The organism is Kribbella sp. NPDC056345, assembly GCF_042262745.1.
GTDB lineage: Bacteria > Actinomycetota > Actinomycetes > Propionibacteriales > Kribbellaceae > Kribbella.
The window spans coordinates 338254-434316 of the sequence record NZ_JBHJQQ010000005.1; the positions used below are offsets into that span (position 1 = coordinate 338254).

The 96063-nt window shown below is 68.2% G+C and carries 86 protein-coding genes (1 of these 86 only partly in view); 25 read left to right on the plus strand and 61 right to left on the minus strand.

What is annotated here, in order from left to right; all coding sequences use genetic code 11:
• From pyk to gltB, 4 genes are all read right to left on the minus strand, one after another.
• Positions 1–1308, minus strand: partial view of a pyruvate kinase gene (gene pyk / locus ACFCV3_RS20375; RefSeq protein ID WP_376031928.1) — the 5' portion only. The gene continues 144 nt to the left of window position 1, outside the view; the window shows 1308 of its 1452 coding nt (coding positions 1–1308); the start codon lies at positions 1306–1308; its stop codon lies beyond the left edge, outside the window.
• Positions 1309–1407: 99 nt separating this feature from the next.
• A complete protein-coding gene (locus tag ACFCV3_RS20380) occupies positions 1408–2958 on the minus strand; it encodes a metallophosphoesterase (RefSeq protein ID WP_376031930.1) in 1551 nt (516 codons plus the stop codon).
• A 396-nt stretch (positions 2959–3354) separates the two neighbouring features.
• Positions 3355–4821: a glutamate synthase subunit beta gene (locus ACFCV3_RS20385; RefSeq protein WP_376031931.1), complete on the minus strand. Its 1467-nt coding sequence runs from the start codon at positions 4819–4821 to the stop codon at positions 3355–3357.
• Positions 4821–9341 (minus strand): glutamate synthase large subunit, encoded by a 4521-nt coding sequence (gltB, locus tag ACFCV3_RS20390; RefSeq protein ID WP_376031933.1) that lies wholly within the window; start codon positions 9339–9341, stop codon positions 4821–4823. The genes ACFCV3_RS20385 and gltB overlap by 1 nt, the downstream gene beginning before the upstream one ends.
• 207 nt (positions 9342–9548) lie before the next feature.
• Here gltB and ACFCV3_RS20395 point away from each other — a divergent pair, with 207 nt between their 5' ends.
• Positions 9549–10346 carry a phosphotransferase gene (locus ACFCV3_RS20395; protein ID WP_376031934.1) on the plus strand — a complete coding sequence of 266 codons (798 nt, stop codon included), beginning with the start codon at positions 9549–9551 and terminating at the stop codon, positions 10344–10346.
• Here the strand turns inward: ACFCV3_RS20395 and ACFCV3_RS20400 are convergent.
• From ACFCV3_RS20400 to hisI, 13 genes are all read right to left on the minus strand, one after another.
• Positions 10313–11098, minus strand: a complete 786-nt coding sequence (locus tag ACFCV3_RS20400; protein ID WP_376031936.1) for a hypothetical protein — start codon at positions 11096–11098, stop codon at positions 10313–10315. The two genes, ACFCV3_RS20395 and ACFCV3_RS20400, sit on opposite strands and share 34 nt — an antisense overlap.
• A 9-nt stretch (positions 11099–11107) precedes the next feature.
• On the minus strand, positions 11108–11833 hold the full coding sequence (locus tag ACFCV3_RS20405) for a VIT1/CCC1 transporter family protein (RefSeq protein WP_376031938.1): 726 nt from the start codon (positions 11831–11833) through the stop codon (positions 11108–11110).
• On the minus strand, positions 11826–12896 hold the full coding sequence (gene lgt / locus ACFCV3_RS20410; RefSeq protein ID WP_376031940.1) for a prolipoprotein diacylglyceryl transferase: 1071 nt from the start codon (positions 12894–12896) through the stop codon (positions 11826–11828). Before lgt ends, ACFCV3_RS20405 begins: the two co-directional genes overlap by 8 nt.
• A gap of 76 nt (positions 12897–12972) precedes the next feature.
• Complete coding sequence (locus tag ACFCV3_RS20415; protein WP_376031942.1) at positions 12973–13674, minus strand: DsbA family protein; 702 nt, start codon at positions 13672–13674, stop codon at positions 12973–12975.
• A complete protein-coding gene (locus tag ACFCV3_RS20420; protein ID WP_376031944.1) occupies positions 13671–14150 on the minus strand; it encodes a DoxX family protein in 480 nt (159 codons plus the stop codon). Before ACFCV3_RS20420 ends, ACFCV3_RS20415 begins: the two co-directional genes overlap by 4 nt.
• Positions 14147–14806, minus strand: a complete 660-nt coding sequence (locus tag ACFCV3_RS20425; protein ID WP_376031945.1) for an SCO family protein — start codon at positions 14804–14806, stop codon at positions 14147–14149. Before ACFCV3_RS20425 ends, ACFCV3_RS20420 begins: the two co-directional genes overlap by 4 nt.
• 7 nt (positions 14807–14813) lie before the next feature.
• Positions 14814–15641 (minus strand): tryptophan synthase subunit alpha, encoded by an 828-nt coding sequence (trpA, locus tag ACFCV3_RS20430; RefSeq protein WP_376031947.1) that lies wholly within the window; start codon positions 15639–15641, stop codon positions 14814–14816.
• Positions 15634–16845, minus strand: coding sequence for a tryptophan synthase subunit beta (gene trpB / locus ACFCV3_RS20435; protein ID WP_376031949.1), 1212 nt, complete (start codon positions 16843–16845; stop codon positions 15634–15636). Before trpB ends, trpA begins: the two co-directional genes overlap by 8 nt.
• 76 nt (positions 16846–16921) lie before the next feature.
• Positions 16922–17728 (minus strand): indole-3-glycerol phosphate synthase TrpC, encoded by an 807-nt coding sequence (gene trpC, locus ACFCV3_RS20440; RefSeq protein ID WP_132412164.1) that lies wholly within the window; start codon positions 17726–17728, stop codon positions 16922–16924.
• A gap of 14 nt (positions 17729–17742) precedes the next feature.
• On the minus strand, positions 17743–17994 hold the full coding sequence (locus tag ACFCV3_RS20445) for an HGxxPAAW family protein (protein ID WP_376031951.1): 252 nt from the start codon (positions 17992–17994) through the stop codon (positions 17743–17745).
• A gap of 56 nt (positions 17995–18050) precedes the next feature.
• Complete coding sequence (locus tag ACFCV3_RS20450; RefSeq protein ID WP_376031953.1) at positions 18051–18605, minus strand: Trp biosynthesis-associated membrane protein; 555 nt, start codon at positions 18603–18605, stop codon at positions 18051–18053.
• 3 nt (positions 18606–18608) lie between these two features.
• Positions 18609–20099, minus strand: coding sequence for an anthranilate synthase component I (locus ACFCV3_RS20455; RefSeq protein WP_376031955.1), 1491 nt, complete (start codon positions 20097–20099; stop codon positions 18609–18611).
• Positions 20096–20425 (minus strand): phosphoribosyl-AMP cyclohydrolase, encoded by a 330-nt coding sequence (hisI, locus tag ACFCV3_RS20460; protein ID WP_376031957.1) that lies wholly within the window; start codon positions 20423–20425, stop codon positions 20096–20098. The genes ACFCV3_RS20455 and hisI overlap by 4 nt, the downstream gene beginning before the upstream one ends.
• A gap of 72 nt (positions 20426–20497) precedes the next feature.
• Between hisI and ACFCV3_RS20465 the strand changes: the two genes are divergently transcribed.
• Positions 20498–21580 (plus strand): dipeptidase, encoded by a 1083-nt coding sequence (locus tag ACFCV3_RS20465; RefSeq protein WP_376031958.1) that lies wholly within the window; start codon positions 20498–20500, stop codon positions 21578–21580.
• Here the strand turns inward: ACFCV3_RS20465 and ACFCV3_RS20470 are convergent.
• Positions 21577–22443 carry a GNAT family N-acetyltransferase gene (locus ACFCV3_RS20470; RefSeq protein ID WP_376031960.1) on the minus strand — a complete coding sequence of 289 codons (867 nt, stop codon included), beginning with the start codon at positions 22441–22443 and terminating at the stop codon, positions 21577–21579. The two genes, ACFCV3_RS20465 and ACFCV3_RS20470, sit on opposite strands and share 4 nt — an antisense overlap.
• Positions 22444–22540: 97 nt before the next feature.
• Here ACFCV3_RS20470 and ACFCV3_RS20475 point away from each other — a divergent pair, with 97 nt between their 5' ends.
• Positions 22541–22861: a Fe-S cluster assembly protein HesB gene (locus ACFCV3_RS20475; RefSeq protein WP_376031962.1), complete on the plus strand. Its 321-nt coding sequence runs from the start codon at positions 22541–22543 to the stop codon at positions 22859–22861.
• Positions 22862–22966: 105 nt separating this feature from the next.
• Here ACFCV3_RS20475 and ACFCV3_RS20480 read toward each other — a convergent pair whose 3' ends face one another.
• The gene (locus ACFCV3_RS20480) at positions 22967–24763 is read right to left on the minus strand and encodes an ABC transporter ATP-binding protein (protein ID WP_376031964.1); all 1797 of its coding nucleotides are present in this window, start codon (positions 24761–24763) and stop codon (positions 22967–22969) included.
• A complete protein-coding gene (locus ACFCV3_RS20485; protein WP_376031966.1) occupies positions 24760–26604 on the minus strand; it encodes an ABC transporter ATP-binding protein in 1845 nt (614 codons plus the stop codon). The genes ACFCV3_RS20480 and ACFCV3_RS20485 overlap by 4 nt, the downstream gene beginning before the upstream one ends.
• Before the next feature lie 100 nt (positions 26605–26704).
• Between ACFCV3_RS20485 and ACFCV3_RS20490 the strand changes: the two genes are divergently transcribed.
• Positions 26705–27346: a TIGR03085 family metal-binding protein gene (locus ACFCV3_RS20490; protein WP_376031968.1), complete on the plus strand. Its 642-nt coding sequence runs from the start codon at positions 26705–26707 to the stop codon at positions 27344–27346.
• Here ACFCV3_RS20490 and ACFCV3_RS20495 read toward each other — a convergent pair.
• From ACFCV3_RS20495 to ACFCV3_RS20510, 4 genes are all read right to left on the minus strand, one after another.
• Positions 27332–27925 (minus strand): DedA family protein, encoded by a 594-nt coding sequence (locus ACFCV3_RS20495; protein WP_376031970.1) that lies wholly within the window; start codon positions 27923–27925, stop codon positions 27332–27334. The genes ACFCV3_RS20490 and ACFCV3_RS20495 overlap by 15 nt on opposite strands.
• Positions 27922–28686 (minus strand): MBL fold metallo-hydrolase, encoded by a 765-nt coding sequence (locus tag ACFCV3_RS20500; RefSeq protein WP_376031972.1) that lies wholly within the window; start codon positions 28684–28686, stop codon positions 27922–27924. The genes ACFCV3_RS20495 and ACFCV3_RS20500 overlap by 4 nt, the downstream gene beginning before the upstream one ends.
• A gap of 3 nt (positions 28687–28689) precedes the next feature.
• Entirely contained in the window at positions 28690–30804 is a 2115-nt protein-coding gene (locus tag ACFCV3_RS20505) for an alkaline phosphatase family protein (protein ID WP_376031974.1), read from the minus strand.
• Positions 30805–30963: 159 nt separating this feature from the next.
• On the minus strand, positions 30964–32301 hold the full coding sequence (locus ACFCV3_RS20510; protein ID WP_376031976.1) for a family 43 glycosylhydrolase: 1338 nt from the start codon (positions 32299–32301) through the stop codon (positions 30964–30966).
• A gap of 117 nt (positions 32302–32418) precedes the next feature.
• Between ACFCV3_RS20510 and dacB the strand changes: the two genes are divergently transcribed.
• Together dacB and ACFCV3_RS20520 are read left to right on the plus strand one after the other, a co-directional pair.
• A complete protein-coding gene (gene dacB, locus ACFCV3_RS20515; protein ID WP_376031978.1) occupies positions 32419–33996 on the plus strand; it encodes a D-alanyl-D-alanine carboxypeptidase/D-alanyl-D-alanine-endopeptidase in 1578 nt (525 codons plus the stop codon).
• A gap of 40 nt (positions 33997–34036) precedes the next feature.
• Positions 34037–34987, plus strand: a complete 951-nt coding sequence (locus ACFCV3_RS20520; RefSeq protein WP_376031980.1) for a GNAT family N-acetyltransferase — start codon at positions 34037–34039, stop codon at positions 34985–34987.
• Positions 34988–35031: 44 nt separating this feature from the next.
• Here ACFCV3_RS20520 and ACFCV3_RS20525 read toward each other — a convergent pair whose 3' ends face one another.
• Together ACFCV3_RS20525 and ACFCV3_RS20530 are read right to left on the minus strand one after the other, a co-directional pair.
• Entirely contained in the window at positions 35032–35646 is a 615-nt protein-coding gene (locus ACFCV3_RS20525) for a hypothetical protein (protein WP_376031982.1), read from the minus strand.
• Positions 35639–36139: an RNA polymerase sigma factor gene (locus tag ACFCV3_RS20530; protein ID WP_376031983.1), complete on the minus strand. Its 501-nt coding sequence runs from the start codon at positions 36137–36139 to the stop codon at positions 35639–35641. Before ACFCV3_RS20530 ends, ACFCV3_RS20525 begins: the two co-directional genes overlap by 8 nt.
• Positions 36140–36240: 101 nt before the next feature.
• Here ACFCV3_RS20530 and ACFCV3_RS20535 point away from each other — a divergent pair, with 101 nt between their 5' ends.
• On the plus strand, positions 36241–36828 hold the full coding sequence (locus ACFCV3_RS20535; protein ID WP_376031984.1) for an ArsR/SmtB family transcription factor: 588 nt from the start codon (positions 36241–36243) through the stop codon (positions 36826–36828).
• Complete coding sequence (locus ACFCV3_RS20540; RefSeq protein ID WP_376031986.1) at positions 36825–38075, plus strand: MFS transporter; 1251 nt, start codon at positions 36825–36827, stop codon at positions 38073–38075. The genes ACFCV3_RS20535 and ACFCV3_RS20540 overlap by 4 nt, the downstream gene beginning before the upstream one ends.
• A gap of 1 nt (position 38076) precedes the next feature.
• Here the strand turns inward: ACFCV3_RS20540 and ACFCV3_RS20545 are convergent, their stop codons facing one another.
• From ACFCV3_RS20545 to priA, 9 genes are all read right to left on the minus strand, one after another.
• Positions 38077–39621: an MFS transporter gene (locus ACFCV3_RS20545; protein ID WP_376031988.1), complete on the minus strand. Its 1545-nt coding sequence runs from the start codon at positions 39619–39621 to the stop codon at positions 38077–38079.
• Positions 39621–40130 carry a MarR family winged helix-turn-helix transcriptional regulator gene (locus tag ACFCV3_RS20550; protein ID WP_376031989.1) on the minus strand — a complete coding sequence of 170 codons (510 nt, stop codon included), beginning with the start codon at positions 40128–40130 and terminating at the stop codon, positions 39621–39623. Before ACFCV3_RS20550 ends, ACFCV3_RS20545 begins: the two co-directional genes overlap by 1 nt.
• 78 nt (positions 40131–40208) lie before the next feature.
• Positions 40209–40676, minus strand: a complete 468-nt coding sequence (locus ACFCV3_RS20555; protein ID WP_376031991.1) for a MarR family winged helix-turn-helix transcriptional regulator — start codon at positions 40674–40676, stop codon at positions 40209–40211.
• On the minus strand, positions 40673–41434 hold the full coding sequence (gene hisF / locus ACFCV3_RS20560) for an imidazole glycerol phosphate synthase subunit HisF (protein ID WP_376031993.1): 762 nt from the start codon (positions 41432–41434) through the stop codon (positions 40673–40675). Before hisF ends, ACFCV3_RS20555 begins: the two co-directional genes overlap by 4 nt.
• A gap of 161 nt (positions 41435–41595) precedes the next feature.
• A complete protein-coding gene (locus tag ACFCV3_RS20565) occupies positions 41596–42531 on the minus strand; it encodes a lysophospholipid acyltransferase family protein (protein ID WP_376031995.1) in 936 nt (311 codons plus the stop codon).
• Entirely contained in the window at positions 42531–44111 is a 1581-nt protein-coding gene (locus tag ACFCV3_RS20570; protein WP_376031997.1) for a lactate racemase domain-containing protein, read from the minus strand. The genes ACFCV3_RS20565 and ACFCV3_RS20570 overlap by 1 nt, the downstream gene beginning before the upstream one ends.
• A gap of 45 nt (positions 44112–44156) precedes the next feature.
• On the minus strand, positions 44157–45356 hold the full coding sequence (locus ACFCV3_RS20575; protein ID WP_376031999.1) for a zinc-binding dehydrogenase: 1200 nt from the start codon (positions 45354–45356) through the stop codon (positions 44157–44159).
• The gene (locus tag ACFCV3_RS20580) at positions 45356–47653 is read right to left on the minus strand and encodes an HAD-IB family hydrolase (RefSeq protein ID WP_376032000.1); all 2298 of its coding nucleotides are present in this window, start codon (positions 47651–47653) and stop codon (positions 45356–45358) included. Before ACFCV3_RS20580 ends, ACFCV3_RS20575 begins: the two co-directional genes overlap by 1 nt.
• Positions 47650–48387, minus strand: a complete 738-nt coding sequence (gene priA / locus ACFCV3_RS20585; RefSeq protein WP_376032002.1) for a bifunctional 1-(5-phosphoribosyl)-5-((5-phosphoribosylamino)methylideneamino)imidazole-4-carboxamide isomerase/phosphoribosylanthranilate isomerase PriA — start codon at positions 48385–48387, stop codon at positions 47650–47652. Before priA ends, ACFCV3_RS20580 begins: the two co-directional genes overlap by 4 nt.
• Positions 48388–48509: 122 nt before the next feature.
• Between priA and ACFCV3_RS20590 the strand changes: the two genes are divergently transcribed.
• A complete protein-coding gene (locus ACFCV3_RS20590; RefSeq protein ID WP_376032004.1) occupies positions 48510–49778 on the plus strand; it encodes a cytochrome P450 in 1269 nt (422 codons plus the stop codon).
• Here ACFCV3_RS20590 and ACFCV3_RS20595 read toward each other — a convergent pair.
• The 3 genes from ACFCV3_RS20595 to ACFCV3_RS20605 all read right to left on the minus strand — a co-directional run bounded on the left by ACFCV3_RS20595 (position 49756) and on the right by ACFCV3_RS20605 (position 51994).
• Positions 49756–50436, minus strand: a complete 681-nt coding sequence (locus tag ACFCV3_RS20595; RefSeq protein WP_202875388.1) for a slipin family protein — start codon at positions 50434–50436, stop codon at positions 49756–49758. The two genes, ACFCV3_RS20590 and ACFCV3_RS20595, sit on opposite strands and share 23 nt — an antisense overlap.
• Positions 50437–50715: 279 nt before the next feature.
• Complete coding sequence (locus tag ACFCV3_RS20600) at positions 50716–51492, minus strand: TSUP family transporter (protein WP_376032007.1); 777 nt, start codon at positions 51490–51492, stop codon at positions 50716–50718.
• A gap of 58 nt (positions 51493–51550) precedes the next feature.
• Complete coding sequence (locus ACFCV3_RS20605) at positions 51551–51994, minus strand: ester cyclase (protein WP_376032009.1); 444 nt, start codon at positions 51992–51994, stop codon at positions 51551–51553.
• On the opposite strand from ACFCV3_RS20605, the gene ACFCV3_RS20610 reads away from it, so the two are divergent.
• On the plus strand, positions 51890–52690 hold the full coding sequence (locus ACFCV3_RS20610) for a GNAT family N-acetyltransferase (RefSeq protein ID WP_376032010.1): 801 nt from the start codon (positions 51890–51892) through the stop codon (positions 52688–52690). The two genes, ACFCV3_RS20605 and ACFCV3_RS20610, sit on opposite strands and share 105 nt — an antisense overlap.
• 582 nt (positions 52691–53272) lie before the next feature.
• On the opposite strand, the gene ACFCV3_RS20615 is transcribed toward ACFCV3_RS20610, so the two are convergent.
• The 8 genes from ACFCV3_RS20615 to ACFCV3_RS20650 form a co-directional block, all read right to left on the minus strand.
• The gene (locus ACFCV3_RS20615; protein ID WP_376032012.1) at positions 53273–55036 is read right to left on the minus strand and encodes a proline--tRNA ligase; all 1764 of its coding nucleotides are present in this window, start codon (positions 55034–55036) and stop codon (positions 53273–53275) included.
• Positions 55037–55124: 88 nt separating this feature from the next.
• The gene (locus tag ACFCV3_RS20620) at positions 55125–55496 is read right to left on the minus strand and encodes a DoxX family protein (protein ID WP_376032013.1); all 372 of its coding nucleotides are present in this window, start codon (positions 55494–55496) and stop codon (positions 55125–55127) included.
• Between the two features lie 24 nt (positions 55497–55520).
• On the minus strand, positions 55521–56345 hold the full coding sequence (locus ACFCV3_RS20625) for a GNAT family N-acetyltransferase (protein WP_376032015.1): 825 nt from the start codon (positions 56343–56345) through the stop codon (positions 55521–55523).
• A 49-nt stretch (positions 56346–56394) separates the two neighbouring features.
• Positions 56395–57642, minus strand: coding sequence for an MFS transporter (locus ACFCV3_RS20630; protein ID WP_376032017.1), 1248 nt, complete (start codon positions 57640–57642; stop codon positions 56395–56397).
• Positions 57639–58112 carry a GNAT family N-acetyltransferase gene (locus ACFCV3_RS20635; RefSeq protein ID WP_376032019.1) on the minus strand — a complete coding sequence of 158 codons (474 nt, stop codon included), beginning with the start codon at positions 58110–58112 and terminating at the stop codon, positions 57639–57641. Before ACFCV3_RS20635 ends, ACFCV3_RS20630 begins: the two co-directional genes overlap by 4 nt.
• On the minus strand, positions 58109–58747 hold the full coding sequence (locus ACFCV3_RS20640; protein WP_376032020.1) for a VOC family protein: 639 nt from the start codon (positions 58745–58747) through the stop codon (positions 58109–58111). The genes ACFCV3_RS20635 and ACFCV3_RS20640 overlap by 4 nt, the downstream gene beginning before the upstream one ends.
• Positions 58744–58908, minus strand: a complete 165-nt coding sequence (locus ACFCV3_RS20645; protein WP_376032022.1) for a CopG family transcriptional regulator — start codon at positions 58906–58908, stop codon at positions 58744–58746. Before ACFCV3_RS20645 ends, ACFCV3_RS20640 begins: the two co-directional genes overlap by 4 nt.
• A 33-nt stretch (positions 58909–58941) precedes the next feature.
• Entirely contained in the window at positions 58942–60000 is a 1059-nt protein-coding gene (locus ACFCV3_RS20650) for a LacI family DNA-binding transcriptional regulator (RefSeq protein WP_376032023.1), read from the minus strand.
• Between the two features lie 55 nt (positions 60001–60055).
• Between ACFCV3_RS20650 and ACFCV3_RS20655 the strand changes: the two genes are divergently transcribed.
• The 5 genes from ACFCV3_RS20655 to ACFCV3_RS20675 all read left to right on the plus strand — a co-directional run bounded on the left by ACFCV3_RS20655 (position 60056) and on the right by ACFCV3_RS20675 (position 74701).
• Positions 60056–63028 carry an AbfB domain-containing protein gene (locus ACFCV3_RS20655; protein ID WP_376032025.1) on the plus strand — a complete coding sequence of 991 codons (2973 nt, stop codon included), beginning with the start codon at positions 60056–60058 and terminating at the stop codon, positions 63026–63028.
• 97 nt (positions 63029–63125) lie between these two features.
• Positions 63126–63701: a hypothetical protein gene (locus tag ACFCV3_RS20660; RefSeq protein WP_376032027.1), complete on the plus strand. Its 576-nt coding sequence runs from the start codon at positions 63126–63128 to the stop codon at positions 63699–63701.
• 143 nt (positions 63702–63844) lie between these two features.
• Positions 63845–70273: an RHS repeat domain-containing protein gene (locus ACFCV3_RS20665; protein WP_376032029.1), complete on the plus strand. Its 6429-nt coding sequence runs from the start codon at positions 63845–63847 to the stop codon at positions 70271–70273.
• A gap of 13 nt (positions 70274–70286) precedes the next feature.
• Positions 70287–70526 (plus strand): hypothetical protein, encoded by a 240-nt coding sequence (locus tag ACFCV3_RS20670; RefSeq protein ID WP_376032031.1) that lies wholly within the window; start codon positions 70287–70289, stop codon positions 70524–70526.
• A 140-nt stretch (positions 70527–70666) separates the two neighbouring features.
• Complete coding sequence (locus tag ACFCV3_RS20675) at positions 70667–74701, plus strand: RICIN domain-containing protein (protein WP_376032033.1); 4035 nt, start codon at positions 70667–70669, stop codon at positions 74699–74701.
• Here ACFCV3_RS20675 and ACFCV3_RS20680 read toward each other — a convergent pair.
• Complete coding sequence (locus tag ACFCV3_RS20680; protein WP_376032035.1) at positions 74698–75324, minus strand: CGNR zinc finger domain-containing protein; 627 nt, start codon at positions 75322–75324, stop codon at positions 74698–74700. The two genes, ACFCV3_RS20675 and ACFCV3_RS20680, sit on opposite strands and share 4 nt — an antisense overlap.
• Positions 75325–75384: 60 nt before the next feature.
• Between ACFCV3_RS20680 and ACFCV3_RS20685 the strand changes: the two genes are divergently transcribed.
• Together ACFCV3_RS20685 and ACFCV3_RS20690 are read left to right on the plus strand one after the other, a co-directional pair.
• Entirely contained in the window at positions 75385–75750 is a 366-nt protein-coding gene (locus tag ACFCV3_RS20685; RefSeq protein ID WP_376032037.1) for a nuclear transport factor 2 family protein, read from the plus strand.
• Positions 75750–76154, plus strand: coding sequence for an SRPBCC domain-containing protein (locus ACFCV3_RS20690; RefSeq protein WP_376032038.1), 405 nt, complete (start codon positions 75750–75752; stop codon positions 76152–76154). Before ACFCV3_RS20685 ends, ACFCV3_RS20690 begins: the two co-directional genes overlap by 1 nt.
• Here ACFCV3_RS20690 and trxA read toward each other — a convergent pair.
• From trxA to dxr, 7 genes are all read right to left on the minus strand, one after another.
• On the minus strand, positions 76137–76472 hold the full coding sequence (gene trxA, locus ACFCV3_RS20695) for a thioredoxin (RefSeq protein ID WP_376032040.1): 336 nt from the start codon (positions 76470–76472) through the stop codon (positions 76137–76139). The genes ACFCV3_RS20690 and trxA overlap by 18 nt on opposite strands.
• A complete protein-coding gene (locus tag ACFCV3_RS20700) occupies positions 76469–76837 on the minus strand; it encodes a MerR family transcriptional regulator (protein WP_376032042.1) in 369 nt (122 codons plus the stop codon). The genes trxA and ACFCV3_RS20700 overlap by 4 nt, the downstream gene beginning before the upstream one ends.
• Before the next feature lie 73 nt (positions 76838–76910).
• Complete coding sequence (locus ACFCV3_RS20705; RefSeq protein WP_376032044.1) at positions 76911–77300, minus strand: hypothetical protein; 390 nt, start codon at positions 77298–77300, stop codon at positions 76911–76913.
• Between the two features lie 20 nt (positions 77301–77320).
• On the minus strand, positions 77321–77875 hold the full coding sequence (locus tag ACFCV3_RS20710) for a nucleosidase (RefSeq protein WP_376032046.1): 555 nt from the start codon (positions 77873–77875) through the stop codon (positions 77321–77323).
• Positions 77872–79020 carry a flavodoxin-dependent (E)-4-hydroxy-3-methylbut-2-enyl-diphosphate synthase gene (gene ispG / locus ACFCV3_RS20715; protein ID WP_376032048.1) on the minus strand — a complete coding sequence of 383 codons (1149 nt, stop codon included), beginning with the start codon at positions 79018–79020 and terminating at the stop codon, positions 77872–77874. The genes ACFCV3_RS20710 and ispG overlap by 4 nt, the downstream gene beginning before the upstream one ends.
• 25 nt (positions 79021–79045) lie before the next feature.
• A complete protein-coding gene (locus ACFCV3_RS20720) occupies positions 79046–80356 on the minus strand; it encodes an RIP metalloprotease (RefSeq protein ID WP_376032050.1) in 1311 nt (436 codons plus the stop codon).
• On the minus strand, positions 80353–81564 hold the full coding sequence (dxr, locus tag ACFCV3_RS20725; RefSeq protein ID WP_376032052.1) for a 1-deoxy-D-xylulose-5-phosphate reductoisomerase: 1212 nt from the start codon (positions 81562–81564) through the stop codon (positions 80353–80355). Before dxr ends, ACFCV3_RS20720 begins: the two co-directional genes overlap by 4 nt.
• Positions 81565–81635: 71 nt before the next feature.
• Between dxr and ACFCV3_RS20730 the strand changes: the two genes are divergently transcribed.
• The 4 genes from ACFCV3_RS20730 to ACFCV3_RS20745 all read left to right on the plus strand — a co-directional run bounded on the left by ACFCV3_RS20730 (position 81636) and on the right by ACFCV3_RS20745 (position 84686).
• On the plus strand, positions 81636–82214 hold the full coding sequence (locus tag ACFCV3_RS20730) for a DUF1707 domain-containing protein (protein ID WP_376032053.1): 579 nt from the start codon (positions 81636–81638) through the stop codon (positions 82212–82214).
• 46 nt (positions 82215–82260) lie between these two features.
• The gene (locus ACFCV3_RS20735) at positions 82261–83424 is read left to right on the plus strand and encodes an acyl-CoA dehydrogenase family protein (protein WP_376032055.1); all 1164 of its coding nucleotides are present in this window, start codon (positions 82261–82263) and stop codon (positions 83422–83424) included.
• Between the two features lie 4 nt (positions 83425–83428).
• Positions 83429–84316 carry a phosphotransferase enzyme family protein gene (locus ACFCV3_RS20740; RefSeq protein WP_376032057.1) on the plus strand — a complete coding sequence of 296 codons (888 nt, stop codon included), beginning with the start codon at positions 83429–83431 and terminating at the stop codon, positions 84314–84316.
• 70 nt (positions 84317–84386) lie between these two features.
• On the plus strand, positions 84387–84686 hold the full coding sequence (locus tag ACFCV3_RS20745) for a hypothetical protein (protein WP_376032058.1): 300 nt from the start codon (positions 84387–84389) through the stop codon (positions 84684–84686).
• On the opposite strand, the gene ACFCV3_RS20750 is transcribed toward ACFCV3_RS20745, so the two are convergent.
• Positions 84665–85156, minus strand: a complete 492-nt coding sequence (locus ACFCV3_RS20750) for a GNAT family N-acetyltransferase (RefSeq protein WP_376032059.1) — start codon at positions 85154–85156, stop codon at positions 84665–84667. The genes ACFCV3_RS20745 and ACFCV3_RS20750 overlap by 22 nt on opposite strands.
• A 77-nt stretch (positions 85157–85233) precedes the next feature.
• Between ACFCV3_RS20750 and ACFCV3_RS20755 the strand changes: the two genes are divergently transcribed.
• Complete coding sequence (locus ACFCV3_RS20755) at positions 85234–85605, plus strand: nuclear transport factor 2 family protein (protein ID WP_376032061.1); 372 nt, start codon at positions 85234–85236, stop codon at positions 85603–85605.
• 1 nt (position 85606) lies between these two features.
• On the opposite strand, the gene ACFCV3_RS20760 is transcribed toward ACFCV3_RS20755, so the two are convergent.
• Positions 85607–86320 carry an SDR family oxidoreductase gene (locus ACFCV3_RS20760; protein WP_376032063.1) on the minus strand — a complete coding sequence of 238 codons (714 nt, stop codon included), beginning with the start codon at positions 86318–86320 and terminating at the stop codon, positions 85607–85609.
• 70 nt (positions 86321–86390) lie between these two features.
• Here ACFCV3_RS20760 and ACFCV3_RS20765 point away from each other — a divergent pair, with 70 nt between their 5' ends.
• Together ACFCV3_RS20765 and ACFCV3_RS20770 are read left to right on the plus strand one after the other, a co-directional pair.
• Entirely contained in the window at positions 86391–87320 is a 930-nt protein-coding gene (locus ACFCV3_RS20765) for a LysR family transcriptional regulator (protein ID WP_376032065.1), read from the plus strand.
• Between the two features lie 86 nt (positions 87321–87406).
• Complete coding sequence (locus ACFCV3_RS20770) at positions 87407–88180, plus strand: PIG-L deacetylase family protein (protein WP_376032066.1); 774 nt, start codon at positions 87407–87409, stop codon at positions 88178–88180.
• Here ACFCV3_RS20770 and rny read toward each other — a convergent pair.
• The 3 genes from rny to ACFCV3_RS20785 form a co-directional block, all read right to left on the minus strand.
• Positions 88161–89861 (minus strand): ribonuclease Y, encoded by a 1701-nt coding sequence (gene rny / locus ACFCV3_RS20775; protein WP_376032068.1) that lies wholly within the window; start codon positions 89859–89861, stop codon positions 88161–88163. The two genes, ACFCV3_RS20770 and rny, sit on opposite strands and share 20 nt — an antisense overlap.
• Before the next feature lie 580 nt (positions 89862–90441).
• Positions 90442–90993 (minus strand): antitoxin, encoded by a 552-nt coding sequence (locus ACFCV3_RS20780; RefSeq protein ID WP_376032070.1) that lies wholly within the window; start codon positions 90991–90993, stop codon positions 90442–90444.
• A gap of 124 nt (positions 90994–91117) precedes the next feature.
• Positions 91118–93361, minus strand: a complete 2244-nt coding sequence (locus ACFCV3_RS20785) for an ATP-binding cassette domain-containing protein (RefSeq protein ID WP_376032071.1) — start codon at positions 93359–93361, stop codon at positions 91118–91120.
• 62 nt (positions 93362–93423) lie between these two features.
• Here ACFCV3_RS20785 and ACFCV3_RS20790 point away from each other — a divergent pair, with 62 nt between their 5' ends.
• The gene (locus tag ACFCV3_RS20790; RefSeq protein ID WP_376032073.1) at positions 93424–94386 is read left to right on the plus strand and encodes a helix-turn-helix transcriptional regulator; all 963 of its coding nucleotides are present in this window, start codon (positions 93424–93426) and stop codon (positions 94384–94386) included.
• On the opposite strand, the gene ACFCV3_RS20795 is transcribed toward ACFCV3_RS20790, so the two are convergent.
• Entirely contained in the window at positions 94344–94754 is a 411-nt protein-coding gene (locus tag ACFCV3_RS20795; RefSeq protein ID WP_376032075.1) for a hypothetical protein, read from the minus strand. The genes ACFCV3_RS20790 and ACFCV3_RS20795 overlap by 43 nt on opposite strands.
• Complete coding sequence (locus ACFCV3_RS20800) at positions 94754–95275, minus strand: regulatory protein RecX (protein WP_376032077.1); 522 nt, start codon at positions 95273–95275, stop codon at positions 94754–94756. Before ACFCV3_RS20800 ends, ACFCV3_RS20795 begins: the two co-directional genes overlap by 1 nt.
• Between the last annotated feature and the right edge of the window lie 788 nt (positions 95276–96063).

The following is a 96063-nucleotide window of genomic DNA, read 5'->3' on the forward strand; positions in this document are numbered from 1 at the left end:
GAGTTCGAGGAGGCGCTGGTCTACCTGGCGGACCATTTCGTCGGTGTGGTCGACGGTGGGGACGATGTGGGTCTCGATGCCCCAGACGACGCTCAGCCAGGAGCTGACCGAGGGGACGGGGGTGAAGGCCAGGACCGGGATCTCGGTGCGGTAGCGGGCCAGGCGCAGGGCCGTGTCACCGGACTGGGTGAAGGCGACCAGGAGCTTGGCGTCGAGGCGTTCGGCCACGTCGGCGGCGGCGCGGGCGATGACGCCGCCCTTGGTGCGCGGCTCCCACTCGATCTCCTTGACGCGGGACAGGCCGTGTTCCTCGGTGGACTCGACGATGCGGGCCATCGTGTTGACGGTCTCGATCGGGAAGCGGCCGACGCTGGTCTCGCCGGACAGCATCACCGCGTCGGCGCCGTCGAGGACGGCGTTGGCGACGTCGGAGGCCTCGGCCCGGGTCGGGCGCGGGGCGGAGATCATCGACTCGAGCATCTGGGTGGCGACGATCACCGGCTTCGCGTTCAGCCGGGCCTGGTCGATGATCAGCTTCTGGACCAGCGGGACCTCTTCGAGCGGGAGCTCGACGCCGAGGTCACCACGGGCGACCATGAAACCGTCGAAGGCCTCGATGATCTCGTCGAGGTTCGCGACCGCCTGCGGCTTCTCGATCTTGGCGATGACGGGAACCCGGAGGCCCTCCTCGTCCATGATCTTGTGCACGAGCTGGATGTCGGCCGCGTCCCGGACGAAGGACAGCGCGATCATGTCGGCCGGCAGGTGCAGGGCCCAGCGCAGGTCCTCGACGTCCTTCTCGGACATCGCCGGCACGCTGACCGCGACGCCGGGCAGGTTGATGCCCTTGTGGTTCGAGACCGGCCCGCCGACGGTGACGCGGCAGATCACGTCGGTCGCGGTCACCTCCTCGGCGACGAGCCCGATCCGGCCGTCGTCGATGAGCAGCTGGTCACCCGGCTTCACGTCACCGGGCAGACCGTCGTACGTCGTTCCGCAGATGGTCACGTCACCCGGCACCTCCCGGGTGGTGATGGTGAAGCGCTCGCCGTAGGTCAGCGTGACCTTACCTTCGGCGAACTCGGCCAGCCGGATCTTCGGACCCTGCAGGTCGACCAGGATGCCGACGTTCTTGCCGGTCTCCGCGGCGGCGGTACGGATCCGCTGATAGATCCGTTCGTGCTCGGCATGGGCACCGTGGCTCAGGTTGAGACGAGCCACGTCCATACCGGCTTGGACGAGTTCCAGGATGCGCTCGGGGGCGGCAGTAGCCGGGCCGAGCGTACAAACGATCTTTGCGCGACGCACGTCACAAAACCCTACTCCTACAAGACCACTGTGCCGCTGGTCCACCCCCGTTACTAGTGAGTTAACACCTTGTGACGACCGGCCGCGAAGCCTGAAACGTCAGGAAGGTAAGGGGGTGTAGGGCCCGACGGTGATTTCGCCCGCCAGCCCGGCCGTGACCGTCTGGAGCCCGATCGGCTTCCCGTCGGTGTAGGTGACCAGCGTCATCTCCCCCGGCCGCCGCAGGGTGTAGCCGAGCGCGAACGCGTACGCCGCTCCCCCGGTCGTCCCGTTCGTGTACGTCGTGACCGGCCGATCGTCGACGACCTTCGTCTCGGGGCCGACCTGCCGGTGCAGATGTCCGGACAGCAGCAGGGTCGCGCACCCCCGGGTGGCCGTCTCGGCGAACGACGACGGGTCGTGGACGACCATGGTGGAGATCCGCTTGTCCTCCGGCTGCTCGCAGGCGACGTCGGCGAGCCGCTTGGACTGGTCGGCGATCGTCTCGTCACCGGGAGTGTCCGCGCTGCCCAGCCCGGTTTTGGTCGGGTCGCTGTCGCCGAGGAACCGGATCCCCTCGACCTCGACCGGCTTGCTGTCGAGGACGGTGAAGCCGTTCTTCCGCATCGCTTCCTCGATGTGCCCGCCGGCGTCGTGGTTGCCGGCCACTGCGACCACTTTGAGGTCCTTGAAGTGCGCCCGGAGCGAGTTGATGCTGAACACCTCCCACGACTGCCCGGACGACGAGTCGTCCCCGGCGTCGATCAGCACCTTCGCGCCGGCCACCTTCGCGACCTCGGCCGCGACCGGGTCCATCCCGATGTTGTCGTGCCGGTCCGAGACCAGCAGCGCGACGGTCTCCTTCTCGGTCGCCTGGTGGATCCGTCCGCCGACCCGCGGGACCTGGTCCCGCAACCGCCCGTAGAACTCGGTGGAACGCTCGTACGTCTCGACCGCCGTCTTGATGATCCCGATCCCGCCGGTGGTGGAGAACCCGGACGCGACCTCGACCTTCCTCAGCCGCGGGTCGAGCGACAACTGCGGCAGCAGCGCGGACAGCGGCCGCCACTCGGTCGGCGCGACCTCCGCCGTACGCATCCGGCCCGGTCCGAAGATGGACGCGATCGTGATCAGCATCGCGACCAGTACGACGACCGCCCGGTGCTCGAACCGCCGCTCGTGCCGGTGCACGAGGTCCCACAGTTCGCGGCGGCGGGTGCGTCCGAGTGAGGTCCACACGGTCGCCACCACGACGACCGCAAGCAGTCCGGACCCGGCGCCCGCGACCAGGTTGTCGACGGCCATCTCCTGGATGGCCTGCTGGATCCGCGCGATCTCACCGTCGGGCTGCGAGGCGATCAGCGCGTCGCGGGTGAGCAGTTCGGTGAGGTTGGCGGCGTCGGTCTCCTGGATGTCGACGTTCACCCCGATCCCGCCCGGAGTATCGGTCGGGATCCGCAACCGCGGCAGGACGGCACCGAGATCGAGCGTCGCGTGCCCGTCGAACGTCGGCGAAATAGTTGCCGCGTGCGCCCCGATCGTGACCCGCTCGGAGTCGTTGGAGAACCCCAGCGCCCCGATCACCAACGTGGTCACTGCCCAGAGCACCATCAACGCGGCCCAGGGCACCACCGCCCGGACCCGCTGCTTCGTCACCAACCGCCTACCCACAACTCCAACCTATCGGCACACCCCACGACATCAATCGACCATCCACGCCGTACCCGGCCACCCCGACAGATAACCCCCGCTGTCGCCCCTTCTCCCCTCGTGTGAAGGGGGCAGAACGAACAACCCGCCGGGATATCGCTTCGCGCGCACCCTTCTCCGTCCGTATGAACGCCCGCGACGAGCACAAGGACGGATAACCCTCGGCATTGCCCGTTCTCACCCCCGTATACCAACTGAGGAGGGGCAAGCCGCACGGATATCCGTTCCTGTGCACCGTTCTCTGGCCGGGTGGGCGGGGGCGATGAGCACGAGGAGGGATATCCGCTGGGGTTGCCCCTTCTCGGCCCTTCACAGGAGGGGAGAAGGGGCGAGAAGGGGGGATATCCGGTCGTGTTGTCAGACCGCTAGGGGGCGGGCTGTTGGGGGGATGGGGGTGGGGAGGGTGGAGGAGCCGGTGAGGTGGGTGTCCACGCCGTTGGCGCAGGAGCGGCCTTCGGCGATGGCCCAGACGATCAGGGACTGGCCGCGGCCGGCGTCGCCGCAGGCGAAGACGCCTTCGACCGACGTGTGGTAGTTCTTGTCGCGTTTGACGTTGCCACGCTCGTCGAGTTCGACACCGAGCTGCTCGAGGAAGCCTTCGCGCTCCGGTCCGAGGAAGCCCATCGCGAGCAGCACGAGCTGCGCGGGGATGGTTCGTTCCGAGCCTTCGACGGGGTTGAACTTGCCGCCCTCGAACTTCACCTCGACCAGGTTCAGTCCCGACACGTTGCCGTCGGCATCGGACTCGAAGTTCACCGTGGAGACGGCGTACACGCGCTCGCCGCCCTCCTCGTGCGCCGAGGCAACCCGGTAGATCATCGGGTACGTCGGCCACGGCTGCCCGGCCGGCCGGTCGTCACCGGGACGGGGCATGATCTCGAGCTGGGTGACCGAACGAGCGCCCTGCCGGTGCGCGGTACCGAGGCAGTCCGCCCCGGTGTCACCGCCACCGATGATGACGACGTCCTTGCCGGTGGCAACGATCTGGTCCTCGACGGTCTGGCCGAGGGCGACCCGGTTGGCCTGCGGCAGGTACTCCATCGCCTGATGGATCCCGCCGAACTCACGTCCGGGCACCGGCAGATCGCGGGCCGCGGTGGCACCGGTCGCGATCACGACGGCGTCGTACCGCTGCTTGAGCTGGGTCCCGGTGACGTCCACGCCGACGTTGACGCCGGAGCGGAAGACGGTCCCCTCCTCCTTCATCTGCTGGATCCGGCGGTCGACCTGGAGCTTTTCCATCTTGAACTCGGGGATGCCGAACCGGAGCAGTCCGCCCGGCGCCTCGGCGCGCTCGTAGACCGCGACCGTGTGGCCGGCTCGGGTCAGCTGCTGCGCGACCGACAGCCCGGCAGGGCCGGAGCCGACGACCGCGATCGTCTTACCGGTCAGCCATTCCGGCGGCTGCGGCTGCACGTGGCCGGTCTCCCAGGCCTTGTCGATGATCGCGACCTCGACGTTCTTGATCGTGACCGGGTCCTGGTTGATACCGAGCACACACGAGGTCTCGCACGGCGCCGGGCAGAGCCGACCGGTGAACTCCGGGAAGTTGTTGGTGGCGTGCAGCCGCTCGATCGCCGACGACCAGTCGTCGCGCCAGACCAGGTCGTTCCACTCCGGGATCAGGTTGCCCAGCGGGCAGCCGCTGTGGCAGAACGGGATCCCGCAGTCCATGCAGCGACCGGCCTGCTTGGTGATGATCGGGAGCAGCGCCTTACCGGGTCCACCGGGGTAGACCTCGTTCCAGTCCTGCAACCGCTCGGCGACCGGCCGCCGCTCGGCGACCTCACGACCGGTGGTGAGAAAACCCTTGGGGTCAGCCATCAGATGGCCTCCATCATCGCTCGCGTGGTGGCGTCCTCGTCCAGCCCGTCGCGCTCGGCGGCCGCCTTGGCCGCCAGCACCCGGGCATAGTCTCGGGGCATCACCGTGGTGAACCGGGCCGACGCGGCAGTCCAGTCGGCGAGCAGCTTGGCTGCCCGTTCCGATCCGGTCTCCTCGTGGTGCCGCCGGACCAGGTCCTGCAACAGATCGGACTCGTCCGAGGTGAGCGGGAGCAGGTCCACCAGCTCCGGGTTCACCAGGGCGCGGTCCAGGTCGAGCACGTGGGCCACGCCGCCCGACATGCCCGCTGCGAAGTTCCGTCCGGTCGCGCCCAGTACGACGACGCGCCCACCGGTCATGTATTCGCAGGCGTGGTCGCCGACCGCTTCGACGACCGCGGTGGCTCCGGAGTTCCGGACACAGAACCGTTGCCCGGCGCCACCACTGATGAACAGTTCACCGGACGTCGCGCCGTACCCGATGACGTTGCCGGCGATGATCTGGTCGGCCGCGTCGAACCGGGCCTGCCGGTCCGGGCGGATGACCACGCGGCCACCGGACAGACCCTTGCCGACGTAGTCGTTGGCGTCACCTTCGAGGCGCAGCGTGACACCGCGCGGGACGAAGGCGGCGAACGAGTTGCCGGCCGATCCGGTGAAGGTGAGGTCGATGGTCCCGTCGGCCAGCCCGGCCGCGCGGTACCGCTTGGTGATCTCGTGACCGAGCATCGTGCCGACGGTCCGGTTGACGTTGCGGATCGCAAGCTGGGCCCGGACCGGTTCGCCGTTCTCGATGGCCGGCTGGCAGATCCGGATCAGCTCGTTGTCCAGGGCCTTGTCGAGGCCGTGGTCCTGCTCGATCACCTGGTGCCGCGACGCGCCCTCGGGCAGCGACGGCACGTGCAGGATCGGCGTCAGGTCGAGACCGTCGGCCTTCCAGTGGTCGACCGCGCGCTTGATGTCCAGCACCTCGGCGTGGCCGATCGCCTCGTCCAGCGTCCGGAAACCGAGCTCTGCAAGGTATTCGCGGACCTCTTCGGCGATGAACTCGAAGAAGTTGACCACGAACTCCGGCTTCCCGGAGTACCGCTCGCGCAGGACCGGGTTCTGGGTCGCGACGCCGACCGGGCAGGTGTCGAGGTGGCAGACGCGCATCATGATGCAGCCCGAGACCACCAGCGGAGCGCTGGCGAACCCGTACTCCTCCGCGCCGAGCAGGGCCGCGATCACCACGTCCCGGCCGGTCTTCAGCTGGCCATCGGTCTGTACGACGATCCGGTCGCGCAACCCGTTCAGCAGCAGCGTCTGCTGGGTCTCGGCCAGACCGAGCTCCCAGGGACCGCCGGCGTGCTTGAGCGAGGTCAGCGGTGCCGCGCCGGTACCGCCGTCGTGCCCGGAGATCAGTACGACGTCCGCGTGTGCCTTGGAGACACCCGCGGCAATCGTGCCGACGCCGACCTCGGAGACCAGCTTCACGTGGATGCGGGCCTTCGGGTTGGCGTTCTTCAGGTCGTGGATCAGCTGGGCGAGATCCTCGATCGAGTAGATGTCGTGGTGCGGGGGCGGCGAGATCAGGCCGACGCCGGGCGTCGAGTGCCGGGTGCTCGCGACCCACGGGTAGACCTTGTTCCCGGGGAGCTGACCACCCTCACCGGGCTTGGCACCCTGCGCCATCTTGATCTGGATGTCGTCGGAGTTCGTCAGGTACTCCGACGTGACGCCGAACCGTCCGGAGGCGACCTGCTTGATCGAGCTGCGCCGGGCCGGATCGTGCAGACGCTCGGAGTCCTCGCCACCTTCGCCGGTGTTCGACTTGGCGCCGAGCTGGTTCATCGCGATCGCGAGCGTGGTGTGCGCCTCGGCGCTGATCGAGCCGTAGCTCATCGCACCGGTGGAGAACCGCTTGACGATCTCGCTGACCGGCTCGACCTCGTCGATCGAGATCGGCTCACGGTCCTTGAAGGCGAACAGGCCGCGCAGCGTCATCAGCCGCTCGGACTGCTCGTCGACCCGAGCCGTGTACTGCTTGAAGATGTCGTACCGCCCGCTCCGGGTGCTGTGCTGCAGCCGGAACACGGTCTCGGGGTCGAACAGGTGCGGCTCGCCTTCCCGCCGCCACTGGTACTCGCCGCCGATCTCGAGCTGGCGGTGTGCGGTCAGGATGCCGTCGGCCGGGTACGCCCGCAGGTGCCGCTGGCGGACCTCCTCGGCGATCGTGTCCAGGCCGATTCCGCCGAGCTTGGACGACGTACCGGTGAAGTACTGCTCGACCAGGTCCGGGGACAGGCCGTTGGCCTCGAAGATCTGGGCACCCGTGTACGACGCGACCGTCGACACACCCATCTTCGACATCACCTTGAGCACGCCCTTGCCGAGCGACTTCACGACGTTGCGGACGGCCTGCTCGGGCTCGATCCCCGGCAGATACGTGCCGCGACGGCACAGGTCCTCGACCGACTCCAGCGCGAGGTACGGGTTGATGGCGGCCGCGCCGTACCCCATCAGGAGTGCGACGTGGTGAACCTCGCGGACGTCACCGGCCTCGACGACCAGACCGACCTGGGTGCGGGTCTTCTCGCGAACCAGGTGGTGGTGCACGGCAGCGGTCAGCAACAGCGACGGGATCGGCGCGCTGTCGGCGTTCGAGTGCCGGTCGGACAGTACGACGATGCGCGCGCCGTCACGGATCGCGGCGTCGGCCTCGGCGCAGATCTCGTCGAGCCGTGCCTTGAGGGCTTCTCCCCCACCCGCGACGTCGTACACACCGCGCAGGACCGTGGTGGCCAGGCCCGGCATGTCGCCGTCGAGGTTGATGTGGCGGAGCTTCGCGAGCTCGTCGTTGGTGATCACCGGGAACGGGATCACCACCTGCCGGCAGGACGCCGGGCTCGGGTCCAGCAGGTTCGACTCCGGGCCGAGGCTGGACGACAGCGAGGTGACGAGCTCCTCGCGGATCGCGTCCAGCGGCGGGTTGGTGACCTGCGCGAACAACTGCGCGAAGTAGTCGAACAGCGGCCGGGACCGGTCGCTGAGCATCGCCATCGGCGTGTCGGTACCCATCGAGCCGATCGGCTCGGTGCCGGCCTTGGCCATCGGGGTGAGGATGACGCGGAGCTCTTCCTCGGTGTACCCGAAGACCTGCTGGCGCCGGGTCACCGACGCGTGGCTGTGGACGACGTGCTCACGCTCGTGCAGGTCCTCGAAGCGGATCAGCCCGCCGTGCAGCCATTCGTCGTACGGGTTCTCGGCGGCGAGGGCGTTCTTCACCTCGGCATCGGTGACGATCCGGTGCGCCTCGACGTCGACGAGGAAGATCCGGCCCGGCTCCAGCCGGCCCTTCTCGATGATGGTTGCCGGGTCGATGTCCAGGACACCGGCCTCGGACGCCAGTACGACGAGGCCGTCCTCGGTCACCCAGTAGCGCGAGGGGCGCAGGCCGTTGCGGTCGAGCACCGCGCCGACCTTGGTGCCGTCGGAGAAGACGACCGACGCCGGTCCGTCCCAGGGCTCCATCACGGTCGAGTGGAACTCGTAGAACGCGCGCTGCTTCGGATCCATCGTGGCGGCGTTCTCCCACGCCTCCGGGATCATCATCAGCATCGCGTGCGGCAGCGAGCGACCACCGAGGTGCAGCAACTCCAGCACCTCGTCGAACGAGGCCGAGTCCGAAGCACCCGGCGTACAGATCGGGTAGAGCTGCTCGAGGTCACCGGGGATCAGCTCGGAGGACAGCAGGGCCTCGCGGGCGCGCATCCAGTTCCGGTTGCCTTGGACGGTGTTGATCTCACCGTTGTGGGCGATGTACCGGTACGGGTGGGCCAGCGGCCAGGACGGGAACGTGTTGGTGGAGAACCGGCTGTGCACGACACCGATCGCCGAGGCGAGATCGGGGTCGGTCAGCTCGGGGAAGAACTTGTCGAGCTGGTCGGTGGTCAGCATCCCCTTGTAGGTGATGGTCCGGCCGGACAACGACGGGAAGTAGGTCTCGGTGTCCTTCTCGGCCCGCTTCCGCAGCCGGAACGCCATCCGCTCCAGCGCGAGCCCCAGGACGCGGCCCGCACTCGCAGCCACGAACAGCTGCTTGAACGTCGGCATCACCGAACGCGCCGTGGCGCCCAGCAGCTCCGGCGTGGTCGGCACGTCGCGCCAGCCCAGAACGGTCAGGTTCTCCTCGGCAGCCAGCTCCTCGATCCGCGCGACGGCCTTGGCGGCGTCGTCGGAATCCGCGGGGAGGAAGGCGATCCCGGTCGCGTACGCACGCGCCACGGGCAGCTCGAAGTCGCACACCTTGCGGTAGTAGGCATCCGGAACCTGGATCAGGATGCCGGCGCCGTCGCCGGAATCCGGCTCCGCACCGGAGGCACCACGGTGCTCGAGGTTACGCAGGGCGGTCAAAGCCTTCGCCACGATGTCGTGGCTGGGTTCTCCGGTCAGGGTTGCGACAAAAGCAACGCCACACGCATCGTGCTCGTGGCGTCCGTCGTACAGACCCTCACTTGGAAAGGGGGCGCGACCATACATTCAGGGGCTCCCGTCGTCCTACGGTCAACAACTGGCCGCGGGACAACATTGGCCCAAGCCGGGTGTCCCGAGACTACCTCATGACGCCCGACAGATGGACAGACATTCCACCGTCAGCACGCCGTTCACACTCAACAGTCACGCCGTGTAAGCAAGCGCTCACTACTTCTTCTACCCATGGTGACACTGTCGGGTTAAATCTGGGGGGTGAGACCACTCGAGCCCAGCACGGGACAGTCCAACGGCGGCGTCTGGATCACCGCCGACGGCCATGTCGCCAAACGCCTCGTCCCGGGAGTCACCGAGCCCCGCCACCATGCGTACTGGGAGCGGCAGGCCCTCGTCGCCGAGTCCGGGATCGTTGCCGGTACGCCGGGGTTGCGGTCGCGGTGCTACCTCGCCGTACAGCGGGAAGCCGACGGGATCACCGTGGTGTCGGAGTATGTGGAGCCGGTGGAGGTCGACGCGGCGCGACTGGCGGAAGCGCTCGGTCGGTTCGGGCGGGTGCAGGTTGACGAGCCGCCGTGGAGTGCACGCGACGTGCTGCGGGATCGGATGGCGGCGGTCGAGGCGCGGGGTGGGTGGGAGGTGCTGTGGGACCACGTGTCGGGGACGCTGCGGGATGCCTTACGGCGCTTGTGGGTACGGCGTTTCGCCGCGCTCGCGGAGCTTGACGCGCTGCCGCGGGTTCCCACGCACGGGGACGCGCATCCGGGGAACCTGAGTGGGTGGGATGGGGAGAACGTTGTCGCGGTCGACTGGGAGCAGTTCGGGGTCGGGCCGGTCGGGTTCGATCTTGGTTATCTGGTGGTGGCGCTGCCGGAGCACGCGGCGAGCATGCTGGCGGTGGACTCCGTCGTACGGCGTGGGGCGGTGCTGACCGCTGCTTTCACGGTCGCGTCGCGGGCTGCGTGGTCGCTCGGCCAGCCGGACCCCGGTGATCATCTTGAACGGTTGCGGCAGCTCGCGTACTACATCGAGGAGGCTTCCAGCCAGGCGCTGTAGAACGCTTGGTAGCTGTCGAAGCGGGTGGTGGTGGCTTCCTGGAGTACGGCGTACTGGGCGTCGGTGCCGCGGAAGGCGGGGCGGTCGAGGGTGCCGTCGGCGAGGAGGACCAGTGCGGTCCGGGCCATCACGAACGCGGTCGTGTGATCGTCGATCTCGGCGCCGAGGGTGAGCTGCTCGGGAGCCATGAAGCGGGTGGAGCCGAACATCCGGCCCATATCGTTGCTGTAGGCACCTGGTCGGTAGTCGTCGAGATCCATCACGGTCAGCTGCTGGGTGTCGAAGTCGTAGAGCATGGAGCCGTCGTAGAAGTCGCCTTCCACCCAGCCGGCCGAGCTCAGGACGTCGTGGAGGTCGTAGAGCTGGTTCAGAGCTTCGCTGATCTCATCGGCTGACAGCGCGCGGAAGCGGTCGAGGTGAGTGCCGAGGTGGTCGCCGTCACGCCAGTCGAAGACGAGCGCCGGACCCCACGGGGTCTCGATCAGGCCGTGGTACGCCGGGAGGAGGTCGTGCTCGACTTCCCCCGCCAACCGGCCGGCGCGGCGGACGGCGTCCTGGCGGAGGGGTGCCGGGGCGAACGGTTCCGGATCGTCCGGGCGGCCGGGGGTTTTGACGAAGTACCGGTGGTTGTCGATCGTGACGCCGTACGAGATGTTGCCGGAGTCCTGGGTATTGGCACCGAACTCGGCGAAGACCTCGCCGATGCTCTGCAGGTAGACGTCGGGCTGCTCGTCGATCTTCGCGGGGAACACCTGCTGACGTTAGCCGATACCCGGGCCGACGAGGGAACCGACGAAGTACGTGAGAGCTGCGGCGAGGCCGCCGAGGATGAGTTGGCGGAGGCCGGAGTACCACCAGGAGCGGCTGGTGACTCTGCTGACGACGGCACCGGCGGCGAAGAGGGCGGTGAGGCTCATGATCAGGGCTGGTACGACGCTGGTCGCGCCGAGGAGGTACGGGAGGAGCGGGATGAACGCTCCGATCGCGAAGCAGACGAACGAGGAACCGGCGGCGATGAGGGGGTTCGGGAGATCGTTCCGGTCGATGCCGAGCTCTTCGCGGACGTGCTCGTCGAGGGCCTGGTCGGGGTCGGTGTGGAACTGTTTCGCGACCTTGTCGGCGAGGTCGGGGTCGAGACCTTTGGCGCGGTAGGTCTCGGCTAGTTCGATCTCTTCGTCGATGGGGTGGCGGGCGATCTCCTGGCGCTCTACCTCGATTTCGGCGCGGGCTAGTTCGCGCTGGGAGGCGACCGAGGTGTATTCGCCGGCGGCCATCGAGAACGCTCCGGCGGCTAGGCCGGCGAGGCCTGCTAGGACGATGAACTTGGAGCCGGACTGGGTGCCGCCGTCCATGCCGGCGATCAGGGCGAAGTTGGAGACGAGGCCGTCCATGGCGCCGAAGACGGCCGGCCGGAGCCAGCCGCCGTTCACATCACGGTGGTTGTGGTCACCGTGATGCTCGGCTGAAACCTGGCGTCCCTCAGTCACGTGGCCCGTCTTTTGGTCCGGCGGGGTTCGTGGGTGCCACAACGCTGTCGCTGCCGTCTGCGGCGGGTGCCGAGGGCTCCGCGGCAGCCGGACCTCCGGCCGGCTCTGCCGCGGAGGAGGAGGTCGCAAGAGGCCCGTCCACTGTGGTTGGGGTGGGCTCGTCGGCGCCCGCCCCGGTCGCCGTACCAACAACTGCCTCGGCGGGTTGGCCGGCGGCGGGGCCGGTGGAGATGTCTTGTTCGCCGGGGCGGGTGCGGAAGCTGATGATGAGGGCGATGACGGCTAGGACGAAGAGGACGATTGAGGTCCAGACGTTCAGGCGGAGGCCCAGGAAGTGGTTGACCGTGTCGATGCGCATGTTTTCGATCCAGGCGCGGCCGGCGCAGTAGGCGGCTACGTAGAGGAAGAATGCGCGGCCGTGGCCGAGGGTGACGCGGCGGCCGACGAGGATGATGAGGGCCATCACGCCGAGGTTCCAGAGGGCTTCGTACAGGAAGGTCGGGTGGAAGGTGGCGAACTCGGCGAAGCCGTCGGGGCGGTGGGCGGGGTCGATCTCGAGGCCCCAGGGGCGGGTGGTGGGTTTGCCGAAGAGTTCCTGGTTGAAGTAGTTGCCGAAGCGGCCGAAGATCTGGGCCAGGGCGATACCGGGGGCGACGGCGTCGAGGAAGGCCAGGAACGGGACCTTGGCGCGGCGGCAGGCCAGGTAGGCGCCGAGACAGCCGAAGCCGACCGCGCCCCAGATGCCGAGGCCACCGTGCCAGATCTTCAGCGCGTCGATCGGGTGCCGGCCCTCGCCGAAGTACAGCTCGGCGTCGGTGGCGACGTGGTAGATCCGCGCGCCGACCAGACCGAACGGGATCGCCCAGAACATGACGTCGGACAGCACCGTCGGCGAGCCGCCGCGCGCGACCCACCGGCGGCGGGTCAGCCAGTAGCCGGCGAAGATCCCGGCCAGGATGCACAACGCGTAGGCACGGATCGGCAGGCCGAGGACATGCCAGACACCCTGGCTGGGACTGGGAATGAACGCCGGCACAATCACGGCTGAGATCAGACTAGACATGGCATCCGGAACGCTACTCGACGGCCCAGCCCAGCGGCCAGGAACCCAGGGTCACGATTCGTGCGCGGTGCGCGGTTCAACTGGTTGCCTTCACGGCATCGTCGACCGCCTTCTGCATCCCTTCCGGGGTCAGCTCCTTCGTCTCCAGCTTCTTGCCGTTGACGAAGACCGTCGGCGTACCGGTGACACCGCGGGCATCGGCCGCCTTGCCGACCGACTCGACCCAGCTGCCGTAGGTGTTGCCCTGGACCGCCTGCTGGAACTTCGCGTCGCCGATCCCGAGCTGCTTGCCCAGCTCGATCAGCTGGTCGCTGGTCCACGACTTGCTGAAGTCGCCGTACATCTCGTCGGCGTACGTCAGAGCCTTGCCGTTGGCCGCCGCGGCCGCGAAGGCGTTCGCCAGCCGGGGCGAGGCTTCCGGGTTCACGAAGGCCAGCGGCCAGTAGGTGAGCGTCGCCGTACCGTCTCCGACGAGCTTGTCGACGGTCGCCCCGGTCATCTCCTCGAACTCCGCACAGTGCGGGCACCGGAAGTCCAGGTAGAGGTCGATGTGTGCCTTCGCACCGGACTTGCCGACCGTGACACCCTTACCCGACTGCCCCGGCCCGGTGATGACGGCCGGTTCGGCGCGTGGCTGGTCACCGGCGTCGACCTTGGAGTGACCCCGCAGGTACTGGAACCCGACACCGGCCACCAGGGCCAGCACCAGGACGATCACCACGACGACGCCGGGCGGGACCCGCTTCTTCTGCTCCAGCAGCGGATTGGTGTTGCTCACGGTGCGGTGTCTCCTGTCGTGGTGTCCGGATCGGATTCGAGGGCGAACTTGCTCGCCGGCCGGAAGCAGAGCCAGATCGCGAGCGCTAGGAGTCCTAGGTCACGCAGTATCTCCTCGAGGTACTTCGTCTGGCCGGGGTCGACCCGTCCGCCGCCGCCGAAGCAGCCGCAGTCGATGGCCAGGCCGCGGGCCCAGGCAGAGGCCACAGCGGCGATGAACACGACCATGAAAGCACCCGCCGCGGCCGCGGTGTGCCGGACACCGAAACCGAGGATCAACAGCAATCCGATCGCGATCTCCAGGAACGGCAACCCCCAGCCGACCGGGTCGGCCAGCCCGGGCGGCAGAATCTCGTAGGCGCGGACGGCCTGCGCCGCGGTCTCCGGATCGGAGACCTTGAGCGCACCGGCGACCAGCATCACGCCACCGAGGACCAGCCGCGCCGCCAGTGAAACCCAGGGCGACCAAGGTTTCACTGGTTGGCCTCCACCAGCTTCCCGAAGTCGTGCGCCATGTCGCCGATCGCGGCGTTCGACATCCAGAGCACGGTGGCCTTGTCGTCCTTGCCGAAGCCGAGCACCTGCGCGCCGTGCCCGACCTCGTAGCCACCCGACGGCAGCTTCTTCATCCCCTCGACCGGTACGCCGACCGCCTGCGCGATGTCCTTGATCGACGCCAGCGAGCCGGTCAGTCCGACGAACGACGGGTCGAAGCGGTCCAGGTACTTGTGGATCACCGGCCCGGTGTCCCGCGCCGGATCAGTGGTGATGAACAGCACCTGCACCTGTTTGCGGACCGACTCGTCGAGTTTGGTCAGCGCGGAGGCGACATCGGCCATCACCGTCGGGCACACGTCCGGGCAGTTCGTGTACCCGAAGAAGATCAGCGTGACCGGCTTCTTGGTGGAGGTGACCAGGTTGAACGGATTCCCGCCGGTGTCGGTCAACGTGGCCGCCGGCAACTTGTACGGCTGGTCGAGCGTCGCCCCTCGCATCCCGTTCGGGTCCTGGCTGGTGCGGATGATCGCACCGCCAGGATTGTCCGGCTTCTCTGCCTTGGCACCGCCGCAGCCCGCAAGGGCAAGTAGCCCCACCGCGGCCAGCAGCAGCGCCGCGTTCCTGGTTCGACTCACAGCAGGCTCAACGTCCGGCAGCCGCTGACGGTTCCCGGCGAACACCCTCGGCCAGGCTCTCCGTGAGCGAGCGCACACCAGCCGGACCCTCCCCGTCGAGGAGCCGCTTCACGAACGCCGATCCGACGATGACCGCATCGGTGAACGCCCCGATGGCCGCCGCCTGCTCGGCGTTCGAGACGCCGATGCCGACGCCGACCGGCAACTCGGTCGCCGCCTTGGTCCGCGCCACCAACGGTGCAGCCAGATCCGAGGCGGTCTCCCGTACGCCGGTCACACCCATCACCGCGGTTGCGTAGACGAACCCGCGGCACGCGGCGGTGGTCAGCCGGATCCGCTCGTCGGTCGACGACGGCGAGACCAGGAACACCTTGTCCAGCTCGTTCTTGTCCGCGGCCGCGATCCACTCCGCGGCTTCCTCCGGGATCAGGTCGGGCGTGATCAGCCCCGCTCCCCCGACCCCGGCGAAGTCCGTGGCCCAGCGATCGACGCCGTACCGCTCGATCGGGTTCCAGTACGTCATCACGAGCACCGGGACGTCGGAGTACGCCGCGATCTCCTCGACCGTGCGGAGCAGGTCCTTGACCCGGAACCCACCGGCCAGCGCGGCCTCGGCGGCCCGCTGGATCGCGGGGCCGTCCATCACCGGATCGCTGTACGGCAGGCCGATCTCGAGGACGTCGACACCACCGTCGACCAATGCCTTGATCGCGTCCACACCACCCGTGTACGACGGGTAGCCGGCCGGCAGGTAGCCGACCAGGCCGGCGCGGCCCTCGGCGTTCGCCTTCCGGATCGCGGCCCCAGCCTTGCCCAAGGCAACCATTTCACTCATGGCCGGTCTCCCCATCGATCAGCCCGAACCACGAGCTCGCGGTGTCCATGTCCTTGTCGCCACGACCGGACAGGTTCACCAGGATGGTGGCGTCCGGGCCCAGCTCCTTGGCGATCTCCAGCGCACCGGCCACCGCGTGCGCCGACTCGATCGCCGGGATGATGCCCTCGGTCCGCGACAGCAGCCGGAACGCCTCCATCGCGTCCGCATCGCTGACCGGCCGGTACGTCGCCCGCTTCGTCTCCGCGAGCCACGAGTGCTCCGGACCGACACCGGGATAGTCCAGCCCGGCCGAGATCGAATGCGACTCGATCGTCTGGCCGTCCTCGTCCTGCAGCAGGAACGATCGCGCACCATGCAGTACGCCGACCTGTCCGGCCGTGATCGTGGCCGCGTGCCGACCGGTCTCGAACCCGTCACCACCGGGCTCGATGCCGTAAAGCTTCACGTCGGCGTCCGGGATGAACGCGGCGAACAGGCCGATCGCGTTCGAGCCACCGCCGACCGACGCGACCGCCGCGTCGGGGAGCTTGCCGAGCAGTTCGAGCGACTGGGCGCGGGCCTCGTCACCGATACCACGGACGAAGTCGCGCACCATTGCGGGGAACGGGTGCGCGCCGGCCGCCGTACCGAGCAGGTAGTGGGTCTTGTCGACACTGGCGACCCAGTCGCGGAGCGCCTCGTTGATCGCATCCTTCAGCGTCCGGCTGCCGCTCGTCACCGGGATCACCTCGGCGCCGAGCAGCTTCATCCGGGCCACGTTCAGCGCCTGGCGCTGGGTGTCAACCTCGCCCATGTAGACCACGCACTCGAGGTCCAGGTAGGCGCACGCGGTCGCGGTCGCGACGCCGTGCTGGCCGGCACCGGTCTCGGCGATCACCCGCGGCTTGCCCATCCGCTTGGTCAGCAGCGCCTGCCCGAGCGCGTTGCGGACCTTGTGCGCACCGGTGTGGTTGAGGTCCTCGCGCTTGAGCAGGATGCGCGCCCCGGCCACCTCGGACAGCCGGGTCGCGTCGTACAGCAAACTCGGGACACCGGCCCACTCGCGCAGCATCCGGTCGAACTCGCCGGTGAACTCCGGGTCGGCCATGGCACTCTTCCAGGCCTGCGTGAGCTCGTCGAGCGGCGCGATCAGCGCCTCCGGCATGAACCTGCCGCCGAAACGGCCGAAGTGCCCGAGCTGGTCGGGCAGCGTGTTACTCATCCGACAAACCTTCCAAACCCGGCCGTACGGCACGGGAGAGTTGCTGTCCCGTGCCGTTTGGACCGGCAGGGAAGGGCTAGTGCCGCTGCTGGATGGCGGGGTGCGATCCGGCGGCGACGAGGTCGGCGACCGAGGCCCGGGGATCGCGGCCGGTCACCAGAGTTTCACCGACGAGGACGACATCGGCCCCGGCGCGCGCGAACTCGATTACATCATGCGGGCCCCGGACACCGGACTCCGCCACCCGGACCAGGTTCGACGGGATGGTCGGAGCGATCCGGGCGAACGTCGACCGGTCGACCTCGAGGGTCTTCAGGTTCCGGTTGTTCACGCCGATGAGCTGAGCGCCGGCGTCCACCGCACGCCGGGTCTCCTCCTCGTCGTGGACCTCGACCAGCGGGCACAGCCCGATCGAGTGCGCCCGCTCGATCAGCGAGACCAGGGCCTCCTGCTCGAGCGCCGCCACGATCAGCAGCGCCATGTCGGCACCGGCTGCCCGCGCCTCCCAGAGCTGGTACGAGGAGACGATGAAGTCCTTGCACAGCACCGGTACGTCGACCCGTCCGCGCACCGCGCGCAGGTCGTCCAGGCTGCCGTTGAACCGGCGCTGCTCGGTCAGCACCGAGATCGCCGCGGCACCACCGAGCTCGTACTCACCGGACAGCGCGGCCGGGTCGGTGATCTCGGCCAGCTCGCCCTTGGAGGGGCTGGACCGCTTCACCTCGGCGATCACCGCGATCCCGTCGCCGCGGAACACCGGCATCGGGTCCTTGGCGTCGGGCTTACGCTGCGCCTCCAGCTTGAGGTCGTCCAGGCCGACTAGAGCCTGGCGCTCCGCGAGGTCCTCGCGAACCCCGGCGAGAATGTCGTCAAGCACAGTCATGGTCTGTCCGCCCTTCAGTGGTCGTCGGCGGGGACGCCGAAGCCCAGCAGTTGCAGCACCTTGCCGGCCAGTGCACCCAGCACGACGATCCCGACCGAGATCCAGAACAGCAGCCAGTTCGGGCCGAGCACCATCGCGATGGCACCGACGGTGAACCCGACCAGGATGATCGCCACCGCGGTCCAGGCCGCGGTGCTGTTGCCGTGCGAATCGTGGGGAGCCTCGTTGCTCACCCGGGTCGCTTGATCGGCAGTCGTATTGTCCATGGTTGCCGCCACTCCTCGTCGTCGTCCTGTCCTATTGTGGCGGTTGCCCGCCGCGATCAGAGAGTCGGGTCCTCTCCCGCGTCGATCGCCTTCCACTGATCTGTCCCGTGGCCGGACTGCTTGGTGGCGGTTGCGGCCGCCGGTTCACGCTCATACCGATCGGTAGGGCGCTTCCAGCGGTGGGCGGTAGCGACTGTGACCGCACCGGCGAGCAGCAGTGCCACTCCCCCGGCCAGCGCGAGCCACGGCGCCGGTCCGGTGCTCAGCGACACGTTGTCGGTGACCACCTGGCTCAGCTCGGGACGCAACCGGCTGAGCTCGGTCACACCCGGCCGCACCTGCAGCCCCACTCCGACCGCCGCTGCCCCCAGCACGGCGATCAGCACGCCCAGAACACGGCGGAGCGCCGTACCGGCGAGTTTGGTGACCACGAGCGCCACCAACGCAGCCAGAGCCAGCGTCACAGGCGCTCTGGTGGCGCTGTAACCGTTGAAGTCGACCACTGGCCGCCCGTTGCCCGGATCGGCCGTGACCCACGTCAGATAGGCAGACAGAGCCAGCAAGGCCAACGCGGCGAGGGTGAGCAGGTCTGCCAGTCGTTGTGGGCGCATCTTCTAGACCTCGCTGAACGTTCCTGCGACGGCGATCGCGTTCAGCACTGCTGCGGCCTTGGTGCGGCACTCTGCGTCCTCGGACGCCGGGTCGGAGTCGGCGACGATGCCTGCGCCGGCCTGCACGTAGGCCGTCGGGCCACGCAGTACGGCGGTCCGGATGGCGATCGCGGTGTCGGCGTCACCGGCGAAGTCGAGGTAGCCGACAACACCGCCGTACACGCCGCGGCGGGTGACTTCGAGCTTGTCGATGATCTCCATCGCGCGCGGCTTCGGGGCGCCGGACAGGGTGCCGGCCGGGAAGGTCGCGGTGAGTGCGTCGAACGCGGTCCGGCCCGCGGCGAGCTGGCCGGTGACGGTCGACTCCAGGTGCATGACGTGGCTGTAGCGGCGCACGTCCATGAAGTCGATCACCTCGACCGTGCCGGGCACGCAGACCTTGCCGACGTCGTTGCGGCCGAGATCGACCAGCATCAGGTGCTCGGCGCGCTCCTTGGCGTCGGCGCGCAGCTCCTCCTCGAGGGCGTGGTCCTCCTCCGGCGTCGCACCGCGGCGGCGGGTGCCGGCGATCGGGTGCACGATCACCTTGTTGTCGGTGACCTTCACCAGCGCCTCCGGGCTGGAGCCGACGATGTCGAAGCCGTCCAGGCGGACCAGATACATGTAGGGGCTCGGATTCGACCGGCGGAGCACCCGGTAGATGTCGAGCGCGGACGCGGACGTCTGCAGCTCGAAGCGCTGGGACACGACGATCTGGAACGCCTCGCCGGCCCGGATCTCCTCCTTGGCCGTCTCGACGGCCTCCCGGTACTCCGCGCTCGACCGCTGCCGGTGCGGCTCCGGCTGGGCGTCGCGGTCCGCGCGGACGACGTACGACGGAGTGGGCCGCGCGAGGTCGGCCTCCATCGCGTCCAGCCGGCGAACGGCATCGGCGTACGCGTCGTCGACCCGCTCGTCGGTGTCGTCCCAGTTGATCGCGTTCGCGATCAGCCAGATCTCACCGGTCTCGTGGTCGAGGGCGGCCAGGTCGGTGGCGAACAGGAACGTCAGCTCGGGCAGCCCGAGGTCGTCGGTCGTTGTATCCGGCAACCTCTCCAGCCGGCGGACGGCGTCGTACCCGAGGAAGCCGACCATGCCACCGGTCAGCGGCGGCAGGTCCGGCAGCCGGGGCGTGTGCAGGATCTCGAGTGTCTCGCGCAGCGCCTGGAGCGGGTCACCGGTCTGCGGCAGGCCGACCGGCGGGTTACCCGTCCACACCGCCTGCCCGTCCCGCTCGGTCAGCGTCGCGGCCGACCGGACCCCGATGAACGAGTACCGCGACCAGACGCCACCGTTCTCCGCGGACTCGAGCAGGAAGGTGCCTTCGCGCTCGGCGGCGAGCTTGCCGTACACGCCGATCGGCGTCTCCGCGTCGGCCAGCAGCCGGCGAGTCACCGGGATCACCCGGCGGTCCTTGGCGTAGTCGCGGAAGGTGTCGAGATCCGGGGTGTTCATGCCGTCACCTTGATCGTTCCGTGCTCGAAGCAGCTGCGCGTACCCGTGTGACAGGCCGGGCCTTCCTGGTCGACGAGGACCAGCAGGGTGTCGGCGTCACAGTCGACGAGGATCTCCTTGACGTGCTGACGATGACCGCTCGTCTCGCCCTTCACCCAGTACTCCTGACGGCTCCGCGACCAGAACGTGCTCCGCCCGGTAGCCGCCGTCCGGCGCACCGCCTCGGCGTCCATCCAGCCCACCATCAGAACCTCACGCGTGTCGTGCTGCTGCACCACCGCCGGGATCAGCCCAGCCGCATCGAAGGTCAGCTCGTCGATACTCACTCACCTATTGTCACCGATGCCCCGGACAGTTCTGACCACGAGGTACGTCGGTGGACCTGACAGGATGGTCGGATGACGAATGCGCACCTGGTTGTCGATGGGCACAACGACTTGCCGATCGCGTTTTACGAGTTGTGTGCATATGACCTGGATGCGTATGACCTGAGTGGGTCGGTGCCGCAGTTGCACACGGATCTGCCGCGGCTGCGGGCCGGGGGTGTGGGGGCACAGTTCTGGTCGTTGTGGGTGCCGCAGGACGAGCATGCGGTACGGCGGACGTTCGAGCAGCTGGATTTCGTGCACCAGCTCGTGGCTCGGTTCCCGGAGGCGCTGCAGCTGGCGGTGACGGCTGATGACGTGGAGGCGGCGATCAAGGCCGGCCGGGTCGCGTCGCTGATGGGGATGGAGGGCGGGTACTCGATCGGTGAGTCGCTCGGGATCCTGCGGACCATGCGCACGCTGGGTGTGCGCTACATGACGCTCACGCACAACAACAACGTCTCCTGGGCGGACTCCGCGACCGACAAGCCGGTGCTCGGCGGACTGAACGACTTCGGTGAGCAGGTCGTGCGGGAGATGAACCGGATCGGCATGCTGGTCGACCTGTCCCATGTGTCGGCCGACACCATGCGGCATGCGCTCCGGGTGACCAGTGCCCCGGTGATCTTCAGCCACACGTCCGCGCGAGCAGTCTGCGACGTGCCGCGGAACGCACCGGACGACGTACTGGAGACGCTGACCGGCAACGACGGTGTCTGCATGGTCACCTTCGTCCCGTACTTCGTCTCGCAGGAGTACGTCGACTGGGTGGCCGGTGCGCTCGAGACGGCGGAGTCGCTCGGGCTGGACAAGGACGATCCGTCGCAGCACGACCAGGTCGCCGCGGCGTACGGCAGGCCGAAGCCGGTGGCCACACTGGCCGATGTGGTCAAGCACGTCGAGCACGTCCGCGAGGTGGCCGGGATCGATCACGTCGGGATCGGCGGCGACTACGACGGGGTCCCCGAGACCCCCGTCGACCTGCCGGACGTCTCGTCGTACCCGAGGTTGTTCGAGGCCCTGGCCGAGCGCAACTGGAGCGGCCAGGACCTCGCAAAGCTTGCCGGGGGCAACATTCTGCGCGTATTGCGTGCCGCTGACGACGTCTCGGTCTAGGCGTCCCGGAACAGATCGCGTAGGTCGGGCTGCCGGACGAACCCGGCGGCCTCGTAGGTGGCGACTGCACCGACGTTGAAGGCAGGCGTGCAGGTGTAGGCACTCGACGCACCCATCTCCTGCAGGTGGTGCGCGGCCGCGACAGTGATCGCCTCCCCGTAGCCCCGGCCACGGTGCATCCGGTGCACACCCATCGGCTCCAGATACCCGGGCTTACCTTCACCCGCAGACCACACGGTCACCGCCGCCACCGACTCCCCCAGCTGGTTGCGTCCCACGAGACAGCGCGCATCGGCGTACGGAATCCCGTCCGCCATGTTGAACCACCGCTCATTGGTGAACGTCGACCCCTCGAACGACTCCCGCTGCACAGTGACGCGCTCATGCGCCTCCTCCGCACCGATCACGTCCACCCGCAGCTCCGGCGCAGGCACCGGCTCACTCAGATCGCGCCGCACCGGCACCCACGGCTCATCCAGCTGCCACCCGGCCGCAGCCAGCAGGTCCTTCACCAACGACCCAGGCGGCGCCTCGACATACACCTTGCCCGCAATCAGTACGCCGCGCTCCGGCTCAGCCACATCCGCAGCCACCCGCTCCGCCAGCTCCACGTCCCGCAGCACCGCCGGGTCGAACGCGATCCGAACCAGATCAGCCTCATCCAGCAACCCCACCGCCACAATCACGCCATCCCGCGACCAGACCCGAACCGCCGCCGCAGTCTGCTCCACCCCGAACCGCCAGTACCACCCAAGATCCCCCGGATGCAGCTGCCGCGGAGTCTCCTCCCCCTGCCACTCCCGCAGCGAGCCGACCACATCCCGCAACCCATCCACCGACGGCGTCCCCAACTCCAGTCCCATCCCCCAATCCCACACCATCGATCCGCATTCTGGGGGTTTGGGGTGGGGGTGAGCGGGCACGGGGCGGGTTCAGTGATGTCTAGAGGTTGGAGCTGTTGTGCTTACCCTGACTGAGAACGCGACTCTGGTGATCAAGAGCATCACGGGGGTCGAGGGCGCGCCGGAAGGTGCAGGCGTGCGGATCTCGCAGGAGAATCCGGCCGATCCGGCGCTGGCGGTGACGACGACGGAGTCGCCGCGACCGGGTGACCAGGTGGTCGAAGAGGCCGGGGCCCGGGTGTTTCTGGAGGAGAACGCGGCGAACGCGCTGGATGACAAGATCCTCGACGCAGCCGTGGACGACAAGGGCGGTGTCGAGTTCCTGCTGGTACCGCAGCCTGGTGCCGGGCGGGAGAACGGGACTGCTCCGACTCCCTGAGCCCAGGTACGACGGGGCACCAACCTGACTGTGGTGCCGCGGAGTGCCTGATCCGGGCGCGGCTGGTTCGACCCTCCCAGGGACCGGCCGCGCCCTGGGGTGTCTTTAGAGGGCACTCCGTTGAGCTATCCAGCTCTCGTGCAGGCGTGAGTAGACGCCGCCTGCTGTGACGAGCTCTGCGTGCGGTCCGCGTTCGACGACCTCGCCGTTGTCGAACACGAGCACCTCGTCGGCCGCCTCGGCGGTGGACAGGCGGTGCGCGATGGTGACCGACGTACGGCCGGTCATCAGCCGCTCCAGCGCCGCGTTGACGCGGACCTCGGTGCCGGGGTCGACCGCTGACGTCGCCTCGTCAAGAACGAGCAGGTCAGGGTCGGCGATGTTCGCCCGGACCAGTGCGACCAGCTGACGCTCTCCGGCGGACAGGGACTCACCACGCTGACCGACCGACGACTGAAGCCCGTCCGGTAGCGACTCCAGCCAGTCGGTGAGGCCGAGTGACTCGAAGGCGGCCAGCAGCTGGGCGTCCGTCACGTCAGGCCGGCCGAAGCGCACGTTCTCGGCCAGCGATGCGTCGAACAGGTAGCCGTCCTGCGGCACCATCACGACCCGCTCCCGCAGCGACTCGAACGAGATCTCCCGCGCATCCACCCCGTCCAGTAGTACGGCACCCGAGGTCGGGTCCATCAACCGGGTGAGCAGCTTCGCGAACGTCGTCTTGCCGGATCCGGTCTCCCCCACGACCGCGACCCGCCGATGCGGCTCCAGCCGGACGTCGACATCGCGCAGTACCAGCTCGCCTTCGGGGTAGGCGAAGTCCACGTCCACGAACTCGACCGTGATCGGTCCGCGCGTCTGCTTCACGCCGGCCTCGCCCGGGTCGACCACGTCGGCCGGAGTGTTGATGACACCGAGCACCCGCCGCCAGCCGGCGAAGGCGCTCTGCGCATCGGTCAGCACCTGGGTGGCGATCTGCACCGGGTCGGAGAACAGCGCAACCAGGAACATGAACGCGAGAATCTCGCCCAGCGTCGCCTGACCGTCCACCCCGAGCAGCACGCCGGCCGTCAGGACCCCTGCGTTCGCCAGGCCGGCCGCCAGACCACCGATCGAGAAGGTGATCCCGGTGAGCGTCTGCGCACTGGTCGCCGTACGGCGGTAGTCGTCGACCGTCGAGTCGATCCGGGCCTGGGTCCGCCGCTCGATCGCATACGCGCGCACCACCTGCGCACCGACGACCGGCTCGGCAACCGCGGACAGCATCTCGCCGACCTTGGCCCGCACCACGCCGTACGCGGCCGACATCCGCTTCTGCAAGGCCCGCAGCGATGCGAAGAGCGGGATGAAGCAGATGAGCACCACCAGGGCCAGCTGCCACGAGTAGAAGAACATCACCACGGTCGCCAGCAGCATCTGGCCGAGGCTGACCAGGAAGATGAACCCGCCGAACTGCAGGAACTGCGAGACCGTGTCCACGTCCGACGTGACCCGGCTGACCAGTGCACCCCGCCGCTCGGTGCTCTGCGTCAGCACCGGCAGGTCGTGCACGTGCCGGAACGCCTTGATCCGCATGGTGGCCAGTCCGCGCTCGGAGTTGACCGCGAGCCGCACAGTCGTCAGGTACGACGCCACGGCGGTCACCGCCACCCCGACCGCGCAGACGACGACCATCCACGCCACGAACGACATGTCCGGCCCACCGGGACCGGACAGACCCTTGTCGATGGTCTGCTGGACAGCGATCGGGATGACGATCCGCCCGGCCGTCATGGTCAGCGCGAGCAGCGCAGTGACCCACCAGCCCTGCGCGAGCTCCGGTGAGATCCGCAGCCCCTGCTTCAGCGTCTCCAGACCACCGGCGTCATCGCCTTGGTCCATCCGAGTCGCCTCTGCCGCGCTCATGCCTTCACTCCGTCCAGGTCGTCCAGCTCTTCGTCCAGCTCGGCCTCTTCCAGCCTGCGCTCGGCGTCCTTCTCGTAGGCGTCCACCAGCTCCCGGTACGCCGCTGAGGTCTGCTGCAGCTCGGTGTGGGTGCCCTGAGCCGTGATGCGTCCCTCGTCGAGGAACAGCACCTCGTCGGCGAGCGAGATGGTCGCCTTGCGGTACGCGATCACCAGGACAGTCGTCGCGGCGCTCGCGTCCTCCTGCACCACGGACCGCAGTCCGGCCAGGATCCGCGCCTCGACCTGCGGGTCCACAGCACTGGTTGCGTCATCCAGGATCAGCAGGCGCGGCCGCCGTACCAGGGCTCGGGCCAGTGCGATGCGCTGCCGCTGCCCACCGGACAGCGTCGTCCCGCGCTCGCCCACCTTGGTGTCCAGCCCGTTCGGAAGCGTCTTCACGAAGCCGTCGCCCTGCGCGATCCGCAGTGCGTCCCAGATGTCCTCGTCGGTGTAGTCACCGCCCAGGGTGATGTTGCCGCGGATACTGTCGTCGAACAGGAACGCCGTCTGCGCCACCAGCGCCACGGACTCCGCCAGCTCGCCCTGGGCCAGTTCCCGCAGGTCCGTGCCGTCGACCTTGACCGAGCCCTCCTCGGGATCGACCAGTCTGGTCAGCAGTGTCGTCATGGTCGACTTCCCCGCGCCGGTCGGTCCCACCACCGCGACCGTCCGGCCGGGCTCGACGGTGAACTCCATGCCGCGCAGTACGTCGCGATCCGGCAGGTACCCGAACCGCAGTCCGGACACATCCAGCCGGGCCGCGGTCTTCGACGTCAGCCGGCCCTCGCCGTACTCCATGCCGCCCTCGGCGGTGAGCACGCGCTGCACCCGGTCCCAACCGACCACGGACCGCGGCAGCTCACCGAGCACCCAGCCCAGCGCCCGGATCGGGAACCCGATCAGCGTGAAGAGGAACGCGACCTGCACCACGTCACCCGCATCCGCCGCGCCCGAGCGCACCCGGCCGACACCGACCAGCAGCACGATCAGCACGCCGATGCGGGGCAGTGCGTCGATCACGGGGTCGAACATGCCGCGGGCCTTGTTCACCGCGATGTTCGCGTCACGCAGCGCGTACGTCGGCGCCCGGAAGCGCTCGGTCTCCGCAGACTCGCGGCCGAGCGTCTTGACCACCAGTGCACCGTCGAACGACTCGTGCGCGACCTCGGAGACGTCTGCCCGCAGCTGCTGCGCCCGTGTGGCCAGCGGCTGCAGGACGCGCTGGAAGATCACGTTGGCCACGAAGACCAGCGGGAAGACCAGACAGCCGACCAGTGCGAGCCAGACATCGGCCATGAACATCGCGACGGTCGCGAAGGCCAGCATCGCGATCACACCGATCGCCATCGGCAGTGGTGCGATCACGAACCAGATCGACTCGACATCCGCGTTCGCATTGGACAGCAGCTGACCGGTCGGGTGCCGGTGGTGCCAGTCCAGCGGCAGCTTCTGGTACTGCCGGGTGACCCGGCGCCGGTACGTCGCCTGGAGCCGGAACTGCATCACGCCGGCCCCGACGCGTCGTCCGACCACACCGATGGCGCGCAGGATCGCGATCCCGAGGAAGAGCGAGACGAGCGCGGCCAGCGCACCGAAGGTGGTGTCACCGCGCTCGAGGGCCGGCCGGATCACGTGGTCGGTGGCCCAGCCCAGCGCCCAGCCGTCGGCCACCGTCATCGCGCCGTACAGCATGCTGGCGGCCACCGAGAGCGCGAAGACCCACGGCTCCTCCCAGATGGCGACCCGCAGGACCGCGAACCCACGCCGGGTCGCGCTCCCTTTGTCAGGGACTTTCGGCACGGGCAAGAGACACTCCAGGACAGTCAGGTGCGAACAGCAGTCACAATCATGACAACGATTGACATTCTGCCATTCCCCGCCGACAACTACGATCGAGAATGTGACCGACTACAGCCGGGTAGAGCGACTTGCACTGTGTGACCTCTTCGACCAGCTAGGCCCCGACCAGCCGACGCTCTGCGGCGACTGGACGACCTACGACCTGGCCGTGCACCTGTACGTCCGGGAGTCCGACCCGATGGCCGGGCCGGGGATCATGATCTCCGCCTTCGCCGACACCACCGAGAAGCGGATGGAGCGGGCGAAGGCGAAGTACGGCTTCACCGGGGTGGTCGACAAGGTCCGCAACGGCCCGCCGCGTGCCTCGATCTACGGGCTGCCGCTGATCGGGCACCAGCTGAACACCACCGAGTACCTGGTGCACCACGAGGACGTCCGCCGCGCCCAGCCGTCGTTCACCGTGCGCACGCTGCCGGCTGAGCAGCAGGCGGGTCTGTGGAAGGGCCTCAAGGTGGCGGGGCGCACGATGACGCGCAAGGCGACCACCGGCATCGTGCTGCAGCTCCCCGACGGCCGTTCGACGGTCGCGAAGCAGCCCACCAACGGACGCTCGGTCACTGTCATCGGTGAGCCGGTCGAGCTGACGCTCTTCTGCTTCGGGCGGCAGCAGGTCGCCGACGTTCAGCTCGAGGGCGACCCAGCGGTCATCGAGGAGCTGAAGAGCACCTCATTCGGTATCTGACGCGGCACTGCGCTTCTGGCGCGCCTTCTGGACCAGGCTGCTGACCACCGTGGTCAGCAGCACCAGCACGATCGCGGCCACCACGCCTTGCCACGGCTCGGGGAACAGTGCGTAGCCGAGCAGTCCGATGGCCATGTACACCGCGGCCCACAATGACGACGCGGCCAGATCGACCACGGCGAACCGCTCCCAGCGGTAGCCGGCCAGCCCAGCCGCCAGCAGCACCGGGACTCGCCCGCCAGGGATCAGTCGCGAGGTGAGCAGTACGCCGATCTCGTGCTCGGACAGGCGGTCCCGAAGCGCGTCGAGTTTCTCGTTGTCGCGCAACCACCCGATTCGCTTCGCCAGCTTCTCACCGCCGAACCGGCACCCGGCGTACACGATGAGGTCGCCGATATACGCACCTGCGGCACCAGCGATGAGCACTCCGACCAGTCCGATCGGGCTGCTGTGTGACGCCAGTACGGCGCCCGCCGAGACCGCAGCACCGGTCGGGAGCACCGGAAGCACAGCGCCGATCAGCACGGCACCAGCGAGGGCAAACAGGTACCAGAGGTCGAAGTTCGCATCACCTGTCATCCGGCCACCTCGGTCGACTCTCCTGGCACCAACACGGTCACCTGCACCGCAGGGTCCAGCTCGGCCATGGCGGCGCGGAACTGATCCCCCGGTGCTAGGAACAACTCAGGCCGCACCCGGTCGAAGCCGATCGGCCAGAACGTCCCGAAGTGCACTGGGATCGCCACGCTCGCGCCAACGCGCTGAACGGCCTCAGCGGCCCGCACCGGGTTCAGGTGCCCAGGACCGAGTGACGGTCCCCATCCTCCGACCGGGACCAGCGCTACATCGACAGGACCCGCCTCGGCCGCCAGATCGTCGTACAGGTCGGTGTCCCCGGCGAACCAAACGCTCGGGGCGCTGTCCACGCGGTAGCCCACTGCAGGACCGTTGTACGACGACCACGGCAGCCGCCGGCCGTCGTGGTGCGCGGTGATCACGGTGATGTCGAGTGAGCCGATCCTGATCTGATGCCCCGGCGCCACCTCGATACAGCGATCCGAGTAGACCGCACCGTAGTCATGGTGGATCAGCCGGGCCGCACCGCGCGGTACGACGAGTGCTGCGTCCGGAGCGATCAGCGGCAGCGAAGTGAGGTGCAGGTGGTCGGCGTGCATATGTGAGACGAGCACTGCGTCGCACTGACCGGCCTCAGGGGTCGGTGCAGGTCCACGGCGGCGACGGAGATGGGCGATGCGCGAGGTCAGTACCGGGTCGGTCAGCAGCCGGGTGCCGTCCGCCTCGATGGTGGTGGTCGCATGCCCCCACCAGGTGATCCGCACGCTTCAGGCCTCTACTTTCGTCTCGACCGGGTCCTGGACGTCCTTGCGCTGCCCGAGCTTCTCGAGCCAGCTGATCAGCAGCGTGTGGACCGCATCGGAGCCTACGGGAGGCTCCTTGAGCTCCCAGCGGGTCGGGTGCACCAACACGGCCTCGGTCTGCCAACCGCCGATACCGCCATGGCAGCCCACGAGCTCCTCGAACGCGGCGACCTCGCGCGTGTACTCGTCGAGCCGGCTGACCACCACGACGTCACCGTTGTGCGGCAGCTCTGCTTGTCGCAGGATCGACTGCGGTGCGAACGGCCCGTACGGCGCCAGCGGATCCTCGCCCTCGATCCGGCCGGTCTTGAGCACCCGAACGCCGGCCCGGCCGATCGCGACCGGTCCTTCGGCGAGTGAATCGACCACGACGAACCCGATCCCCGGGTGCGTTGCCAGTCCCGGAATCAGCTTGGGGTGAAGCAGCTCGAGCTCCTCAAGCGGCACCCGCCCCGGCGTGGTCGCCAGGTAGATCAGGGCGAGGTTGCCCGAGGCCGTGACCAGCATCTGCTCGTCGGCACCGACCGGCGGCTCACAGTCCTTCGGCCCGAGCTCGACCTCGCCACGGGCGGCCTTGGCATGCAGCGCCTTCCGGGTCACCGAACCAGCCACACTGCGGCGCAGCGACAGCTCGGTCAGGAACGCGTTCACCGGTCCCCAGCCCTCGGCCGTCCCGACCGCAGCGACCGGCTCACTGGTCGTGTCGACCAGTTCGTCGACCACCTCGGTCAGCGTCCGCCCGTACCGCTGCAGGAACGTCGAGCCCTGGCTCTGGCCGTGGTCGGACAGCACCACGATCTCGTACGAGTGCGGCAGGATGTCGATGATCCGCTGCAGCGCACCGAGCACCCGGTCCAGACCCTCCAGGGTCTGCAGGGACTCCGGCCGGGTCGGTCCGGCGTGGTGCGCCACCTCGTCGTAGTCGACGAAGTCGCAGTAGATGACCGGTGTGCCCTTCACCAGCTCGTCGGTGATCAGCGAAACGTTCAGATCGCGCAGCAGCACGTTGCTGATCGCCCGCAGGAAGATGTAGCTGCCGCCACGGTTCACCCGTGGCACCAGGTTGCGCCGACGCTGCCTGCGGGCCTGGAACAGCTCTTTCACCATCTCGGCCATGCACAGCACCAGCCCGCGGGCAGCACCCTGGGGACTGGAGAAGAACCGGACGTACCCACGGCTGTTGCTGTTCGGCAGCGCGGCCCGGCTGAAGACCAGCTCGCAGTGTTCGGCGTCCCCGGACCAGTTGTTGCTGATGCTGACGCCACCGTCGGCGAGCAGTCCGCGACCGGTCGACATCCGGGCCTCGATCTCGGCAGCGTCCCGGCCGCGGTTCGTCACCATCACCCGGCCGGTCTCTTTCTCGTACCACCGGAACGCGGGGATCTGGCCGGAGCCGCCGTGCAGGATGCCGGCCTGACTGGCCGGAGTCGTCGCCGGTACGCCGGTGTGCCACTCCACCATCGAGTGCTTGCCGTCGCGGATCCAGCCACCCAGGTGCGGCAGGTTGCCGGACATCACCATCCAGTTGAGCAGCGGCGCGGACAGACCGTCGATCTGGATGATCAGCATCCCGGTCTTGGGTGCCGCGGTGATCTTGCGGGCCCGGCGGTGCACCACGCGCATCACCTCGGCGACGTAGGCGTCATCACTGCCGGCGTAGGCGATCCAGCCGACGAAGGCGCTGACCGACGACATCACGATCGACACCACCAGCACCGCCTCGGGTCCACCGTGCAGGTTCACCCCTTGGTCGACGGTGATGCCGAGGTAGACCACTCCGAACTGGGACAGCAGGCCACCGACCAGTACGCCGATCGAGCCGATCAGGACCGCGACTCCGGCCAGCACCCAGCGCATCAGCACGCTGAAGACCGCCAGCAGCACCACGAGCCGCAGGATCGGCATCCGGCCGTCGCTGCTGATCTGGGGCAGCGTCCAGAACGTGATGATCAGGGAGATCAGGGACAGCAGCCCGCCGACCAGCATCGCCTGCAGGCCGCGGCCGGTACGCCGCCAGTCCAGCCAGATCGGCCTGCGTCCGCGCCGATCGCCGGAGACCTGTTCCGGTGGTTTCGCCATCTCGTGCCTGTACTCCCCGTCCGCCTGTCTGCTGTGCTGCAGTACCGAGCGTACGAGCAGAGGTCCGGTGCGGTACCACCGCGCCACGCACCGGACGGGCTGTTCCCGGGTCAGGGCCGGGGTCGCACCCGGTAGGTCCCTGACCCGGCAACTGGACGGCTACTGCAGTTCGAGGTAATCCACCTCGGTGTAGAGCGTGCCCTTGCCGAGCCGGACCGTGTTCCAGCCGGCCCGCAGCGTCACCGGGACCGAGGACTGTCGCCACTGGTTCCAGCCGGTGAACGGGTAGCTGACCGAGCCCTGGCTGGTGCCATTGATCGACAGCGTGTGGCTGGCAGTGCCCTGCGAGCCGTTCGCGTACCCGACGTGCAGCGTGTAGCCACCGGCGACCGGGGCGAAGACCCGGTTCTCGACCCAGGAGTCGGCGAAGTCGATGTAGCCGACCGCCCTACCACCCGATGCGCCCGCAGAGTTCTCCCGCAGCAGACAGCGGTTCAGCTGACCGCTCTCGGCCTCGGTCCGGACCCGGCTGCCGCGGACCACCGGCCAGTCATTCGCCCAGCCGACATCTCCGACGTACATGTGCCGCGAGCCGTTCACCCAGCCGTGCAGGAAGACCTTGTCACCGACGACGTCGGCGCCACCCGGGCCGCAGACGTTGCCGTCGAAACTGTCGGTCGTCAGCAGCGGGCGCTGCTGGACAGTCCACGGGCCAGTCAGCGTGATCGCCGTCGCGTACGTCGTCTGGTAGTTGCAGTCGCTGTAGCCGTTCGTCGAGAAGAACAGCAGGTACCTGCTGCCGCGCTGGACGAGGTCCGGCGCCTCGGCGATCCCGTTCGAGCTCAGCAGCGCAGCGTTGTCTCCGACCAGCGTCTGGCCGTTGTCGGTCGTCTTGGTCAGCCACAGGGTCGACGGCTTGCTGATCGCGTTGCCGTCGTTCTTCCAGACCAGGTAGCGGGTCCCGTCGGTGTCCACGAAGGTGTTGGCGTCGATGGCACCGCCGAGGTCGAGCGGGCAGATCAGCGGTTCGGTACCGACCGAGGTGAACGGGCCACGCGGCGAGGTGGCGGTCGCCACTCCGATGCACTGCCGGCCGGACACCTTGTGCCAGGCGGTGTAGGTGAGTGTGTAGGTGCCGTCGGAGTTCGGGTACACGTCCGGCGCCCAGGTGCGGCCGGGCTTGGCCCAGGCGGCCGACGGGCCGGCGGGCATCGCGTCACCGCGGGTCGTCCACGGTCCGTCGGCGCTGGCGGCGGTTGCCACCGGGACGTGCCCCAGGTCGTTGTTGGTCGAGTAGGCGTACCAGGTGCCGTCCTGCTCGAACACGTCCGGATCGGGGAAGTCCCGCGTGACGACGTCGGACGGGAACACCGCACCGCCGGCCTGCGGAACAACGGCCTGGGTCTGAGTGGAAGCTGCCTGTGTAGGAGCGGCTTGGACAGCGGAGAAACCGACAGCGGCAACAGTGACCGTGGCCGCGAGTAGTCGTCGAAGCATCTGCACTCCTTGGAGTGGGGGCGGAGGTCTGATTTTTACATCGATTCACCTGGTGCGCGAGACCCCGCATTGGTGGAGACTCACCTAGTCGGATTCTGCCTGGCAAGGGAGCGTGGCGTGAGGTATTCATCGTGGGTTTCAAGGCGCAAGCTGATCGCAGCTGCCGCCGTACTCGCAGTAGTCGCGGGTGCAGTGGTTTCGCAGTCGGTCGGGTCGACCGCCTCGGCTGACGAGACGCCACTGCAGACCCAGCTCGACCAGCTGCTCACAAACAGCGCCTTCACCGGCTCACAGGTCGACCTGGTGGTCCGGGACGCCGCCACCGGCGACACGCTCTACAACCGCAACGGCGGCAACCGCCTGATGCCGGCGTCGAACACCAAGCTGTTCACGTCGGCCGCTGCGCTGGGCGTGCTCGGCCCGGCGTACAAGTTCCACACCGATGTGCTGGCGACCAGTCCGGTCAAGGACGGCAAGGTTCGCGGCGACCTCTACCTCAAGGGGTACGGCGACCCGACCACGCTGCAGGCGGACTACGTCGCGCTGGCCAAGCAGCTCAAGGCAGCCGGCGTGCAGCGCGTGGATGGCAACCTGGTCGCCGACGACTCCTACTTCGACCGCGTCCGGCTCGGTGACGGCTGGGCCGGCGACGACGAGTCGTCGTACTACTCCGCACAGATCTCCGCACTGACGCTGGCACCGAACACCGACTACGACTCCGGTACGGCGATCGTCGAGACCCTGCCCGGAGCCGCAGCCGGTGACCCGGCGAAACTGACCATGGTCCCGGCCAACGGCGTACTGAAGATCGTCAACACCGCCACCACCGGCGCGACCGGCTCCGCGAGCACCCTGGTCGTCGAGCGTGAGCACGGCACCAACACGGTCCGCGTCCGCGGCTCGTTCCCGCTGGGCGCCGCCAAGTCCACCAAGTGGGTGACGGTCTGGGAGCCACAGCTGTACGCCGCCGATGTGTTCCGCCGGGCACTCGCCGCCGAGGGCATCAGGGTGCTCGGCCGCACCAAGGACGCCACCACTCCGACCGGTGCCGCTGTGCTGGCCAAGGACGAGTCGATGACCGTGGGCGAGCTGATGACGCCGTTCATGAAGCTGTCGAACAACATGCACGCCGAGCACCTGGTGAAGGCCATGGGCGCGGCCGTCAAGGGACAGGGCACCTGGCCGGCCGGTCTGGCCGTCGTCACCGACTACGCGAAGTCCAAGGGCGTCGACACCAGCACCATCCGGATCAACGACGGCTCCGGCCTGGCCCGCAAGGTGAACCTCACCTCGAACGCGATCACCACGCTGCTGCTCGCCGTACAGCAGGAGCCGTGGTTCCAGCAGTGGTACGCCGCGCTGCCCATCGCGGGCAACCCGGACCGGTTCACCGGGGGCACATTGGCTTCCCGAATGCGCAATACCCCGGCCGCGAACAACCTGCACGCCAAGACCGGCACACTGACCGGCGCGACCGCATTGTCCGGCTACGTGACCACCAAGGACGGCCGCAAGCTGGTCTTCTCGATGATCAGCAACAACTACCTGACCACGCCGCGCCCCGTGGAAGACGCCGTGGGTGTGCTGCTCGCCTCCTGGAGTGACCAGGCTCCCCCGGCCGCGGCCGTCGTACCGGAGAACCGTCGCAGCACCCAGCCGGTGTGTGAGTCGGAGTGGGTCAAGGCCGCCTGCTAAACCAGTCGACAGTACGGCGCTCGTTCTCCACGCTGTGGACATGAGCGCCGTACTGCCAGACACCTTCACCGTGCGACCGCCGACCAAGGACGACGCGAGAGCCGTCTACGAGCTGGTCCGCGACTACACCCAAGCTGTGATCGGTTTCCCCGACTACACCCTCGACGACGCCGTCGACGAGCTCACCGAACCAGGATTCGACCCGGAGACGGACGGCTGGCTGGTCTTCGACGGCGACCGTCTGGTCGGCTACGGCTCCGTCTTCGGCAAGGGCGAGTTCCACGTCCTCGACATCGACGCCGTGACCAGCGACCCGGTCGTCGAGGCCTACCTGCTGGGTGAGATCACCCGCCGCGGCCGCGAACTGGGCGCCGCCCACGGACAGAGCTCCGTGCAGCTCGACACCGGCGTCTACCGCCTCGACACAGCCCGCCGCGAGCGCCTCGAATCCTTCGGCTACATCCGGGGTACGACGTTCCACCGGATGCGCATCGACCACCAGCCGCCGGTGCCCGTGCCTGAGGTGCCCGCCGGAGTCGTCGTGCGGCGTGGTACTCCGGACGAGGAGTCGCAGCGTGCAGCCCACCGCGTGGTGAGCGAGTCGTTCGCAGGGCAGTACGGCTTCGAGGTGCGCTCGTTCGAGGAGTGGCACGCGTCCCACGAGGCCCAGTCGACCTTCGACTGGTCCGGGATGACGCTGCTCGAGATCGACGGTAAGGCCGTCGCGATGCGCGAGTGCACCGACAGCTTCGTCGAGGACATGAACTGCAACTACATCGGCCGCCTGGGCGTACTCGACGAGGCCCGCGGCCGGGGGCTGGCCAAGTTCCTGCTCCGCGACCAGTTCGCCCTGGACGCCGCGGCCGGGCGCACCGGCACCCTCCTGCACGTCGACACCAACAACCCGACGCCCGCGCTGGGCCTGTACCTGTCGGTCGGCATGACGGAGTCACTCGTCATCGACTCGCTGCGCTGCACGGTCGAGGTCTGAGGGGACGGCCGGCCGGGGCAGTCGCGGTCCGCCCCGGCTAGCCGTCAGTACTGGAGGGTGCGCTTCCCGGCAGCACCGGCGTACACGGTCCGGATGCCGACCGGTCGGCGCAGGTCGAGCTGGACGAGCTGGTTGCCTGCGCTCGAAGTGGCCAGCGGACTGCAGCGCTGGTTCTCCGGCTGATCCGACGCCAGCCGGTACCGGTACGCGGCGAGGCGGACCGACTTGTCGTCCTGGTCGAGGATCCGGACGACCATGTTGGGCAGGCAGTAGTACGACGAGGTCATGTCCTGCGGCACCTCGACGACCAGGACCGTCGGCTGCTCCGGATCAGTCCGCACCGAGATGATCCGGGCCTCACCGGCCAGCAGCATCCTCGTCCGGCCGTACCTGAACTCGGACGGCGGCGGACCGTCGTCCAACAGCCCTTCGGTCACGGGGACCGTGACCACAGTCTCCGGCCCGGCCGGCTCCTGGTCAGCGCGGGGCCGGTCGACCACAGCGAACGCCGCGCCACCCGCCACGAAGAGCGCGGTCACCATCGCCACCGTCACCCGGTTCCGGGTCTTCCGCCCGCGGGCGGCGCGCTCGACGTACTCGAACGGTGGCGCCTCCTCGGGCGTCTGCTCATCGACGTAGCGATTCAGCAACTCATGCATTCTCAGGCACCTCCTTGACCTCCAGCAGCGGTTGCAGCGCCTGCCGCGCCCGGGCCAGCCGGGACTTCACCGTGCCCACCGGCACTTGCAGCTCCTCGGCGATCTGGTCCAGCGGCAGATCCATGACGTGATGCAGTACGACGACCGCCCGCTGGGCAGGTGGCAGCACAGCCAGCGCGGCCGCCACATCCAGCGAATCGGCATCCGGCGGCGCCACCACCTCGGCCCGGCGACCGGTCAGCCGGGTCAGCGCCTTGGCCGCCACCTGCTGCCGCCGAAGCCGGCTGATCAACGTCCGCACCGCCACCGACCGGACCCATGCCTCCGGGTCCTCGTACTTACTGATCGACTCCCACCGGCTCAGCAGCTTCACATAAGCGTCCTGTGCCACCTCTTCGGCATCAGCGCGCGACCCCCCGATGGACACCAGTACGCCGATCAGCCGCGGCCAGCTCCGCCGGTACAGCACGGCCACATCAGGCACCTGATCCACCGGGCCTCCTCCCTGTTGGTGGTAACACGCACCACACCCCCACCAGGTTCCACGAAATCTGGAACTTGTCGAGAGGAGATCTGAGAGGTTACTCTCGAAACATGTCTCTCAGAAATCCGTACGGCGATTTCGAGATCACCGACCCCCAGGCGATGCGGGCGCTGGCTCATCCCGTCCGGCTCGCCGCGCTCAGCTGGCTCCAACGGCACGGACCGGCGACGGCGACCCAGCTGTCCGAGCACGTCGGCGCCTCCCCCTCGGTGACCAGCTGGCACCTCCGGCACCTCGCGAACTTCGGTCTCGTGATCGACGGCCCGCCCCCGACCGGCACGGACAAACGCCAACGCTGGTGGCGCGCCGCAGCTCGCGGCTTCCGCCTGGAGATGCCCGACACGCCCGAGGGCACCGAGGCAGCTCGCCTGCTGAGCGGCCAGATGCTGACTCAGGCCGTCGCCACCGCCCAGCACTGGCAGCGCGACATCGAACCCACCCTCGACGCCGAGTGGGCCCGCGTCGGTGGCGTCTCGAACACGGGCGTACTCATCACCGCCGACGAGGCCACGGCGATTCAGCAAGCGATGGAGCAAGTCCTCGCGCCCTACGTACGACGGACCGGCGACGACGCTGCTCCGGACGGCGCCCAGCTGGTCCGGTTCCTGCGCTTTTCCTTGCCTGAAGCAACAGAATGACCAGCCTCTGGCGCGACCGCAGATTCCGGACCGCATGGTCCGCGCAGACCGTCTCCGAGTTCGGCGACCGCATCACCGAACTCGCTCTGCCGCTGATCGCGGTCACGATGCTGAACGCCTCGCCGAGTCAGGTCGGTCTGCTGACCGCAGCGGTCTGGTTACCGAACCTGCTCGGTCTCTTCATCGGCTCGTGGGTCGACCAGCGGCAGGACAAGCGACGGTTGATGATCGCCGCCGACCTGGCCCGGACGGTCCTGCTGCTCTCACTGCCGGTGGCGTACTGGCTGGATCTGCTCAGCCTCGGTCAGCTCTACACGATCGCGATCCTCGCCGGACTCGCCGATGTCGTCTTCAGCGCGGGGTACGCGACGTTCTTCGTCCGGCTCGTCGCCCGCGAGCAGTACCTCGAGGCCAACAGCAAGTTCTCCGCGACCCGATCACTGTCCTTCATGGGCGGACCGGCCATCGGTGGGGCTCTGATGCAGTGGCTGACCGCGCCGATCGCGATGATCGTGGACGCGGCGTCGTTCGCCTTCTCGGCCTTTCAGCTCAGCCGGGTGAAGGCCGACCCCGGCCCGGCCGACGACGCACCCGAGCCGTTCCTGACCCGGGTGCGCTCGGGGATGCGCTACGTCCTCACGCACCCGTATCTGAAGGGCAGCCTGGGCTGCGCGACGACCGTCAACTTCTTCACGATGATGTCGTCGGCGCTGATCGTCCTCTACGCCAGCCGCGAGCTCGGCCTGCCGGCCGCCACGATCGGCCTGGCGTTCGGCATCGGCGCGGCCGGCGGCCTGCTCGGCGCGGTCGCCGCCACTCCCCTCAGCCGGGTCTTCGGCGCGGGTCCGGTCGTCGCCGCGGGCACGATCGTCTTCCCCGGCGGGATCGCGATCGCCGTCCTCGCCGACGGCCCGCTCTGGGCCCGCGCCGCCACACTCGCGGCCGCCGAGTTCGTGATGGCGTTCGCAGTGATGTGCTTCGACATCCCGCTGAACGCGATCCAGGCCGCGGTCGTCGACGACCAGCTGCGCAGCCGCGTGTACGGCGCGTTCAGCAGCATCAACTACGGAGTCCGGCCGCTCGGTGCGGTCGTCGGCGGGTTCCTCGGCACCTGGATCGGTGTTCGCGAAACCATCCTCGTCTCCGCAACCGGCGGCCTGTTCGCCGTACTGTGGCTGATCCGCTCACCGATCCTGAAGACCCGTGGCCTCGACAGCCTCCGGCCGCCAGAACGTCAACCCAGCTGAATCAGTCGTCCTTGGCCACGGTCGTGCGCAGCGGGACTTCCTTGATGAAGAGGACTGCGATCAGGCTGACGGCCGCACAGGCTGCGGCGATCAGGAAGATCCGGCCGGTGGCGTCGCCGTACGCGTGCCGGACCAGCTCCGCCAGTTGCGGCGGGAGGTGGTTGACGTCGAGCAGGCTCTGACCGCTTCCGGATGCCTGTCCACGAGCGCTCGCCGGCAGGCCGGCGAGGATCAGATCCTTGACGCGAGCCGCCAGTACGGCGCCGAGGGCCGCGACGCCGACCGCACCGCCGAGGCTGCGGAAGAACGAGACGGTCGCACTGGACGCACCGATCTGCGAGACATCGACAGTGTTCTGTACGGCGAGCACCAGGTTCTGCATCATCATGCCCATGCCGATGCCCATCGCGAGCATGCCGAGGCCGACGTACCAGTACGGCGTCTCGTGGTCGATGGTGCCGAGGATGACCAGGCCGATCACCAGCAGGATGCCGCCGCCGATCAGGTACCGCTTCCACTTGCCGAAGCGGGTGATCATCTGGCCGGAGCCGACCGAGCCGAGGAACGAGCCGAGCATCATCGGGATGGTGAGCAGACCGGCCTCGGTCGGGCTGTAGCCGCGGGCGATCTGGAAGTACTGGCCGAGGAACAGGGCGCTGCCGAACATCGCGACACCGACCGCGAGGCTGGCCACGATGGCCAGCGCGGTGGTCCGTTCGCGGACGACCTTCAGCGGGACGAGCGGTTCGGAGACCCGGCTCTCGACGAGTACGGCGAGCGCTCCGAAGACGAGCGTGCCGCCGACGAAGAGCGCGGACTGCCAGGACATCCATCCGAAGTCGTGACCGGCGAAGGTGACCCACAGCAGCGGCAGGCTGGCCGTGATGCTGATCAGGATCGCGCCGAGGTAGTCGACCTCGACCTTGCGCTTGACCAGCGGAAGGTGCAGGTACTTCTGCAGGATCACCAGGCTGATCACGGCCAGCGGAACGCAGACGTAGAAACACCAGCGCCAGCCGAGCCAGGAGGTGTCGACGATGACGCCACCGATGAGCGGGCCGGACACGGTCGCGACGGCCATCACGGCACCCATGTAGCCGGAGTACCGGCCGCGGTTCCGGGGCGGGATCGCCGCGCCGATGATCGCCTGGGCGAGTGCCATCAGGCCACCCATCGCCAGCCCTTGCAGTGCCCGGGCACCGATCAGGAACGGCACGTTGTGCGCCATACCGGCCAGTGCGGACCCGACCACGAACAGCGAGATCGCCAGCTGTACAAGCAGTTTCTTGCTCATCAGGTCGGCGAGCTTGCCCCAGATCGGGGTCGACACGGTGGTGGCCAGCAGGCTCGCGGTCACCACCCACGTGTACTGCGTCTGGGAACCCTCGAGGTCGGCGATGATCGTCGGCAGCGCGTTGCTGACGATCGTCGAGCTGAGCATCGCCGTGAACAGCGCGGACAGCAGGCCGATCAGGATCTCGAGGATCTCGCGGTGGGTGAGTTCCGGCGCACTGGGCAGGGGGCGCCGGGTCTCCAGGACAGTCATCAGTCTCCCGTTGGGTTCGAACGCCTCACGGAGTCGGCAGCTTCGGTCACGGCCCGGGCGAGCCGCTGCAGCACATTGGCAGCATCACGGACCGCGTCGTCGTCGAAGTCCGCCAAGGCGGAGCGCAGTTGCTTGGTGTAGGCGGAGTACAGGTCCGCCAGCCGGGCCTTGCCGTCGTCCGACACCCGGACCAACCCGACCCGGGCGTCGGCCGGGTCAGGCCGACGACTCACCAGTCCGTCGGCCTCGAGGGTGGTCAGCTGCCGGCTCACGACCGACGCGTCGACGCCGAGCTTGGCGGCGATCTCCCCGCCGCGCTGCTCACCGTCACGCATCAGGACCTTCAGCACACTGGCGTCGGACCGGCGCAGACCGCCGTTCCCCGGCATCAGGTGCTTGTGCTCGATACAGCGCACGGCCCGGATCAGCGAACTGACCCCTTCGAGCAGTTCCTGGGCCGACGCGTCCCGCTCTTCCCCCGGGACGAGGGGATGCTGAGCTAGTTGCATAACTCAACTATATACACTATTAGTTGGCTTCTGCAACCATATGTGCGGAGTGCTGGACTTCGGCTACCCAGCGTGAGGTCAGCTCAGGTCGCCGTTGAGGCGGCCGAGCAGGCGACCGAGGTCGGAGAGGTCCTCGGGATTCCAGCGGTTGAAGATGGCGCGGAACTCGAGCTGGCGCTGGGCGCGCAGGGCGCTGAAGCGCTCGGCGCCGGTCTCGGTGAGCTTGAGGAGGCGGGCACGGCCGTCGTCGGGGTCGCCGACGCGCTCGATCAGACCGAGGGTCTCCAGCTGGGTGATGCCGCGGCTGACGGTCGACTTGTCGAGGCCGAGAGCCTGCGCGACATCGGAGGCCCGGACACCGACCCCGGCGCCGCCCATGAACTCGATCTGCGAGATCAGTGCATACCCGGCCGCGTCCATGTCGGGGTGCACCCGGCGGGCCATCATCATCGAGGCCGAACGCGCCCGCCGGAACAAGGCCGACAGCTGCTGCTCGATGTTCGCCACCAGCGGCTCGCTGGTCTGCTCGACGTCAGGTGAGGTCATCGGACCACGATCCCGGCATCGCGCAGCGCCTTCTTCACATCGGCGATCCGGAAGTCACCGAAGTGGAAGACACTCGCGGCCAGTACGGCGTCCGCCCCGGCCTCGACCGCTGGCGGGAAGTGCTCGGGCGCACCCGCTCCCCCACTGGCGATCAGCGGTACGTCGACCACCGCGCGAACCGCCCGGATGAGCTCCAGGTCGAACCCCTTCTTGGTGCCGTCCGCATCCATCGAGTTCAGCAGGATCTCCCCCGCACCCAGCTCACATCCGCGCCGGGCCCACTCGATCGCATCCAGTCCGGCCGACCGCCGGCCACCATGCGTGGTCACCTCGAAACCACTCGGCTGATCGGGCGAACGCCGTACATCGAGAGACAGCACCAGCACCTGATTACCGAACCGGTGCGCGATCTCCTTGATCACGTCGGGCCGCGCAATCGCGCCGGTATTGATCCCGACCTTGTCGGCCCCCGCCCGCAACAGCCGGTCGACGTCAGCCGCCTCCCGCACTCCCCCGCCGACAGTCAGCGGAATGAACACCTGCTCCGCCGTCCGCCCAACCACCTCGTACGTCGTCTCCCGCGACCCCGAGGAAGCAGTGATATCGAGAAAGGTGAGCTCGTCCGCCCCTTCCGCGTCATACACCTTGGCCATCTCGACCGGATCGCCGGCATCGCGCAGCCCGGTGAAGTTGACACCCTTGACCACCCGCCCGGCATCGACATCCAGGCAGGGAATCACACGCACAGCAAGAGTCACGCGCAAAGGATATCCGGCCGCTGTTCAGTCCCGGCCGATCAACCGCCGGACTGAGACCGACCGGCCAGTTGCCGGGGGTGTGAACAAGAACCGGTGGGCTTGAACAAGGCATTACCTGTTCAAGCCCACCGCGGAGTGTTCACGCCCGCTGTTGGGGGCGGCTACTTCCAGGCTTTGCGGCGGCTGTTGGCTGCTTTGACGGGGCGGGTGGATTCCCAGACCCGGCGCCAGTGGGCTGAGGGGTCGGGGCCGGTTTGGGTGGGGGCGGTGCCGGCGGCGACTCGGCGGCGGGACTCGTACCAGTTGGTCGATTCCTCGTCGAGGAGGGCGGCGACGGCGGCGGCGATCTTCGGGGCGAACTCGCGGGGGCTCTCGCCTTCGGCGGGGCGGATCGGGTCGCCGTAGCGGACGGCGACCGTCGGGCGGCCGGGGACCGGCCAGCCGCGGCCGCGGGGCATGGCGGCGAAGGAGCCCTTGATGCCGACCGGGATCACCGGGACGTTGTGCTCGACGGCCAGGTAGGCCGCGCCCATCCGGAAGCGTTGCAGCCAGCCGTCGGGGGAACGGGTGCCTTCGGGGAAGACGACGACGTTCCAGCCGTCGGCGAGCAGGTCGCCGGGGGTTGCGCTGAGCTTGCCGCCGCGGCGCTCGATCGGGAACGTGTTGAACACGATCGCCGAACCGGCCGCCCGCCACCACGTGTCGAAGAAGTAGTCGGCGGCCGCTGCCATCGCCGTACGGCGACGCATCGAGTCCGGCAGGGACAGCAGCAGGAGCGGCGTGTCCAGGTGCGACGAGTGGTTCGCCACGATCAGCGCCGGGCCGTCGAGTTTGCGCAGCGAGTCCAGCCCGCTGACCTCCGGCTTGACGTTGACGTTGAGGACCGCGTTCAGCGGACCCTTCTGGAGGACGTCGCGGATCGCGATCGCGGCCGGCGTCCGGGCCCAGCGGGTCGGGAAGACCGAGGTCTCCTTCGGTACGACGTACGCCTCGGCCGACCGCGGTACCTGCGGCCGCCGGCCCCAGCGCCAGCCGCGCGCGACGACCTTCACGTCCCGCACGGTGTCGCGACTGAACTTCACCACGCTGTTCCCCATCAGCGCACATCCGCGATCAGGTGCGGCGGGTTGTGCAGGTACGTGATCGAGGGCGACCGGCCGACCGAGTGGCTGACCATCTCGAGCGCGTCCTGCAGCGTCGAGGCGGACCGGAAGCCCATCCGCTCCACGGTCTTGCGGTTCGCACCGACCCAGACGATGTCGCCGCAGTGGTCCAGCGCGTGGCTGATCCAGTACCACATGTAGAACGGGTGCACGCCGTGGTACGCGTACGACGTCCGGTACAGGTGGATGTACCACGGGTCCTCGGCGTACTGCTTCTCGAACTTCGCCTCGATGGTGGCCGGGTCGGTCGACTCCGACAGCACCTCCTCGAAGAAGTCGACGTACGACGGGTGGTGCAGCTGGCTGAACTCGTACGGCACCGGGTGGTAGAGGATCAGCGCGCCGTCCTTGCGGACGATCGGGTTCCCCCGGTAGGCGTTGAAGTGGTAGCCCATCCCCATCACCGCGGCGAGGATCGGGTTCATCACCGAGTTCACGTTGTACGGGCTCAGGTACGGCACGCCGATGACGCCGACGTCGGCCTGGCCCTGCACCTCGACCATGTGCTGGCGGTGCACCATCTCGATCGTCTTCTCGTGCACCGGCTCGATCTTGCCGGCGTTGATCCCGGTCAGGCCGTACGGCGACCGGACGTCGGTGTAGATCTTGTGCCGCAGCTTGTTCGGTGCCGCCGCCAGGCCACGCTTGGCCGCGAGCATCGAGGCCTGGTCCTTGAGCGACCACTCCCACTCGCGCTTCTGCAGGAACCCGAGGCCGCCGGAGAACAGGTCGTTGTTCAGCGTGGTCTCGATCTGGAAGACCTTGACGTGCTCGGTCAGCACCTCACCCATCCGCCAGGCCGAGTGGTGCATCTTCGAGGCCTTGTGGTCCATGAAGGACCGCGAGTGGATCATCGTGTGGCTGTTGTGGTGGTGCTTGAGCGACTTGTACGACGCCAGCCCGATCGAGGTGGACTTGTGGCCACCGTCCATCGCCACCAGGTTCACGTTCACGTAGACCAGCAGGTCGGACTCGGCCGCCCGCTTGGAGATCTCGACGTCCTCGCCGTGCTTGGTCTGGCCCAGGTGGGTCAGGTTGTCGCGGTCCTCGGCGTCGAAGTTGTAGAGCTTGCCCTCGGGGAAGAACGACCGGAAGACCCGCTCGCCGACGATGTCGCGCAGCTCGTTCGGCGTCAGCCGGCGGTGCAGCGCGTTGGCCGAGATGATCTCGACGTCGTCGACCCCGGCCTGTGCGGCCAGCTCCAGCACCGCCTCGATGACGCGCTGCCGGATGTCCGGCTTCTTCATCGGCGGCAGCGGCAGGGAGATGTCGTCGAACGCGATCGTCAGCCGCATCCCGGCGTGCAGGAGCTCCGGCAGCGGCTCGGACTCGATCGGGTTCAGCAACGCGTTCTGGATCGCCTCCTCCACGTCGCGCACTGCCGGCAGTGCCTCCGGCGGGTAGACCACCCGGGTGCCGAGCGGGAAGCGCTCCAGCAGGAAACCCTCACCGTTGTGCACGATCAGCGGCGGAGTCCGGTCGTCCACCTCAAGCACGAATCCTGGCCGAGACATGTCAGAAACCCTCTCGTCGTACGTCCTGCGGAACTGTCACGGCCCTCACGAGGCCCTCACATCGAAAGCAACCTTGACCGTGCCGAGGCGGCCGGCCGAATGCGCGTGGTCGAGAGCCTCGCGCCAGCGGTACAACGGGTACTTCGCCCCGACGACCCCGTCCAGCGGGGCCCGTCCGGCCAGCTCCAGCGCGGTCTCGAACGCCGGGCGGCCGTTCGGCTCCGACGTCGCGGAGGCGTAGGTGCCGGCCAGATCCAGCTCACGGAACCACACCGGCGACAGGTCGACGCCGGTCGACGGCATCCCGGACAGGACCACCCGGCCACCGGCCTTGGTGACCCGCAGCACGGTGTCGATCGAGTCCTTGCTGCCGACCGCGTCGACAGCGATGTCGACACCACCGAGCAGGAACTCCTTGGCGCCGAGGTCAGGCTTGAGCCGGAACGCGCCGGTCGACCGGCGGACGCCGCGGAACACCTCGTCGGGCGCAACCACGTCACTCGCGCCGAACGCCCGGGCCAGCTCACGCTGCTTCGGGTGCTTGGCGACCACGGTGATCCGGCCCGCCTGAGTCAGCTCACGAATCGCGAGCGTGGCGAACAGGCCGACTGCACCGGCGCCACTGATCAGGACCGACTGCCCAGGCTGAACGTTGGCGCGGAAGGCGGCATGCACGGCACCGGCCAGCGGCTCGACGAGCACGGCTCGCTCATCGCTCAGGCCCTCCGGTACGGCGTACAGCTGGCTGCGGTGGGCGATCATCAGATTGCCCCAGCCGCCACCGGTGTCCTGGCAGAACCCGGTCTGCAGACCCGGCTTCAGATGGCCGACCGTGATCCGGTCGCACCGGTTGGTGTGACCGGAGGCGCAGCCCTCGCACAGCTCGACACCACGCGTGGCGCAGGTCAGGACGCTGTCCATGACTACGCGGGTGCCCTTCGGCAGGTCCTCGCAGTCGTCGAGCAGTTCGCCGACGATCTCGTGACCGGGGACGAACGGCAGCGACACGACGGCCGAGAAGTACATCTTGGTGGAGCCGGTGACCATGCCGAGGTCGGAACCACAGATCCCGGACAGGATCGGGCGGATCCGCGCCCAGCCCTCCCGGTCGGCCTTCGGCTCGTTGATGGTGACGAGGCGCAGCGGCGCGGCCGGACCGGTCAGCATGCCGGGGATCCGGCCGCCGACCGCCTTGGCCGCCAGGTACTTGGCCGGCGAGCGGTACATCTCGAGTGCGAGCATCATCAGGCGTTGACCCCCGGCAGTTCGAGCCGCGACGAGGTCGACGGCGTCTTCCAGTCCACGATCTGCCAGCGTCCGGCCCGCGCGGCCCGGAACAGCGACACGTCCGGCGAGACCGCGACCGGGTTGCCCACGACCGACAGCATCGGCAGATCCGAGTGGCTGTCGGCGTACGCGAAGGACTTCGACAGGTCGATGTTGCCCTGCCGCGCACGGTGCTTGATCCACGCGGCCCGCGACTCACCGACCAGCGGCGGCCCGGACAGGTAGCCGGTGCAGCGACCACGGTCGTCGACGGCCAGCTCGGCCGCGACGATCTCGTCGAACAACGGCTCCAGCGGGCGGGTCAGCGGCCGCACGGCACCGGTGATCAGGATCGTCTTGTGACCGGCCGCGCGGTGCTCACGAATCCGCCGTACGGCGGCGCCGCTCAGCCGCTCGAGGACGTGCTCGGACAGCACCTCGTCGACGATCCGGTTGAGCTCCTCGAGGTCCGCACCGGCGTACCGGCGGTAGATCGCCCGCAGGAAGGCGCCGCGGTCCTTGCGCTCGGCCGAGATCAGCTTCGGCAACTTGCGCAGCATGTGGCCGAACTCGGCGACCCGCTGCGGGCCGTCCAGCTCGGGCAGCCGCATCCACAGGTAGGTCTCGATCACGTTCGACGACAGCAGCGTGCCGTCCATGTCGAACGCGGCGATCACCTCGGAGTCGGCCGGCTCGACCTTCTTCAGTACGCCGGCCGTCTCCGCGAGCCCCTTGTTGCGCTTCTTGCGGACGACGTCGAGGCGGCGCATCGACTCGGTGACGCTCGGGCAGTGCACCTTCTGCAGGTAGTGCTGCCAGTCGACGACGGTGATGTCGCAGGCGAACTTCTCCCGGTCGTCACCCTCGAGCGCGTTGTGCAACGCGAGCACGTTGTCGTCGACGAAGTTCATCTCGGCCTGCGCGTACTCGGCGTACAGGTCCATGTAGCGGCGCAGGAAGTCGATCCGGCGCTTCTGCACATCCAGCTCGCGGGCGTACTTGCGAGTGCGCTCACCGCGCGGGACGCGGGTGATCACGGCATCCGCGAGCTTGTGCGCGCGTTCGCCGTACCGCAGCATCGCCTCGACCGAGTCGCCGCCGGGGAACTTCCAGACCGGCAGCCGGACCGCGCCGCGCTCGCCGAGGTCGAAGGGGTGGTCGGAGAAGTACGCGCGGATCCCGGCGTACATCTGCTCGAAGGTCAGCGGGTTCCGGGCGCCGGAACCGATCTGGTAGTACTCCGGCTTGTTCAGCTCGGGCTCGGTCGCCATCACCGCGCAGATCGCGCCGACGACGTGGTCGACCGGGATGATCTCCAGCACCGAGTCCGGGCTGGCCGGGAACTCCGGCAGCTCGCCGCGGCCGTAGGCCAGGATCAGCGGCTCGGCCATCTTGAAGCCTTCGATCCAGCCCGGGTGCGGGCTCTGCACCGCGGACTCGATGATCGCCGGCCGGACGATCGAGGTCGGGAAGATACTCGCGAACTCCTCGACGACCCGCTCACCGAGTGCCTTGGTGAAGGTGTAGCAGTCGGTCCAGCCGAGGCTGCGGGCCCGCTCGGTACCGGTCTCGACGAGCCGCTTGGCGACCCATTCGGTACGGCGGCGCTCGGTGTCGACGGCCGCGGTGAGGTGGCCGGCGCGGCGGTGCAGCTTCTCGGCCTCCTTGCGGAACTTGGCCAGCATCGGCGCGGACCGCGACTGCTCCTCGATCCGGGACTTCATCGCCATCCCGGCCTCGGCCTCGACCCGCCAGTCGGCGGTGTGGTCGACCGACGCCTCCGGGATCGCGCCACGGCGACGGCCGGCCGTGTAGGCGGTGGAGATGTGCACGTAGTGGATCGAGCGGTCGGTGCCCTGCCGGCTCTCGTTGATCCGCTCGAGCAGGCTCTTGGTACCGAGCACGTTGGTCGTGAACGCCTCGTGGATCGGCGGGTCGAAGCTCACGTCACCGGCACAGTGCACGACGATGTCGAGATCGGTCGGCAGCGGCGGTACGTCGGACAGGTCGCCCTCGACCACCTCGATCCGGGCCGCGGTCAGTGCCTCGGCGTCGGCGTACGGGGTGCCCTCGCCGTAGAACGGCTTGAAGATGTCCTTCTTCAGCAACTGCGCCATCCGGTGCGCGCCGGTCATCGAGCCCTTGGGCCGGATGATCGCCACCACCGTGGTGCCGGGCAGGTCGCCGATCATCCGGTGCAGCAGGGCCTCACCGACGAAACCGGTGATCCCGGTGACGAGGACCTTCTTGTCCTGCAGCTTGTCGGCCAGACTCACTTGTCGCCTCCACGCGTGAGTTCGAGTGCCTCGGTCAGGGTGAACGCGCCGGCATACAGGGCCTTGCCCACGATGACGCCCTCGACACCGTCGGCGACCAGCGTGCTCAGCGCGACCAGGTCATCCAGGCTCGAGACACCGCCGGAGGCGATGATCGGCTTGTCCGTGCGCGCGCACAGGTCGCGGTACAGGTCCAGGTTGGGCCCCTGGAGCATGCCGTCCTTCGTCACATCGGTGACCACGTAGCGCTCACAACCGGCCGTCTCCAGCCGCTCGAGCACCTCGTACAGGTCACCGCCTTCCTTCGTCCAGCCGCGCGCCGCCAGCGTCCGGCCGCGCACGTCCAGCCCGATCGCCACCCGGTCGCCGTACTGCTGGATGATCCGGTCGCACCACTCCGGGTCCTCGAGCGCGGCCGTCCCGATGTTGACCCGCCGGGCCCCGGTCGCCAGCGCCGCCGCCAGGGAGTCGTCGTCGCGGATCCCGCCCGACAACTCGACCTGGACATCCAGCTTCCCGGTCACCTCCGCGAGCAGCTCACGGTTGCTCCCCCGGCCGAACGCCGCGTCCAGGTCGACCAGGTGGATCCACTCCGCCCCGGCCTCCTGCCACGCCAGCGCCGCCGCCAGTGGCTCGCCGTACGACGTCTCGCTCCCAGCCTCACCCTGCACCAGCCGAACCGCCTGCCCGTCCGCCACATCGACGGCAGGCAGCAGCACCAGGTTCTCAGACATGGGCCACACCTTAGAGGGCGTTCATGGACGTTTTGTCACCCAGTGCCCCGCTGAATCACTGTGAATCGAAGTGTCTCAGCAATACCAGTCTCGCTACTGGTCTACCCAATTACGCTGGCCGAATGGCGACCTTGGACGAGCTCGAGCGCGACCCACATCCCGCCCTGGCCGCCCTCCGCCCGATCGGCTGGGTCGACGCACTCGGCGGCTGGGTAGTCAGCTGCCGATCCCTCGCGATCGCCGTGATGCGAAACCCCGACACGTTCACCGTCGACGACCCACGCTTTTCGACAGCCCAGGTGGTAGGTCCGTCCATGCTCTCCCTCGACGGCCCCGCCCACGCGGCCCACCGCATCCCGTTCGAGTCCCCCTTCGGCCTAGCCGAAACCCGCCGCCGCTTCAAAGCCCCCGTCGAGCGAACCGTCGCCGAGTTGATCGAGGCGCTGCCCGGCCACGCCCCTACCCCCGCTCGACTCGGAGTCACCTCCACCCCCTCAGGTCCGCACCCTCGCCCCCACCAGCCCACCCCCGCTCCGGCCATGCCTACCCCGGCTCCGCCCACGCCCACGCCGACCCACGCCACCTCAGGTCCGCACGCCCGCCCCGAACTGCAGTCCGCCGATCTGCGGACGACGCTGGCCGGACCACTCTCCGTGGCGGTCGTCGCGTACTCGCTCGGTCTGCCGCAGGCTTCGGCCGCGACGGTGCTCGACTGGTACACGGCGATCTCGGACTCCGTGACCGGGGTTGCCGCGGGGCGCTCCGTGACCGCCGAGGGTGCGGCGGCGTTCGCCGAGCTGCACAAACATGTTGCCTCAGGCATCGACTCGCCCAGCCTGCTGCACACCGCGGCCCGTGATCTGACGCTCGATCAGGTGGTGGCGAACGCCGCCGTACTGATGTTCGGCGGGATCGAGACCACCGAGGGCATGATCACGAACGCCCTCTGGCACCTGCTGACACACCCCGAGCAGCTCGCACTCGTCCGCGCCGACCCCACATTGCTCCCCAACGCACTCGAGGAGTCCCTCCGCCTCGAACCGGCCGCCGCGGTCGTCGACCGCTACGCGACCCGGGACATCGAGCTGGCCGGCGCCCACATCCGCCGCGGCGACCTGGTCGTGGTCTCACTCGCCGGAGCCGGCCGCGACCCCGAGGTCTTCCCGGATCCCGACACCTTCGACGTACGGCGATCCAACGCACGCCGGCATCTCGCCTTCGCGAGCGGCCCACACATCTGCCTGGGCATGCACCTCACCCGGCTCGAGACGCAGACCGCGGTCGCCGCCGTACTGGACCTGCCTGGTTTGCGTCTCGAACCGGAGTCACCGGCACCTCGCGGACTCGTGTTCCGCAAGGTGCCGGCGCTCAACGTGACGTGGGAGGCGTGAAACCTTCGGGCGTCAGTACGACGGTCGCCCCGGCATCGCTCGCCGCCTGAATCATGCGCAGCGCAGCCAGGGCCGGGTGGTCATCGAGGAGCTTGGCGGAGTTGGCCAGCGAACGCAGCGCCGCCGCCTCACCCCGTGCCCGCTCCAGCGCCGCCCGGCCGCGCTGACGTTCCAGTGCGGTCTCGGCGAGCGCGGCCCGCAGTTCGCCGATCAGCGCGAGGTCCCGGATCGAGGCGTCCTCGACCGTGATGCCGAGCCCGGCCACCTCGGCGCGGACCGGCTCAGGCAGCTCGGCGCTGATCGCGGACCGGGTGTCCGGCCGCAGCAGTTCCTCGAGCTCACGCCGACCGACCGCCTCACGCACCGCGAGTTGCAGTGCGACGTGCAGCAGGTCGAGCGGAGCCTCGGCGTACTCAACGAAGGCCCGCGGGTCGCTGACCTGCCACCGAACAACGGCCGTCACCCGAACCGTCACTCCGTCGGCGGTGAAGATCTCCTGCCCGGACACCGTGAGCTGGCGCACCCGCAGATCGACACTCTCCCGGCGTACCCGCCAGATCTTGCGGACCGAGTGCCGCCCCGGCTCGAGCATCGCCTCGAACACGCCATCGCGATACACCAGCACCCGCTCGGACGCCTGCACAACCACCTTCGCCACTGCGATCCTCCTGTGAATCCTTGCCCTGAAAGAGATCCACCCCGGCACCCACCCGGTACGGCGGCGGAGGTTCCGGCACTGTCCTAGCTGCCGGGCCTGCTGGCCGCGCTCCGGGAGAACTTGGGTGCCGGGGCGAATCGTTGAGAGGGCTTGTCCGTTGCAAGCGGATGCACTGCATCAGGACGACGCGCAGGACGGACTCCGGTACACCGGCATCCGCTGCAGACCTGACCGTGCCCGTTCAGTGTGGCGGTACGTGGTGGCCGACGGCAACTGGATTCAGCCCAGGAAGACGTCGTACCCGAGGCGCAGGATCAGGCCGGACACCACCACCAGGAAGACGACCCGGACGAACTTGCTCCCGCGCGCGACCGCCGTCCGGGCACCGAGCAGACCGCCGACCATGTTGGCCGCGCCCATGATCAGCCCGAGCTTCCACAGCGGCGCACCGTGCAGCGCGAAGATCCCGATCGCGCCCAGATTCGTGGCGACGTTGGCGATCTTGGCCTTCGCGCTGGCCTGCAGGAAGTTGTAGCCGAGCAGACCGACCAACGCGAAGATCAGGAACGACCCGGTCCCCGGCCCGACCGCTCCATCGTAGAAACCGATCACCACACCGACCCCACACGCCGCGAGATAGTGCTCCCGCCCGTCGAACCTCAACGCGGTCCGCGCCCCCAGCGAAGGCTTCAGCGCCGTGTAGATCGCCACCGCGATCAGCAGCACCAGCACGATCGGCTTGAACCACGACATCGGGATCCGCGTCGCCACCAAGGCCCCGGCCGCCGACCCGAGCCCAGCCAGAATCGCCAGCGGGATCACCGTTCGCTTGTCCGGCCGCATCTTCACACCGAACGTGATCGCGCTCGTCGTCGTACCGAACAACGACGAGATCTTGTTGGTGGACAGGATCTGCGCAGGCGAAGCGTTCGGCAACCCGAGCAACATCGCCGGCAACTGCAGCAACCCACCCCCGCCCACCACAGCATCGATCCAGCCGGCCGAAAAGGCGGCCACGACGAGGAAGATCAGCGTCCAGGTGGAGATATCAGGCACACGCCCCATGATCCGGTAAGCCCATTGTCCCGAACAACCTTTACGTGACCCATCCCACCTAGAGCGCGCCCAGCTGCTGCATCATGCCGAGGTCATCGCGAACCGCCCAATGCTCGGAGATCAGGCCGTCCGTGATCCGGAACATGTGCGCCGGCTCGACCGACACCTCCCCCTCAGGCGTCGCGATCCCGCAGAACTCGGTCCCCTTCCACGTCGCCGCGCGAACGCCGTACAGAACGACGCGCCGCGTAATTGACGAAGTCCGGCGCGCAGATCTCGTCGAACACCCCCGGATCACCGGAAGCGGCGTACCAGCGCTTTGTTCTCCTCGATGCCCATCCAGCCAGCGGGCACCCGAGGCATTTCCCCGGCGACTCGCCAGTGCCACAGTCGGAAGATGGCGTCTTCGATTCTTCCTCCGGAAGGTGAAGTACTGGCGACCGGCTGGGAGGCCGACCTCGACCCGGCCGACTCGATCGTGCGGCAGGCCGTGCTCGCCCATGCCTCCTGGGCCACCGACGCGGCCCGGCGGATCGGCAAGCCCTGGTACGACGGCGCCACCTGGGCCGGCGGGATCCTCGGCGACCGGGGGCCGCTGACCAACTGGGTGGTCCCGAAGCAACCCGTCGATCCGGCCTCGGTGATCGCGGAAGCAGCGCGCGAACTACCGTCCGACGCCCCGTACCTCTTCGTCAGCGCCTGGCCGACCGGCGACCTCCGCCCCCACGGCCTCGCCCTGGCCGGCCACCCACCCCTGATGGTCCGCTTCCCCGGAACGGTCACCACACCACCCACCACCGACCTGGACATCCGCCAGATCACCGACGCCAACGGCCTGGCCGACGCCGAACGCGTCCTCATCGACGGCTACCCCTTCCCAGAACTCCAGCCCTTTGAACCCGGCGCCCTCTACGACCCCACCTTCCTCGAAGGCTCCACCGTCTGGGTCGGCTACGACGGCGACACACCCCTGGCCACCGCAACCGCCCACCACGCCGCCGGCCTCACCGTCGTCGAGAACGTAGCCGTCATGCCCACCGCCCGCGGCCGCGGTGCCGGCGCCACCCTCACCTGGACAGCCACCACCCACCACCCCACCCACCCAGCCGCCCTCATAGCCTCCGACCACGGCCAACCCGTCTACACCCGCCTCAACTACCACCGCCTAGAACGCTGGACAGTCTGGGTCCACCCCTGACCCAACCGCGCCCCGCCTTCCCGCGCCCCCGCCTTCCGTCACCCCCACAACCACTCCCCCCAATTACTCAAGACCTCTTGTACAACCCCCATTGCAGACCCCAGCACACACTGAACCCACTCACCACCCACCCAACTGTGCGGACCGTGCCGCCGGCAATCGATATCCGACACCACACCCCTTCCACTCAACGCCCCACCGCACGGCGGGTTCACTCAACGCAGCACGGCGGGTTCACTCGGCGCGGATGGCGAGGTCGGCTAGCGCGGTTTCACGTCGCCTGGGGCTGACGGGCTGTGGCTGAGGTGCGTGATGTTCGAGGTTTGCGTTAAGCGGTGCTTTTTCGGGTCTATGCGCCGAAAAACTACCGCGCAACGCACCCCGACCGGCCCCGGGAAACCGAGGCCGTCGTCCACCGCGACCTTGAGCACCTGTCAACCACACGAGCCTCGCCGGGGCGGTCGCGCCGTGCTCAAGGTCGCCCTGCCGACTGGCATCTGGTGGGTGGCCCTCAAGAGCCGGGGCTGGGGAGCGCTACCCCATCGAATCGGGTGGTAGGGCTCCCCCGCCTTCTCGATTTGGTTAGGTGCGGACTGTGGTGACCAGGTGGTTTACGACGTCGGCTACGGGGATGTCGGTGCGGGTGTTGGAGCGGCGGTCCTTGACCTCGATGGTGCCTTCGGCGAGGCCCTTGCCTACTACGGCGATGGTGGGGACGCCGATCAGTTCGGCGTCCTTGAACTTGACGCCGGGGCTGACCTTCTCGCGGTCGTCGTAGAGGACGGTGAGGCCGCGGGACTCGAGTTCGGCGGCGATCTCGGCGGCCTTGGCGAAGAGTTCGGGGTCCTTGCCGGTGGCAACGAGGTGGACGTCGGCGGGGGCGATCTCGCGCGGCCAGACCAGGCCGAGCTCGTCGTGGTTGCCCTCGGCGATCGCGGCCACGGCGCGGGTGACGCCGACGCCGTAGGAGCCCATGGTGACGGTGACGAGTTTGCCGTTCTGGTCGAGCACCTTCAGGTCGAGGGCGTCGGCGTACTTGCGGCCGAGCTGGAAGATGTGGCCCATCTCGATCCCGCGCGCGGACTCCAGCGGACCGGAACCGTCCGGCGCGTCGTCGCCGTCGCGGACCTCGGCGGCCTGGATCGTGCCGTCGGCGGTGAAGTCGCGGCCGTGCACGAGGTTGATCACGTGGTAGCCGGACTTGTCCGCACCGGTCACCCAGGCCGAACCCTCGGCGATCCGCGGGTCGAGCAGGTAGCGGATCTTCGAGGTGTTCTCCGAACCCAGCACCCCCGGGCCGATGTAGCCCTTGGCCAGCACGGGGTTCTTCTCGAAGTCGGACTCCTCGAACGCGACCACCTCGGCCGGCTCGACCTGTGCGCCCAGCCGCTTCTCGTCGATCGCCCGGTCCCCCGGTACGCCGATCGCCAGCGGCTCGCGGGTGCCGTCCGGGTTCACCAGCATCACGAGCACGTTCTTCAGGGTGTCCGCGGCGGTCCACTCGCGACCGTCGGTGCGCGGGTGCTTCGCGTTCAGCGCGTCGACCAGGGTGTCGATGGTCGGGGTGTCCGGGGTGTCGACGACCTCGGCCGCCGGGACGCCGGACGCGTCGACCGGTGCGGACTGCGGGACCACGACGGCCTCGACATTCGCGGCGTACCCACCGGCGGAGCGGACGAAGGTGTCCTCACCGTTCTCGGCGATCGCCAGGAACTCCTCGGACCGTGAACCACCCATCGCGCCGGACATCGCCTGGACGATCACGTAGTCGAACCCGAGCCGGTCGAAGATCTTGATGTACGCACCACGGTGCGCCTCGTACGACGCCGCCAGCCCGGCGTCGTCGATGTCGAACGAGTACGAGTCCTTCATCACGAACTCACGCCCGCGCAGCACGCCGGCCCGCGGCCGGGCCTCGTCGCGGTACTTGTTCTGGATCTGGTAGATCGACAGCGGCAGGTCCTTGTACGACGAGTAGAGGTCCTTCACCACCAGGGTGAACATCTCCTCGTGGGTCGGACCGAGCAGCATGTCCGCGCCCTTGCGGTCCTTCAGCCGGAACAGGTTCGGCCCGTACTCGGTCCAGCGGCCGGTCGCCTCGTAGGGCTCGCGGGGCAGGATGGCCGGGAAGACCAGCTCCTGCGCGCCGATCGCGTCCATCTCCTCGCGGACGATCCGCTCGACCTTGCGCAGCACCCGCAGACCGAGCGGCAGCCAGGTGTAGACACCAGGCGCCGTACGGCGGATGTAGCCGGCGCGGACGAGCAGCTTGTGGCTCGGGACCTCCGCGTCCGCCGGATCCTCGCGAAGGGTGCGGAGGAACAGCGACGACATACGCAGAATCACGGGAACTCCAAAGAGGGATGGAACAAAAGGTCGTCCTAGAGGATATCCGTCCTCCGAAGCTCGGCTGACCAGTTGTCCCCAGGAGGCGTCACTTCGTTTCGCGGGAAGCTTTCAGGGCCCATCTGATCAGCGGCAGCTGCAGCGGCAGCCGGGCCCAGCCGATCGCCTTCGCCTGCGGCGTCCCCTTGCGCTGCAGGTCGGTCGCCATCTGCACATTGGCCGGGAAGATCGCCACCAGCAGACCCGCACTGGCCAGCCCGGCAAGCCGCCGCGTCCGCGGGCTCAGCAGCCCGGCCGCACACACCAACTCGGCCACACCGGATGCGTAGACGAGCTCCTTCTTCCGCGGCAACGCCTTCGGCACGATCTTCTCGTACGGCGTGGGCCGGACGAAGTGCAGGACGCCGGAGACGCCGAACAGGACTGCCAGAGCTGTCGTGGTCTTGCTGCGGGAGGCCATGAGCGCCACCTTACTCCCGGGTAATCAGAACAGGATGGTGGCAAAGGTCTCGACAGTGCGGAAGCCGACCCGCTCGTACGAACGCCGGGCCGGGGTATTGAACGCGTTGACGTACAGCGTCACCACCGGCGTGATCTGGCGGGCGAGCTCGACCACCGCCGCCATCCCCGGCGCCGCGATCCCCTGCCCGCGGTACTCCGGATCCACCCAGACCCCCTGGATCTGGCAGACCCCCGTGCCCACCGACCCGACCTCGGCCTTGAACACGACCCGGCCGTCCTCGATCCGCGCGAAGGCCCTGCCGGCGCGGATCAGCTCGGCCACCCGCGACCGGTAGAAGGTCCCGTCGGGCCCGGTTTGCGGCGGTACGCCGACCTCCTCCGTGTACATGGCGACACACGCCGGATACAGGATCGGCAGTTCGACCGGTTCGACCGCGCGGACGAGCGGATCGGGTTCGACCACCGGCGGACCGTCGATGACCATGAACGGCTGGTCGCCGCGCACCTCGCGGGCCGGACCCCAGTGCGGTTCGAGCGCGGTCCACAGCTGGTCGACCGCGCGGGCCGGTCCGAGGATCTGGAAGCAGTTGCGGCCGCGACGCAGCGCGTACGCCGCGAAGGCGCGCAACGCGGCGTCGTCCGCGCCGACCGGGACCATGTTGCCGCCGGCATGACACAGCGCTTCGAGCACGCCCTTGTCGACGTACCCCCAGACCTCGGCGCCGCGGCGCGGATCGAGTCCGGATGCCTGCACGAGACTGTCGACGAACACGTTGACGACCGGGTCACGGGCGATCACCGCGCGCGCCGCCGCGAGGTCACGAGGACCGAGAACCCGTACGCCCACGCGCAGAACCTAGCGGATGAACCGTGCCAGATCACTTAAGGGGCGCACTTCAGGTCGCCGCTGCATCGTGCGCCGCCGCGATCCGGCGCAGTGGTGAGGTCCATGCCACGATCACGCCGACGAAGCTGGCCAGGCCGACCAGCACCATGCCCGTCCGGATGCCGAGCTGGCTGCCGAGCAGACCGCCGACCATCGCACCCACCGTCCAGCCGAGCCCCCAGGACAGCATCCGGCCGGCTGTGTTCACCCGGCCGAGCAGGTGCTCCGGTGTGACCTGCTGCCGGTAAGAGATCGAGTTGACGATCACCAGCACGTACGCCGAACCCCAGACCAGCAAGGCGAACGCGGCCACCACCCAGCCGGGCGACAGTGGTGCCAGCACGCCGATCGCTGCGGACGCCGGGAGCGCGTAGAGCGTGATTGCGGCCGGCGCTCGTCTTTTCAGCAGCCGTGGCAGCGCGAGTGCGGCAATGAGCCCGCCGATCCCCCAGGTCCCCCAGACCAGTCCGAACCGGAGTCCCGACGTACCGACGTGCAGCACGCGGTCACACCACACGACCATCAGCGCCATGAACCCACCGCCCGCGAAGGACTGCAGACTGCCGACGATCGTCATCGTCCGGACACCTGGGTGGCGGACCAGGTAGAGGAGGCCTTCGGCGATGTCAGCGAGCACCACGCGTGGCCGTAGTGGGGCTTGCCCTTCTCGCGGCTCCGACATGGCGCGGATGATCCCGCGCACGGCCAGTGCGGACGCTACGAAGCTCAGAGCGTCCAGAGCAAGCAGTCCGGCCGGGTTGAGCACCGCCAGCGACAGTCCGGTCAGTGGTGGCACGAACAGCTCGATCAGACTGGACGTCGACCACACTGCGGAGTTCGCCTGCGCTACTCGGGCCCGGCCGACCAGTACTGGCAACGCACCGAAGTTGGCACCGTCGAAGAAGGTATAGACCGCCTGTACGACGAACGCGACCACCAGCACCTGCGTAACCGTCAGCACTCCGAGGAGGTACGTCACCGGCACCGAGCCGATCAGTACGGCGTTCACCAGGTCGGCCGACACCATCACGCGGCGCCGGTTCCAGCGGTCGGCCAGTGCACCGGCGAACAGACCGGTCAGCAAGTACGGCGCCGCCTCGAGCGCAGTGACCGCAGCAGTCAGCACGGTCGACCCGCTCAGCCGATAGACCAGCACCGGCAACGCGATCGCCGTCACCATCGAGCCTGTGGTCGACAACGCCCGAGCCAGGAAGTACCGCCGGAAGTCCGGATCGTCCCGCAACCGCGGCGGTGTCACAGCGCGAGTCTCATCCACTTCAGTTCGTCCCCGAGGTCCCGAGTCGGTGTCCTGAGCGGCTCTCCGAACCCGTACGCCTCATAGAAGCCGATCGCCTTCGCGTTGTCGACCATCACATCGAGCAGGAGCTCCGGCGTACCCGCTGGAAGCGCGTCGACGGCAGCGTCGAGCAACGCCTTACCCACACCTCTTCCCTGCTGATCCGGGAGGACGTACAGCTTCCACATCACCCAGAAGCCCTCCTCCTGCCCCAGACCGGCCATTCCAACCAGTACGCCGTTCTCCTCGGCCACCAGCGTGATGCCGGACCGGATGCTGCGCTCGACCGCCTCCCGCGACCACCACTGCGCCAGACCGTCCGTGATGAACTCCGGCGACGCCAGACCGGCGTACGCGACCGGCCAGGTGATCAGTCCGATCTGCCGTACCGCATCGACGTCCTCAGCCACAGCTCGTCGTACGGCGATCACCCGTGCACCACAACTGTCTGACCATCGGGGTCGGTGATCTCGATCGTGTCGGCGACCTGCACGGCCTGATAGCCGGCTGCGGCCAGTCGGCTGTGCACCGCTGCCAGGTCCTCACTGGTGGTGAGCTCCAACCGGACGCCGTCCCCGAATCGCGCCAGCGCGTCGAGACCGACCACCTCCAGGAAGCCACGCCAGGCACTCTCCTCCGTGCGGTCCAGTTGCGGTGTGACCAGCCAGCGCTCGTCAGGACGGGTCTCGTTCAGCTTGTAGCCGTAGAGGTCGTCACTGCGCTCGTCGATGTGGATGTGCACACCATCCGGACCGGCCACCCGCAACACCCGCCCGTAGGCCTCGTCCCAGATGACGGCGTCGGCGTACCCAGCCTGCTCGAACTTCTCCTTCAACCGGTCGACATCCTCGGCCTCGAAGGACAGGTCGGTCTGCCCGGGCTTCCCACCAGTCGAGCTGCTGGCCGCACTGTGCAACGCGACCATCCCGCGCCCGGCCAGCATGTCCACCCAGTCACTGCTGCGCGCGGACTCGATCCGCGCCTGCAACCCGAGCGTCTCCAGGAACGCCCGCATCTCCGCCACCTGATCCGTGAACCGCAACGGCCTGATCACCACGTCGTTCATCCGCGTGCCTCCCCATGCTTGTCCAGGTATTCCGTCAGCGCCTGCTCGACGAGCGCCGACAGACTCGCTCCGTCGTCGATCGCCTTGTGCTTGACCCGCCGCACCAACCCCGGCGGCAGGTACACGTTGAACTGCACCTTCTTGTCGCTGTCACCACTCATGGCTATATTGCTAGCATCCTAGAGAGCTACTAGTCAACGGGTGACGACGCGGAGGTAGGTGGTTTCGCGGGTTTGGAGGGTGATGGGGAGGGTGATGTTGCGGGGTGCGGCGGAGGGGGTGGCCAGGAGGTCTACCGCAGTGCGGCCGAGGTCGTGGACGGGGAGGGAGGCGGCGGCGACGGTGAGTGGGAGGACGCTGGCGGGGCCGGCGTCGTCCATGCCGGCCAGCTCGATGTCGCCGGGGACCTCGTAACCGAGGTCTGCTAGTTCACGGGCGGCGGTGGTGACGATGAAGCCGTCGGAGCAGAGCAGGACCGTTGGTGGGTCGGGCTGACTGAGCAGTGCGCTCAGGCGGGCCTTGCGTGCTTCAGGTGCCAGGAGCTGGTGAGTGCTGAGTGCAGTGAGGTCAGGTCGGCTCGGCAGACCGTGCGCCCGGAGCGCCTGCTGGTGACCGCTGAGGCGCTCGCGCACGCTCGTGCAGTCGACCTCTCCCCACAGCGTCGCCATCCGCTGGTGCCCGAGACCGATCAGGTACGTCGTCAGCTCGTACCCGACCGCGAATTGGTCAGCCAGCACCGCGTCGGTCGGCACATCAGGCTGGTACCGGTCGATCAGCACCACCGGCAGCGCCAATTCCCGGAGCACCTGCGACGAACCCTCCACCGAATAGAGCGCGATCCCTGCCACGCCAGCAGCCACCGCCCGGCGCAGTGCGCGCTCTTGCAGTTCCAGCGAGCCCTTGCTGTCGTAGAGCAGCAACTCGAACCCCAGCTCGTCACACCGCGACTCGACGCCGGTGATGATGCCTTCCTTCACCGGCCCCTGCCCGTGAATCACCAGCGCGACCGCACGCCGCCGTACCGGCGCCGGGTCGACTACTGGACGCTCGGCGACGAACGTGCCGCGCCCCTGCTGCCGGACCAGCACCCCGTCGGCGACCAGGTCGTTCAGTGCGCGGATCGCGGTCGTCGTACTGACGCCGTACCGCTCACAGACCTCGCGCTGGGTGATGAACGGCTGATCCGGGCGGTGGCCGCCCTGGGCGATCAGTGCGAGCAGCTCCCGCTTGACCTGCTCATACCTCGGGAGCATTTGACCACCCTCGAATCAGTTGCCGCATTAATGCATTAAATCTTACGGTGCGGTCATGCGACTGCTCGCCACCGCCCTGACCGCCGCCCTGCTGGCCGCCGGACTCCACACCACGGCCACCGCTGCCCCGGCAGCAACCACCGCCACGACCCTGACCGCCGATTTCTCGGTCGACAAGGGGTCCGGGTACGCCGAGGTGTTCGGCTCCGGGATCAACGTGCCGGCCCTCACCGACACCGCCAAGATCGACACCCTGCACCAGGCCGGCACCCGGTTCATCCGTGGTGACGCCTACCTGCAGCAGATCCTCCCCCGCAACACCTCGATCGAGGCCTACCTGGCCAGTCTCGGCACCGCCGGCAGCGTCTCCGACCCGAACACCTGGGACTGGAGCAAGTACGCCTGGGTCGACGAGCACCACAGACGCGGCACCAAGACGATCCTGATCCTGAGCTACTCGATCAGCTGGCTCGGCTACAACGGCAGCGACTACAGCCCGCCGAAGGGCGAGGCAGGCTTCCGGGTCTACGAGGACGTGATCAAGAAGATCTACCAGCGGTTCCAGGGCAAGGTCGACCTGATCGAGGTCTGGAACGAACCCGATCTCGGCGGCTTCCTGAACCTGCAGGGATCGCCGTACAACCACAACGACCAGAACGACCGGATCAGGGCGTACGCCGAGATCTACCAGCACGCGTACGCCGCGGTGCGCAGCGTCAACCCGACCATCCCGGTCGGCGGTCCATCGTCATCCAACCCGGGCGATGGGCTGCAGTGGGTCGACAAGCTGCTGGCCGATCCCGCGCTGAAGAACAAGTTCGACTTCCTCAGCTACCACGACTACAACCCCTACACGCAGTCCCGCGGTGAGTCCGTCGAGACCTTCCGGCAGCACGCGGCCGCGCAGGGGCGGCCGAACATCCCCGTCTATGTGACCGAGTGGAACTACTCAGCCGCCTACGAGCAGATCCCGATGAACGCGAGTGACGCGCGCAACCTCAGCTACTCGGCGCTGCGGATGACCAACCTCTACAACCAGCGTGCGAACGGCGCGAACGTCTTCGCCGACAACGACGAGGCGATCGTGCCGAGCTTCTTCGGTGTCCACAGCAACGGCATGCTGCCCGCCCGGGCCCGCGCGTACCAGCTGCTGTCCCGCGACCTCGGCCTCGGCGACGGCGTCAGCAAGCTCCGCCAGGTCTCCGCTCCCCCGAACAACTCCACCGGCTTCGGCGCGGCCACCACCGCGAGCGGCGACAACGTCAGCTGGGTCGTCAACGACACTGCCGAGCCACTCCAGGTCGACCTGCAACTCGCCGGCCTCGGTTCCGGTACGTCGACGGTCGCGAACCTCTTCGAGGCCAGTCCGAACCAGAACCCGGTCACGCCCAAGTCCGCCGTCAACCTCACCATCACCGGCGGCTCGACTCGCGTGACGCTGAGAGTCCCGCCGTACTCGGTCAGTGGCGTCCGGCTGGGAACCAATGCCCTGAGCAACAATCTCGCCCGGTCCGCGACCGCCACCGCGTCGAGCGTCAGCAAGGCCAATCCCGAACTGGTCGCGGCCAGCGTTCTCGACGGGAACGTCGGGCTGCACGGGGGCGGCGAATGGGCCTCGGACCAGGAGCTGAGCCCGAACCTCACCCTCACCTGGCCTTCCGCCCAAACGGTCGGCCGACTCGTCCTGTTCGACCGCGCGAACCTCGACGACACGGTTCGCTCCGGCAGACTCGTCTTCAGCGACGGCAGCGTCGTCCCGATCCCGGAGTTGCCGAACGGCGGCCTGGCGAAGGACATCACCTTCGCACCCCGCAGTACGACGTCCGTCCGGCTCGAACTCGCCGGCAGCGGCTTCAACGTCGGCCTGTCCGAGATCCAGGTGTACGACGGCGCCGACGTCGCGCGGGAAGGCACGATCACGGCCAGCACCGGGTCGCCGTACAAGGCGATCGACAGCCGCCCGTCCTCCGAGTGGAGCTCGACCGAAACCAATCCGTGGATCCGGATCGACTGGGTCAACACCCACCAGCTCGACCGCATCGTGCTCAACGATCGCGGCGACCTGGGCAGCAACATCACCGGCGGCACCCTGACCTTCAGCGATGGCACCAGCCTTCCCGTCACCGGTATCCCGGCCGACGGTTCGGCCAAGGTGGTGAGCTTTCCGGCGAAGTCCGTCACGTGGGCCAAGTTCACCGCGACCGGCTCCGGCAGCAATGTCGGCCTGTCCCAGCTCCGCGCACTCTCCGCCCCGAACCTCGCATCCAGCGCCGCCGCCACCGCGTCGTCGACGTACCGCAACGATCCCGCGTACGCCGCCTCGGCCGCCACCGACGGTGTCGTCAACCAATGGTTCGCCGGTGAATGGGCCTCCAACGCCGAGGTGAATCCGAAGCTCACACTGACGTGGCCGGTGCCGCAGCGCCTCAGCCAGGTGATCCTCTTCGACCGCAGCAACCTCGAGGATCAGACCCGCGGCGGCACCCTGACCTTCAGCGACGGCAGCAAGGTCGCGGTCTCCGGACTCGACAACGCCGGTACCGGCCTGGTGGTCAACTTCCCGGCTCGGACGACCACCTCGGTGCTCTTCGAGACCGCCGGCGGGCAAGGCCTCAACAACGGCCTCGCCGAGATCCAGGCCTTCGCCGCCAACGACACCCGCCGGATCGAGTCCGTCGACGAACCCGGCAGGTTCTGGCGGCACCGCAACGGCCTGGCCCGCATCGACCTCCCCGGTCAGCCCGAGGCGGACTTCGACTTCCGCGTCGTGGCCGGCCTCGCCGACCGCGACGCCATCAGCTTCCAGTCCGTCAACTACCCCGGCGACTACCTCCGGCACGCCGACGGGCTCCTCCGATTGAATGCCTACAGCAACCAACCGCTCTACCGCGCCGACGCGACCTTCCACCCCGACGGCCGCACCTTCCGCGCCCACAACTACCCGGCCGAAACGATCCAGCACACGACCGACGGTCAGCTGCGGATAGCCCCTGGAAGCGTCCCCGCAGCAGAGTTCCTGATCCGTTAGCCGCTGCCTCGTTGGCGCCCTCGCCGTGACCCGATCGCTGACTACCCTTGGCGATGCGCGGAGGATCCCGGCAGACTGCCGCATTGAGGAGTGATTCGTGTCCCGTCGACGGGTGATCGTGTTGCTGGCGGTGGCCGTTGCGATCCTCGTCGCGATCCTTGTGCTGACCTGGTGGAACCCGTTCAACCTTCGGTACCGGGAGTTCCTGGTCGCCGCGTCGACCGGGCTGGCGGCGGTGTCCGCCGCCGCGTTGGCAGTCCTTGTCTGGCGACGCCGTGCGGTGCTGATCGCCGCGGTCGTGCTCGGCTCGGTGGTCGTGGTGCTCGCCGGAGGGATGGCGTGGCTGGCCGCCGAGTTGGCGCCCGGGCCGGTTCGGGACCGGGCGGCGTCACCGGACGGCCGCTACGAACTCGTGCGCGTGTGGGGCGTCGGCGGACCCGAGGTGCGTCTGCGACGTGACCGCGGTCTGCTGTCGCAGGAAACCGTTGTCTGGCGCGATGCCGGAGGCAGGCCCAACGGCCTCGACAGCGGAACCGCCATTCCGGAGTTCCGGTTCGTCGATGCGCGTTCCATCGAGCTGACGACCTACGACGGCTGCAGCCGGCAATCAGCCTTCGACACCACGACATTGGTGCTGAGCGAGCACGCGCGAGCGTTCCCCACCACCTGCTGAGAACCCAAGCTACGGCGCTCCGGATTCGACCCTGTTCGAATGGTCGGCAAGTGCCTTCGAGCAGGGTCGAACAGGTTGTCGAACCCGCTGCTCAATCGTTGCAATACCAGTGCCCACGCACATCTGCCACGAAGAGAGCACCCATGCCCAGTGCCCGCTTTGGCCGCCAGTCCTGGCGCCGGACCGGACGGATAGCGATCACCACGACAGTCGCCTCCGCCTTGGTCGCCACCCTCTGGGGGCCCGCCGCCAACGCGGCACCCCTCAAGGACGATCCCGCTTGGAAGCCCAAGAAGGAAAAGTCCGTCCCCACCAAGAACTTCACCGCAACCCCCAAGGCAGGCGACCCGGCCGAGGCCGCGGCTGCGAAGCCGGCGGAGCGCAAGGTCTCCTGGCCGGCCGCAGGCTCGGCGGAGGTCGCCGTACCCGCTGTGTCTTCGGACTGGTCGGCGATGCTGGCCGGCGGGCGCCAGGCCGGCGCCAAGGCGCAGGCCGGCAGGCTGCCCATCTGGATCGGTGCAGCACCTGCGCGCACCGCCGCTGCGGCAACCGCCGACGCCACTCCCACGAGAGTCAAGGTCGACCTCGCCCGTCGCTCGACCGACGGCCTGACCGTCAAGCTGACCCGAACCGACGGCCTCAAGAAGACCGGCAAGGTCGCCGTCCAGCTGCGGTACGAGGACTTCCGCGACGCCTTCGGCGGCGATTGGGCCCTGCGGCTGCGGCTCATCGATCAGGCCACCGGCAAGGCCGTACCGGTGCAGAACAACGGCTCGGGAACCCTCACCGGCGAGGTCCCCGTCGGCTCTGCCGCCACCACGTACACCATGGTGGCCGCGGCCGACGGCGGCAGCGGCAACTTCGGTGCGTCGGCGCTGGCGCCGACCGCGACCTGGCAGGTCGGCGGCTCCTCCGGCGACTTCGCCTGGAACTACCCGATGAATGTTCCGCCCAGCAACGGCGGACCTGCCCCGCAGCTCTCCTTGGGCTACTCCTCGGGCAGCGTCGACGGCCGGACCTCGGCCACCAACAACCAGCCCTCGTGGGCCGGTCAGGGCTTCGACCTGAACCCCGGCGGCTCGATCGAGCAGCGTTACGCGTCCTGCGGATCGAAGTCCGAGAGCTCCGGCAACAACGGGACCAAGATCACCGGTGACCTGTGCTGGGCCACCGAGAACGCGACGTTCACGCTGAACGGCAAGGGCGGCGAGCTCGTCCGCGACGACACCACCGGTGCCTGGCGCCCGCGCAACGATGACGGCTCGAAGATCGAGAAGCTGTCCGGTGCCGAGAACGGCGACGACGGTGCCACCCCCGAGACCAAGGGCGAGCACTGGCGGCTGACGACCAAGGAGGGCACGAAGTACTACTTCGGCCTGAACAAGCTGCCTGGTGCCACCACCCAGCGGACGAATTCCAGCTGGACCGTCCCGGTGTTCGGCAACCACAAGGGCGAGCAGTGCAACCAGACAGCGTTCGCCAACTCGTGGTGCCAGCAGACCTACAAGTGGAACCTGGACTACGTCGTCGACAGGCACGGCAACACGATGAGCCTGTACTACGACAGCGAGACCAACTACTACGGCCGGAACCAGACCGCGACCGCGGTCACGCCGTACATCCGCAGCGGCAACATCCGGACCATCGAGTACGGCCAGCGCGAAGGGGCCCTGTACACCACGCTGCCGGTCGGCCGGGTGCAGTTCACCACGACCGAGCGCTGCCTGGACGGCAGTGGCTGCTCGGCGGCGGCGGACTATCCGGACGTCCCGCTCGACCAGCGCTGCGTCGGGGTCAACGGGGCGCCGCCGGCAAGCTGTGACAACAAGTTCAACAGCACGTTCTTCTCCACCAAGAAGCTCTCCAAGATCACCACCGAGATCGCGCGCGGCAGCACCTTCACCCCGGTCACCACGTGGACCCTGCGGCACACCTTCCCGGACAACAGCGACGGCACCAAGCCGGGCCTGTGGCTGGAGGGCATCACGTCGGCCGGCCACGTCGGCAACGCCGGCGGCATCGCGATCCCGGAGGTCAACTTCGACGGCATCCAGCTCGCGAACCGGGTGGACGCGGTCGGCGACAACCTGCCCGAGATGAAGTGGTGGCGGATCAATCGCGTCTCCTACGGCACCGGCGGCGAACTGGCCGTCGCCTACTACCCGACGGACTGCAAGCCCGGCGATGTCCCGGCACCGGCGACCAACGAGCGCCGCTGCCACCCCATGAAGTGGACCCCGCCGGGATCGACCACCGAGCGGACCGACTGGTTCCACAAGTACGTCGTGAAGACCGTGATCGAGAGCGACCGCATCTCCGGCAACGAGCCGATGGTCACCACGGTCAGCTACCCGCGGCCGCCGGCCTGGCGGCACGACGACGAGGACGGTCTGGTCGAGATCGGCCAGAAGACCTGGTCGCAGTGGCGCGGTTACGACCTGGTCGAGGTCCGCAAGGGCAACACCGGTGGTCCGCAGACGCTCACGGTCAACCGCTTCTACCGCGGCATGGACGGCGACAAGCTGAACGACACCGGCGGCGTCAAGCACGTCACGGTCAAGGACTCCACCGGCGCGGAGGTCCCCGACCTGCCACCGCTGTCGGGCCAGCCCCGGGAGGTCTCGACCTTCAACGGCGCCGAGCTGCTCACCCGCACGATCACCGACCAGTGGGTGTCGGACCCGACGTCGACGCGAGTTCGGTCCTGGGGAACGACCAGTGCCTTCCAGACCCAGCAGTCGGGCAACCGCCAGGTGGAGACCCTGCCCGGTGGCAAGGAACGGCAGAGCACCTCGACCAACGCCTACGACGCCAACGGCGTCCTGCTGAGCAGCAACAAGCTCAATGATCTGAGCACCGCTGCGGACGACACCTGCACGACCATGGAGTACACCAAGAACGATGCCCTCGGCATCGTCGAGGTCCCGAAGCGGGAGCTCACCGTCGGCGTCGCCTGCGGTCAGCCGTACGCCAAGGACCAGATCATCTCCGACACCCGGACGTTCTACGACGACGCGACCTCGGTCGACGCCGCACCCACCAAGGGCAACGTCACCAGGACCGAGCGGCTGAAGGGGTTCGCGGCCGACGGCACCCCGCAGTACCAGACCGCGAGCGAGGTCAAGTACGACCTGCTCGGCCGAACGGTGGAGATGACGAACTCCATCGGCCAGAAGAGCACGACCACCTACACCCCCACCGGCGCCGGTCCGGTCACCAAGGTCGAGTCGACCAACCAGGTCGGCCAGAAGACCGCTATCGAGCTCGAACCTGCCTGGGGTCAGCAGCTGGCCACGACGGACATCGCCGGTAAGCGCACCGAAGCCACCTACGACCCGCTCGGCCGGACCATGAAGGTCTGGTACCCGGGGCGTAGCGGCTCCGCCGGCTTCGCGGCCAAGAGCGCCGGCGCGAACGTCGCAGGTCTGTCGGCGGCCGCGGACAACGCCGCCGTCCCGGACGTCGAGTACACCTACGGCATTCACTCCGACGCGCCGATGGCGGTGACCACCAAGACGCTGCAGACCGACGGGAGCATCGAGAGCACCATCCAGATGTACGACGGTCTGATGCGTCCGCGTCAGTCCCAGCAGGCCGCACTCGGCGGTGGCCGGGTCGTCAACGAGATCATCTACGACAGCCGTGGCCTCGAGGTCAAGCAGAACGGGCCGTACTACAACGACGCCCCGCCGGTCGCCGAAGTGGCGATCCCGGAGGAGGCGCAACTGCCGACCCAGAAGGTCACCGAGTACGACCTCGCCGGCCGCCCGACCGTCGAGAAGTTCGTCTCCGAGAACACCGTCAAGTGGCAGACCAAGCACCTCTACACCGGTGACAGCGAATCGATCGAGCCGCCGAACGGCGAGACCCCGACGCAGCGGATCACCGACGTCCAAGGCCGGCTGCTGGAGTTCCGGCAGTTCACCGGCGACACCGCCACCGGCGGTTACGACAAGACCACGTACAACTACGACAAGCGCGGTCTGCTGCAGGCGGTCGTCGACCCCGTGGGCAACCGCTGGACCTACGAGTACGACGTCCGCAACCGCAAGACCAAGGAGACCGACCCGGACAAGGGCGTCACCACCTACACCTATGACGAGCTCGACCGGATGGTGACCAAGACCGACGCCCGCGGCACCACCGCCTTCGAGTACGACGAACTCGGCCGCAACAAGTCGGTCCGTGACGGCTCGGTGACCGGCCCGAAGCGGGCCGAGTGGACCTTCGACACCCTGGTCCCCGGGCTGCCGACGTCGTCCACGCGGTACGACGCAGCAGGCAACGCGTTCACCAACCGGGTCACCGGTTACGACGCCGTCGGACGCGCCCTCGGCAACGAGTACGTCATTCCGGCCTCGGAAGGCGCACTGGCCGGAACCTACCGGTTCGAGAGCACCTATCGGCAGGACGGCACGGTCGACACCGAGAAGCTCCCTGGTGCCGGCGGCCTGCCGGCCGAGACGCTGACCCACGGCTACGACGCCGAGGACCAGCCGTCCACCCTGAAATCCGACACCACGACGTACGTCCGTGGCACCTCGTACACCCCGTTCGGCGAGGTTCAGAAGGTGACGCTGGGATCGACCGGCGGCAAGTGGGTCCAGCTCGGCTACCAGTACGAGACCGGCTCGCGCCGGCTCGAGGCGGTCGTCACCGAGAAGGAGACGCTGCCCCGGCGTGTCTCCGAGGTTCGGTACGCCTACGACGATTCCGGCAACATCAAGCAGATCGTCGACACCCCGTCGGCGACCACTGGGGAGAAGACCGACACCCAGTGCTTCAACTACGACTACCTGCGCCGGATGACCGCGGCCTGGACCCCCGCCCCGGATGCGGACAACAACGCCGGCGACTGCTCGGCAGCCCCGACCGCCGCCGGCCTGGGCGGACCGGCGCCGTACTGGCAGTCGTGGACGTTCGACAAGATCGGCAACCGCAAGACCGAGACGAAGACCTGGAACGGCGGCTCCACCACGGCGACCTACACCTACCCGGCGACCGGGCAGGCCAAGCCGCACGCCGTGCAGAGCATCGTCACGACCGGTACCGGAATGCCCGCCGGCGGGCGCACCGACAGCTACACCTACAACGAGAGCGGAGACCGAACCAGCCGAACGGTCGCCGGGGTCGGTGAGAACTACACCTGGAACGCCGACGGCAACCTCGAGAAGGTCACCAAGGGCAGCCAGGAGACCAGCTATCTGTACGACGCCAACGGCAGCCGCCTGATCCGCAGGGACAACACCGGCACGACGCTGTACCTCGGGAACACCGAGCTGCTGCTCAAGCCGAACGCCACTGCTGCCGAAGGCACCCGCTACTACCAGCACGGCGAGAAGACGATCGCGATCCGGACCAAGGGCGAGCTGACCTGGCTCGGCGCGGACCACCACGCGACGTCGACCACGGCGGTCAGCGACAACGCGGCGCAGACGATCCAGAAGCGCCGTCAGGACCCGTACGGCAACAGCCGTGGGACCGCGCCGGCGGCCTGGCCGGGGCAGCGTGGCTTCGTCGGTGGTACCGAGGACGCCAGCACCGGCCTGGTCCATCTCGGGGCTCGCCAGTACGACCCGACGATCGGCAAGTTCATCTCGGTCGACCCCGAGATGGATCCGGACGATCCGCAGTCGCTGAACGCCTACGTGTACGGGAACAACAACCCGATCACCTTCAGCGACCCCGACGGAATGTCGTGGTTCAGCAGCATCGTCGAGAGCATCAAGACCGTTGCGACCACGGTCACCAACCGGGTCGTCGAGACGGTCAAGGAGACGATCAACGTCGCCTCGACGGTGATCGACTACGTCAAGGATGCGGCGACCCAGACCTTCGAGGCGATCAAGTACGTCGTCACGCACCCGGTCGAGGTCATCAAGAAGATCGAGAAGACCGTCAAGACCGTGGTGAAGACCGCGATCAAGGTCGCGGTCAAGGTCGCCAAGAAGGTCAACGAGATCCGCAAGGATCCTGTCGGCCAGCTGAAGAAGGCAGCAGCAGCGGTGGTGAAGACCGCCAAGGCGGTCGCGCACCAGGTCGCCGCGGTGGCCCAGAAGGCCGCCAAGTGGGTCTACGAGAACCGCAAGATGATCCTGCAGGTGGTGGCCGAGATCGCCATCACCGTGGCGGTCGGAGCTCTCACCGGTGGTGTCGGTGCCCTGGCGGTCCGCGGTGTGATGACAGCGGTCCGGCTCGCGTCGAGCGCCAAACGGATCGGTGAGATTGCCAAGGGCATCGAAGCGGTCGGTAAGGCCCAGAAGATCGAGCGAATGCTGAACTCGGGCAACAAGATGTCCGGGGTGAAGAAGCGGAACGAGATCGGGCAGTCGCTGGCCAAGCACGAGCGGGTCCCCGGCGGGAAGCGGGCCAACAGCCCCTACCCGAAGGTCGCCGAGGATCAGCTCAACAAGAAGGGCCGGGCCATCCTCCGGGATATTCTGGAGGACCCGAGAACCGCGACGCAGACCTACAACAGCAACAAGTACGGCCAGATCACCGACTATCGAGGTCCGGTCTTCGGCGCTCGGTTCGAAGGACCGGCCGGCGAGACGTTCAAGAACTTCATCTGATGGATGTACACACATGATGGATGTATTCGAGTTCGACGGCAGGCTCATCGAGGTGATCGAGTTCGCCGACAACGACCCGGACACCGAGATGAGCTACGAGGTCTCGGACATCACGGTCGGCGACAACCGCGGTCAGCTGTTCACGCTGACCGACTGGGGTGACCGGGTGCTGCTGGAGCTGCATCAGAAGTCGGTCGACCTCGCAGTACTGCTGTACGTGGCCAGGAAGTACGACCTGCCCACAACGGTCTGAGCAGTAGCGGGCCGGACACCGTTCGAGCTGAACCGAAACGGTGTCCGGCCCTTTCGATGCATGTGATGGTGGTCTGGGCCCGGCGCCGTACCGCTTCGGCTTGCCCGTTTCGTGAGGTCTTCACAGTGAGGTGGTCGCAGATGCGATGGGGAGCACTGACGGCAGGACTTGCCGCTGCAGGGTTGTTGTGGACGTCAGCGGTGGTTCCGTCCGAGCCCGCCCTGGCGGCGCAGGCCGGTCCGGCCGCACCGGAGGCCGCGGCACCGGCCGCGGAGCTTTCGCCGATGGCCAAGGCGGTCGAGGCTGCCAAGGCCGGCGGTCGCCGGGTCGAGATCGAGAACCTGCGGTCGGAGACCGCGGAGGTCTACGCCAACCCGGACGGCACCAAGACGATGGAGCAGCACGCACTGCCGGTCCGGGTGCGGCAGAAGCAGCGGTGGGTGGCACCGGACGCGACGCTGATCAAGGGCGCTGATGGGAGTATCCGTCCCAAGGCCGCTGTGACGCCGATCGTCTTGTCGGGCGGGGGGTCCGGGCATCTGCTGACGATCGGGCGACGTGGTCAGCGGATCAGCATGGGGTGGCCGGGCGTGCTGCCGGCACCCCGGCTGGACGGTGACACAGCGACGTACGCGGAGGTACTGCCGGGCGTGGACCTGCGCATCGTGGTCGGCGTCACCGACTTCCAGCATCTGCTGGTGGTGAAGACCCGCGCCGCGGGGGCGAACCCGGCGCTGCGGACGCTGCACTACCCGATCAGCAGTGACAGCCTCAAGCTGTCGGTACGCAACGACGGTACGACGGTTGCCCAGGGCAAGAAGGGCGAGACGGTCTTCACCGCTCCCCCGCCGACCATGTGGGACGCGGCCGAGAGGACCGCCAGGCTGGGCATCAGGCTGGCCGGATCGACGATGTCGCTCACGCCGGATCAGAAGGTGCTGGCCGACCCGAGGACGAAGTACCCGGTGCTGATCGATCCGTCGATCGGTGGCGGCCTGGTCAACTGGCTGCACGTCAGTACGAAGATGAGCGGCACCGACCAGGGCTGGACCTACGACCGCAACGACGAAGGCGCCAAGATGGGCGCGATCTACGGCGAGTCGAACCACAAGTACCGGTCGATGTTCCTGATGAACACCACCAACGGCGCCCAGACCATCGCCGGCAGTCATGTCATCAGTGCGACCTTCCGGATCACCGTCAACAAATCACCGGACGGCACCAAACGGCCGGTGCAGCTGTGGTGGCTGAACGACCTGCTCAGCACCGATGTCGTCAAGTGGACCAACCAGGAAGGCTACTGGCGCGAGCACGTCGCCACGTCGTACGGCGAGGCGTACCCGCACAACGAGGACAACCCGATCGAGTTCGGCAACGAGCGGCTGCGGCAGGTCCTCCAAGCGGTGGCAGACGCCCGCGGCCCACAGGTGTCGTTCGGGCTGCGCGCCGAGAACGAGGGCGACCAGTGGCAGTGGAAGAAGTTCCACCCGAACACGGCGGTCATCTCGATCACCTACAACACCCCGCCGCGGGTCCCGAAGAGTTTCAACTTCACCCGTCCGCGGCCCTGCGCCACCAAGGACAACCCACTGCCGATCGCCACTCTGCAGCCGCAGTTCGCCGCGATCGCCAACGACCCGGACGCCGGTGACAACGTCACCACGAAGCTGCAGATCATCGACGAGGGCGGAGTGGAGGCGTGGTCCTCGGATGTCGGGCCGACCGTCAGCGGCGCGGCCTTCTCGTGGCCCGAGGTTCCGGCGGACAAGCTGACCTCCGGCAAGAAGTACCGGTACATCGCGACCTCGCGCGACGACATCGAGAGCGGTGCCACAACTCCCGACTGCTGGTTCGTCGTCGACAAGGTGAAGCCCGCGACCCCGGTCGTGGTGTCGAGCGACTTCCCGAACGGCGAACCCGTGCTGCAGATCCGGACCGCCGGCAAGATCACGTTCAAGATCGGCGCGGCGGTGGACACCGACGTGACCGAGTTCCTCTTCGGCTATCAGCAGGACAAGATGACGATGCGGGTGAAGGCGATCGGCGGCCAGGCCACGATTCCGGCCACCGTCTTCATCGACCCCGCCACGCAGACGCCATCGGCCTCGCTGTTCGTGAAGGCGGTCGACAGCGCCGGCAACATCAGCGAGAAGTTCAAGCAGTGGAGCCTGCAGGCACTCGACGACAACCCGCCACCGGTGACCCGTGTCCGCAACGACGTGAACGGTGACGGCCGGGCAGACATCACTTCGGTGGTCGACCACGGCTTCGGCCGGACCGCAGTCTGGAACTTCGGTTCCCAGGGCGACAGCTCCTTCTACCCCGGCTACATCGGCTGGGACAGCCGGGAGGGTGGCGGCTTCAACCTTTACCGCACCCGGCCGGTTCAAGGCGACCTGGACGGTGACGGCCGGACCGATCTCGCGCTGTTCCGCGAGGGCGCCGGCCGGCAGATCTACCTCTACAAGCTCACCTCGGACGGCAACCGCTACGATGCTCCGCCGGCGCTGTGGTCCAGCGGTCCGAACGGGTGGCCGCTGAGCACCGCCCGGATGATCGGCGGTGACGTCGACGGCGACGGCAAGGCCGACCTCGTCGTCCAGAACGCCGGGAGCAACAACTGGAGCGCATTGGTGTTCCGGGCGGCGAACAACTTCTCGGCGCCGACCACCTGGGCCACCTCGGCCGCCGGCAACCCGTGGTCGGCGAGCGCACCGCTGCTGGCCGATATCGACGGTGACAAGAAGCTCGACCTGGTCAGTGTGCGGAACCTGAACGGCTGCCGGACGACAGTCGACCTGTACAAGTCGACGGGCACCGGATTCGCCGCCGCACAGACGATCTACGACTCCGGTGCCGGCAACCTCTGCTGGGAGAAGAGCCGGCCGGCGGTGACCGATGTGGACGGCGACGGCAAGGACGACATCGTGGCGCTGTACGAGTACGGGGCGTCCGGCAATCAGACCGACGCCGGGCTGACCGTGCTCCGCTCGACCGGTACCGCGCTCACCCAGAGCTCCTGGTGGCGCAAGACGATCGATCTCGATCTGTCCAAGGCGACGCTGACCACCGGTGACTACAACGCCGACGGCATGGGCGACGCCGCCATCCTCTACGCCGGTGGAACTGCTCCGGTGGACCGGCAGGTCTTCAGTTTCCGGTCCAGCGGGACGGCCTTTGCCGACCGGGTGCTCGGCTGGCAGGGCGAAGTCGGGGCGGTGACCGGGCCGAAGTTCGACATCGAGCACCGCGAGTACGAGTTGGTCAACCGCAACAGCGGCAAGTGCATGAACGTCCTGGGCGGGAACGTCGGCAATGAGGCGAAGTACATCCAGTACACCTGCGAGACACTTGCCATGCATGCCCGCTTCCACATCGACCAGATCGCCGGCACCGACCAGTACGCGCTGAAGCCGGCTCACACGGCGACCGCGGAGGGCCCGCTCAAATGCGCTGATATCGGCGGCTGGAGCATGGCGGACGGCGGCGAGCTGATCCAGTGGCCGTGCGGTAACGGCAACGGCGAAGCGACAGCGAACCAGCAGGTGACCCTGGCCTACGTCGACGGAGCCAGCTACGACACCGTCGTCCAGCTGAAGGTCGCGCACAGCGGGAAGTGTCTTTCGATCATCGGTGCGTCACCAGCTGATCTGGAACCCGTCAAGCAGGAGACCTGCGGCCAGGCAGCCAACCAGCAGTGGATCTTGCGGCCGACGTACAACGCGACACAGTTGGGTGAGAATCTCACCGCGAAGTACCGGACGTCTGCTGCCACCAGCGCGGAGGCAGTGCTCGACGTCGAGAACTGCCAGACCGAGGACGGCGCCAACGTACGGATGTGGGACGACGTCCCGGGGAGCCTGTGCGAGTCCTGGAAGCTGCAGAGTCTGGGGGACGACCTGTACAAGATCGTTGACGGCAAGACCTCGAAGGTGCTCGACCTCGAAGGCTGCTCGAAGCTCCCGGCAGCCAACGTGACGCTCTGGACGAGCAACGAGTCGGAGTGTCAGCTCTGGCGGATCGAACCGAGCCCGGGCGGAAGTTACAGCGTCATCCAGGCGGGAACCGGATTGTCGATGGACGTCGCCGGGTGCAACCGAACGGCGCATGCCGAAGTCATCACGTGGTTCTACCACGGTGGTCCGTGTCAGCGGTGGATCTTTCAGAAGCGTTAATCACTGTGGCGGGTGCGGTAGTTGCCGACCTTGTGGCGATTGCCGCACCGCTGCATCGAGCACCAGCGGCGGTTGCCGGGGCGTGAGGTGTCGTAGAACATCAGGGCGCAGTTGCTGCCCTGGCACATTCGCAGGCGGGAGACTCGGTCACTCCCGATGATCTCGATCAGGTCCTGGGCGGCTGCGCCCAGGACCTGTCGCATGGTGATGGGTGTCTGCCAGCAAATGGCACCGCGCTCGTCCAGCTCGGGGCGCGGCGTCTCCCCCACTGTTGAGTTGAGGTATTCGCGATCCGCCGGTGTCAGCTGCCGCTTGTCGATTCCAGGAACGTCCTTCGCATCGGCGATCAGAGCCGGTACGACGTGCCACAGCAGCGTGCGGAATTCCTTCAGGCGGGTGAGATCGGCCTTGCTGATCCGCACGTCCTCCGCGGTGAACGGCAGGTCCGCGGCCAGGTACGACCCGGCCAGCCAGGTGGCGGCGTCCTCGGGCGTCTGCAGTTGCTCGTAGCGGTCCCACGGTGGCGGGCCGCCGCTCAGGATCAGCTCCAGCGCGAAGCTGCCCGGATCGAACGTGTGAGTCACGCCGTCCGAGCCGGTCAGACGTCTTGCCCCTGGCTTCATGTAACCACTATAGTCGGTGTCGCACACCGGTATAACCAGTTACAGGCTGAGGAGACTCCCATGAGCGTCCCGGAAACCCTGCTAGAGCTCGAGGATCAGCTGTGGCGTGCGAACCGCGAAGGTGACGGCTCCTTCTACGCGCACTGGCTCCGCGACGACGCGCTCGCCGTCAGCAAGTACGGCATCATCGACAAGGCGGCCGCCGTACCGGGCATCCAGGCGAACCACAATCCCTACCTGAAGACTCCGCGCACCGACGAGAAGGTGATCGTGGTCGACGACAGCACGGCGATCGTCACGTACCGCGTCGAGGTGACGGCGCTGGTCGACGGTCAGGAGGCGCAGTTCCCGTCGTACGCGAGCACGGTCTGGAACAACACCTCCGGCGACTGGCGCGTCGTCTTCCACCAGCAGACGGCGCTCTGATGGCGACCGGGCAGACCAAGGACGCCGGGTGGAACATCGGCGTCTCGAAGACCCTCCCGTACCCGGTGAGCGACGTCTGGGACTTCGTCATCAGTCCGGCCGGCGTGACCCTTTGGCTGGGCAAAGGTGCGGAGCTGGCGGACGGAGCGGCGTACAAGACTGCTGACGGGACCGTCGGCGAGGTCCGCAGTCTGCACGAGAACGACCGAGTGCGGCTGACCTGGCAGCCGCACGACTGGTCACACGAGAGCACCGTGCAGGTGGCGGTGTCCGCGGCGGGCAGCAAGACCGTACTGCGTTTCCACCAGGAGCGGCTGGCGGACGCGGACGAGCGCGAACGCCAGCGCACTCACTGGCAGCAGGTCATGGCTGCAATGATCGAAGGGCTAGACGGTCGCAAGTAGTGCGTCGTCGAGTTCCTTGAGCAGCTTGGCCTTGGGGCGGGCACCGACGACCGCCCAGATCGGTTGGCCGTGATGGAAGAGCATCAGCGTGGGCAGCGCCATCACCCGGTAGGCGGCGGAGATCGCCGGGTTCTCGTCGGCGTTGAGTTTCACGACGGTCAGCTGATCGTTGCGCTCGGCACCGATCTGCGTGAGGACCGGCAGGATCTGGTGGCAGGGTCCGCACCACTGCGCCCAGAACTCCACCAGCACCGGCTTGTCCGCCCGCAGTACCAGCTCGTCGAAGGTGGTCTCGTCGACCTCTTGCAGATCACTCATCGTTGGTTCGTCCTCCAGCTCTCGGCATCGGTCAGGAGGCCGGTCAGCCTGCCGCGCAGCGCGGTGAGCTCAGCGATCCGCTGATCCACCTCGGCGATCCGGATCCGGTACGCCGTCAGCGACGCCGGGCACACGTCGGCCCGGTCGTTGCCGGCGCGCAGGCACTCGATGAACGGGTACGTCTGCTCCGCAGTCAGCCCGAGACTCAGCAACGCCTTCACCTCGCGCACGATCACCACGTCCTCGGCGTCGTACGCGCGGTACCCGTTGGACTCCCGGCGCGGCTTCAGCAAGCCCTGCGACTCGTAGTACCGCACCGCCTTCACCGTCACCCCGGCCGCTGCCGCCAGATCCCCGATCCGCATCCTGCCTCCTCGTGAACCCACGCTAAACCTTGCCCCCAGGGTCAAGGTCAAGCCAGGATAGCCAGAGGCTCGCTCAGGCTTCGCTTTCCTCGTAGATGTCGCCGCAGCGGTGGCATTTCCTGCCGCCGCGGTAGTCGTGGTCCCACCTGTCCGAGCCGGTCCACTGGCAGCGTTCACAGATCTCGACTCGGACGCACTGGTGCCGCTCGAACGACTCCAGTTGCACGCGCGGCTTCGGCACTTGGTCACCCGCATAGGTGCGGTAGCTGTGAACACTCATCTGCCGGTCTTTGCCGCAGACCGTGCAGCTCTGCATCGCGGCACACGGATCGCGCTCGTCGGGGTAGGTCTGCGGCTCCGTCCACGTGTGGAAGAACACCTCATCCAAGTGGTCCCCGCACCGGCTGCAGCGCTGGAACTGCCGGCAGCCGTCCTTGACGGTCTCCGGACTGTGGATGGTCATCCGGCACCGCAGGGATCGGGTCATGCCTCGCGCACGTACTGCGTGAGCCACTCCCCCAGCACCTTGGCACTGGCATCGACCATGGCCGGCCAGTCGAACGCCGCATCGTCAGCAGAGTCCGACACGTGCTTGACGACCTTCACCGGTACGCCGAACTCGCGGCAGGCGTAGACGACGCCGTACGCCTCCATGTCCACCAGATGCGCCCGCTCCGCAAGCCGATCCCGTACGACGGGGTCGGCCACGAACACGTCGCCCGACGCCAGCACCGTCCCATCACCGCCGTCGACCGGCAACTCCTCCTGCGGATCCAGCCCGATCGCCCGGATCGCCTCCGCATTCAGATCGTGGTTGATCACCGCACTCGGCAGGTAGATCCCCGACAACCCGTCCCGCAGCGCCCCCGTCGTACCAACATTCAGCACCACCAGATCCGCCGTGTCCCGCCCCGCCAACGCCCGCGCCACGGCGACAGCCGCCTGCGTCTTGCCGACCCCGGTGATCAGTACCGGCAGCCCCTCAGGGACATACCGCGCCTCACCGGGTACAGCACTGACGACCAGGTACTGCGTCATCCGACGGTGACCGAGGGTTCGCCGGTGGCGGAGTCGCCCATTTCTTCGGCGATGCGGAGGGCTTCCTCGATCAGGGTCTCGACGATCTTGGACTCGGGGACGGTCTTGATGACCTCGCCCTTGACGAAGATCTGGCCCTTGCCGTTGCCGGAGGCGACGCCGAGGTCGGCTTCGCGGGCTTCGCCGGGGCCGTTCACGACGCAGCCCATGACGGCGACGCGGAGCGGGACCTCCATCCCCTCGAGGCCGGCGGTGACCTGCTCGGCCAGGGTGTAGACGTCGACCTGGGCGCGGCCGCAGGAGGGGCAGGAGACGATCTCGAGTTTGCGCTCGCGCAGGTTCAGCGACTGCAGGATCTGCAGGCCGACCTTGACCTCCTCGACCGGCGGGGCCGAGAGCGAGACGCGGATGGTGTCGCCGATGCCCTTGGAGAGCAGCGCGCCGAACGCGGTGGCGGACTTGATGGTGCCCTGGAAGGCGGGGCCGGCCTCGGTGACGCCGAGGTGCAGGGGCCAGTCGCCGCGCTCGGAGAGCAGCTCGTAGGCGCGGACCATGATCACCGGGTCGTTGTGCTTCACGGAGATCTTGAAGTCGTGGAAGTCGTGCTCCTCGAACAGCGACGCCTCCCAGACCGCGGATTCGACCAGCGCCTCGGGCGTGGCCTTGCCGTACTTCTTCAGCAGCCGCGGGTCGAGCGAACCGGCGTTGACGCCGATCCGGATCGAGGTGCCGTGGTCCTTGGCGGCGGCCGCGATCTCCTTGACCTGGTCGTCGAACTTGCGGATGTTGCCCGGGTTCACCCGGACCGCCGCACAGCCGGCCTCGATCGCGGCGAACACGTACTTCGGCTGGAAGTGGATGTCGGCGATCACCGGGATCTGCGAGTGCTGGGCGATCTCCGGCAGCGCTTCCGCGTCGTCCTGCGACGGGCAGGCGACCCGGACGATGTCACAGCCGGCCGCGGTCAGCTCCGCGATCTGCTGCAGCGTGGTGTTGACGTCGGAGGTCAGCGTCGTGGTCATCGACTGCACCGAGATCGGCGCGTCGCCACCGACCAGCACCTTGCCCACCTTGATCTGGCGGGTCTTACGGCGCGGGGCCAGGACGGGCGGCGGCAGCGCGGGCATGCCCAGGGAGATACTCATGATTCCTTACTCGTGGGTGAGAGGGTCAGCCGTTGAACAGACGGATCGGGTTCACGATGTCGGCGATGACGAGCAGCACACCCATCACCGTGATCACGGTCGCCATCACGTAGGCGATCGGGAGCAGTTTGGCGACGTCGACGTACCCGGGGTCGGGGCGGCCGAACAGCTTGGCGAAGCCGCGCCGCAGACCCTCCCAGATCGCGCCGATCATGTGGCCGCCGTCGAGCGGCAGCAGCGGGATGAAGTTGAACAGGGCAAGGAACAGGTTCAGCGAGGCCAGCAACGAGACCAGGAAGGCGATCCGCTCACCACCGGTCAGGTCGTTGTTCGACGCGATCTCGCCGGCCACCCGGCTGGCGCCGACGACACTCATCGGGCTGTCCTGGTCGCGCTCGCCGCCGACGATCGACTTCGCGACGCCGACCAGCTTCTCCGGGAAGCGGCCGATCGCCTTCACGGTGGCGACGGTCAGCTCGCCCATCTTGTCGACCACGAACGCCGGCCCCTGGCGCTCCAGCTTCATCTCCGGCGAGACACCGAGGAAGCCGACCGAGACGTACTCGTCCGACCCGGCCTCCTTGGGGACCTGGTTCACGATCGTGTTGGTCTGCAGGGTCTGCTGGGCGCCGTTGCGCTCGACAACGATCGTCGCGGGCTTGTCGGTGTTGGCGCGGATCAGCGGGGTGAGCTGGTCCCAGCTGGAGATCTGGGTGCCGTTGAACGACACGATCTTGTCCCCGACCTGGAAGCCCGCGGTCTTCGCCGGCGACACCGTGTCGTTGTCGGTGCACTTGCGGTCCACACTGGCCTGGCTGGCCGGGATCACGCAGTCGGTGACCGTGGACACGGTCGTCTGCGCGACGTTGGCGCCGTACAGCATGAAGAGCCCGCCGAACAGGACGAACGCGATCACGACGTTGACCAGCGGGCCGGACGTCATCACGATCAGCTTCTGCCACCACGGCTTCTGGTAGAACAGCCGCCCGTTGTCGGCCGGGTCGATCGTCTCGTACTCCGCGTTGCGCGCGTTCTCGGCGATCGACTGGATCGGGCCGGTGCTCGCCTTCCGCACCTTGCCCGGGTCCTGGCCCTTGGCCGGCGGCAGCATCCCGATGATGCGGACGAAACCACCGGCCGGGATCGCCTTGAGCCCGTACTCCGTCTCACCGCGCTTGACCGACCAGACGGTCCGGCCGAACCCGAAGAAGAACTGGGTGACCTTCATTCCGAAGGCCTTGGCAGGCACCATGTGACCGACCTCGTGCAGCGCGACCGACACCATGATGCCGATCACGAAGACCACGATGCCGAGGAAGGTGAGCAGTGCGGTCATGCGTTCGTGGTCTCCTGTACTCCGGTGATCTCGCGCGCCCGGGTCCGCGCCCAGGCGTCTGCCGCGAGGACGTCGTCGACGGACAGCTCCTCGTACGAGGGTACGTCGTGATCGGTCAGCACCCGGGCCACTGTGTCGACGATCGCCAGGAACGGCAGCCGGCCGTCGCGGAACGCCTGCACGCAGACCTCGTTCGCGGCGTTGAAGACGGCCGGGGCGGTACCGCCGCGGGTGCCGGCCTCACGGGCCAGGCCGACCGCCGGGAACGCCTCGTCGTCCAGCGGGAGGAACTGCCAGGTGCTCGCGGTGGCCCAGTCCCACGGCGGCGACGCGTCCGCTATCCGGTCGGGCCAGCCCAGACCGAGCGCGATCGGCAGCGTCATGGTCGGCGGCGAGACCTGCGCGATCGTCGAGCCGTCGTGGAACTCGACCATCGAGTGCACCGCCTGCTGCGGGTGGACGACGACCTCGACCCGCTCCATCGGGATCCCGAAGAGCAGGTGCGCCTCGATCAGCTCGAGGCCCTTGTTGACCAGCGTCGCAGAGTTGATCGTGACGACCGGGCCCATCGCGAAGTTCGGGTGGGCAAGCGCTTGCTCCACGGTGACGTCGGCGAGCTCGCTGCGCTTCCGGCCGAGGAACGGCCCGCCGCTCGCCGTCAGCAGCAGCTTGCGGACCTCGTCGGGTGCGCCACCACGCAGGCACTGCGCGATCGCGCTGTGCTCGGAGTCGACCGGCACGATCTGCCCGGGCTTCACCCGCCGGGTGACCACCGGACCGCCGATCACCAGCGATTCCTTGTTCGCCAGGGCGAGCGTGTTACCCGCGTCGAGCGCCGCCAGCGTCGGGTGCAGACCGACCGAACCGGTGATGCCATTCAGTACGACGTCGCACGGGGTCGCGGCCAGCTCGCTCGACGCGTCCGGTCCGGTGATGATCTTCGGGATCCGGAACTCGCCCTGCGCGTACCCCTGGCGCTGCGCCTCGGCGTAGAACGCCAGCTGCAGATCCTGCGCCACTGTGGCCTTCGCCACCGCGACCACCTCGACACCGAACTCCAGCGCCTGCTCCGCCAGCAGCCCGACGTTGTCGCCACCGGCCGACAGGCCGAGCACCCGGAACCGGTCGCGGTTGCGCCCGATCAGTTCGAGCGCCTGGGTGCCGACCGAACCGGTCGAGCCGAGGATGACGACGGTGCGCGGATTCACGTCGCCATCATCCCAGGTGGCGGTGTGTGCTGTAACCGTCGCCCCGGAGTAAACGGCGTACCGTTGGCCACATGAGTCTGGAGCAGCCGCCGCCCGGTCAACGGGCCTCTGACAACGACCGCGAACGCGCTGCCACCGTGCTCCAGGAAGCACATACTGACGGCCGCCTCGACTTCCAGGAGCTGGACGAGCGACTGACCCAGGTGTACGCCGCCAAGACACAGCTCGAACTGCGCGATGCGACCGCCGACCTGGTCCCGGTCCGGGACACCACCAAGTCGGCCGAAGTGACGATCCGCGCCACCCACAGCGCGCAGAAGCGTGAGGGCGCCTGGCAGGTCCCGGAGCGGGTCGCCGCCGAACTCGTGCACTCCTCGGCCCGCCTCGACTTCACCGACGCCACCGTGCATTGGCGCGAGGTGACGGTCACGGCCAACCTCACCCACAGCTCGATGACGATGATCGTGCCGGTCGGCTGGTCCGTGACGCTGGACGACGTCGAGCTGCACGGCGGCTCCGCTTCGAACAAGACAGCGCCGGCCGGACCGAACGGCGTACACCTGATCGTGAAGGGCGCTGCGCGCTACAGCTCGATGACCGTTCGGCACCCGCGCAAACGCCACTGGTGGTGGCCTTGGTACCGGAAGTGAGATAAACCTCCCTTCACTGTGGTCTGGTTAGGGCTAGCGTTTGGCCATGACCGTTTCGCTGGATCTCGTTGACGTCGACTCGCTGCTGACTGCGGAGGAGGTCGATGTCCGGGCGGCTGCGCGGCGGTTCGCCGATGAGCGGTTGCGGCCATCGCTGCCGGAGTGGTTCGAGAGCGCTTCGATCCCAGCTCGGGAGTTGGCCAAGGAGCTGGGGTCACTCGGGTTCCTGGGGATGCACTTGACCGGGTACGGGTGTGCCGGGCTGGGGCCGGTGGCCTATGGGCTGGCGTGTCTGGAGATCGAGGCTGCGGACTCGGGTATGCGGTCACTGGTGTCGGTGCAGGGGTCGCTGGCGATGTACGCGATCTGGAAGTACGGCAGCGCCGAGCAGAAGGAAGAGTGGCTGCCCCGGATGTCCGCGGGCGAGGCGATCGGGTGCTTCGGGCTGACCGAGCCCGACTTCGGTTCGAACCCCGGTGGGATGCGGACGAACGCGCGGCGCGACGGTGACGACTGGGTCCTGAACGGTTCGAAGATGTGGATCACCAACGGCTCGGTCGCCGATGTCGCGGTGGTGTGGGCGCGGACCGACGAGGGGGTGCGCGGATTCGTCGTACCGACGGCGACGCCGGGATTCTCCGCGCCGGAGATCAAGCTGAAGATGTCGCTGCGGGCATCGGTCACGTCGGAGCTCGTGCTGGAGGACGTCCGGCTGCCGGCCGGCGCCGTACTGCCGGAGGCACAAGGACTGTCGGGCCCGTTGGGCTGTCTGAACGAGGCACGCTTCGGCATCATCTTCGGTGCGATGGGTGCGGCCCGGGACTGTCTGGAGACGGCGATCGCGTACGCCGGTGAGCGGAGCGTCTTCGACAAGCCGCTGTCCGGCTACCAGATCACGCAGGCCAAGATCGCCGACATGGCCGTCGAGCTCAACAAGGGCATCCTGCTGGCCGTCCACCTCGGCCGGCTGAAGGAGAAGGGCACCCTGCGCCCCGAGCAGGTCAGCGTCGGCAAGCTGAACAACACCCGTGAGGCCATCGCGATCGCTCGCGAGTGCCGCACCATCCTGGCCGCCAACGGCATCAGCGGCGAATACCCGATCATGCGGCACGCCAACAACCTGGAGTCCGTCCTCACCTACGAGGGCACCTCCGAGATCCACCAACTGGTCATCGGCCAGGCCCTGACCGGCCAGAACGCGTTCCGCTGACCGCATGCTCGCAGAACCCACGATCGACCGTTCAGCGCTGCTCACTGCGATCAAGACGTCGTACGGCGTCTCCGGCGAACTGACCTTCATCCCGCTCGGCTGGGGCTCGGTCTGCTATCGCCTGGGCGACGACTACTTCGTCAAACTGTGGGTGGATGCGGAGAGCGCGGCCGGTGCCCTGCTCCGCTTCCCCCTGGTCGACCAGTTGCACACCCGGGGTTTCCGCGTCCCCTACGCGGTGCCGACCACCACCGGCGAGCTCTCCGTCTCCATACCCGACGGCATCGTCGCCCTGTTTCCGCTGCTACCAGGCAGGTCTCCCGACGGCTGGACCGTGCCCCTGCTGCACCAACTCGGCCACGTGCTGGCCCGGCTCCACACAGTTGTGCCGACTGTCGCCCTCCCCCGGGAGGAGTTCGCCATGCCGCACCAGGCTCAGCGCGAACGCCTCCTCCGGCTGCAGACCGCCGTACGACGGCTGCCGCAGCGGATCGTCCTGTGTCACACCGACCTGCACAACGGCAACCTGCTGGTGGACGACACCGGGCAACTCAGTCTGCTCGACTGGGAGAGTGCTCGGCTGGCTCACCCGGAGTGCGACCTGGCCCTCTTGCTGCAGACGGAACAGCCTGTCGACGCCCATGCGCTCACCCACGTGTTGGAGACCTATCCGGCCGATGTGCCGCTGCACCTCGATCTGTTCGCGTTCTACCTCCTGCGGCGATATGTGGCCGACTACTCGGCCAGAGCCTGGCGGCTGGAGCAGCCCGGACTGACGGCGGCAGACGAGGCTGAGGCGCGCGAGGGGATGGTGACGTGGGGCTCAGCGCAGTGGGAGGCGTTGGAGCGGACCCTGGATCTGGTGCGTGACGCACTGCGCATGAGGGGGTGACGCCTTGGGTACAGGGAGTGAAATCCATTACTCCACGTCACGGGGCCAGGTGTTCCGAGAGGAGTCAGACATGCGAATCGGAGTCGGAATCGCGCTCGTCACCATCGGCGCCATCATTGCGTTCGCTGTCCGGGACACATCGGGCAGCCTGAACCTCCGCGCGCTGGGCATCATCGTCATGCTGGCCGGCGCCGCCGGCATCTGGTTGTCCTACCGGCTCGCCAACCCGCGGATGCGCGACGAGGCCACCATGCTCAAACCGGGCGTCGAGAAGCAGTACAGCGTCGCCCCGCACGACAAGGTCGCCGAAACCACCATCGACGTCACCCCCACGCACCTGCGCGAGGATCACAACGGCTTGAGCAAGTAGTCACACTCATCGGCATGTGACCGCACGACGCTCCCGTCCGCCGCCTGCTCGGTCCACCGATCGACAACCCGCGCCCCGGGCCACAGCCGGTATCCCAGTCGCTCGTACAACCGCCGGGCGCCATCGTTGCCGAGTCCGACGCCGAGCCCGATCCACGCCCGGCCCCAGTCCCCCGCCAACGCCTCGGCCGCACGGACGAGCGCCGTACCGACGCCTTCGTTGCGGACGAACGCGTCCAGCCCGTTGATCTCCGCCGGGTCCTCGGCAGCGCGCAGTTCGGCGTACTTCGAGTGCCGCAGCAGCATGGTCTGCCCCACGAGTGCACCTGCACGACGAGCCAGCAGGTAAACGCCGTCCCCACTCTCCTGCGTCTGCCAGCGGCCGCGCACATGGTGCTGCGCCGCGGGTGCGCCGGCCAGCGACTCGATCAACTGATCGACATCTGCCTGGGTGGCCGGCGCAATCTCCATGCCCCGACCGTACGACGTACTTGCGCCGTCCGCAGCGGGTTTAAGGCTGGGTGAAGGTGCTGGCGGAGGGTGGGGTGATGGACCGGAATCGGGAGTTGCTGGAGCGGTTGTGGCCGTCGGACGGGCAGTTGGCACTGTCGGCGGAGGCGGAGCACGAGATGCGGGCGGACGACTACGTGCTGGAGATGCCGCAGTCGGGTGAGCGGATCGTCGGGCGGGACCGGATGCGGGCAATGCAACGCGAATACCCGAATCCGCCGTCGATCCAGGTACTGCGGATCACCGGGGCGGGCGACCACTTCGTCGTACTGGCGCGGTCGGACTACGGCGGCGACATCTACTACGTGGCGAACGTCGTGGAGTTCGCGGACGGGCGCATCGCCCGCGAGACCCGCATCTACGGCTCGCCGTTCGACCCGCCCGCCTGGCGGGCCAAGTACGCCGACTGACTCAGACCAGGCGGGCGCCGCCGTCGAGGTGCAGGACGGTGCCGGTCAGGAACGGGTTGGTGATCGCGCCCAGGACGGCGGTCGAGATGTCCCGGGTCGTGCCTACGCGGCGAGCTGGGATGCGGGCGGCGGTGTCGGCGAACAGCTTCTCTTTGCCTGCGCCGTCCCAGACGCCTGAGTCGATGATGCCGGGCGAGACGGCGTTCACGCGGACCGGCGCCAGCTCGACGGCGAGGGCCTGGGCCAGGAACGCCACCGCGCCGTTGGTGGTCGCCGTGACGGCCATCCCGACTTTGGGGCGCCAGGCAACGATCCCGGCGAAGAGCGTGACGGAGACGGTCGGCCGGAGGTGTTTGACCAGGAGCAGCGCACCGATCACCTTCGCGTCGAAGGCGCGGACGATGGCCTCGCGCTCCAGCTTCTCCACCGGAGCCTTCGCCGGCGCATTGGCGAGCGAGATCAGGTGCTCGACCACAACCTCCCGCCGGCTGAGTTCGGTCGCCAGTTCGGCGATCGACTCTTCGTTGCTCAGGTCAACGACCGCCGTGGCGACCGTGCCCTCGATCCTTGCGGCGACAGCTTGTACGGCGTCGGAGCTGCGACCCGTGATGGTCACCTGCGCGCCCTGGTCCACGGCATCCTGGGCCAACTGCCGGCCGATCCCCGAGGATCCCGCAACGATCAGTACCTGCTTGCCCGCTAGTTCTGTTGTCATGCGATCAGCTTCGCCGTCGGTCGGCATCAGCACAAAGACTTGTTTTCGAGGTCTGCCATAGACTGTTTCTATGCCTACGTTGCGAGCCCTGGAGTGCTTCGTCGCGACTGTCGAGACCGGTTCGATCACCGGGGCCGCCGCCAAGCTGCACCTCTCGCAGCCCGCTCTGTCGCACCAGATCGCCATGCTGGAGAACGAGCTGGGATCCCCACTCCTCGAGCGGCTTCCCCGCGGCGTCCGCCCCACGTCCGCCGGACGCGAGGCGCTCCCGCCGGCGCGGGCAGCCATCGAGGCCGCCGGACGCGTCGTACAGGCCGGTCGTGCCGCCCTCGACGAGGGCGAGCTCCGGATCGGCTGCGCCGGTTCGATGACGGCGGGACTGCTCGCACCGCTCCTCCGCACCTGGCGCCGGCGTCACCGGAAGATTCGCCTCGTCCTGCAGGAGCGGTCCAGCGCCGACGAACTCGCTGCGATGGTTACCAACGACGAGATCGACGTCGCGATCTGTCCTCGCCCGACCCGCTGGGACGGCGCCCTCGAACTGCTCGCCAGCGAGGAGGTCGTGATCGTCTTCGCGACCGGCGACCCACTCGGCGACCACCCCGGCCCGGTCCCGATCAGCGCGCTGCACGGCTACCCAGTCATCCAGTACGCCGGTCCGCACGGCCTGGCCGGCTGGCTCGACGGGTTGTTCAGGGAGCACCAGGTGTCCCCCGAGGTCGTCATCCGGACCCGTCAAACCACGACGGCGCCCGCCTTGGCCGCGGCGGGACTCGGGGCGGCCGTCGTACCGGTCAGTGGCATTCCGGCCGGCTTCACAGGGTCCGTGCACCGGCTTGATCCGCCGCAGGCGCGGGATGTCGTCGCGTTGATGGTGGGGCGGAGCGACGTACTGGTCCAGCAGTTCGTCGGCAGTCTGCGCGAGACCGGTCTCCGGATTCCGGCGGCGGTCCTGCGGCAGCTGGAGGCAAGAGCTGAAGGTGCACGGTCGGGCCGCTGAGCCCGGCCGATCGGGCAGCGTCCTCGCTGTGCGGTGACTCGCGTGGTCAACTGGAAAGAAACCTTCCAATTACCTCTGGGGACCACATGCGCACCGACAGACCGATCATGGTCGTTTCACCTCATCTCGACGATGCAGTGCTGAGTGTTGGCGCGACAGTGGCCGCTCTGGTCGACCGGGGTCGCGATGTCACCATCTGCACGGTGTTCGCCGGTGATCCGGCGCCGCCGTTCTCGGAGTTCGCCGACGCGTTCCACACCATGTGCGGGCTCGGCGACGACGCCGTACAGCGGAGGCGTCAAGAGGACCTCGAGGCCACCGGGATCCTCGGGGCACGGCCGCTGCATCTGCCGTTCCTGGACTCGATCTATCGCCTGGACGAGATCGAGTCCTTCGCTTCCCTGTTCGAGGCACCGACGGACAACGCGCTGGCCGAGGAGATCGCTCAAGCGATCCACAAGTCCTTCGGTGACGAGTGGCCGGCCGAACTGTGGACCTGCGCGGCCTTCGGTGATCATGTCGATCATCGGATCACCCGCGATGCGGTCGCCCGGTTGGCGCGTGAGCACAACCTGAAGCTGGTGTTGTGGGAGGACTTCCCCTACGCGGCCGGGCAGGCGCACTCCGCAGCCGGCCGACCGGTATCCGTGCCGGATGTCACCCCAGCGCATCTGCAGCAGAAGATGGACGCGGTCGCGCGCTACCCGTCGCAGCTGGCCATGCTCTACGACGCGGAGCGGGACTGGCGCGACGGCATGGAGCTGGACTGGCGCTCAGAGCTGCTCGAGCACGCGGCCGATCGAGTCGAGCACGGCGGCTACGAGCTGCTCTGGCAGGCTGCTACTTCGCGACCTCGGTAGCCCGCGACTCCCGTACGACGGTCACCCGGATCTGCCCCGGATACGTCAGCTCCTCCTCGACCTGCTTGGCGATATCGCGCGCCATCACCTGGGCCGCGATGTCGTCGACGGCGTCCGGCAGCACCATCACGCGGATCTCGCGACCGGCCTGCATCGCGAACACCTTCTCGACACCGTCGTGGTGCATCGCGATCTCCTCGAGCCGCTCGAGCCGCTGCACGTAGGCCTCCAGCGACTCCCGGCGGGCACCCGGCCGGCCGCCGCTGACAGCATCCGCGGCCTGAGTCAACACGGCCTCGACCGTCCGGACCTCGACCTCGTTGTGGTGCGCCTCGATGCAGTGGACGACGTCGTCGCTCTCACCCCACTTGCGGGCCAGGTCGGCACCGACGATCGCGTGGCTGCCCTCGGACTCGTGCGTGAGCGCCTTGCCGATGTCGTGCAGGAAGGCGCCACGCTTGCACAGCTTCGGATCCAGCCCGAGCTCGGCCGCCATCATCCCGGCGATGTGCGCGGACTCGATGAGGTGCTTCAGCACGTTCTGCCCGTACGACGTCCGGTAGCGCAGCAGGCCCATCGTCCGCCTGAGCTCGGGATGCAGGTCGGTGATGCCGACCTCGGCCATCGCGTCCTCGGCGGCTCGCTCGCACAGCTCGGCTACCTCACCCTTGCTGCGCTCGTAGATCTCCTCGATCCGGCTCGGGTGGATCCGCCCGTCCAGTACCAGCGAATCCAGCGTCAGCCGCGCGGTCTCCCGCCGGACTGGGTCAAAACAAGAGAGAAGCACTGCCTCGGGGGTGTCGTCGATGATCAGGTTCACGCCGGTGGTCTGCTCGAACGAGCGGATGTTCCGCCCCTCGCGCCCAATGATCCGGCCCTTCATGTCGTCGCTGGGCAGGTGCACGACGGACACCACCGACTCGCTCGTCTGCTCGCTCGCGAGTCGCTGGACGGCACCGGTGATGATCTTGCGCGCCTTCGTCTCCCCCTCGTCCAGCGCCTGCCGCTCGAGATCGCGGACGATCGTGTGCGCGTGCCGCTTCGCCTCGGCCTCGATCGACGCGACCAGCTCGGCCCGGGCCTGCTCGGTGGTCAGGTTCGCGACGCCTTCGAGAATGCGGCGGCGCTCGTCCTCGAGATCCTTGATCTCGGCCTTGCGCTGGTCGAGCTCGGCCAGCTGCGCGGCCAGCTCGCTCTGCCGCTCCTCAGCCTGCCGGTGCTGCTCGTCGAGCCGCTCCTCGCGCTCGGTCAGCCGGTGATCGCGCCGCTCCATCTCCAGGCGCTGCTCACGCAGATCGTCGCGGATCGACTGCGCCTCCGCCTCGGCCTCACGCCGGACGTCCGACGCCCGCTGCTCCGCATCCCGCCGTACCTCCGAGGCCCGGTCCTCCGCGGCGCGGCGAATCTCCTCCGCGCGCTGCTCGGTCGTCTCCGCCCGCACCCGCAGTACGGCGGCCTCCTCCTCGGCCTGCCGCTTGATCAGCTCGGCCTGCGACTTGGCGCCACTCGTGATCGTCGAGGCCTCGAGCTGCGCGTTGGCCAGGGCGGCCGAGTTGTCGGCGGCCTTGCGGCGGGACAGCGTGAAGCCGATCCAGGCCAGCAGGCCGGCGATCACCAGACCGACCACGGTCAGGCCGATCACGGTCGGCCCGGCGGAGCTCGCCAATGCCACGAGTGCCATCGGCCTCTCCCCTCGTCGAGTCACGCACCAGGCGGGACTGTGTCAGTCGGTCGGAGAGATCACTCACTGTCACCGGGTACGGCGATATCCGGTGCCAACCGGTCCAGCTGCGACGGCTCGGACTCCAGGCGACGGGGGCATCGCCACCAGGGCACCGTCGATCCGGCGGCAGACCTGTCGCCGTCGTTTCGCTCAGCTCGTGAGAACTGCCAGCTCGCTATAACCGCCACCGTCAGGTGGAGTGATCCCTTCGTATTCCCGAGGCTAGGCGTGCCCCATCACCCGGTCAAGACGGACACTCGCCCACGGCCCCACCACATCCGCGACCCGATCGCAGCAACAGACCAGCACTCGAAGTGGTCCAGCATTCTCACTCGGCAACGAAGCCCCGGCCCACCCCCACCACCGTCACTGCCAGTGCACACAGAGCGATCACCACACCCACCGCTCAACCCAGCCCAGGAATGAAACCGCGCCGCCTGTCGCCGTCCCGTTCTCCCGGTGCCACCCTCCCGAGGATGACACCGTGAGTACGATTGACTACTTTCCGCTACAGGCGGCGCATCCGGTCCTGCCGCTGCTACTCGCGCGGGCCGGGCAGGCCGCCGGTGGCGGTTCCGCCGGTCTCGGCGCCTTCGGCCGATGAGCCGGCCGAGGCGGCGTCGGACGGTTCGGGGGTCTCGCCGCCGACGGTCCAGCCTTCGGGATCTGCGGCCGCGGCGTCTTCCTCGGCACCGGCGGCATCTTCTGCGGCGCCTACCGCATCTTCCTCCGCACCAGCCGCGTCTTCTGCTGCGCCTGCGGTGTCTTCTTCGGCTCCGGCTGCATCTTCCGCAGCGCCCGTGGCGTCGTCGGCTGCGCCGGTCGCGTCGTCGGCTGCGGCGGTTGTGTCGTCGGCGGGTTGCGGGGTGCTGTCGGGGGTGGCGTCCGGCGTCGCGGTGGAATCGCCGTTCTGCTTGTCGACGAAACCGCCGACCTTTTCTTGTACCGCGTCGACCTTGGCCGCGTACTTCCCGCCGGTCTGCTGGTCGATCAGATCACCGGCTTTCTCGACGCCGGCCTTGATCTTGTCCGGGTTCTGCTTGACGACGTTCCGGAGCCAGTTCTTCGCCTGTTCCTGGAATTCGTTCATTGCACCCTCCGCGGTGTGTCAGGGGCGGATCGACGGAAAATCCCCAGCGTACGGACCCGGCAAAACACCGGGCCTACTTCGGATAACACACCGTCGCAACCGACCCGTCAACGCCCCTCGCCGCTCACACCGCCACGGATTCGGCCGCCAGCGCGCGGCTCGTCGGCGTCTCCCGGTCCAGATAGTCCTCCGGCCGCCCTTCGAACAGCACCGTTCCGCCGTGCCGGCCGGGCCCCGGACCGAGGTCGATCAGCCAGTCCGCCCGCCGGACCACCTCCAGATTGTGCTCGACCACGACCACGCTGTGACCGTGCCCGACCAGCCGGTCCAGCACCCCCTGCAGTGTCTCGATGTCGTCCAGGTGCAGCCCGGTCGTCGGCTCGTCCAGCACGTACGTCGTCCGCCCCTCCGCGACCCGCAGTTCCTTGGCAATCTTCACCCGCTGACATTCACCACCGGAAAGCGTGTTCAGCGACTGCCCGAGCCGCAAATACCCCAACCCGACCGCCGCCAGTTGCCGCAGCCCGCGGGCGATGCCCGCATCGGGTAACTCCGTGATCGCCTGCTCGATCGTCAGGTCGTCGACATCGGCGATCGAATACCCGTTCACCAGATAGGTCAGGGATTCCGGCGAAAATCGCCGGCCGGCACAGGCCGGGCACACCACCTCCTGCCCTTCCATAAAAGCGAGGTCGGTGTGCAGCACACCAAGTCCCCGGCACTCCGGGCACGCCCCGGCCGAATTCGCGCTGAACATCGCCACCGGTACGTCGTTGCTCTGGGCAAACAACTTTCGGATGGCCGGCGCGATCCCGGTGTACGTGACCGGCGTCGACCGCCGGCTCGTCCCGACCGCCTTCTGGTCGATCACCACGGCGGCATGCTGCGCCACCAACTCGGCCGCCAGACTCGACTTCCCGGAGCCCGCGACCCCGGTCAGTACCGTCATCACCCCACCCGGAATCCGTACCGTCACATCCCGCAGGTTGTTCCGTACGGCGTTCGCCACCACCAGCTCGCCGTCCGGCCGCCGTACGCCGTCGCCCGCCCGGCCCGGTCGTCTCAGCGCACGCCCCGTCGGCGTCTCGGCCGCCCGGAGATCGTCGTACGTGCCCTGGAACACCACCCGGCCGCCCGCAGCCCCGGCACCCGGCCCGACCTCGATGATCTGGTCGGCGTGCCGCATCACCGCGGGATCGTGTTCCACCACGAGCACGCTGTTGCCGCTGTCCCGCAGTTGCTCGAGCAGGGCGATCATCGACTCCACATCGGTCGGATGCAGACCGACAGTCGGCTCGTCGACGACGTACGTCAGCTCTGTCAGGCTCGACCCGAGCTGCTTCACGGTCTTGATCCGCTGCGACTCACCGCCCGACAAGCTCGTCGTCGCCCGCGCGAGCGCCAGGTAGCCGAGCCCGATGGTGACCATCGCCTGCAGCCGCGCCGCCAACGCCGACACCACCGGTACGACGGCCGGCTCATCGATCCCCCGCACGAACTCCAGCAGCTCGGTGATCTCCCACCGAGCCAGCTCACCGATCGTCCGGCCGAGCACGGTCGCAGTTCGCGCCGGCTTCGCGAGTCGATCCCCGTCGCACTCCGGGCAGGTGCCCGACCGGGTGAACTGCTGGATCGCCGCCTGCTTGCGCTCCGACAGGTTGTCCGCGGTGTGCAGGTAGATCCGCTCGAACCGCTCCACGACACCCTCATAGTCCTTCGGCAGTTTGCGGCCGAGTTCGGCGGCCGCGCGACCGCCGTACAGCAGGGCTTCGCGCTCGCCCTCGGACCAGTCGCGGAGTGGGGTGTCGATGGCGAACGAGCCGATGTCGGCGTACTGCGCGTACCAGTACTTGCCCGGGCCGAAGCCGGGCAACCGGATCGCGCCGTCGGCCAGCGACTTGTCGAGGTCCAGGAACCGGTCGACGGCACTCACGACTACCTCGCCCAGCCCGGAACACGTCGGGCACATCCCGCTCGGGTCATTGAACGAGAACCGGTTCGACTCACCGACGTACGGGTCACTGAGCCGCGAGAACAACAGCCGCAGGTATGTCCACGTGTCGGTGACCGTACCGACGGTCGACCGCGCGTTGCCGCCGATCCGGCGCTGGTCGATCACGATCACCGGAGTCAGCCCGTCGATGTGCTCGACGTCCGGGCGCGCCCATTTCGGCAACCTGTTGCGGGCGAACGGCGGGAAGGTCTCGTTGAGCTGGAATCCGGCCTCGGCGGCGATCGTGTCGAACACCAGCGACGACTTCCCCGACCCCGAGCGGCCGACGAACACGACCAGCTGGTTCCGCGGTACGTCGAGGTCGAGGTTGGCGAGGTTGTTCGTCCGGGCCTGGCGAAGGGTGATAGCTCTCATGTGTGTGACGCTACGACCGGATGTGGCCGGATTCTGGCCGCATCCTTTGCCATCATGGGTGCATGGCCGACGTCACCGCACGGATGCTCGCGTTGCTGTCGACCCTGCAGTCCGGGCGCTCGTTCAGCGGTGACGAGCTCGTCCAGCGGCTCGGCGTCAGCCCTCGCACGCTCCGCCGGGACGTCGACCGGCTGCGCAGCTACGGCTATCCGGTGGAAACCCAGCCCGGTCCCGGCGGCTACTACCGGCTGACCGCCGGGCGAACCATGCCGCCGCTCGTCCTCGATGACGACGAGGCGGTCGCAACACTGCTCGCGCTCGCGTCACTGGGTTCGGTCGGCTCGGCAGCGGAGGGCGGGATCGACGACGCGGCCACGCGCGCCTACGGCAAGGTCGACCAGTTCCTACCGGCGCGGCTGCGATCGCGCGCTGTCGCGGTCCGGGCCAGCGTCGAGACCAGTCACCAAGAAGCGCCGAGCGTGCCCGCGGACCAGCTCGGCGAACTCGCCGAAGCCATCGGACGCCAGGAACAGATCTCGTTCGCCTACCGCACCGCGAGCGGCCCCGAGACCATCCGCCGCGTCGAGCCGTACCGGCAGATCCACCACCTGCTGCGCTGGTACCTGCTGGCCTGGGACCTCGACCGCGACGACTGGCGGGTCTTCCGCGTCGACCGCATCGCCGACCTGCGGCACAGTACGACGTACTTCACCCCGCGACCGCTACCCGCGGACTCAGCGACGGCGTACCTCCGCGAGGGCCTGCAGAAGGCGAAGCACCCGGTGCGACTCGTGATCGATGCCCCGGCCGAGGCCGTCATCGACGCCTTCAAATATCAGGACGTGGAGACCCGAACAGTCGACGCGAACACCACGGAAGTCACCGTGGCATTGGACAGCTGGCACTGGCTCGTGCTGCCGCTGACCTTCCTCGAGGCCGACTTCCAGCTCATCGCGGCGCCACCCGACTTCGTGGCCGGCTATCAGTCCTTTGCGCGCCGTCTTCGCGCCGCGATCACGTCCTGAGCCTGTGCGGCCGGCGCGAACACCAGCCAGCCGTCGAGCAACGCATCTCTCAGCACCGGCTCCGGAACCTGATCCAGCTCGATCAGTACGGCGGCGTAGTTGTCGAAGTGCGAGATCGTGAAGAACCCGTCGCCCGAGCGCGCGGTCAGCACCGCCTCCTTCTCGCCGAGGTCCTCGACCCGGATCGCGAGAATCGGCCCCTCCGGCGGGGTCTCGTCGCCGAAGCGTTTCAGATCCGCCTTGCTGAACGGGCGTTCCCAGGCGTACGCCTTACCGCCGACGACCCAGGTGCGATACCCGTGCCGGGTCGTCTCCTCGGTCCCCGGCAGCTCTGCCACCAGCCGCTCCACATCCTGCAGGGTCGCCATCACTCCACCTCGATCCCGGACGAATCCAGCAGCGGGAACTCTTCGTGTGACGCATCGAGCTCCTGTTTGATGATGCTCATCGCCATCCCACCCGGATAGCCCTTGCGGGCCAGCATCCCGAGCAACCGCCGCATCGCCACCTGCCGGTCGAGGGAGCGCATCGACCGCAGCTTCTTCCGTACGAGCGCGCGAGCCGTCTCCTCTTCCTGCTCCGGATCGAGCTCCTCCAACGCATCCCGCGACAGTTCGTCGTCCACCCCACGCCGCCGCAACTCCTGCGCCAGCGCCCGCTTGCCCAGCCCACGCCCCCGGTGCCGCGACTCCACCCACGCCGTCGCGAACGCCGCGTCGTCGATCAACCCGACCTCGGTGAACCGATCCAGCACCTCATCAGCCACCTCGTCCGCGATCCCCCGCTCCGCCAGCACATCCGCCAGCTCCGCCCGGGTCCGCGGCTGCCCCGACAACTTGTCCAGCAAAATCGTTCGGGCCACCTGCGCCGGATCCGACCCGTCCGCCACCGCGGACTCCCCCAGCTCGTCCGCCGCATCCCGCCGCCGACGCCCACTCCCTACCGGCCCCCGAGACGCCAGCCCACGCTTCTTACTACGCTCCCCCGAACCAGCCCCCCAACCCCCACCAGCCCCACCCGACCGACCAGCCCCACCCCCGCCACTGGACCCATCAGCCCCATCAGAACCACCAGCCCCACCCGAACTACCGGACCCACCCCAACCACCGGCCCCACCTGAACCACCTGCCCCACCTGCCCCACCTGCCCCACCTGCCCCACCTGCCCCACCTGCATTACCAGCCCCACCCCAACCACCGGACCCGCTAGAACCACCGGTATCACGGCCCTCAGCAGCACCACCACGCCGAGCCTTTTTGCCGCCCTGGCGCCCTCCCAGAGACCCACCACCACCCCACCCACGACCGCCGCGCGAACCCTTGGCCGGTCCCCCAGCCTCCGCGTCGTCACCGCTCTGACGCGCAGTAAGCCAACTACGCCGCTCCGGCTCATCCTCAGCCTCGCTGCCCGGCATCGACCGCGCCGCCTCAGCACTTACCTTGCGTTCGGCGGCAGCCGAGCGTGCACCACCTCGCTGGCTTAGCGCCGCACCTTCCGGGGAGCCCTCAGCATCTGCCGACGCACTCGATTCCGCAGCAACAACGTCTGGCACCGTCTCCGGTCCCCCAGACTCATCCGCACCCCACACATCCCCCACGGCCTCCCGCGAGGCCCGCGCAGCCGCACCACCCCGCCCACGCCGCACCGCAGGAACCTCAACTGCCTCGGGAGCAGACG

Excerpts from the sequence above, each read along its gene's own strand:
- ACFCV3_RS20385 (WP_376031931.1), bottom strand. The coding sequence starts at position 4,821 with ATGGCTGACCCCAAGGGTTTTCTCACCACCGGTCGTGAGGTCGCCGAG.
- gltB (WP_376031933.1), bottom strand. The coding sequence starts at position 9,341 with ATGTATGGTCGCGCCCCCTTTCCAAGTGAGGGTCTGTACGACGGACGC.
- lgt (WP_376031940.1), bottom strand. The coding sequence starts at position 12,896 with ATGTCTAGTCTGATCTCAGCCGTGATTGTGCCGGCGTTCATTCCCAGT.
- trpA (WP_376031947.1), bottom strand. The coding sequence starts at position 15,641 with ATGAGTGAAATGGTTGCCTTGGGCAAGGCTGGGGCCGCGATCCGGAAG.
- trpB (WP_376031949.1), bottom strand. The coding sequence starts at position 16,845 with ATGAGTAACACGCTGCCCGACCAGCTCGGGCACTTCGGCCGTTTCGGC.
- trpC (WP_132412164.1), bottom strand. The coding sequence starts at position 17,728 with ATGACTGTGCTTGACGACATTCTCGCCGGGGTTCGCGAGGACCTCGCG.
- ACFCV3_RS20445 (WP_376031951.1), bottom strand. The coding sequence starts at position 17,994 with ATGGACAATACGACTGCCGATCAAGCGACCCGGGTGAGCAACGAGGCT.
- ACFCV3_RS20450 (WP_376031953.1), bottom strand. The coding sequence starts at position 18,605 with ATGCGCCCACAACGACTGGCAGACCTGCTCACCCTCGCCGCGTTGGCC.
- ACFCV3_RS20455 (WP_376031955.1), bottom strand. The coding sequence starts at position 20,099 with ATGAACACCCCGGATCTCGACACCTTCCGCGACTACGCCAAGGACCGC.
- ACFCV3_RS20465 (WP_376031958.1), top strand. The coding sequence starts at position 20,498 with ATGACGAATGCGCACCTGGTTGTCGATGGGCACAACGACTTGCCGATC.
- ACFCV3_RS20470 (WP_376031960.1), bottom strand. The coding sequence starts at position 22,443 with ATGGGACTGGAGTTGGGGACGCCGTCGGTGGATGGGTTGCGGGATGTG.
- ACFCV3_RS20480 (WP_376031964.1), bottom strand. The coding sequence starts at position 24,763 with ATGAGCGCGGCAGAGGCGACTCGGATGGACCAAGGCGATGACGCCGGT.
- ACFCV3_RS20495 (WP_376031970.1), bottom strand. The coding sequence starts at position 27,925 with ATGACAGGTGATGCGAACTTCGACCTCTGGTACCTGTTTGCCCTCGCT.
- ACFCV3_RS20505 (WP_376031974.1), bottom strand. The coding sequence starts at position 30,804 with ATGGCGAAACCACCGGAACAGGTCTCCGGCGATCGGCGCGGACGCAGG.
- ACFCV3_RS20510 (WP_376031976.1), bottom strand. The coding sequence starts at position 32,301 with ATGCTTCGACGACTACTCGCGGCCACGGTCACTGTTGCCGCTGTCGGT.
- ACFCV3_RS20520 (WP_376031980.1), top strand. The coding sequence starts at position 34,037 with ATGAGCGCCGTACTGCCAGACACCTTCACCGTGCGACCGCCGACCAAG.
- ACFCV3_RS20525 (WP_376031982.1), bottom strand. The coding sequence starts at position 35,646 with ATGCATGAGTTGCTGAATCGCTACGTCGATGAGCAGACGCCCGAGGAG.
- ACFCV3_RS20535 (WP_376031984.1), top strand. The coding sequence starts at position 36,241 with ATGTCTCTCAGAAATCCGTACGGCGATTTCGAGATCACCGACCCCCAG.
- ACFCV3_RS20540 (WP_376031986.1), top strand. The coding sequence starts at position 36,825 with ATGACCAGCCTCTGGCGCGACCGCAGATTCCGGACCGCATGGTCCGCG.
- ACFCV3_RS20545 (WP_376031988.1), bottom strand. The coding sequence starts at position 39,621 with ATGACTGTCCTGGAGACCCGGCGCCCCCTGCCCAGTGCGCCGGAACTC.
- ACFCV3_RS20550 (WP_376031989.1), bottom strand. The coding sequence starts at position 40,130 with ATGCAACTAGCTCAGCATCCCCTCGTCCCGGGGGAAGAGCGGGACGCG.
- ACFCV3_RS20555 (WP_376031991.1), bottom strand. The coding sequence starts at position 40,676 with ATGACCTCACCTGACGTCGAGCAGACCAGCGAGCCGCTGGTGGCGAAC.
- ACFCV3_RS20565 (WP_376031995.1), bottom strand. The coding sequence starts at position 42,531 with ATGGGGAACAGCGTGGTGAAGTTCAGTCGCGACACCGTGCGGGACGTG.
- ACFCV3_RS20570 (WP_376031997.1), bottom strand. The coding sequence starts at position 44,111 with ATGTCTCGGCCAGGATTCGTGCTTGAGGTGGACGACCGGACTCCGCCG.
- ACFCV3_RS20575 (WP_376031999.1), bottom strand. The coding sequence starts at position 45,356 with ATGATGCTCGCACTCGAGATGTACCGCTCGCCGGCCAAGTACCTGGCG.
- priA (WP_376032002.1), bottom strand. The coding sequence starts at position 48,387 with ATGTCTGAGAACCTGGTGCTGCTGCCTGCCGTCGATGTGGCGGACGGG.
- ACFCV3_RS20590 (WP_376032004.1), top strand. The coding sequence starts at position 48,510 with ATGGCGACCTTGGACGAGCTCGAGCGCGACCCACATCCCGCCCTGGCC.
- ACFCV3_RS20610 (WP_376032010.1), top strand. The coding sequence starts at position 51,890 with ATGGCGTCTTCGATTCTTCCTCCGGAAGGTGAAGTACTGGCGACCGGC.
- ACFCV3_RS20605 (WP_376032009.1), bottom strand. The coding sequence starts at position 51,994 with ATGGGCGAGCACGGCCTGCCGCACGATCGAGTCGGCCGGGTCGAGGTC.
- ACFCV3_RS20620 (WP_376032013.1), bottom strand. The coding sequence starts at position 55,496 with ATGGCCTCCCGCAGCAAGACCACGACAGCTCTGGCAGTCCTGTTCGGC.
- ACFCV3_RS20640 (WP_376032020.1), bottom strand. The coding sequence starts at position 58,747 with ATGAACGACGTGGTGATCAGGCCGTTGCGGTTCACGGATCAGGTGGCG.
- ACFCV3_RS20645 (WP_376032022.1), bottom strand. The coding sequence starts at position 58,908 with ATGAGTGGTGACAGCGACAAGAAGGTGCAGTTCAACGTGTACCTGCCG.
- ACFCV3_RS20650 (WP_376032023.1), bottom strand. The coding sequence starts at position 60,000 with ATGCTCCCGAGGTATGAGCAGGTCAAGCGGGAGCTGCTCGCACTGATC.
- ACFCV3_RS20655 (WP_376032025.1), top strand. The coding sequence starts at position 60,056 with ATGCGACTGCTCGCCACCGCCCTGACCGCCGCCCTGCTGGCCGCCGGA.
- ACFCV3_RS20665 (WP_376032029.1), top strand. The coding sequence starts at position 63,845 with ATGCCCAGTGCCCGCTTTGGCCGCCAGTCCTGGCGCCGGACCGGACGG.
- ACFCV3_RS20670 (WP_376032031.1), top strand. The coding sequence starts at position 70,287 with ATGATGGATGTATTCGAGTTCGACGGCAGGCTCATCGAGGTGATCGAG.
- ACFCV3_RS20675 (WP_376032033.1), top strand. The coding sequence starts at position 70,667 with ATGCGATGGGGAGCACTGACGGCAGGACTTGCCGCTGCAGGGTTGTTG.
- ACFCV3_RS20680 (WP_376032035.1), bottom strand. The coding sequence starts at position 75,324 with ATGAAGCCAGGGGCAAGACGTCTGACCGGCTCGGACGGCGTGACTCAC.
- ACFCV3_RS20685 (WP_376032037.1), top strand. The coding sequence starts at position 75,385 with ATGAGCGTCCCGGAAACCCTGCTAGAGCTCGAGGATCAGCTGTGGCGT.
- ACFCV3_RS20690 (WP_376032038.1), top strand. The coding sequence starts at position 75,750 with ATGGCGACCGGGCAGACCAAGGACGCCGGGTGGAACATCGGCGTCTCG.
- trxA (WP_376032040.1), bottom strand. The coding sequence starts at position 76,472 with ATGAGTGATCTGCAAGAGGTCGACGAGACCACCTTCGACGAGCTGGTA.
- ACFCV3_RS20700 (WP_376032042.1), bottom strand. The coding sequence starts at position 76,837 with ATGCGGATCGGGGATCTGGCGGCAGCGGCCGGGGTGACGGTGAAGGCG.
- ACFCV3_RS20705 (WP_376032044.1), bottom strand. The coding sequence starts at position 77,300 with ATGACCATCCACAGTCCGGAGACCGTCAAGGACGGCTGCCGGCAGTTC.
- ACFCV3_RS20710 (WP_376032046.1), bottom strand. The coding sequence starts at position 77,875 with ATGACGCAGTACCTGGTCGTCAGTGCTGTACCCGGTGAGGCGCGGTAT.
- ispG (WP_376032048.1), bottom strand. The coding sequence starts at position 79,020 with ATGAGTATCTCCCTGGGCATGCCCGCGCTGCCGCCGCCCGTCCTGGCC.
- ACFCV3_RS20720 (WP_376032050.1), bottom strand. The coding sequence starts at position 80,356 with ATGACCGCACTGCTCACCTTCCTCGGCATCGTGGTCTTCGTGATCGGC.
- ACFCV3_RS20730 (WP_376032053.1), top strand. The coding sequence starts at position 81,636 with ATGAGTCTGGAGCAGCCGCCGCCCGGTCAACGGGCCTCTGACAACGAC.
- ACFCV3_RS20735 (WP_376032055.1), top strand. The coding sequence starts at position 82,261 with ATGACCGTTTCGCTGGATCTCGTTGACGTCGACTCGCTGCTGACTGCG.
- ACFCV3_RS20740 (WP_376032057.1), top strand. The coding sequence starts at position 83,429 with ATGCTCGCAGAACCCACGATCGACCGTTCAGCGCTGCTCACTGCGATC.
- ACFCV3_RS20745 (WP_376032058.1), top strand. The coding sequence starts at position 84,387 with ATGCGAATCGGAGTCGGAATCGCGCTCGTCACCATCGGCGCCATCATT.
- ACFCV3_RS20750 (WP_376032059.1), bottom strand. The coding sequence starts at position 85,156 with ATGGAGATTGCGCCGGCCACCCAGGCAGATGTCGATCAGTTGATCGAG.
- ACFCV3_RS20755 (WP_376032061.1), top strand. The coding sequence starts at position 85,234 with ATGGACCGGAATCGGGAGTTGCTGGAGCGGTTGTGGCCGTCGGACGGG.
- ACFCV3_RS20760 (WP_376032063.1), bottom strand. The coding sequence starts at position 86,320 with ATGACAACAGAACTAGCGGGCAAGCAGGTACTGATCGTTGCGGGATCC.
- ACFCV3_RS20765 (WP_376032065.1), top strand. The coding sequence starts at position 86,391 with ATGCCTACGTTGCGAGCCCTGGAGTGCTTCGTCGCGACTGTCGAGACC.
- ACFCV3_RS20770 (WP_376032066.1), top strand. The coding sequence starts at position 87,407 with ATGCGCACCGACAGACCGATCATGGTCGTTTCACCTCATCTCGACGAT.
- rny (WP_376032068.1), bottom strand. The coding sequence starts at position 89,861 with ATGGCACTCGTGGCATTGGCGAGCTCCGCCGGGCCGACCGTGATCGGC.
- ACFCV3_RS20780 (WP_376032070.1), bottom strand. The coding sequence starts at position 90,993 with ATGAACGAATTCCAGGAACAGGCGAAGAACTGGCTCCGGAACGTCGTC.
- ACFCV3_RS20785 (WP_376032071.1), bottom strand. The coding sequence starts at position 93,361 with ATGAGAGCTATCACCCTTCGCCAGGCCCGGACGAACAACCTCGCCAAC.
- ACFCV3_RS20790 (WP_376032073.1), top strand. The coding sequence starts at position 93,424 with ATGGCCGACGTCACCGCACGGATGCTCGCGTTGCTGTCGACCCTGCAG.
- ACFCV3_RS20795 (WP_376032075.1), bottom strand. The coding sequence starts at position 94,754 with ATGGCGACCCTGCAGGATGTGGAGCGGCTGGTGGCAGAGCTGCCGGGG.